Below are 93,728 nucleotides of genomic sequence, written 5' to 3'. Positions count from 1 at the left end.
TAGCCTACAGCATCCATAAGAGGGAATTTATGAAGTATGTTCAGACGACCTGCCCGTACTGCGGAACCGGATGTTCATTTAATCTGGTCGTAGACAAAGGGATTGTGACCGGGGTTGCACCCTATCAGCGTTCTCCGGTGAATGAAGGAAAACTATGCCCGAAAGGGACTTATGCTCACGAGTTTATTAACAACCCGGACCGGTTGAAAAAACCACTCATAAAAAAAGATGGGAAATTCGTGGAAGCTTCCTGGGATGAAGCACTCAAACTTGTTGCTGAAAAGTTCAAGTCTTATAAACCAGATGAGTGTGCCTGTCTTGCCTCAGCCAGAGTCTCAAACGAAGACAACTACGCCATGATGAAGTTTGCCCGGGGGGTGCTCAAGACAAAGCACATTGATCACTGTGCCCGCCTGTGTCATGCTTCCACGGTAGCAGGACTTGCTAATATCTTCGGGTCAGGTGCGATGACAAACTCGATTGGCGACATCGCAGAATCCAAATGTGTGTTCATCATCGGGTCAAACACCTTTGAATGCCACCCGCTTATCGGGCGCCGGGTTATGCAGGCAAAGGCGAAGGGTGCAAAGGTCATCTATGCCGATCCCAGGTACACTCCCACCGGAAAACAGGCTGATCTGTATCTCCAGTTTAGGTCCGGTACCGATGTTGCTCTGCTGAACGGAATGATGCAGGAGATCATACGAAACGGCTGGGAAAACAAGGAGTTTATCCAAAACCGTTGCAATGGATTTGACGAACTCAAGAAAGAGGTCATGAAGGATGACTACAGCCTTGAGAATGTCTCAAAAATTACTGGTGTTCCGGCTGACAAGATAAAAACTGCAGCAGAATGGTTTGCAAAGTCAGGGGCAAGTGCAATTCTGTACTCCATGGGTATCACCCAGCACACCACCGGTGTTGACAATGTCAAGTCCTGTGGCAACCTGCAGATGCTGACCGGAAATCTCGGGCGGCCGGGGACTGGTGTGAATGCCCTTCGTGGACAGAATAATGTGCAGGGTGCCTGTGACATGGGATGTCTTCCGGTGGTTTACACGGCATACCAGAAGGTCATCGATGAGGCAGCCCAGAAGAAGTTTGCAGATGGCTGGAAGTTTCCGGATGGAATAGCAAAGGGTGAGAACGGATACGAAGTCACAACACTTATGAATGTCCTCACTGAAAAACCCGGTGAGATAAAGTGCCTGTATATTATGGGTGAAAATCCGATGATATCAGATCCTGACCTGACCCATGTCGAGCATGCATTAAAAACTCTGGATTTCCTTGTTGTTCAGGATATATTCCTGAACGAGACGGCCGAATTTGCAGATGTAGTTCTTCCGGCTGCCTGTTATGCAGAGAAGGACGGGACACAGACTTCAACCGAACGCAGGGTTCAGATGTGGCGAAAAGCACAGAATCCACCTGGAGAAGCAAAAGGTGACTGGGAGATAATAGCATCCATCGCAGCAAAGATGGGATATGGTGCCCAGTTTCCATGGAAGACTTCAGAAGATGTATTCAATGAAATGGCATCTCTCACCCCGTCATACGCAGGAATGACCTATGAGCGTCTGAACCGGCCTGAAGCACTTCACTGGCCATGTCCAACGACGGATCATCCGGGAACACCGATTCTCCATACTGAGAAGTTTGGCATGCCGGATGGAAAGGGTCTCATGACTGGTATCCCCTTCAAATGGCCCCAGGAAGTTCCGGACAGTGAATACCCGTTTGTGCTGACAACCGGACGTTCCATCTGGCAGTGGCATACCGGTACCATGACCCGGCGGTCTGCAAGCCTTGAGCGTGAAGAACCGACCGGATGGGTTGAGATAAACACAGAGGATGCAAAGAAACTGGGTATCGCAGACAAAGAGAAGGTAAAAGCAAAAACAAGACGGGGAGAGATCACCATCCCTGCACGGGTGACACCGGATATCATGCCTGGTGTCGTCTTCATCCCGTTCCACTATGCTGAATGCGCCGCGAATGTCCTGACCATCAATGCTCTGGACCCGATTGCAAAAATTCCTGAGTCCAAGGCCTGTGCGGTGAAGATAGAGAAGATTGCGGAGGCGAAATAAATGGGACTTTTTGACTCAAAACCTGCCATAAAGGTTGGTGATATGGTTTATGCATGGACACTTGAGGATCAGATCGCACAAAAAGCAGAGTGTGGTGGTGCTGTTACTGGCCTTTTAAAATATGCCCTTACCAACAAGATGGTTGATGCGGTTCTTGCCGTGCAGAAAGGGCAGGATATCTATGATGCAGTCCCAACCGTCGTCACCGATCCAAAGGAGCTGGTCGGTACTGCCGGGTCTTTGCACTGCGGGACACTCCTGATCGCGAAAGTGGTCCAGAAGTTCCAGAAAGGCTCACCTGACAAGAAGCTTGCCGTTACCGTTAAAGGCTGTGACCTTATGGCTCTCCATGAGCTGGCAAAACGCAAAGGAGTCAATCTTTCAAACCTGTTGCTCATCGGGGTGAACTGTGGTGGGACGGTCTCACCGGTCAAGGCCAGGTCTATGATACGGGATGTATACCAGGTTGATCCAAATACAGTTCACAAGGAGGAGATTGACAAGGGCCAGTTTATCATCGAGTATGAAGGTGGGCATAAAGGAATCTCCATTGATGAACTGGAAGAGAGCGGGTATGGACGCCGGTCCAACTGCCGTCGGTGTCTCTATAAAGTACCCCGTGAGGCAGATCTTGCCTGTGGTAACTGGGGTGTCATCGGTGATAAGGCCGGGAAAGCCACCTTTGTTGAGGTCTGCAGTGATAAAGGTGCAGATCTTTTGCAAAAAGCCGTAAAATCCGGTGTAATAGCAACAACTCCTGCTGATCCTAAAGGAATTGAGATCAGAAAGAAGGTTGAGGGTGCCATGATAAAGCTAGGTCAGAAATGGCGGAAAAAGGACTTTACTGCACTCAGGTCTGATCTCTGGAATACAATTGCTGATGAGACCTCCCGGTGTATCAAATGCTACTCCTGTATAGAGAACTGTCCGGTCTGTATGCCAGTCGCAGGGAATGGTACGGAGACGAAATCACTCATGGTCGAGCAGGGTGCATTGCCCCCGTCACCCATGTTCCATATGAGACGGTTTGCCCATATTTCAGACTCATGTGTCAACTGTGGTCAGTGTGAGGAACTCTGTGCCATGGATATCCCACTGGCCTTATTCTCTCATGCCATCAGGAGTGAGGCCGATCTCGCATTTGAGCCAAAACTTGGAAGACCAGATTATTCCAATTAACTTTTTTTCGTGTGTGATGAGGATTATTCTGATTTCCGGTATAAGACTGTACACAGATAATCCTCAGTTGCCTTAAAGACCGGCTCTCTGTTATTATTCATCTTCATCAGCGGAATCACCTTGGTTCTGACACCCATCCCCCTACTCTCAACATACCCATAGTCACGTAATATTTCCACTATCAATGGATTTCGTGGAGACCGCTGCCCTGCAATCATCTTCTCTACGGTCATGGAATTTGGAAGAGCACCAGGGCTGATGATCTCAATCCTGTCACTATATCTGCTTACTTCGACATCAACTGCCCGTGTCCAGTCCCGGTGGCAGAGGGCGTTGATGACCACTTCACGAATTGCTTCAAAGGGGTATTGCCAGTCTTTTGTCAGTCTGAACTCATCATTGACTGTGCTCGCACCGGTTGAGATAAATGGCATAATCATCTCGCTGAACCGTTCAATGAGACCTGGGTCCTGGAGTGTTCTGACTCCGTGTTCATTTGTGATATATCGTCCGGTACATGGCCCGTCAAGTACGGTATCAACGAATGTCTGGTAGGTCTTCTCTTCTGATTCGTATATGATAAGGCGGATTCCTGCCTGCCTCATATATTTCCGTGGGTGTATCCCGAAGAGAACAATGCCGGCAATGGTGCAGACAACTCTGTCTCCAGAGACGGTCGTGAGCATCCCAAGTCCGGTGAGCCTTCGTATCCAGTCTTCATCTTTGTCAGGAATCTCCGGATCATGGATAATATGAGTGAGATATTCCCGGATTCGGGTAAGGTCAAGGGACTGGAATGAGGTTCCCGGAACCGGGAGGAGTTCAGTGTGTAAAATCCCCCCGGCAGCAAACAGTCGTGCCTGCTGTTCACGGGTCGCAAGTCTTGAGGTTGAACCAGCCCTGATATAGATCTCTTCCCGGTCATTATTTCGGAGAACATACGGTTTTGACGTGCCTTCAGGAAACGATATAACTGCAACCTGCTTCCCCGGTTCAATCCGGACCGTTTCATAAAAGGGAAGAATCATAGGGTGGACGTACCGTCCAAAAACGGTGTCAAATATCCAGGTCTCCAGATTATCACGCTGAACTCCACTGATGGTTCCGTCATCCTCTACACCAAGGAGGATCATACCGCCGCGATGATTTGCAAGAGCCACAATCTCTTTCGCAAGTTGCTCAGGTCTCACATCATCTCGCTTGAACTCGACCCCTGAGTTCTCACCATGAGAGATTATCTCCAGCAGATCTTTTGTGAGCATGTGACTTCATTTTACTTTGTTTTTCTTCTTCAAAATATCCCCGTCTAAAAAAACGTACTCTTTTATAGAAGGCATGTTAAAATCCCACTCAGAATGAGTATGGATATTTCAATACAGAGATCAGAAGGTCCGCTCACGCTTATTTTATCCGGAAGAATGGATGGATTTGGTGCCCAGCAGGTAGCGGAGGCGATCCGAAATGATCTCCGCGAGAGTGATCGGGAGATAATTTTTGACCTTGGCGGGGTCGATTATATCAGTTCAGCAGGTCTCCGGGTGTTTCAGGAAGTTTACCGGAAGATCCATGAACGCAAAGGAACGGTTTCTCTCTGTCAGGTTGGTGAATTTACCCAGAAAGTTCTGAAGATGGGTGGTTTTCTTCAGGCATTTCAGATCTACCCCACACTGCATGAAGCACTGACCCATAGTAGTACCAGACCGGCAGGTAATGCAGAGACAAATGGCATTTTTACTGCAACACACCTGACCACAGGTCCGGTTCATCTCAAGGTCAGGGGGAATATTTCACGGGTTGCTGCCGGAGAGGTAATGGTGCAGGATTTCATGAAAATTCCCTATGAAAAGGGTCGGTATAGTGTAGGTATTGGTGCAATAGGTACTGATGGATCGACCATCTCTGACCTTGCCGGTGAGATGATGGAGTTATCCGGTTCTGTCATCTGGGTGCCGGCGGACGGGAACAAGACTCCTGATTTCATTACCAGCGATATCATAGAGGCCGGTGATCTCGTCCAGTCAGGGCTTTTTCAGGTATCCTATGACGGTTCGATGCATGCTGTTCTGACGATTGAAAACCTCATAAAACCGGTCAGCCTGCAGACCCTGTATGAAGAAATATTCCGGTTTGCAGAGAAAACCTGGCCCTCATGGGGGGGTATCTGCTTCGTCACCTTCCAGGCAGGTATTGAAGGAGTGTGCAGCTCTGACATTACTTCCTCACTCGTCAGGGCAGCAGAAAAGAAGCAGTCAGAAGGGACCCGCCCTGAAGAGCACAAGTCACTCTATTATATTCCAAGGAAGGATAATCTCCTGGATACTGTCTCCGTCGATGTGCTTGATCCACAGTACCGTGGCGAAACCCTTCTTGGATGCGGATACATCGTGGATATTCCAAAAGCCAGGGAAAAGTTTCCTGAAGATCTTCTGAAAAGAATTACCCTTCTTCCAACCCCGTCTCATCCCTCACAGCTCTACGCACACCTCTGTGGAGCCGTGATGCATGATATCCCGTGGAATCCTGAATCTGATATGGAGGCCCGGATAACCGATGGACTATTGAAAGGCTCCCTTTTGGCGATGCACCGGCTTTTAGGCGTCACCATGATCAGAAGTGCGACCATTGCGATTGCACCGGTAACTGATATCATCCCGGTTCAGGGTTCCTGAGTCGTTTTTATGATTGTATCCATCCGGCAATACCTCATTTTTTACATCATTCTCATTATTGCCCTCGTTCTTGCCGGAGTATTACCGATCAGTTATATCAGGGCAACTGAGGATGTCATCAGGGAACATGCCATAATAGAGGCATATACTGAGCATACGTTGATCGAATCGGTTCAGCTGGTAAATAAGGGACTGGATCTGATTGACAGTTCTTTAAATCCGGTTATGGAAGAGATGCTCTCTACCTATCTTGAAGAGTATACGAGAAGCGGTCAGGATCCTGGGGCGATGGATCTTTTCTCGCTGAAAGAACGGTTCAGTCAGCAGACAAATGCAACGGTTGATCTCTATGTGTTTAATGAGGACGGGATCATTTTGTATACGACAGAGCCTGCAGTAAAGGGGGTAGACTTCAAAAATTACCCTGAATTTTATAGTGCACTCAAACAGCACATGAAAGGCAGCACCCCGGCCATGGATCGGGTGGTCAGATCTGTTCAGAATCAGAGTGATCTCAAGGTCCTTGGAGATCTCAGGAAGTTTGCATACATCCCGACTCCTGATCACCGGTATGTTCTTGAGATTGGTCTTTTATCTGATGCTTTTGCAGATATCAGGTCTGAATTCTCGTACCAGTATATGGTCGGACGGATATGGGATGAAAACCCGGATATTGATGTTCTTGAGATCTATGATATCTGGGGAAACCGGGTCGCGGTCTGGAGTTCAGATCAGAATATCTCTGAAGAGGTAATCCCCCTCCCCTCCGATGATATCACACAAGCTCTCAGGTCACGATCAGGTACATCATTTGGCTCCCCGGTACAGGGGGATCGCACCACCATTTTATTCATCGATCTGAAAAACCCACAGGCACTGTCTGATGATAGTATCGTCGCGGTGATCAGGTACGGAGACCGGCTGAAAGAACAGCTTGAGATGCTGCTGTTTCAGTATATCCTGTTTGGAATTGTAGGGATCGGTTCAGGTATAATTCTGGCACTTTTGGTATCTAAGCGTATTTCAGCTCCGATTCGGGAGATTGTTACCGACGTGCACCAGATAGCAGACGGGGACCTGGATCATACAATCAGAAGCATGCACACCCTTGAATTTACCGAACTTGAGACCAGCATGAACCTGATGATCCAAAAGATCAAGGAGTACAGTGAGGAGATTGAACGAAAACGTTCAGAGATGCTTGTTGCATCGAAGATCCAGCAATCGATCATCCCTGCATCATTTCCGGTTCCGGAAGGCTTTGATATTGCTGCGATAACCATTCCGGCTCTTGAAGTCGGTGGGGATTTTTATGATATCTTTTCAAGGCATGATACCTCAGTCACCCTTGTGCTTGCTGATGTTGCAGGAAAAGGGGTGCCCGCTGCTCTCTTCATGGCACTCTCCCGGACCATCATCAGGATACTCACCCGCTGGCCCGGCTCCCCGGCAGGTATAATCCGGTCATCAAACTCCATCTTTATCGAGGACTCCGGTTCAGTGAGTTTTGTAACCCTGTTTTTCGGAGTCCTTGATGCTCAATCATGTATACTCCGGTATGTCAATGCAGGACATAACCCTCCTGTCCTGTACAGGGCTGAGAGGAACCTTTCAACTCTGGAACCAACCGGTCCGGTGATCGGTCTTTTGGACGATCCTGATTATTCTGAGGGTTCAGTCACACTCTCACCCGGTGATGTGCTTGTCATCTATTCAGACGGGGTGACTGAAGCGATGGATCCTGATGGGAAGTTATTCACTGAAGAACGGCTGTACGAAGTGATACAGCAGCACCATCTCTCTTCTGCAGAAGGACTGATGCAGGCAATCGTTCTGGCGGTTCGGACATTTGCTGGTACAGCACCCCAGTCTGATGATCTAACGCTCATTGTTGTGAAGAGATGATGGATGACAGGGTGGGAAAATACACGGGACTCCCGTTTCCCGTTTAAGGTGCTTAAATAGGCTCTTTTTTTGAAAGGCACGTTTAACGCACTTAAAATAATCTTCACATAGTGGCTCGCTATTGCCCGATCTCTCTCTGGGCCGAACATTGGTGCCCCCTATTTTTGCATGCGAATAGCGGCCTGCTATATGTCTGTGATTTAGGTCCTTTTTGTAAAATAAAGAATTATTTGAAGGCTTTGTGTCCCCCTGCACTATCCTTTATAAAAATGGGGTGTTCCGGGCTTTATTCAGGGGTATTTTGGATATGATATACCCTTGGACAGAACTGCAGGGATTCGGGTGGCGTGATCCTGATCCACATACCCTCATTTAGCTATTTTCTGATTTAGGGTCTTATTTAGGTCTTATTGGTTGCATTCTCTGCGATATATCCGGCCATAACGCTCATGATAAAGATCATGAGATACCGAAGCCCGATCTCCCTGACATAGGTGGGGATGTCCATGCCGTTTAAAGAGAGGAGGATGCCAAGATCAAGAATCCAGTTGATGATAAGCCATATTGCCCCAATGATTACGCCGGTTCTGACATACTGGTCTGATAACTCAGAAAAGAGCCTGATTAGAAGCATCGCACCAATGGCCCCTCCGGTGACGATCATGATCGTCTTGAAAAAATGCACATCAATCAGGAGTGTTCCATCAGGTGAATAGAAGGGAATTGCGATGATAAAGGGGACCAGCCAGACAAGAATGCCATACAGGATTGTTTTCACTGTGAAATTCATCTTCACACATGTTTAGTCTGATCCAATAAAGGATGAGAGTCTCCGGAGGGGAAGACTTTACAAAAAATCTTATTCTATCTCTCATGGCAGCCATCTGGTTCTCCTATTATAGTATAATGCGAATCTTTCTAAAATAATTTAGAAAAATTCGCTTAAACTATGAAGTGCATTTTGAGTGCACGCCTTGGAATAATCTTCTTTATTTTGATTATTCCAAGACGTTCAGCAACGCACTATAGGTATCAAAACATATGATGTACAGACATGTCACTAGATACACTCCGTTTATCTATCGAAGAAAAAGATCGTGCAATTATCACCCTGATAGCAGAACGAATGAGTATTGTAGAGGAGATTGCCAGGGAAAAAGAAAGACAGGGTCTCCCGGTCCGGATCCCTGATCAGGCCAATGCAGTCCTTGACCGGGCAACAATCGAATCCACCAATCTTGGTCTTGACCCGGCACCCATCCGGGATATATTTCAGATACTGGTGAGGATGAGCGAGGAGTTTCAGGAGCAATGGCGAAAGAAAAAGGAGGAATAATTTAGAATAACTCCATCAGGATGATGGCTGCAAAGAAGAACATGATACATCCGATGATTATCCGGATAACTCTCCTCTGCTCTAACCTGAACTCATTCACCCGCTCCGGAGGCAGGCCCCAGGCAACCAGGGCAATGATGATGAGAAGCGGAAGGATGAATGCAAAGTTGTAGATAAGCAGGTATCCAAGGCCTCCACTCACATCAGTCCGGAGAGATATCATAGACAGAATGGCAAGGTATATCCCTCCGGTGCAGGGAAGTTCAAACATCCCGACCAGAATTCCAAGGACAAATGCTGACGGGACGGTTGACTTTTCAATATACCGGCTTATAACTCCTTTTCTTCCCTCAGGAATTGCAAGTGATGGACCCTTCCCCGGATAAAAGGCATCCTTTATCATCAAAATCCCTGCAATGATGGCAATCATCGCTGCCACGAAGGAAAATCCTTTGACCATCCCGGTTGTTTGAATTGCCGTGAAAATCCCTACTCCGGAGAGGAAGTAGAAGAAGAAGACCGCCGCTGAGTAGACAATTCCTGCCAGGATCATCTTTTGTCTGCTGCCAAGACTCATCAGGTAAATCAGGAGGATGACAAGGACTGCAAAGGCACAGGGATTGATCCCGTCGAGAAGTCCGGCTCCGACAATCAGGGGGATGCTGATACCCGTTCCGTCTGATTTTGATTGTGACGACAGAGTTAATTGCGGGAGTGAGGGGAGAGAAAATCCTTTCGTATTCAGTTCTGCATATCCCTTCACCAGCGGTTCAAAATTTTCCTCGATGGCATAAGTTCCTTCAAGCACGGCATTTCCCATGAAGATGACCGGGACCGCTGCATACTGCCGGTTATACTGTGCTTTATAATTCTCAAACAGTTCCCTGTTTTCGGTACTATTAAACAGGTCATGGTATGCAATTACGATCCCAGGGTTTTCAGACCGGTATTTCTCAAGAAACGCCAGGGCACTGTGGCATGCACCACAATGGGTATTGTAGAAAAACTGGATGGAGAGGTTTTCTGCGGTGGTATTTCCATCCTGCAGAATGGTGAGATAGGCTGTATCCTCGCTTATCTCTGTCCCGTTCCTGAGATATACCGAGCCACAGACCGGGCCGGTCAGAGATCCCAGTAGCATCAGGATCAGAATGCAGGCACGAAAATACGTCTGATGTGTCGTCGTAGCCTTCACACCTCGTCAATTCGGTCGGTGATCATGGTTCCGACCCCTTCAGCGGTGAAGAGTTCCATGATCAGATTGTGAGCCAGGTTACCATTGATGATATGGGCATAGGGAACACCACCATGGAGGGCACGAAGAACCGCAAGCACTTTAGGGATCATTCCTTCGGACACGACGCCAGATGCGATCAGTTCCTCTGCATCCTGCGGTGTCATCCGCCGGTAGACCTCGGTCCGTTCACGGTTCATGATACCGTCCACATCTGTCATGCTGATAAGTTTGTGTGCACCAAGAGCGATGGCAAGCTCTCCGGCTGCGGTATCTGCATTGATGTTCAGATCATTGCCATTCCGGTCGATGGCAAGGGGTGAGATGACCGGGATGAACTGGTTGTCAAGGAGCGTGTGAAGGAGAGCCGGCCGAATCTCTTCTATCTCTCCAACATGTCCAAGGTCAACCTCCTCCTCCCGGTTTTCAACCCTGACCTTTTGCCGGTCCATCTTTCTCGCGATAATAAGGTTGGCGTCATTCCCGGAGATCCCAACCGCCCTTCCCCCGGCACGGGAGACAAGGGAGACGATCTTTGAATTTATCTTGCCGACAAGGACCATCTGGGCAACTTCAAGGGTGTCATCATCGGTGATCCGAAGGCCAGATACAAATCGTGGCTGTTTCCCCATGGCCTTCATCTTCTCGGTGATCTCAGGACCTCCGCCGTGAACGATTACGCATTTAATCCCTACCAGCTGGAGGAGGACAACATCACGGATGACGGTGTCCATAATGCAGGTATCAACCATGGCATGCCCGCCCAGCTTGATGACCATGCTTCTTCCATGGAACTTCTGGATGTAGGGCAGTGCCTCCATCAGGACGTCTTCACGCTTCATGTGGTGTACTTCCCGTTAATCTCAACATATTTTTCAGTCAGGTCGCAACCCCAGGCGGTTGCATGCTCGTTCCCGAGAGCAAGATCCAGTTCAATCCTGACCTCACTCCCGGAGAGGGCTGCTTTCGCCTGGGAGAGATCGGCCGATATGGTCCCCCGGTCACATACCTGCGCCCGGATCTTCCGGTTTGATATCCAGCATGAGACGATCTCGGGATCTATCTCTGCACCAGAACGCCCGGCTGCGGCAACGATACGCCCCCAGTTTGGATCCTCCCCGTATACCGCCGTCTTGACCAGGGGAGATCCGACAATGGTCCGTGCGATGAGATCTGCATCATCCTCTGTTTGGGCATTCCTGACAACCACCTCGATCATCTTGGTCGCTCCCTCTCCGTCTTTTGCGATATGCTTCCCAAGGATGGTGCAGCACTCCTCCAGCGCTTTGGCAAACTCACCCTTTGAGACCTTTCCTGCTGCTCCGGTAGCGGTACAGAATACCACATCATTGGTGCTGGTATCACCGTCGACGACGACCCGGTTAAAACTCCGTCTGACCGCAGATTTCAGGGCGTCCTGCAGATCCTGCTGGTTGATCTCTGCATCGGTGTATACATATCCGAGCATGGTCCCCATATTGGGGGCGATCATACCCGATCCTTTACATATACCTCCGATGACAAATCCGTCGCGTTCCACAAGGGCGTGTTTTTCAATAAGGTCAGTGGTCATGATGGCCCGTGCAGCCGCTATCTCCGCATCAGGCCCGTGAGACATCATCGGAGCAATACGGGAACACTGGTCCCGGATTAGGGGAAGGTTCAGGTACCGGCTGATAACCCCGGTACTCGCAACACCGACGGTCTCTGGTTCAACACCCAGATACTCACCGGCGATTGCTGCCATCTCCATGGCATCTGATATTCCCTGCTTTCCGGTCAGGGCGTTCGCACATCCGCTATTTGTTATGGTGGCGGTCAGGTATCCCTTCTTCATCCGCTCACGCATGAGGATGATGGGGGCTGCGCACGCCTTATTCATGGTAAATGCAGCTGCGGCGGTTCCTTCTGCCTCAATAAGTGCAAGGCCGAACTTGCCTTCCTTGATTCCCGCTGCTTTTACCCCTTCTATTGCACAAATCGACTGCATCTTATGCATCCTTCTCACCAGCCAGGGACCAGACAATATCCTCACGGGTGATTATTCCGATCAGTTTGTTTTGTTCGGTAACACAAAGCCGATCGATCTTCTTCTCAAGCATCCGCTGTGCTGCGGTCTCGATGTCATCATCAGGGGAGATGGTGATCACCGGTTTACTCATGATATCTGTTATCTTCTTCTGCCTGATATCGGTCAGAGCCTTTTTCGTATGTTCCCAGTTGATAAATTCCCTGACCGGCAGTTCGATGATCTCAAGAGGTGACGGGAGCCAGAGATCATCAGAGGGCCCTTTTGTCATGAGGAGTTGTATGATATCTGTCTCGGTGACGATACCGACAAGTACATCTCCCTCCAGGATAGGGATTCCACCAATCTTTCTGCTGCGCATTACTCCGGCAACATCGGCGATTGAGTCGCCTGCGTTACAGGTCACCGGATTTTTGGTCATTGCATCGCGAACAAGCATATTTTCTCCATCAGGGAAGCATTCCCGGGTTCATAAGCCCGAGTGTCTCGTCCCATCCGCACATCAGGTTCATATTCTGTATTGCCTGGCCACTCGCTCCTTTCACCAGGTTATCAATCACCGAAACCGCGACAACCCGGTTCTCTGATGCTTCGACCATCAGATCGCAGAAGTTGGATCCCCGGACAGCATTGAGTGAAGGCCGCTGGTACCTGACAAATGGTTCATTCCGGTAAAAGTCCTGGTATATCTTCTCCACTTCTTTCTGTTCGATCGGTTCATCAAGCAGGATATGGGCGGTGGTCAGGATGCCCCGGTTCACCGGAAGGAGATGAGGGGTGAAGTAGCACCGGGCCGGTGATCCGAGGTATGCCAGCTCCTGTCTCATCTCAGCAAGGTGACGGTGGCTGGTCCATTTATATGCCGTCAGGTTATCCCCGACATTGGGGAAGTGGGTTGTTGCTGACGGACTGTCACCGGCACCGGAAACCCCTGTTTTTGAGTCATAGATGATGGTATGTGCCTTCTTTGCCAGGGGAGCTGATGCCAGGGTTGCCCCGGTCGGGAAGCATCCGGGGTTTGAGACAAAGGGTGCATTTCTGCAGGCATCCCGGTGTAATTCACATAGCCCGTACGGTACTTCCTTCCATGCGGTATGGGGTGTCCCGTACACCTCCTCAAAGACTGCTTGTGGGAGCCGGTAATCTGCAGAGAGGTCAATTATTTTTATTCCCCGCTCCATCAGATCCGGAACATATGCCATGGCAGCGGTATGGGGGACTGCCAGGAATGCGATATCCGTATCAAGGGATGAAATCTCCGGATTTTCAAAGGTAAGGTTACAAAATCCCTTAAGATGGGGATGCTGGCTTGTCACCGGTTTTCCTGCCAGCTGCCGGGATGTTGCGACATCAATGGTCACATGAGGGTGTGATTGCATCAGTCGGATCAGTTCGCCACCGGTGTATCCGGAAGCGCCGATGATTGCAGCTTTCATAGAAGAGTTTCTCATTTTTTAAGGTTTAATACTATCATTATTCCTGCAGAAACGCGTTTGATTCTTAAATCATCCTGAAACGGGCATAGATTCTGATGTGATGAGGTTACCATTTTGGCCTTTCTTTCCTAATGTGTACCAGTCATGAGTGATCCGGCAGCCCCGAAAGAAACCGGGCAAAAGGGAATTGCAGAAAAACCGGGGAAAATAACGCCGGCGATGCAACAATTTTACGATGCGAAACAGCAGTACCCGGACTGTGTCATCTTCTTTCGAATGGGTGATTTTTACGAGACATTCTGTGAGGACGCCCAGATTTGTGCCAGAGAACTTGATATCACCCTGACCTCACGGGGCAGGATGCCGGACGGTCAGGACATTCCGCTTGCAGGAGTACCGTACCATGCAGTGGATACCTACCTGTCCCGCATGATCAGTAAGGGATATAAAGTCGCTATCTGTGAACAGGTCGAGGATCCGAAAAAGGCAAAAGGGATAGTCAAAAGGGCAGTCGTCAGAGTTGTCACACCGGGGACCGTCATCGATGCCGCTCTTCTCTCAACCGAACAGGCACGATACCTGATGGCGGTGTATCCTGATCAGAAAAAGAAGCGGGTCGGTCTCTCTTTTATTGATATCTCAACCGGAGATTTTCAGTTTACCGAGATCCCCTCACAGGATATGCAGGATGGTATCCGTTCTGAAGCAGCACGGTATCATCCGTCGGAATGCATCATCCCTGCAGGGGCCGGTGAGGATCTGGTCAGATTCTTACAGAGTATCGTCCCGCTTGTATCATCCCAGGATTCCTCTTTGTTCGCGAAGGCATCTGCAGAGGAGGTTCTCTGCCGGCAGTTCACCATTTCAAATCCTGAGGATCTGCCCTGTGCCGGTTATGTGGCAGGAACCATCGCGGCAGGAGCTGCCCTGGCCTATGCCCAGAAGACCCAGTTTGATTCATTATCCCATATCAGGTCGGTCCACCGGTCGGATATCGGATCACATCTGGTCCTTGATGCCGTCACCTTACGAAATCTGGAGGTGCTGCAGAATATCCGGGACCGGACCGAAGAAGGAACCCTTGTTGCAACCATCGATCTGACCCTGACCCCGATGGGCCGCCGTCTCCTCCGCAAAAGGATTGCTGCACCCCTCCTGGATCCGAACGTAATAAACCGCCGGCTTGATGCGGTATCATACTTCATTGATCGGTCAGCTGTCAGACATGATGTCCGGACCCGCATCCACCGGTTCCCGGATCTTGAGCGGATTGCCGGGAGGATCAGTTATGGGAATGCAAGCCCCCGGGATCTGGTAACCCTTGCTGCAGCGAATGATGCGGTGAAGCGTCTCAAAACCCTCTTCTCTACAGAGGATGGTATTCCTGACGAACTATCCGGTGCAATCGCCGGTATCAGGGACATCACCCCTCTGGCCGATCTTATCACAAGAGCAATTGTCCAGGATCCACCAGCCCTTATCAGGAAAGGGGGGGTGATACAGGACGGGTATCATGAGGAACTTGATCACCTCCGGACTATCTCACGAAACGGGAAACAATGGATCGCAGACCTTGAGCAGCAGGAGAAGGAACGAACCGGGATAAAATCCCTGAAAATAAAATATAACGCAGTATTCGGGTACTACATCGAGATAACCAAGGCAAATCTTGCCAGTGTTCCGGATGATTATGAACGCCGCCAGACAACTGCAAACGGGGAGCGGTATACCGTCCCGGCACTTCGCGAGATGGAGTCCCAGATAGCAACGGCTGACGAGCGGCTGCAGAGTCTTGAAGAGGAGATTTTCAGGGATATCATCGAAAAGGCAAGTCAGGAGGTACCTGCTCTTCAGGAGATAGCCCAGGCGATCGGGAAGATTGACCTCTATGCAGGACTTGCCGAAGTAGCACTCAAAAACCAGTATGTCAGGCCCGAACTTGTCGATGAACCAACCCTTCTGATCCGTGAATGCCGTCATCCGGTGGTGGAGAGCAGTATTGGCGGGGGTTTTGTTCCGAACGATGCTGAGCTCTCGGCAGGATCGGACCAGATCCTGATCATCACCGGGGCCAATATGGCCGGAAAGTCAACCTATATGCGGAGCGTGGCCCTGATCATCATTCTTGCCCAGATGGGAAGTTTTGTCCCGGCTACGTATGCCAGGATCGGGGTCGTTGATCGGATATTTACCAGGGTCGGGGCATTTGATGATCTTGCCTCCGGACAGAGTACCTTTATGGTTGAGATGATGGAGCTTGCAACCATTCTCAACCATGCTACAGAGAAAAGCCTTGTCATATTGGATGAGATCGGCAGAGGGACCAGCACGCTTGACGGGTACTGTATCGCAAAAGCTGTCCTTGAGCACCTTCATGGAAAGAGGTCCAAGGGGCCGCGATGTCTTTTTGCGACCCATTTCCATGAGATAGTCGGGATAGAAGCCGACCTTAAACGGGTCCGTAACTGTCATTTCGCGGTAAAGGAGACGGACAAGGACGTCATATTCCTCCGGAAACTGGTGCCCGGCGCAACCGACCGGAGTTATGGTATTCATGTGGCCCAGCTTGCCGGTGTTCCGGCTTCGGTGGTGAGCAGGTCTGAAGAGCTGATGAAACGGATTATGAGCGGGGAGGATCCGATGGGCGGTGGTGTCAAGCGGTACACCCAGATGATTCTTCTTGATGCCGGGACAGAGCCGGTCAGGGAGGCCGGGCCGGATCCTCTGCGGGAAGAACTCCGCTCACTTCAGGTCAATGAGATTACACCAATACAGGCACTTAGTATCCTTGCCGATCTGCAGGAGAAGGCACGACATCCATGACCAACCTTGCCCCGGTCATCCAGGTCCTTGATGAATCAACCGTCCATCTGATCGCTGCCGGAGAAGTGGTGGATCGTCCGGTTTCCATCGTCAAAGAGCTGGTCGAGAATGCAATCGATGCAGCTTCATCCAGAATTACGGTGGAACTCTCTACAGCTCATGGCGTGATATCCCGCATCCGGATCACCGATGACGGGGTCGGAATCCCTTCTGATCAGGTCAGGATTGCCTTTCTTGCCCATGCCACGAGCAAGATCAGGACCGGTGAGGATCTGCTTTCCTGCCGGACGCTTGGGTTTCGGGGTGAGGCACTTGCAAGCATAGCGGCAGTCTCCTATGTGACGATGATAACAAAGCCGAAAGAGTCTGATACAGCAATCCTGTTTCGGATCACGGGGGGAGAGGTCGTCGAATGCACCGAGACAGGGGCACCGAACGGGACCTCGATAACCGTTGAAGAGGTGTTTTTCAATACACCGGCCAGGCGCAAGTTCCTGAAAAGCCTGCAGACAGAGGTTGCACACATCACATCCCTTCTTGAGTCATTTGCATGTCTGTATCCGGGTATCACCTTCCGGTACCTCGTAAACGGGATTGAAAAATTCTCAACTCATGGGGGGTCTGACCTTTCTGATATCTTCCGGGCACTCTATCCGTCTGATGCAGGGATGATGATCCCAATCCGCGGTAGGGATGGCAATACTCTCGTGACCGGTCTTATCTCCCTACCGAAACTGGTAAAGCAGAACAGACAACGGTTACTTATTGCCGTGAACGGTCGTCTTGTTCAGTCTCCTGCGATGGTCTCTGCGGTAAAACGGGCGTATGGATCCCTGATACCCGGCAATGTATGGCCGGTTGCGGTCCTGATGCTTGAAATCCCTCCGGCAGAAGTGGATGCAAATATCCATCCGACCAAGCGTGAGGTCAGATTTTCTGCAGAACGAACAATCCTTGATCTGCTTGTCCGGACTGTCAGACTGGCTCTTGATGATGCAAATCTGCTTGATCTCCCTGCCGCAGCGGATGAAGATGCACAGATCTCTCTCAGTGATATTCCTTCTCCGGCACCAGCTCCAATCCGGTATGGAGCTGTCGCAGCGGCTCCGGTTTCGAGGCAGGTGTGTGAAGCAACTCTTTCCGGGTACCGGACCACGTCACGTCAGCTTTTGCAGACACGGTTACAGGAGAGTGCCGATGATGCTACGGTCAGGGATGAACGGTTCCCCGAGCTCTTCTGGATTGGGCAGGTCGGCGGGACATATATTGTTGCAAGCGATAAGACTGGGGCATTATTTCTCATCGATCAGCATGCAGCCCATGAACGGGTCAGATATGATCAGTTAAAGCAGCAGGAGTCTTTGCACCTGAAAACCCAGGAACTGATTGCCCCGGTAGTGCTCACCCTCAGCCCCTCCGAAGCCGGGCTTATCCCGTCTGTTCTTCCGGTTCTCACCGATGAAGGGTTTATTATAGAGCCCTTTGGTCAGGATACCTGGTGTGTACGGGGTGTCCCGGTGGTCCTCGGAAGATATGAAGATCCAGAAACGGTCAGGGAGATAATCGGAACGATCCTCTCAGAAGACGAGGGGCCGGTTCGGTTAAAAGAACAGGTTCTCCGGCTGGTTGCATGCAGAAGTGCGGTCAAAGCAGGAGCGGTGCTCACCCCTGAACAGGGGATGGATATAATAAATCAACTGTCACAGACTGCCGATCCCTGGACCTGTCCACATGGCCGGCCGACGATAATTTCGTTCTCGTGTCAGGAATTAGGAAAAATGTTTAAAAGGATATAGTTCGCAGAATTATTCATGAAATGCAATCTCAATAAATGATAGATAGCAAATATTGATGCAATAATTTATGTCAAATTATTGTTTTTCTCTGCATGCTTTGTCTATGGCGCAAGAACGTGATATTTCTCATGAGTGGATTCGAAAAACAATTGAAAATCCTGATTATACTGAATTGAGAGAAGATGGGACGATGCATTATATTTCCGCAATACCAGAGAGGAAGGGGAAGTTTTTACGGGTAATTATCAACCCATCTGTTCAACCGCAGAGAATTATCACAGTGTTCTTTGATCGGAGGGTACAAAAATGAAAATTACAATAGATTCTGCAAATGAGGCCCTTTATCTGAGATTTCATGAATCAGCGATTATGGATTCTGAAGAGATTCAACCAGGAGTAATCCTCGATTATGATGAAGATAACAGAATTGTTGGTATTGAGCTTCTGAATATGAGTCAGCAAATAATAAGCAATATTATGAAAAATTTCTCAATAGAGACAAAGTGATGTCGCATAACAATAAGCGTTGTGGGAAAATATTATTGCAATATTTTTATTTTTCCCTATTATTCAAATAGATTTTCAATATCATCATCGGTGAATCCCAGTTGCCGGAGAACAATGAGCATATAATGGGAAGATAACTCATCTTTTGCCATAACCACCGGTGCATGATATGTTATCCCCCCGGATATTCTCTCAAATTATTGTGTGAATCGTTCCACGCTGACGAATTAACCGTGCATGCCCTTAGCCAGGAGGGCCACAAATTTCCTGCTTGGCACCGGGGGTATTTTATGCGGCACAGGGACCGGAGATTGTTATTTTTTTAGAAAACAGATGATCATTTGAGGTAGAGGATCCATCGTCTCCAATAAGAAATTCTCTGAGCAGGTCCAACGAGACTGGCTTAATCTCATCTTCGATTCCTTCTTCTTTAACAAAAGAAAGGTACTCCTGGCATGCTTCCTGAAGCATCCTGGTTGCCTCCTCAATATTATCTCCCTGACTTGCAACATTGAGTTCAAGACAAAGACCAATATAAAAATCTCCCGATTTTTTTATAATTCCCGTGTATGCACAAGTCATAAGTCCTCATCTCATGATGAACTTACATATTTGTGATTACTAAGAGCATGTAATATTTCCGGATAAAAAAACTGTGGCCTTCGGTGTTACTTATGATCCAGCCTGAACGCATTACTTCATTCAATAATCAGGAACCGAAGGGTTCGTACATCCTCTACTGGATGCAATCCGCAGTCAGGACCAGGTATAACCATGCCCTTGAATATGCGATCGAAAGATCGAACGAACTGAAAAAACCTCTCATCGTCGTCTTCTGTCTTGACCACTCCTATCCTGAGGCAACACCAGTTCATTACCGGTTTTTATGGGAGGGTCTTCAGGATGTGAATCGTTCTCTTACCGAGCGGGGAATCGGATTTCAAATCCTCTCCGGGAGTCCGGTTGATATCATTCCCCGGATTGCAGACGATGCATGCATGATGGTGACCGATCAGGGCTGGACCCGTCTTCAGCGGGAGTGGAGGCAAAAAGTCATTGATACCGCTCCCTGTAAGGTAGTAATTGTCGAGACCAACCTGATTGTACCGGTTCATGTTGCTTCACCAAAGGAAGAATGGTCGGCAGGAACATTCAGACCAAAGATTACCCGGCAACTTCCTGCCTTTCTGCACCCCCTCATCTGTCGGCATGTGCAGGGAGAATCGACGGACTGTGAACCATTCACAGGGCTCCCAGTCGGAGCAGAGCAGCAGTTTACAGGGAAACCTCTCCCAGAGGATACTTCTACTCAGTTCCTTCCCGGAGGAGAGAATGCTGCAGACCATTATCTCTCTGCATTTCTCTCCGAGACCATCGACCGGTACGAGGCCACTCATAATGATCCGACAGCCCATGCAACATCATATTTGAGCGCATACTTGCATTTCGGTCATATATCGCCGCTTGATATCGCCCTCCGGGTGATGGAACATCCCGGACCGGGAACAAATGCGTTTCTGGAACAACTCATCGTTCGTCGGGAGTTATCACACAATTTTGTCTGGTATAACCCCTTATATGACCACTATGAAGGCCTCCCGGAGTGGACAAGGAAGTCGCTTGAGAAGCATCGAATTGATACACGGGAATATTCATACACGCCGGCAGATTTTGAAGAGTGCAGGACTCACGATAGAGCATGGAATGCAATGCAACTCTCGATGATTCGAACCGGGTACCTGCATGGATACCTGCGGATGTACTGGGGAAAGAAGATCCTTGAATGGACTGAAACACCTGAAGATGCATATGCTATTGCGCTTTATCTCAATAACCGGTATGAACTGGACGGGCGTGACCCGAACGGATACTGCGGGGTTGCCTGGTGTTTTGGCAAACATGACCGACCATGGAAGGAGCGGCCGGTATTTGGAACCATCCGGTATATGAATGAGGCCGGACTCCGGCGGAAGTTCAGGCTGGATGGATGGGTAGATAGGACGCTCGATCTGTACTCATGATCCTGGTGTATAATTCTCTTCCTCAAGGCCCCTGGTAAGGCCACACTCTTGTGCAATCCTGATTGCCCTGGCCACTTCTTCGTCTGATACCCGACGGAGAAGATCAGAATACTCGTTTGAACAGAATCTCCTGATATCTCCTGCCGGCCTGTACTGGTCCATGATATTAAGCCATGTATTCGGGGAGATCTGTTCGGCAATGAACCGGATAATTCTCTCTGATTCTTCACCGCGTCCGGGGAGGAGAAGGTGACGGATAAGAAGCCCGTGTGTTGCAATTCCGTTCTCAAGGGTAAGGTCACCGACCTGACGATGCATCTCACACAGGGCTGCCTTACAAATCTGTGGGTAATCAGGTGTATGTGCCAGTATTCTTCCCGTCTTTACGTCGGCAAATTTGAAATCCGGCATATAGATATCGATGATTCCTTCCAGAAGCCTGAGTGTGTCAATGTCTTCATATCCGCCCGTGTTGTAGACAAGTGGGATCTGAAGCCCGGCATCCATTGCGATCAGAAGTGCTTCAAGGATAGCCGGGAGCTGGTGAGTCGGGGTGACCAGGTTGATATTATGACATCCTAGTGCCTGAAGATGGAGATAGATGTATGCAAGATCCTGCTTTGTGAGTTCTCTCCCCATCCGCTCATGGCTGATCTCATAGTTCTGGCAGAACCTGCATCCCATGGTGCATCCGGTAAAAAAGATGGTCCCTGATCCACAGGTTCCTGATATTGGCTGTTCTTCGCCGAAATGCGGACCGAATGAGGCAACATGGGGATGGATACCGGTCCTGCAAAATCCAAGTTCTCCTGTTTTGCGTTTGGCTCTGCAATGGCGGGGACAAAGGACACATGGTGAAGAACGTTCCTGAATAGCACGTATCCGGGAAATGAGAAGGTCACGGGAGATGGTGAGGTACCCTGGGCTGGTCATCTGTCAGGGGAATAGTCATCTCCAGAGAAGAAAATAATTGATGTCAGATCCCTGCAGGGGCTTAAGATTTGAAGATAATTTATAAATCTTCTATTTTTACCCTAAACACTGAACGAATGAGATTGTGATTATTTATTCTCTTACCGTGTATAATAATTGTGAATTCTTACCGAATCGTCATCAGGAAACCCGCAGAAGATAGATTAAAGGGTTATGATAAAGAAATTCAAACCGATTCGTCCAGAAGATTAGGAAACTATCAAATTATCCTGATATCCACGGAAAACCATTGAGAGGTTCACTCCACGGATTATGGGAGGTCTATTTTGAACGAAAATTTCGGATTCTCTATACCATTGACATTGAAAAGGGTGAGGTAATTATTGAAGCTATCAAACACAAAGATGAGTTTTAAATTCCCAATTCTCTGGCCAGTTCCTCAAAATCCTTCATTGGGGCATTCTTTCTCTTCCCCTCTCCAAGCTGAGTCATTAAGTCGGGGTCCGAAAGAACCTCTATTGTGCGCTGCATGGATTCATACTCATCAGTAGAAATGGTAATCCATTCTGACTTGTGAGGTACATGCACTGCCTGATCGCTCATCCTTGATAGAAGTAGTATTTTGTAAGCAATAAATACTGATGTAGTTCTCACCGATTTCAGCAATTTTTCTATACATTATAATTTCTTCTTTCATGCAACAAATAAGAGATCTCTTCAAAACAAAGATTGTTTAGAGAGTTTCAGAATCTCATCACTAAAAATATCTCAAGCAACATGATTCATTGAAGCGATATGAAAAAAAGAATCAGGTGAAGGCAATCCCCTCCCTGGATAAAAAAAAACTCTGGAGGATCAGAACCAGGTGAGCAGATCGTGCCTTATACTCAGTAATTTCACTGGATACTGGTCAATAGTATCTATATCTTATCTTTTCCGGCAATATAGTTCAGCGGCTTTAGTCTCTTGCCCCTGACAACATCAAAACCCTGAGTTCTTTTCAGACGCTTCACTTCATCCTGCAGTTCTTCGATAATACCGAGTAAACGGTTTACCAAGGTAGGGTCAGAATTCGAACTGATAATATCAGGGGTGATTTCTTTTAGATATTCAGAAATTTCAGATTTCATAAAGAGACTGTTGCATAACTTCAAACAGTTAGTACAATGAGGAAAAAACCAGATTTTTTTTCGACGATTTAAGTTCCAATCGAATGGAAATTGTCCTCTTGCGGAAATGACATTTTGGTTATGCAACAGCCTCTAAAATTATTCGAATATACAAATGGTTTCTGTGAATAAGTAGATTCGTATACCGTGAGATCCAGACTGATTTCCGTATATAATCCATCGTCCTTGCACTTTTATTGTCTGATTGTTCTATGGGTGAGGAGATATAAGTGAATGCTACATCATGAAGACGGGGAGAATATAACCAATATTTGGGATTCTGGTTGACTGATTTTATGGACGAATTTTTTGACTCTGCTGATCCTGCATCAATAGACCGGTTCAATGCAATGCTTTCAGAGTTTTATGTGAAGAACCGGCGCCCCATGCCCTGGAGGGATGAGATCACACCGTACCGGGTCGTTGTATCCGAGATCATGCTGCAGCAGACCCAGGTCCCCCGCGTCCTGAAAAAGTTTGATGAGTTTATCAGGATATTCCCTGATTTTGCGGCTCTTGCACAGGCATCACTTGAGGATGTCCTACGGGCATGGCAGGGTCTTGGTTATAATCGGCGGGCAAAATACCTTCTTCAGATTGCGCAGGTGATAATAAACCGGTGGGACGGAATTGTCCCTGAAGATCCTGCCGTATTACAGACTCTCCCTGGCATAGGCGCAGCAACAGCAGGATCAATCGTTGTGTTCATTTATGACCGCCCGGTAGTATTCATTGAAACAAATGTACGCCGGGTATTTATTCACCATTTTTTTCAGGACCGGGTGGGGGTATCTGATATGGAGATATATCCGGTGCTTACCTGGACCCTTGACCACAATCATCCCCGGGAATGGTATTACAGCATCATGGACTATGGGACATTTCTTGCGGGAGCTATAGAAAATCCGAACCGTCGGAGCAGGCATTATGCGGTGCAATCAAAGTTCTCCGGGAGTGATCGGGAGATCAGGGGCAGGATCCTGAAAGTATTGTTGGCTGAGGGCCCTGTATTGGGTGACCTCATCTCTCAGAAGATTCAGAGTGAGGAGGAGCGGACAACTAGGATCCTCGGGCAGATGGTAGATGAAGGCCTTTTGATGAGGGATGGAGTTCTGATCCGCTTTCCTGACAATGAAAGCCGGACTCCATAATTCGTTTATGCACCTGGAGGGGTGGCCTGCCTAAAAGTTCAATTTGGAATGCACCTGAGAAAAATATTGCCTATTTAGGATGTGACTGTCAGATTATATCTCTGTGTTCCACTTTAATGTATCAAGAATCTCTTTTTGCCGTGAATTTAGCCCTGTTACTAAAACCCGGTCATTACCAAGGCCTATCAGGCGTATCTTCATGAGTTCAAGATAAATTTTTTCAGCAGTGTAAATTGCGAGAAGTCCTGACTTTGCATATTGTTCAAGCACCCACCGGTTCACCACATGAGCCAGGAATGCGACGAGGAATGCACCGCTTCTCATCGTGTCACTATCAACTGAGAGGGGGAAGACCTGGAAATTTCTGATATAAGTTGAAAGGAACCTCTCTGCTTCGGCACGCTCTTCCAGCCACTCAAGGCAGGTGTCCCACTGGTATTCTGGATCTCCGGTAATAATCACAGAAATTCCGCAGTTTTTTAAATATTTTCCCAGAGCCTTTCTCTTGACATCCACCAGAATCCGGTTATTCTGGACACGCCACTGGAGGAAGGGTTCATACATACCGGCAACATCAGCAACTGCCTCGGCGGGATTGACCCATTTGTAAATCGGTTTATCATTCAGATTTTCAAGAATGAGTTCAATATCTTCCCCGAAGCGTTCCCGTATCTCTTCTTCTTTTCGTGGACTGTAGATGATGTACCCCTTTATCTGAACTGTTTCGAGGGAGATATTAAATGGGATAACAAACAGGGTTTCACCCCGGAAGATCTTGAGATTTTTTGGATGCATCAGGTCAGTCCGGTATTTTTTAATCTCTTCTTTAATGAGATCATGGTCAGGATCAAGGGGGAAGATGACCGGGATTTCACTGTATAGTGCTCCATACAGGTTCATTGATGATGCAAAACTCTTTCCTGATATGATGACCCCCTTTTTCCCAGAGAATAGGTGCATTCCTGCATTGATCGCTTTTACCAGGTCTGATGTGATAAGATATTGGGCTGAAGAAAGATATCCTACCGGGATATTGGCGATATTATCATAAAACAGAGCAATCGGTTCCATTCCGTGGTGGGAGATTCCTGTATGCCATGAGGTCTGCTGGACCATGGGGATGTCTATTGTGCTGATTCGCATATTCCCGCTTTCAGGAATCTGAGATAATGAGCGGCAGATACTAAGATGAATGGAGCCTTCACCCAGTTTTTTAAGCAGCCGGGAGATACTCTGAGTGGTAATTTTAAGGCCTGAAAAGATTCGGGGGAGGACCGTCCCGTCATACCATGAGGCGGGTGAGTGGAGGGCATCAGGGTGATGAATGCCGGCATAAAGAAGGGTGAGAAAGAGCCTCACTTCATGGTCAGTCAGATGTGCTCCTAGAATCTCCTGGATATGAAGGCTTTTTACCGCCTGAAGGTAGGGGATAAACTCTCCATATGAGTACACACGTTCAGGATTTTTTGCTTTTTCCCTGACCCTGACAGGTTCCCCATCGACATTTTTTCCCAGGTATCTGCTTTTCTGCCTGGTTCTCCGGGTCTCCTTGTCGTAGTAATAGGTTATTTCATACAGGTATTCATGCCCGTTGATCTTTTTGACACGGGTAGTAGTTTTCACATATGCTTATAGGCATGTGATATATTTTAAAATTTGTTTTTTTATGTTCAATAAAAAGTAATTTAATTCTAAAACCGGTTGCCTAATAAAATAATTCAAAATTAAAACTAAAACTTCAATATCTTTGATCATGAGGGCTAAATTTAATATATCTCAGCGATAATCTATAATTACCTCTCTGCAAGAGAACCTGCATGAGACACCCCCCATCCGAATAACACCTGACGCATACATGTGAAATGCCTCATTTCACACCCCCCATCAAATGTGTGTATCAATTCATGAGGATCTTGTAGGAGGAGAATGTTCGATGAAGACCCCATTGGTCTCTGTGATACCCGATATCACTGGTTGACTGCCCCAAGGGAGCAGAGACCAATCCCCTTTTCCTTATATAATTTATTTACAGCAATTTCATGGTTTTTTCATGATACTGTTATAAACAGAATGAACATTCCTCCCTGAACTGCAGGAGGGTTTTTGGCCGTTCCTTTTGTTATACGCTCATCCGGGTATCCCAGGTTTTCACAGATGATGATCTCTGCTTCCGGGTTAACTTCAGTCAGTTTCTGTCCTAATGCACTGATCGGGAAAGCAGGGTCGGCTATGATACACACTTTTCTTTTCGCGCTTATCATTTCACAACAATCATTCACTGCCTGATCATGATCCCTGCCATGGGCAGTAATGAGAAAGAGATTTGTCAGGGTCACGCCTGTTTTTGCTGCCCCCAGCTGGACGGACGATATTCCGGGGATTACCTCTCCGCCCAGATACCCAAGCCCTGATATCATCGGATCCCCGGTAGAGAGTATGACTGCGTGTTCGGGCAGTGTCCGGAGTATCTTGTAATCGTCAATCTCTCTGATCTCTGCATGAGATGGAAGGACATCCCTGACCAGATCAAGTGCCCGTTCTGATCCAACGATAAGGTGTGCAGATTGTATTGCCTGTATTGCTTTCCTGGTCAGCATCCCAGGTCCGCATCCGACACCAACAATCTTCATTGAGAATCTCCGATGATTGCTCCTTCCCGGTTTACCACGACAATTCGAACATTCGGGTGTGCGCTTTTATAGATCTGAAAAGATGTCTGCATGGCCGGCAAAAAGCGGTCGTTGGTCATGAACTCTTCAACGGTTGAAAAACCGGTTCCCTCGAGAATTACCGGATTTATATATTTTAATACAAGAGCCGGGAGACCACAGATGATCACTTCACCGGTAAGATGGGGGATGATAGTACCAAGCCTGGACCCGGCAAGGATGACTTCATGGTCAGGGAATAACATCCGGGCATATCGCATGCCAATTCTGCCGGTGGTAAGTACGACCCGTTCTGCATGAACCGCCCGATCACAGACGGTCTGTTCCAGATGATCATCCCAGGGCTCAACAAATCCGGTTGTCCCCAGCACGGATATACCACCAACGACTCCGACCATCTGGTTCAGGGTTTTTTCTGCAACTATTCGTCCCTCCCGTGCGAAAATCCTGACTGATACACCCGGAATCCCGGTCTCCTGGACAGCCTCCTCAATTGCGTTTTTGATCTCATCCATGGCCTGGCAGGAGACCGCCGGATCTCCGGTTTTATACCGGGGGGTATCACGACTCCATCTCCCGATTCCCTCACCAAAGACAAGGGTGGTTCCTGAATCTGCGGGAGTTGCTTCTGCTGTAAAGACCAGTCCTGCAGTGACGTCTCCCGGATAGTCCCCGGAATATTTCCTGCACTCTCCAGTTCCCCTGGCAATTGTGACCGGGATCTGAACACGTATCCCGGCTGGAGTGAGGATTGATACCTCATCGAATCCGGTTTTTGTAAGGGAGAGCACCGATGCCTTGGCTGCAGCAGATGCAGAACTACCGGTGGTAAACCCACGCCTTCGTATGGTTCCATCTGAAGTCAGGACAGCAAGCCCCTGACTGACAAGAAGACGCTCTGTCTCGTCTGTACAGAGAGAGATCCACTCCTCCGGGTAGATAAATCCGCTGACCGGATCCTGCATATTACCCGACGGTTCCGGACACTTCGACGAACATGGTGATGATCTCATTCATGGCGGCAACAGCGACCGGAGTGCCCCCGCGTGTCCCTTCGTTTGAGATTGAGGGAATGTCCAGCGTCCGAAGGAGTTCTTTCGACTCAGCGGCGTTTACAAACCCAACCGGCGTTCCGATAACAAGAGCAGGTTTGATCCCTTTTTGAATCAGATCACAGAGAACCAGAAGTGCTGACGGGGCATTTCCAATCACAACGATGGATCCGGACAAATGTTCTCCAAGTGACATCAGTGCTGCGGATGTGCGTGTTTTTCCACCGGTATCTGGTGACGAAAGGGTATCAAGGATACAGGACACCTGACTTTTGTGTCCTTTCTTTTGAATCCCGGTCTGCACCATCCTGATATCTGTATATATCGGCGCTCCCTCTTGCAGAGCGTTCAGGCCGGCACGTACCGGATCACCCTGAAACCTCATCAGGTCTGCCATTGCGAAGTCACCGACTGCGATTGAGCAGCGCTGGCGAATCCGGTCAAGGGGTCCTGCATCTCCGATGGTCTTTCTGGCCAGCTCCCGTGATGTTCGCGAAATGGCATACCCCTCCGGCGTATCTGCCCCGATATCTGTATAATTAGAACTCATATTTCCGGTGGTACCCGCGGGGGGTGAACATTCCTCTGGCATCTGCATATCTCCTGAGCATTCGTGTCTCTTCACCGCCAATAAAAACGACGGTGTGCATGTCTATACTATCAAAAACGTCCATGACATCTGTAAGGGTGGTAACGATGATCGTCTCATCCGGACGGTAGGCATCTTTCACAATCCCGACCGGGGTTTCACCAGCGAGGTGTTCGCGTGCGATGTCTATGACATCTTCAAACAGATTTGTTCGTGTGCGGCTCTTTGGATTATAGAGCACAATGGGGATCCCGACCGTGCATAATGCCCTGATGCGCTTTTCAATGACATCACGTGGTGTCAGAAGATCTGAAAGACTGATGACTGCAAAGTCATTGGTGAGGGGTGCCCCAAGCAGAGCAGCACCGGCACTTGCTGCCGTCACTCCGGGGATGATGTCTATCTTCAGATCCGGCGCAATTCGTTCGGCCATCTCCAGGATAAGTCCGGCCATTCCATAGACGCCCGGGTCGCCGCCGGATACCATGACGACATGGCTCGTGTGTGCCAGGGTAATTGCCTGCTTTGCGCGGTCGATCTCTTTGCCCATCTGACTTTTGATGACCTTCTGTTTCGTAAGAAGATGCGGAATCTGGTTGATGTAAAAGTCATTCCCGATGACGATATCCGCGTTCTTTATTGCTTTTTCAGCTGCGATAGTCAGCATATCCGGACTGCCTGGGCCTATCCCGACGACAGCGAGTGAGCCGGTGGGAGTGTTTGGGTTATTCTGCGATAGCGATGGTGACATTTCCATAGATCTGTTTCTCCAGGATGAGGTGGTGATGGACTGATACAGCAAGTGCTGCGGGCTCTGCAACACCCGGCAATCCGAACCGTGACGCAGCAGACTGTGAAGGGGGGGCCACCTCACTCAGGTCGGAGTGATTAAGAAATATGATATTGCGCCCCAGAGTTCTGACCGCATCAAGAAGGCCTGATTCATGGGTTTTGATACCTCCGGTTGCATAGATGGCAATATCTTCCTGACTGATACCAGCCGTTTCACAAGCGGAATGAATTGCATGAACAATCTCATCTGCAGAAGTCCCCAGTCTGCATCCGATACCAACCGAATATGGCCCGTCAGCAACAAGGAATGAGACGCCGGATCCGGCGATAACCATCCCGGGACCGGGCAACCGGTATACTTTGGCACTCCCGGTCAGGACAGATGCATTTGCCTGCCTGGTAGACCGGGTATTGACAATCCGAAGGTGCTCTCTATTTGCCAGAACCTCGACAGCCTCCCGTCCGGTAGCTTCTGTGGCGGTGGTGATGACCGGTGTAAGACCGCATCTCTCCTGCAGCAGGTAAACGAGATCATTTGCACCATGATGGCCTCCGAGAACCGGTATTGCATACTGCATGTCCGGACTGATGACAACAACAGCTGGATCAGTCCATTTGTCATGGATCAGGGGGGCGATATTGCGGATAACGATGCCGATAGCCATGATCGCAACAATCCGTTGTGTTGTCCTATAGAGTTCGGAGAATAATCCTGAATGGTAGTGGATAAACTCCGCGTTGATTGCCGATGCGACTCTTTCAGCCCGTTCCTGAAAGTAGGGGAGTGCTGTTACAACCGTATTCATGAGTAAAGGAATGACCTGATATGCCCCTTTGGATCCTCGGCAAAGACATCACCGATGAGCAGAAGGGCGGATTTTGTAATCCCTGCATCTGCTGCTTTTTTGGCGATGTCCTGTACCGTTCCCCTGATGATCTTCTGATCCGGCCATGTTGCGTGGTACACTACTACTGCAGTGGTCTCGGGGTGACAGGCAAGGCGGGAGGTTATCTCCTCAAGTTTGTCAGTCCCCAGAAAGATAGCCATGGTCTCACCGGTCTCTGAGAGTTCGAATATCTTATCTTTCTCAAGTGTCTTCCCGGCCGGACGGGTGATGATGACCGATTCAGATACTCCCCGGAGAGTCAGCTGGGCCTGCAATGCCGCTGCAGCACCAAAGAGCGAGGAGACACCGGGGACTACTTCGACTGATATACCCTCCTGTTTCAGTAGATAGATCTGCTCCACGATAGCCCCATAGAGTGCAGGATCTCCAGAATGAAGTCTGACCACGGTCTTTCCCTCACGGATTCCTTTGACCATGATGGGGATCATCTCTTCAAGGCTCATGCCATTGCTATCGTACTTTTCGCTGGCCGGAGAGCTTGCAACAAGTTCAGGGTTGACTAATGATCCGGCATATATCAGTATGTCAGCACAATCAAGGAGTCTTCGTCCCCTTACGGTAATGAGATCAGGATCTCCGGGTCCAGCACCAATAAACCAGATTTTATTCATAGATCACGCTCTGCATATAGGAGTGAGAAGTAACTGCTCTCTTCCGGAAGATCATCCCCGTTAAGCACTTGCATACCGTCCATGTACATCCGCTCTACCAGTACAAATCTCGAGTATCCTTCTTTTCGGAGATTCTCTGCCAACTCACGGGGTTTTCTTACTTTCATCCTAATCTGGGATCGAATCTTACTCCCGTCGGTTACACAAAAGCCCCCGGTAATGGGAAGGCCGGTCTCAGACATGAGTGCTGTTATGGATGATATCCCGGGAACTGTACCGATGATGATATTGGGGTATCGTTCCTTCAAAATCACAGTGAGACGCGAGAAGGTTGAGAAGATATTCGGATCACCGATGATTCCAAAGACAACATTTTTATCCCTCGCATCAGATGCGATTTTTTCAGCATTCTCGATAATCTGCGCCCGAATCATCTCCTCATCATGACTCATGGGGAAGGGAAGTTCAATGGGGGTGCAGTACGGCTCAACCAGCCGCCTGGCCAGACCACCTGGAATATACACGACATCCGCTTCCTGTAGCATGCGAACCGCTTTGATGGTGAGAAGCTCAGGATCTCCTGGACCAAGCCCCACTCCGGAAAGCATTTAAGAACATCCTCCGGTGATGATAAAAACCGGATCAAGGGGTTTTAGCATAAATCCCCCGGCAAGCGGCATGCTTTTCGAAACCTGAACAAGGGTGACTTCATGAAACATATCATATTCCTGTAATGTTGATATTGCAATATTGAGCGTTTCAAGGAGAACCGCAGTTATAACAATGGTCTTCACTGTAAGGTGAGCCAGCTGGGTGATGATATCTGAAAGATTCTTCGATCCACCAACGAAGGCTTTGTCTATGTTATCCAGAGAGGAAAGAATAGAAACGGCATTGCCAAAGTGCGGCGTTACATTGGCAAAACCACTCTTCCGCAGTTCCTCACAGGTCCACCGGTATGCTTCCTCTCTGATATCCATGGCATGGACATGAGAAACCAGAGGTGCAGCGGTCAGGGTGACCTTCCCGGTTCCACACCCGATATCAGCAAAAATATCTGCCGGTTTCAGATCCAGCTTATGCATTGCTATTGCGAGTACTTCATCTTTTGTTGGTCCGCCTGTTGGTGGTTTATCCAGTGGACAATGTATCATATGCTCCGTATACATTAGCGGGTGCCCTTCAAAAGTGATTGGTTTTGAATGTGTCTAAACGATCAGATACCTGACAAATCATCTGGTATCTCGTCCCCTATGAGTGATCGAACGGGAATTGACCGGTTGTTTGTCTGATTAAACATGCTCACCCGTTCAAAGACTCTGGTCACCATCCCTCCGGTTGTCAGAATCAGACTTGTCCGTCCGTTCATTGCCTGAAGGATGCATTTATCAATGACCGCATAGGAGATGTCCGGAATCAGACCCCACTGACGGGCACAAATTTTTGCCCTGCTCCCCATCACGCCGATGGTATCACATGAAGTTCTGGCAAGAATCGCCTGTATGTGTGATCCGGATATCAGATCAACATCCCCGACATGTATTGTCCCATAGCCATTGTCAGAGAGGCGGATGGATCCATGGTGATTATGCTCAATAATCCTGATGATATCAAGGACGGTTCTGGGTAATGTCCCCGGTGTTTTCATTCCCCTGCTCTTCAGTTCCTGCGAGAGCTCAAGAAGTATGGGGGTTTTCAGTCGTGCGCGTCTGACCAGTTCTTTATCTGAGAACGCCTCTTCCGGTGTACCTGATGCAATTATCCTCCCCTTCTCCATCAGGATTATTCGATCCGCCCAGGGGTAGGCAAGTTCAACATCATGGGTGGAGATGATGATGGTTTTTCCCTGGTGATTGAGTTCATCAAGGAGGTCCATGATATCTTCGCTCCCGGCAGGATCAAGCATGCTCGTGGGTTCATCGAGGATGAGGACATCAGGATCCATGGCCAGAATACCGGCGATGGCCACCCTCTTCTTCTCTCCGCCAGAGAGGTGATATGGTGGACGCTTCTCAAATCCTTCCAGTCCGACGCTGTGAAGCGCATTCGAAACCGCCTGCTGTACCTGTTCTTCCGAATAATCAAGGTTCACCGGTCCGAATGCAACATCCTGCCATACGGTAGGTGCTATTATCTGGACATCAGGATCCTGAAAGACAAATCCGATCTTCTGTCGTATCTTCCGAAGTGAATTCCGATCATATGATACTGGTTTCCCATAAATGGTGACCGTTCCCTTGTCCGGCCGTATCATCCCGTTCAGGGTAAGAAGAAGCGTTGATTTTCCTGCTCCATTGGAACCGACCAGAGCAATCTTCTCACCCCTCTGAATGCAGAGGCTGATATTAGAGAGCGCAGGCGAGGCATATGGATAGGCATACTCGAGATCTTTGAGTTCTATGAGGGGTTCCATGTGATTTTTCCTTTACCCTGATGTCCAGAGGATCATGCCGATGATGATGAAGAGGTAGAGAGAAACTGCTGATAGTGATCGCCATTCCACCGGATTATAGGTGATCATTTTTGCGTATTTTCCATTATAACAACGGCAATCCATGGCATGTATGAGATCTTCGCCTGCATCCCATGATGTGATGAAGATGCTTCCAAAGAGCATGCTGTAGGAATGTAACGCTTCCCTGGGTCTGGTATATCCAAGACGCATCTGCTGTGCGAGATATATCTGCCTGGCTTTATCCATAAAAATGAAGATGTACCGGTAGATGATCATTGAAAGGTCGATAAACAGGTCCGGAACTTTGAGTTTTTTCATGATACCGAATAGATCGGTCATCGGCGTTGTCAGGGATATGAAAAACAAGGCGCACATGCCCCCGAAAACCCGTGCGAAAATATGTAGTCCATGATTGAGGCTTTCCTCAGTCACGGTGAGGGTGAATCTGGGGAAAAGCTGGAGTGACCATATTTCCGTCACCCCTTCGGAGAGAAAAATGATAATGAGTGCACTCATGAATGCAAAACTGAGCGGAATTCCGAGCAGTTTCAAATAAAACCTCATGTTTATCTTTGCGAGAAGAATTGTTACACTACTCAGGGTTATGGCAATGTAACAGGGTACAATATAATTTGATGTGAATAAAACAAGGATGATTGATCCAATACCTAGGAGAAGTTTGGTATATGGATGTACCTGGAGAAGGGCGTTATGTTGTGCTGCTTCTTCCAGGAAATCATGCGCAAACATTATTCTTTATTGTTCAATTTTGGTTTATTTTTCTCTGTCCAAGCAGGTATCCAAAGCCAAGTCCGAGAATTATCCCACCAAATGCTGCCTGAAGTGCAAATATTCCTGATTCAACCTCACCGGATGGGGGTGCCCACTGGGGAATCAGGGGGGTTACATCGTCTTCTGCAACACCGGTAAGTTCTGAAACAATCGCTGATCCAACGCCATCTGAACCTCCGAACTCTGCATCCGGGTTGATGGAGGCGGTGTAAAGAAACAATCCGACGAACAGGATTACTATTATTCCAACAATAATCTCAAATTGATATTTCATTTCTTACTCCCCCCGTGCGGCTTTGATCTTCTCTTCAGAAAATATATTCATTCTGACAATAATGTCCGGTTTAATATCCACAATATACTTGAATACTAGTGCGAGCACTGCTCCTTCCAGGATTGCCAGTGGAATCTGTGTTACAGCAAAGACACCAAGGAAAGTTGCAAACAGGCCTCCGAATCCAAGGTCTCCAGCCGGCACGGCCAGCGTGAGTTCAAAGGCGGTGATGACATAGGTGAATAGGTCTGCGAGTGCAACGGCGATAAAGACCGTGATATACATGTTTAATGTGGTATCGCGAAGAGCGCGGTAGACATAGTACCCCAGAAAGGGCCCACAAATTGCCATTGAAAATGTGTTTGCACCCAAAGTTGAGAGTCCACCATGTGCCAGAAAGAGGGACTGGAAGAGGAGGACGATAAAACCGATGATGGTGGTGATGAAGGGCCCGAAGACTATTGCAGAAAGACCTGTTCCGGTGGGATGCGAACAACTCCCGGTTACTGACGGGAGTTTGAGCGCTGAAAGGATGAAGATAAGTGCGCCACAGATCCCAAGAAGTGGGAGTGCATCCTTGTTTTCATTGATGATTTTCTTTAGCTGAACAAACCCGTATATGATGAATGGCAGTGAAATAATCCACCAGATAGCCGCCCAGAGTGGGGGGAGAAATCCTTCCATGACGTGCATAATTTAAACTCCTAAACAAATTTTGTCTTATTGTTAATAAATTTGATCAAAAAAGTTTTGGGGATAATTTTTCGAAACTCATGCAATATATTGGATATTTCAGGCTGAATTATTATTTAATTTGGTAGATTAAGATGATCCGTTATATCCGCGCAAAACCTCATAAATACTCTATTTTTAGAATCTGGATGATTTTATGTGATTAAATGCAATCTTTGATATCGTACCTGATCACCTGGATATCAGAGTGTAATCAGAATTCGAGGATTTCGGATCGCAAATCGATGATTATATATCTGGATCAATACAACTTTGTTATCCCACACGCTTCCTGAAACATCAGGAGTCGGCGGCCGGGGAATGATTGTTCGGGAAGGGCGATACGAAAGTATATAACCTTCAGCGAGCAACGTAAGAGGCCGTTTTAATGGAGACCCGACGAATGCACTGTGGTGCAGTATCGGTTCTGACATAGGAATACTGGTAATGTGGATATCTGTCTGCATCTGCCAATACTTTAAGAGATACAGTGTGCGAGAAAAATAGAAATTCTGGTTGATCCTGCCAGAGGCCACTGCTATCGGGGTTTGACTAAGCCATGCGAGTCGAGAGGTGCAAGACCTCGGCGTACTGCTCAGTAACACGTGGACAATCTGCCCTGAAGAGGAGGATAATCCCGGGAAACTGGGGGTAATACTCCATAGTTCGTGCTGACTGGAATGTTATGCGAACGAAAGATCCGTCGCTTCAGGATGAGTCTGCGGCCGATTAGGTAGTTGTTGGGGTAACGGCCCAACAAGCCTGTCATCGGTACGGGTTGTGGGAGCAAGAGCCCGGAGATGGATTCTGAGACACGAATCCAGGCCCTACGGGGCGCAGCAGGCGCGAAAACTTTACCATGCGGGCAACCGTGATAAGGAAACCCCGAGTGCCAGCACAGGCTGGCTGTCCACCAGTGTAAATAACTGGTGAAGAAAGGGCCGGGCAAGACCGGTGCCAGCCGCCGCGGTAATACCGGCGGCTCGAGTGGTGGCCGCTATTACTGGGCTTAAAGGGTCCGTAGCTGGATATACAAGTCCCTTGAGAAATCCGCCGGCTTAACCGGTGGGCGTTCAGGGGAAACTGTATTTCTAGGGACCGGGAGAGGTGAGAGGTACTGCCGGGGTAGGAGTGAAATCCTGTAATCCCGGTGGGACCACCTATGGCGAAGGCATCTCACCAGAACGGGTCCGACAGTGAGGGACGAAAGCTGGGGGAGCAAACCGGATTAGATACCCGGGTAGTCCCAGCTGTAAACGATGCGCGTTAGGTGTGTCAGTGACCACGTGTCACTGAGGTGCCGAAGGGAAACCGTGAAACGCGCCGCCTGGGGAGTACGGTCGCAAGGCTGAAACTTAAAGGAATTGGCGGGGGAGCACCACAACGGGTGGAGCCTGCGGTTTAATCGGACTCAACGCCGGAAATCTCACCGGATAAGACAGCTGAATGATAGTCGGGATGAAGACTCTACTTGACTAGCTGAGAGGAGGTGCATGGCCGTCGTCAGTTCGTACTGTGAAGCATCCTGTTTAGTCAGGCAACGAGCGAGACCCACGCGAGCAGTTGCCAGCTTGACCTTCGGGTTGATGGGGACACTGCTCGGACCGCCTCTGCTAAAGGGGAGGAAGGAATGGGCAACGGTAGGTCAGCATGCCCCGAATTATCCGGGCTACACGCGGGCTACAATGGACAGGACAATGGGTTTCGACACCGAGAGGTGAGGATAATCTCCTAAACCTGTCCGAAGTTCGGATTGCGGGTTGTAACTCACCCGCATGAAGCTGGAATCCGTAGTAATCGCGTTTCAACATAGCGCGGTGAATATGTCCCTGCTCCTTGCACACACCGCCCGTCAAACCACCCGAGTGAGGTCTTGATGAGGATGTATCATTGATATGTTCGAATCTGGGTTTTGCAAGGGGGGTTAAGTCGTAACAAGGTAGCCGTAGGGGAATCTGCGGCTGGATCACCTCCTAACGAAATGAAAGTTGTGGCAGATGGAGACAGACCATAGAGTTATCAGTGTTCCGGAATGGAATCAGAGGGCTCGTAGCTCAGCTGGAAGAGCGCGGCGTTTGCAACGCCGAGGCCTGGGGTTCAAATCCCCACGGGTCCACTGGTATTTTTCGATGCACCCGGTCTGGCGACAGAACCGGGGAAGGGCTTGAGACCCCGTGAAATCGGGGCGATGATACGCTGTGTAGAGGAGATGCGTAGAGAAAATCACTAGGCGTTTCTGGACGTTACATGGGTTTGAAGAAACTACAAAAAGACGTTCTTACGCCTGTCAGTGGATGGCTCGGTTCGGGTGCCGACGAAGGGCGTGCCAAGCTGCGATAAGCTCCGGGTAGACGCATGGAGTCATTGAACCGGAGATCCCCGAATAGGACATCCAGATGCATAAAGCATCATTCCGCCATCGGAAAGGGAACGCCCCGAATTGAAACATCTTAGTAGGGGCAGGAGAAGAAACCAACCGGGATGTCGTTAGTAGAGGCGATCGAACACGACAGAGTTCAAACCGAATCCTTCGGGAGATGTGGTGTATGGACCGCGGCATAAGATTTGCATTCAGAACTGAAGTTGCCTGGAACGGTATACCAGAGAGGGTGACAGTCCCGTATGTGTATGCATGCAGACTTTAGCGGTATCCTGAGTAGCGTGGGTCGGAATTCCCGCGTGAATGTGGGGGTCATCAACCTCCAAAACTAAATACTCCCCGAAACCGATAGCGTAGTAGTAGCGTGAGCGAAAGCTGAAAAGCAACCCTGGAAAGGTGTTGAAAAGTGCCTGAAACTGACAGGTTATCGCGTGATACGGCACGAAAGGATCTTCAAAGCGAAGGAACGAGTTGCGAGACTCAAGTACGGGTTTTGTTGCCGGTGTCGTATCGTACGTTTTGAAGAACGGGCCAGAGAGTTTATTCTGTTGGCGACGGTTAATTTCTATGAAAGAAGCCAGAGGGAAACCAACAAGTCCGCAGCCGTAAGGTCAGGGACGACGTACTACCAGTGCGTGGAGTCAGCAGGATAAGACCCGAAGCCCGGCGATCTATGCGTGGGCAGGTTGAAGCGTGCCGAAAGGTGCGTGGAGGACCGCAAGCGGTTTTGATATGCAAATCATTCGCGTGACCTGCGTATAGGAGTGAAAGATTAATCGAGCCGGGCATCAGCTGGTTCCTCTCGAAACATGCCGTAGCATGACCTGATCTGAGATCGACAGTGAGGTAGAGCACTGATTGGGGAAGCTGGGGAAGAAATTCCTCACTCTCCTGTCAAACTCCAAATTCCCTGTCATCAGCGACGATCGGAAGTCCGCATTACGGGGTAAGCTTGTAATGCGTAAGGGAGACAACCCAGACCGTGGTTAATGTCCCTCAGTGCAGGCTCAGTGTAAACACTGAAAGTAGTCCTGGGTCAAAGACAACTGGGAGGTGAGCTTAGAAGCAGCTACCCTTTAAAAAGTGCGTAACAGCTTACCAGTCAAGATTCAGGGCGCTGAAAATGGACGGGGCTTAAGCCTGCCACAGATACCACGGACCATACGAATTGTATGATGGCGTAGAGAGGCGTCCTGCATGGGCGGAAGCAGGGTTGCAAGATCCTGTGGACCGTGTAGGAATGAAAATTCTGGCAGTAGTAGAAGCTTAAGATTGGTGAGAATCCAATCCGCCGCAGGGGCTAGGTTTCCTCGACAATGTTCGTCAGTCGAGGGTTAGTCGGTCCTAAGACGTACCGTAATTCGAGTACGCCGAAAGGGAAACAGGTTAATATTCCTGTACCTGTATCAAACAATCCTGACGCTTTCGGATAGGCATTGCGGAGTCATCGCTCCGTCTAAGCCGGATATGAAATTGGAGTACCGTAATGGTGAGAATTTTTCAAAACGGTGATGGGGTAACAATGCTGATTCCAGGAGCCCGTGAAAAGGGTGATACGGTCCGTACCGAGAACTGACACAGGTGCCCCTCGCTGAGAAGGCGAAGGCGTGTCGGGAGTAAATGTGTTAAGGGAACTCGGCAAATTAGCCCTGTAACTTTGGGATAAGGGGTGCCTGCCCAGCGATTGGGCAGGTCGCAGTGACAAGATCGCTCCGACTGTCTAATAACAACATAGCAGACTGCAACTCCGAAAGGACTCGTATAGTCTGTGATTCCTGCCCAGTGCGAGTATCTGAACACCGGGTTCAACCGGACGAAGGACTCGTAAACGGCGGGGGTAACTATGACCCTCTTAAGGTAGCGTAGTACCTTGTCGCTTAATTGGCGACTTGCATGAATGGAATAACGAGAGCGATACTGTCCCTAACACATACCCGTTGAACCTTTTGTACTAGTGCAGAGACTAGTGACTCCTTATGGGAAGTGAAGACCCCGTGGAGCTTTACTGCAGCCTGTCGTTGGGTTACGGTATTACCTGCGCAGGGTAGATGGGAGACGTCGATCCAACCCTTGTGGGGGTTGGTTAGTCACCGATGAGACACCATCCTGGTTTTATTGTAATTCTAACTGATTTATCAGGACATCGATAGGTAGGCAGTTTGGGTGGGGCGCCACACCCTCGAAAAAATATCAAGGGTGCCCTAAGGTCAACTCAAGCGGGTCAGAAACCCGCTGAAGAGTGTCAAGAGCAAAAGTTGGCCTGACGCGATTTCGCATAGCAAGAAATCGCGAGAGGAAACTCGGGTCTAACGAACCAATACGCCCTGTTGATGAGGGCTATTGACTACAGAAAAGCTACCCCGGGGATAACAGAGTCGTCGCCGGCAAGAGCACATATCGACCCGGCGGCTTGCTACCTCGATGTCGGTTCTTTCCATCCTGGCTGTGCAGCAGCAGCCAAGGGTGAGGTTGTTCGCCTATTAAAGGGGATCGTGAGCTGGGTTTAGACCGTCGTGAGACAGGTCGGTTACTATCTATAAGGAGTGTTGGAAGTCTGAAGGCAAGAATGAAATAGTACGAGAGGAACTTTCATTCGGCGCCACTGGTCTACCGGTTGTCTGACAAGGCAACGCCGGGCAGCTACGCGCCAAGAGATAAAAGCTGAAAGCATCTAAGCTTGAAACTCAGCCTGAACAAGAGACTTCATGAAAGACACGGGTAAAAGACCCGGTTGATAGGTTCGGGATGTACGCACGAAGGCAACGACGTGTTCAGTCCGCGAATACTAATCGTCTTAATAACGTCAATTCATGTTTCTCAAACCCAGACGAAATCCTTAAACGCTGGTGAAATTATCTCTCGCATCTTCCACACATCCAAGCCAGGCCAAGTGGCTGAGCAGTCACGCGGTTGACAACAGGTCAACTCCATTCCGGTTCGAACCCGGAATTTGGCTCTCAATAGCGGCCACAGCAGGTGTGTCACACCCGTTCCCATTCCGAACACGGAAGTTAAGACACCTCACGTGGATGACGGTACTGAGGTACGCGAGTCCTCGGGAAATCATCCTCGCTGCTATTGTTCAACGAGAGACTCTTTTGTACGAATCATTCTGAATTACTGTTTCTATTCTGTATCTGATTATAAATATTTATCATCGCGGTTTATGCTTGATCTCCGCCTTTCAGCGAGAACTCTTCTGTATGCCGCAACTCTTCTGCGGATCAAATCCGATTATCTGAAAGATCGCTCCTGGGGATTTGAGGAAGAAGATGACGGGGGGGATATCCCTGAGAGTCCGGACGATGATGTTCTGTCACGGATTCACAATCCAGTCCAGCTGCTTGAACATGAGATCACGCGCCGGCTGGAACGAAAGAGTATGTGCAAACAGCCGATTACCCTTTACGATCTCATCAACCTTCTTCGGAATGCAGAAAAAGAAGAGCGAAGGCGACAACGCGAAGTCTGGAGTTATGATGGGCTCGTGTATACTGAAGAAGTCGTCTCACTCGCCCATGAGGAAGCGTACCAGGAGAATGCCATGGAAGTATTAACCTGCTGTGTGGACTGTGTGTCTCAGGGCAGGAAAGTCACTTTATCGGAGATTGCAAACCGTCTGAAATGGCCGGTCGTTCATGTATTTATCCCGCTGCTCTTCCTTATGCATGAAGGATACCTGGAGATTTCCCAGGATACGTTTTTTGGCGAGGTATATATTGAGCCCAATCCAGCCACGTATGCGGCGATTCAGCATGCGACCGGATCAGGTATGATCTGAATCTGCGCTCTAGAGAGAATAGAGACCTCCGGAGATCCTCCCGGCTCCTGCATCGGAAGTATAATTCCGAAAAAATATCTTCATAAAACCGAGTTGGAAAATATTGACCGATGTAACGCAGATAGAGTGAATGTGATGAAGTGACAGAAATTTTCCTTCAGAACCTCGTTATCTATATATGTGAATTCGATCAACTATTGTATCCCACACGCTTCCTGAAACATCAGGAGCCGGCGGCCGGGGAATGATTGTTCGGGAAGGGCAATACGAAAGTATATAACCTTCAGCGAGCAACGTAAGAGGCCGTTTTAATGGAGACCCGACGAATGCACTGTGGTGCAGTATCGGTTCTGACATAGGAATACTGGTAATGTGGATATCTGTCTGCATCTGCCAATACTTTAAGAGATACAGTGTGCGAGAAATTTAGAAATTCTGGTTGATCCTGCCAGAGGCCACTGCTATCGGGGTTTGACTAAGCCATGCGAGTCGAGAGGTGCAAGACCTCGGCGTACTGCTCAGTAACACGTGGACAATCTGCCCTGAAGAGGAGGATAATCCCGGGAAACTGGGGGTAATACTCCATAGTTCGTGCTGACTGGAATGTTATGCGAACGAAAGATCCGTCGCTTCAGGATGAGTCTGCGGCCGATTAGGTAGTTGTTGGGGTAACGGCCCAACAAGCCTGTCATCGGTACGGGTTGTGGGAGCAAGAGCCCGGAGATGGATTCTGAGACACGAATCCAGGCCCTACGGGGCGCAGCAGGCGCGAAAACTTTACCATGCGGGCAACCGTGATAAGGAAACCCCGAGTGCCAGCACAGGCTGGCTGTCCACCAGTGTAAATAACTGGTGAAGAAAGGGCCGGGCAAGACCGGTGCCAGCCGCCGCGGTAATACCGGCGGCTCGAGTGGTGGCCGCTATTACTGGGCTTAAAGGGTCCGTAGCTGGATATACAAGTCCCTTGAGAAATCCGCCGGCTTAACCGGTGGGCGTTCAGGGGAAACTGTATTTCTAGGGACCGGGAGAGGTGAGAGGTACTGCCGGGGTAGGAGTGAAATCCTGTAATCCCGGTGGGACCACCTATGGCGAAGGCATCTCACCAGAACGGGTCCGACAGTGAGGGACGAAAGCTGGGGGAGCAAACCGGATTAGATACCCGGGTAGTCCCAGCTGTAAACGATGCGCGTTAGGTGTGTCAGTGACCACGTGTCACTGAGGTGCCGAAGGGAAACCGTGAAACGCGCCGCCTGGGGAGTACGGTCGCAAGGCTGAAACTTAAAGGAATTGGCGGGGGAGCACCACAACGGGTGGAGCCTGCGGTTTAATCGGACTCAACGCCGGAAATCTCACCGGATAAGACAGCTGAATGATAGTCGGGATGAAGACTCTACTTGACTAGCTGAGAGGAGGTGCATGGCCGTCGTCAGTTCGTACTGTGAAGCATCCTGTTTAGTCAGGCAACGAGCGAGACCCACGCGAGCAGTTGCCAGCTTGACCTTCGGGTTGATGGGGACACTGCTCGGACCGCCTCTGCTAAAGGGGAGGAAGGAATGGGCAACGGTAGGTCAGCATGCCCCGAATTATCCGGGCTACACGCGGGCTACAATGGACAGGACAATGGGTTTCGACACCGAGAGGTGAGGATAATCTCCTAAACCTGTCCGAAGTTCGGATTGCGGGTTGTAACTCACCCGCATGAAGCTGGAATCCGTAGTAATCGCGTTTCAACATAGCGCGGTGAATATGTCCCTGCTCCTTGCACACACCGCCCGTCAAACCACCCGAGTGAGGTCTTGATGAGGATGTATCATTGATATGTTCGAATCTGGGTTTTGCAAGGGGGGTTAAGTCGTAACAAGGTAGCCGTAGGGGAATCTGCGGCTGGATCACCTCCTAACGAAATGAAAGTTGTGGCAGATGGAGACAGACCATAGAGTTATCAGTGTTCCGGAATGGAATCAGAGGGCTCGTAGCTCAGCTGGAAGAGCGCGGCGTTTGCAACGCCGAGGCCTGGGGTTCAAATCCCCACGGGTCCACTGGTATTTTTCGATGCACCCGGTCTGGCGACAGAACCGGGGAAGGGCTTGAGACCCCGTGAAATCGGGGCGATGATACGCTGTGTAGAGGAGATGCGTAGAGAAAATCACTAGGCGTTTCTGGACGTTACATGGGTTTGAAGAAACTACAAAAAGACGTTCTTACGCCTGTCAGTGGATGGCTCGGTTCGGGTGCCGACGAAGGGCGTGCCAAGCTGCGATAAGCTCCGGGTAGACGCATGGAGTCATTGAACCGGAGATCCCCGAATAGGACATCCAGATGCATAAAGCATCATTCCGCCATCGGAAAGGGAACGCCCCGAATTGAAACATCTTAGTAGGGGCAGGAGAAGAAACCAACCGGGATGTCGTTAGTAGAGGCGATCGAACACGACAGAGTTCAAACCGAATCCTTCGGGAGATGTGGTGTATGGACCGCGGCATAAGATTTGCATTCAGAACTGAAGTTGCCTGGAACGGTATACCAGAGAGGGTGACAGTCCCGTATGTGTATGCATGCAGACTTTAGCGGTATCCTGAGTAGCGTGGGTCGGAATTCCCGCGTGAATGTGGGGGTCATCAACCTCCAAAACTAAATACTCCCCGAAACCGATAGCGTAGTAGTAGCGTGAGCGAAAGCTGAAAAGCAACCCTGGAAAGGTGTTGAAAAGTGCCTGAAACTGACAGGTTATCGCGTGATACGGCACGAAAGGATCTTCAAAGCGAAGGAACGAGTTGCGAGACTCAAGTACGGGTTTTGTTGCCGGTGTCGTATCGTACGTTTTGAAGAACGGGCCAGAGAGTTTATTCTGTTGGCGACGGTTAATTTCTATGAAAGAAGCCAGAGGGAAACCAACAAGTCCGCAGCCGTAAGGTCAGGGACGACGTACTACCAGTGCGTGGAGTCAGCAGGATAAGACCCGAAGCCCGGCGATCTATGCGTGGGCAGGTTGAAGCGTGCCGAAAGGTGCGTGGAGGACCGCAAGCGGTTTTGATATGCAAATCATTCGCGTGACCTGCGTATAGGAGTGAAAGATTAATCGAGCCGGGCATCAGCTGGTTCCTCTCGAAACATGCCGTAGCATGACCTGATCTGAGATCGACAGTGAGGTAGAGCACTGATTGGGGAAGCTGGGGAAGAAATTCCTCACTCTCCTGTCAAACTCCAAATTCCCTGTCATCAGCGACGATCGGAAGTCCGCATTACGGGGTAAGCTTGTAATGCGTAAGGGAGACAACCCAGACCGTGGTTAATGTCCCTCAGTGCAGGCTCAGTGTAAACACTGAAAGTAGTCCTGGGTCAAAGACAACTGGGAGGTGAGCTTAGAAGCAGCTACCCTTTAAAAAGTGCGTAACAGCTTACCAGTCAAGATTCAGGGCGCTGAAAATGGACGGGGCTTAAGCCTGCCACAGATACCACGGACCATACGAATTGTATGATGGCGTAGAGAGGCGTCCTGCATGGGCGGAAGCAGGGTTGCAAGATCCTGTGGACCGTGTAGGAATGAAAATTCTGGCAGTAGTAGAAGCTTAAGATTGGTGAGAATCCAATCCGCCGCAGGGGCTAGGTTTCCTCGACAATGTTCGTCAGTCGAGGGTTAGTCGGTCCTAAGACGTACCGTAATTCGAGTACGCCGAAAGGGAAACAGGTTAATATTCCTGTACCTGTATCAAACAATCCTGACGCTTTCGGATAGGCATTGCGGAGTCATCGCTCCGTCTAAGCCGGATATGAAATTGGAGTACCGTAATGGTGAGAATTTTTCAAAACGGTGATGGGGTAACAATGCTGATTCCAGGAGCCCGTGAAAAGGGTGATACGGTCCGTACCGAGAACTGACACAGGTGCCCCTCGCTGAGAAGGCGAAGGCGTGTCGGGAGTAAATGTGTTAAGGGAACTCGGCAAATTAGCCCTGTAACTTTGGGATAAGGGGTGCCTGCCCAGCGATTGGGCAGGTCGCAGTGACAAGATCGCTCCGACTGTCTAATAACAACATAGCAGACTGCAACTCCGAAAGGACTCGTATAGTCTGTGATTCCTGCCCAGTGCGAGTATCTGAACACCGGGTTCAACCGGACGAAGGACTCGTAAACGGCGGGGGTAACTATGACCCTCTTAAGGTAGCGTAGTACCTTGTCGCTTAATTGGCGACTTGCATGAATGGAATAACGAGAGCGATACTGTCCCTAACACATACCCGTTGAACCTTTTGTACTAGTGCAGAGACTAGTGACTCCTTATGGGAAGTGAAGACCCCGTGGAGCTTTACTGCAGCCTGTCGTTGGGTTACGGTATTACCTGCGCAGGGTAGATGGGAGACGTCGATCCAACCCTTGTGGGGGTTGGTTAGTCACCGATGAGACACCATCCTGGTTTTATTGTAATTCTAACTGATTTATCAGGACATCGATAGGTAGGCAGTTTGGGTGGGGCGCCACACCCTCGAAAAAATATCAAGGGTGCCCTAAGGTCAACTCAAGCGGGTCAGAAACCCGCTGAAGAGTGTCAAGAGCAAAAGTTGGCCTGACGCGATTTCGCATAGCAAGAAATCGCGAGAGGAAACTCGGGTCTAACGAACCAATACGCCCTGTTGATGAGGGCTATTGACTACAGAAAAGCTACCCCGGGGATAACAGAGTCGTCGCCGGCAAGAGCACATATCGACCCGGCGGCTTGCTACCTCGATGTCGGTTCTTTCCATCCTGGCTGTGCAGCAGCAGCCAAGGGTGAGGTTGTTCGCCTATTAAAGGGGATCGTGAGCTGGGTTTAGACCGTCGTGAGACAGGTCGGTTACTATCTATAAGGAGTGTTGGAAGTCTGAAGGCAAGAATGAAATAGTACGAGAGGAACTTTCATTCGGCGCCACTGGTCTACCGGTTGTCTGACAAGGCAACGCCGGGCAGCTACGCGCCAAGAGATAAAAGCTGAAAGCATCTAAGCTTGAAACTCAGCCTGAACAAGAGACTTCATGAAAGACACGGGTAAAAGACCCGGTTGATAGGTTCGGGATGTACGCACGAAGGCAACGACGTGTTCAGTCCGCGAATACTAATCGTCTTAATAACGTCAATTCATGTTTCTCAAACCCAGACGAAATCCTTAAACGCTGGTGTAATTATATCTCGCATCTTCCACACATCCAAGCCAGGCCAAGTGGCTGAGCAGTCACGCGGTTGACAGCAGGTCAACTCAATTCCGGTTCGAACCCGGAGTTTGGCTATCAATAGCGGCCACAGCAGGTGTGTCACACCCGTTCCCATTCCGAACACGGAAGTTAAGACACCTCACGTGGATGACGGTACTGAGGTACGCGAGTCCTCGGGAAATCATCCTCGCTGCTATTGTTCAACGAGAAAATTCTATTGTAACTGATTTAAAAGCACGAGGCTTAACCGGGTCATACCGGTGTTCAGTTTCAATAGCGGCCACAGCAGGTGTGTCACACCCGTTCCCATTCCGAACACGGAAGTTAAGACACCTCACGTGGATGACGGTACTGAGGTACGCGAGTCCTCGGGAAATCACCCTCGCTGCTATTGTACAGCAAGACCGTTTTATAGAATGGTATCCCATACTGGCACTCATTTCTCATCATGATCAGCAGTATGCACTCAGCACCTGATCAGAGGAAAGGTGTCTCTGAAGAATCTTCTGTACCTCTCTGTCATCTTCAATTCGCATTGTGGTATTATTTACAGGATTATTATCATTCGGCCACCCTGCATTCCACCAGACAAATCCGATAACACCTGGCCATCTCTGTTCATTGATTATTGCTGAAAATGCCTCATCAATCCAAATACTGGCAGGTTTATGTGGATTTCGAAGATCAGTTCCCATTTCAGAAATAAGCACTGACTTATTTACTGAAAGATTTTGTGCTGCTGCATATCCTTCATCCATCATCCGTGAAAACGGGAGTATATTGTCTTCATTCGGAGATAAGGCACCATACGCGGAGACACCAATCAAATCAATATACTCATCTCCGGGATAATAGGCCTCCGGGGTATTCCAGTCTTCTTCCGGGTTTGAATGCCAGTTAATATGGTATACCCAGATAAGATTATCTGCCCCCTCTTCACGCATAAGGGTGATGATATGGCGGTACACTGAACGGAATAATTCTGCACCTTTCTCCTTTCCGGTCCAGTATCCGTTCCATGAAAACCACCAGCCATTCACCTCAGTTCCATACTCAATTACTATTGGAAAATTCATTCTCTTTGCTGTACGGGCAAATTCGATAAGGTCTCTGTCATATATCCCGTTGAAAATCCGTTTCAGAGTAAAGAGTGATTCGGGTCGGTATTGATTATTATCAGAGCGAAGCATCAGTCTGATATAAGGGATTGCTCCATTTGCATGAATCATCTGCACCTTTTCAATCGGGAAGCTTCTGTTTATGCTCCACTCATGAGAAAATGCAATAACCCCAAGGTTTTTCCCCGAACTATTTACATATGAACGAATGCTCTCATTTGTTATATCCATCTCATGCAGATGATATTTCACTGGGGAAAATGCACCATTCCAGAGTGTTCCTTCTTTTGGAATGCAAAGATGGATCATATCACCTGAACAACCGGGGATCCAGATAAGAAGAAATAAGAGAATGAATACTCTACCTGAATACAAGTAAGTATGGTTTTTTTCTGCATGAATCGGATGAAATAATTCCTGGAATGCAGAATGTACCATACTCTGAATTATTATCCATGCCCTCCGATAATAATTCTTGTATCACACTAGGAGAAGAACATGGACCCTGAACTTGGTTTTCCGTTACCAATCACCACCGGAGAAAAGTTTCAGGTCCTCTTTGTAATAAGTTCCAAACCTCTGGGTGAGCTCTCCAAAACATATCTTGAACGCCCCGGGCTCCTGAACGTCACCGTGTGTACTTCTGGGGCTATGGCCCAGGATCTTGTGCGCAATACTCCCTATGATGTAATTCTTTCAGATTATGATCTTGATGACATGGATGCCATCACCCTGCATTTGAAATTACAACAGTTTGATCAGAAAAAACCCTTTCTTCTCTTTAACATCACGGACCGTGATCGTGAGATCCTGGAAACGTTTTCGCAAAATCCTGTTCCGAATTCACCTGCAGAACATGATGTCTGTATCATTTTTAATGAGCAGGCGCAGAAGATCGCCCAGTCTGTTGAATTATTCAGAACGCGAAACCGGCTTGAACTCTATACCCGTCATCTCGAAGAACTTGTCGAAGAGCGGACAAGGCAGTTACAGGTCGCCCAGAGGTTTGCGGTAATCGGTGAACTTGCGACGATGATCGGTCATGATATGAGAAACCCTCTCCAGGTTATAACCAATATGCAGTATCTGCTGGAGATGAGAATGCAGAAGATGAGCAAAGAAGAGCTAGAAATACTTCATCGGAATGGAATTCCTGAAATCTTCGATAGGATTGGTACTGAAATTCAATATCTTAATAAAATTATTTCTGATCTTCAGGACTATGCCCGTGAGGTAAACCCGGAAAAATCACGCATTAATCTGAAAACATTCATTGAGGACCTGATCCTGAAGATATCTCCTCCTCCTTCAGTTCTGGTAAAAATCGAGATACAATCCGGTATGATAGTATTGGTAGATCCGGTTCTTCTCTCCAGGGTTATGGAAAATCTGATGATCAATGCCATCCAGGCAATGGATACCGGAGGGACGCTTACCCTTACCTCGCACATTGCCGAAGACGATATCATTATCTCGATTCGTGATACCGGGCCAGGGATCTCCGCAGAAGCGCAGAGCCGGATATTTGATCCCTTATTTACCACAAAACCGAAAGGGACTGGCCTTGGATTATCGGTGACCAAGCGATTGATTGAAGCACATGGAGGAAAAATTACCCTTGTGGAAACATCACCTGCAGGGACTACATTTGAAGTCTCTCTTCCGGCATCATAGGGGTATTATGGGAGGTTCACATGAAGAGAATACTTATTGTAGACGATGATACAGCCATCCTTGACAGTACAAAGCAAATCCTTGAATTTGAAGGGTATGAAGTTGAAATTGCTGCGACGGCAGGGGAAGGTCTTGCAAAGATAGAGAATGAGTTTTTTAACCTGGCACTCTTTGACATAAAACTTCCTGATATGGAAGGGACTGAACTTCTTGAAAAAGCCCATAAACTCCGGCCGGGAATGAAGAAGATCATGGTCACCGGATATGCAAGCCTTGAGAACTCTGTATTCTCACTGAATGCCGGGGCTGATGCATATATTATGAAACCGGTTAACCCGAGAGATCTTCTGGAAAAGATAAAGGAAAAACTGGACGAGCAGGAGAAGGATCAAATTGTCGATGGCGACAAAGTGGCAGAATTCTTAGAAGAACGCCTTCTCTCAATCAGATAAAGTGCCATCATGAGCGACCTTACCAAGGAAGAGTTAATCACTACCTTACAGCAGATGGATGTTCCCAATACAGTCCTGCTTGAAGATCCATCCATCACTCTTGATACTTTCATACTTGCAATAAAAAAATTCAGGATTCAGGCTCCGGATGATTTCTATGCATATCTTGCTGACCGGCTGGGGCTGGCTTTCATGGAGCGCGATACTCTTTTTGCAAATCCACGGATCGGCTCTGTTCTTCCATATGCAGTCGGTGAGGAGACGCTTATAGCTCTTCTTGAATCCAAACCGACCTACCTGAAGGTAGCAACGGCAAATCCCCTGGACACTCCCTTATTCACCCGGCTCGAAGAGATATTCGGAAAAAAAATTGAAAAAGTAGTAACGCCACTCGATGCCATCCTTACAATCACTGATACGAGTTATAAGGGTCCCCACGCATATAGTGCGCTCAGTGAACTGGTGGATCGTCAGCCTGATGAGTCGGCGTTCCGTATCCTTGTACCCTGGCAGAAAGCGGTAATTATCATTGGTACTATCCTTCTTCTCCTTCTCATTGCAATAAATCCCTATTTCTGGCTTTTTGTCCTCTTTACTATCGTTAATATCACGTATTTCGTGATGAACCCGGTGAAATTCTATGTCTCTATGCAGGGGATGATGGGAGAGAAGAATGTCATTCACATCTCTGATGAGGATATTCAAAACCTCAAAGATGAGGATCTCCCCATTTATACCGTCCTTGTTCCACTCTTCCATGAGCAGGAGATGCTCCCCCATATCCTTCAGAATATTGCCAATATCAATTATCCTCGTGATAAGCTCGATGTAAAAATCCTGATGGAAGAGGAAGATACGGAGACGATTGAAAAGGCGCGAAAATTAGGACTCTTTGGAAATGTGGAAGAGATCATCTCCCCGATGTCAGAGCCCGAATATCACGCATTCTTAAGTATCTTTCATCCGGTTGTCATCCCAAAGGCAGATATCACTACCAAACCCCGGGCCTGCAATTATGGGCTGAAACGCTCACGTGGCGAGTTTGTCGTCATTTACGATGCGGAGGATCTCCCTGACCGGGATCAGCTAAAAAAGGTCGTCATAGCATTCCAGCGTCTTGGTCCAAAATACGCCTGTGTCCAGTGCCTTTTGAATTTCTACAACCCACGGAAGAATATGCTGACCCGGTGGTTTTCAATAGAATATTCCTATTACTATGATTTTTACATCCAGGGCCTGGATAAAATTGATGCGCCTATCCCTCTTGGTGGAACAAGCAACCACTTCAGGATGAAGACCCTCCGTGAGCTGGGTGCATGGGATCCCTACAACGTAACTGAAGATGCTGACCTTGGTATGCGGATCGCGCGTAAAAAGTTGCACACAGCAGTGCTGAATTCACATACCTATGAAGAGGCGGTCACAAGGGTCCCCTCATGGATCCGGCAGCGCTCAAGATGGGTGAAAGGGTTTGTGATCACCTGGTTTGTGACGATGCGACACCCGATAAAAGTCCTGAAAGATATCGGAATCAAGAATTTTTTTATCTTTCAGACCGGCTTTGGGGGCAACTTTTACCTCCCCCTGATGAACCTCTTCCTCTGGCTGGTCTTTGCGGCAGGGTTTATCATACCGGAATATTTCTCCAGCTGGTTTGACTTCTGGCCATTTGCGGCGATTGCAGTCTTTAACCTGCTGATTGGTAATCTCTTCTTCCTCACCATGATGGTGGTTGCAACATGGAAGGAGAAACAACGGGATCTTCTTCTGTATGCGTTCTTTTCACCGATATACTGGATACTCATGAGTATCGGCGCATGGAAGGGAACCCTGCAGCTTATCTTTAAGCCCTATAAATGGGAGAAGACCAGCCATGGCACTGAGATTGTTCACGAGCAGTTATTGATAGAACACCCTGAGCGGTTTTCAAAACCGATCAAGTGGATAGAGGTGAAATCTCCGGAGGTTGACCGGGGCGCGCGAAAAGCCACCGGAACGCAGATTGCATTCTCGGTGGGGCTTACCGTTCTCCTCATCCTTTTTGCCTTGGTTCTCTTTGGTGTACTAGAATATAAGCCGGTGACAGACCATTTCACGATTACAAAGATCCCAGGATTAAACCAGGTGATGAAACCGCTGAAAGATTATCAGTCCGGAAGGGATGTGAGGCTTCTCAATTATGAAGCAATACCCGGTCCGTACTCAACCTCACCACCGGTCATACTTCCTAAACCTACTTTAACGCAGGAGATCACCGCTGGTCCTACGTTCCAACCAGACAGGCCTGCAAGCAAGATCTCCGCACCTGGAGAGCCTGGTCTTATCGTCAGATATGATCCCCTGGTAAACCGGATTATCATAACTGCAGAAAAGAGTCTTCCGGAAGGTGACTATTATGTGGTCACTATCGGCTCAGGAGAGAGGGAGTATTCGAAAAATATCGATACTACACCAGGAACACTCTCCCTGAATGGTGGTTCCGGAGTTACCCAGGTGAAGGTATTCAGAGTACTCAGGACCGGCGCACAGATCCCTGTGATAGATTCGTCTCTCTAAAAAAAAGGTTACATGATGCCACAGGCACCGGTTGAGAACGGGAGGGTCTGGTTGTAGTGATAGATTGCCTCATCCGGATACGATGACTCTGCAGCTGCCCGTGCCTTCCACCTTCTGAACTCCTCATTTTCAGGATCAAATGACAGGGCTTTTGTAAAGTAATCATAGGCGATGGAAAATTTTCCGAGTCCGTAATAACTCTGCCCTCCAAAGAACCATGCCCAGCGGTTACAGGGGAACTGGTCAATTGATCTGTCAAATTCATCTGCAGCAAGTTGATATCTGCTCTGGTTCAGGTAACAGTTCCCTTTCACATAATATGTCCAGGGAATAGTAGGATCCAGTTGTATTCCCTTATTCAGATAGGCAATAGCGTATTCACACTGTCCCCCTTTCTGCAGGATATCACCCCGGTAGTAATATGCCCATGCATTTCCGGGATCCAGGAGTATCGTTTTATCAAAGCTGCATAATGCATCCTGATACCTGCCAAGTTCATACTGGGTCACTCCCCGGTAGTACCATGCCTCCGGATTCATCGGATCCAGACTGACCGCAGAGGTGAGGTACGTGAGTGCATCTGCATACCTCCCGTCATGATATGCAATCGCGCCCTGATAGAACCAAACCGATGCATTTTCAGGTGCATCAACAGCTCTTTTTGTTACATTTTGCAGTGACCAGGAGGCGGGATCCTGTGCTGCCCGTATAGAGAGGTACAAAGCCCGGTATTCTTTTGTATATGGGTCAATGGTGAGTGCAGAGTTGATAGCCTCAAGAGCCTGGTCATACTGTCCGGTCTGGTAATATGCATTGGCGAGTTCATACCAGGCTGATGCCTGACATGATGATCCTTTAAGACTTGTTTTCAGCTCCTTTATTGCAGATTCGTAGTCACCAGAGATGGCCAGGTTTTTTCCATAAACAAATCGTGTCCATACATTATCCGGATTTAATTTTATCGCAGTTTCATAATAATTCCTGGCTGCGGTGCGGTTTCCCAGTTTTTCATACGCCCTGCCCATCTCATAATAGGCACCGGCATTTGAGGGATCAAGTGTCAGTGCCGATTGCAAAGCATCGATTGCCTGCGCATAATTTCCCAGTTCGGTATATGTTGTTCCGGTGAAGTACCAGGCAGGTGCGTTCTTCTGATCATAGGTGGTAGCTTTGATGAACCAGGCAAGTGCCTCACGGTGTTTCCCCTCTTCAAAAAGCAGGCGCCCTTTATTAAAGGCTGACCAAGTATTATTTGGTTCGATCAGGAGATCATGTTCGACCAGGATATAGTTCAGGGGAGTTGTTGTGTTCATTCGCAAGGATGATAAAAGGTCTAAAGCGGTTTTGTTCCCGGGAAGGATATCAAGGACTTTCAGGATGGCACGGTTTGCCTGATCTCTCTCTCCTTTCGTTATGTGGAGGTGCGCTTTTGCAAGCAGGATTGTGCTGTTTCCAGGGCTGAATTCAGCGGCTCTGGTGATTGCATGTATTGCCCCTTCGTTATCACCTTGTTCTTTTAGTATCTCAGCCATTGCATACCAGAGATCAGGGTTTTCAGGATCTGATTCCAGTAAACTCTGAAGAGTTGCAAGGGTATCCGGTGTGCCTGATTCTGTATCTGGAGCGGTTACATTTGTATCTGTAATACAACCGCAGAACAGGAGAAGCAGGATAAGAAAGATAAATAGGACATGATGAGCCTGCATATCATCTCATCGATGTATAAGTAAAAAAATAGCACTCAAAGCGACAAAGATCGGGAAAAATTAGATAGAAACCCCTGGTGGAAGGGGGACAGTTGAATTTGGTTTCTGCATTGATGCGATCTCTGAGCTGTTGAACTTTTCAGGTGTGTGCATTGATGCGATCTCTGAGCTGTTGAACTTTTCTGGTGGATGCATTGATGCAATCTCTGAGCTGTTGAACTTTTCAGGTGGATGCATTGATGCGATCTCTGAGCTGTTGAACTTTTCAGGTGGATGCATTGATGCAATCTCTGAGCTGTTGAACTTTTCAGGTGGATGCATTGATGCAATCTCTGAGCTGTTGAACTTTTCAGGTGTGTGCATTGATGCAATCTCTGAGCTGTTGAACTTTTCAGGTGGATGCATTGATCCAATCTCAGAACTGTTAAATTTTGTAATGATCATCCCACCTGGGTAGATCACATCATCTGCGTATGCAAAACTGAGCAAAGAAGCAACTATTGCGCATACTATCAAAGCAAGTATACCTGATCGGAGGGTTGCCATAATATATCCTCAGAAATCGTTTGTGATAGAGATATTTAAGGATAATCTTTCTTTTAAGAAAATGAGAGATGAAATGCGATAATAAATAAAATGATTTAGTTACCCTAAAATGAATAAAAAAAATTGGAATAAATTTAAACTGTCACTCCTGGCGGGAGAGGAATATTTGAGACGGTGTTTTGCATAGTACCGATCATGGAACTGTTAAATTTGGTAGCGTCCTGCATAGTTCCAATTTCAGACGAGTTGAACTTTTGAGAGTTCTGCATGGTTCCAATTTCAGATGAGTTGAACTTTTTTGAGTTCTGCATAGTTCCAATTTCAGATGAGTTGAACTTTTTTGAGTTCTGCATGGTTCCAATTTCAGACGAGTTGAACTTTTGAGAGTTCTGCATGGTTCCAATTTCAGATGAGTTGAACTTTTTTGAGTTCTGCATAGTTCCAATTTCAGATGAGTTGAACTTTTGAGAGTTCTGCATGGTTCCAATTTCAGACGAGTTGAACTTTTGAGAGTTCTGCATGGTTCCAATTTCAGATGAGTTGAACTTTTGAGAGTTCTGCATAGTTCCAATTTCAGATGAGTTGAACTTTTGAGAGTTCTGCATTGTCCCTATTTCAGACGAGTTGAACTTTTGAGAGTTCTGCATAGTTCCAATTTCAGATGAGTTGAACTTTTCAGCAGCCTGCATTGTCCCTATTTCAGAACTGTTAAATTTGGTGATTACCATTCCACCAGGGTAGATCTCATCATCAGCATATGCGAAACAGAACAGTGACCCAATCACTACAACGATACCCATTAAGATTACGCCAGAACCGATGGATGCCATATTAAACCTCAGTTTTCGTTGGATAGGGAGATATTTAAGGCTAGTCTTATCTTCATTATATACTTTCTTAACAATAAAAAAAAGATTTCAAATCGTTCTGTTTCAATCCTGCGAACCCATTAAAAACGAAAAATTGTAAAATTTTCGTAAAGAACAGTCATTTTGCCTTAATATCAAGGATCCACCGATAAACAGATGGCGCAACATTTCCACACTGATGACAGCGCAATACTTGATAACCCCGCTCGGTTAGCCTGTCAATTATCTCTTTCATCTGCATAGAATTTGAAAAAGAAATCCAATGGACGGTTCCCCCCTCGGAAAGCATGGATAAAAATATATCCGGGCCATTCAGGAGTCCATAGGGTGTTGGAATAATTATCCGTGAGAATTTCCGGCGGAGGGTCTGGTTTGCCTGCATGGCATCTCCTCTGATGATGTGAAGACGTGAAGACACTCCATTTTCTAAAGCATTGATTGTCATCCAGGAACACGCACTTTTATTGATCTCGATTGCCAATACCTCAGCACCTCGTGCCGCGACAGGGATGGCATATGGTCCTACTCCTGCAAATGGGATAAATACAGTTTCACCCGATTTGATAAGGTCCGCGATTCGCTTGCGTTCTGATCCCATCTTTGATGAAAAATAGACCTTGCTGACATCAAGGCGGTACCTGAATCCATATTCCCGATGTTCGGTGATGGTGTTTTCACCAAATATGGGTGTGTATTGTGAGGTCCGGAATAGTCCGTTCACATCCCCGGTCTTATTCAATATGGTCTGAATTGAAGGTCTTCTTGCCCGGAGTGCAGTGACAATCTGTTCATTGAATAGCGTTAGTTCTGGAGGAATGCTGATGATAGCGATCGTGCCGATAATTTCATATCCATCCGGAAGGAGGATCAGAAGATCATCAGGGATGATGCCAGTCAGATCTCTGCGAAGACCCATATAATCTGGGTCAGATTTGTAATTCTATTTATAATAATCTTAATTTTTACGATATAAAAAAATTCATTTCAGAATCACTCAGTTATTTTGCTCTTTCTCATTGGATGATACCTGACTTTAACACTAATATCTTCAAGGAGATCCATCAAATCTTCGAAACGATCCGGGGAGTAATGTGCTTGTTGATCTGAGCCCTCTTTACCAGTCGCTGGATAAGTCTGGTGATTGCGGCATGAGAAAGCGGTTTCATCTTGCCAGATACGAAGACAAATCCATCATCAACGATCTCGCCGGGATATTCTGATTTCCATTTATGAGATGTTCCCGTGCCATAACAAGCCGGACATACCGGTGCTTTTCGGTCTTGAAGGTCACACGCACCACAAGACCGGTCCCGTCAATCTTGAGATCCTTCCATCTCATCTCCCCGATCTCACCGGCACGAAATGCCCCTTCATAGAGCATCATGATCATCGCCCGGTTCCGGTTGAAGGTGCAGGCCTTCATCAGAGCTTCGATCTCTGTAACCGAGAGGAGATCAGATGCTTCCTTGGTAGGGGCTATACGGGGGACTTTGATCGCCCGGTTCTTCTTTTCCGGTACATTGGGGAGGTACTTATTAACGATCATCCAGAGGACGAAGGATTTCAGAATCATGATAAGGTCCACCCTGGTGTTCTGGGTGAATTGCCTGCCCTTTACCGGACCACCGTTCACGATCCCATCAATCCCCTGATAGATATCGAAGTATGTGTCCTGGAAATACGGTCCGATGAATCGCCTGGAGGTGATCAGGCTTGAGATGATTTTGAGAACCCGCTTGCATTTGATTCCCTTGGTGTTCTTCCGTTCAGCGATGAATTCGAGAATGAGTTTTTGTCCTACTCAGTGACGGTGCCGCTCTCAATTGCGCGTGAAAGTGAACGGTCCGGATAGTCACTTTTCATGAGGTGAAAGCGATCATTGTCGCTTGCGAAAGGAGTCAGGGGCATAGCTGAAGGTATAAACTGCCTCTTAAAAAAAGGGATGTAAGAGATCCAAACTAGTTGTTCTAATGCTGTTGACGGGATCCGAACCCGCGACCTCCAGATATCTCAGTCTTGAACTTATGAGTCTGGCGCCCTAACCAGCTAGGCCACAACAGCACAAAGTGCATTATAAGAATGCCGTTTGCACTAATAAATATATCGTTATTTTCTCTCCATATTCCTCAAGTCTTTTCAGGAGAAACAGTCAGATCATGCAAGACAATACCGAAAATCAGGTTATGGTTATCCTGTGTACTGCTCCACCCGGTATGGCGCATACCCTGGCAACCCAGGTCCTTGACAAACACCTGGCCGCCTGTGTGAATATCCTTGCAGCACGTTCGGTGTACCGGTGGGAAGGAGCGGTCTGTGATGAACCTGAAGATCTGCTTGTCATCAAGACAACCTGTGCAAAAGTTGACGAACTCAAATCAGCTCTCGTCAGCATGCATCCCTATGATATCCCTGAAGTGCTCTGTCTCCCGGTAAAGGATGGGTATGATCGGTACCTTTCATGGGTTGCAGGTGAGGTATCAGTTCGGCCATAATGCTGCCTCTAATATTACGCTGTGCATAATCACAGTGAATCACGATTTATTTTCCTGATGCACAGCATATAGTACGACTGTGATACATTCTGTCTGATGGATTTGATGCGGTTCATGATCTGATTGCCGATAATCCGGAAGGAATCAGCATTCATGAGGTTGCAGAGCACCTTGGTATTCATCGGAACACTGCTGCGAAGTATCTTGAGATTCTTCATAGCCAGGGCCTTGCTGAGGTCCGGAAGATCGGTGTAACCAAACTCTACTACTCCAGTCGAAGAACTCCTCTCTCCTGTGTTCTGCGCCTTTTCTCTGAACCGGTATTCGGAGTAGACAGAGGGAAGATAATCAGGTCAGCAAATAGTGCAGCGCTTGATCTGCTGGGTCTATCAGAAGAGGATTTAATCGGTCGTCCGGCGGTGATGCTTGATGAGCAGATATGCACGGGAATATCTGATGGCATTGCCCCCTCTCTTCGGGGACAGTCCTGTTCATTCACTGTTATGAAACACATCAGGGGCAGCCGGATTGTATATACCATCAAAGGAATTCCCGTTCAGCTTGATTCAGGAAGATCCGGAGCGGCGGTCATAATTCATGAGACTGCCCCTCAGGAGGGGATCAGTGAGCGCCTTGTATGTTGTGAAAAACTCCTTGACCGGTTCTTTGCATTGACCGATCCGGTAATTGTGAATTTCTCATCTTCGTTTGAGATATCCTTTGCAAATGAAGGTTTTATCAGGACATTTTCAAGAGCCCCGTCTGTTGGAACCGAAGGATTTCTTCCCTTTGATATGATAGTCCATGACCAGGAAAACCTGAATGACGCACTCTGTCAGGCAAGAGATACTGGTGAATACGGAACTGATCTCCGGATCATACATCCATCAGGTGACATCAGGCTCTACCACTGGACCTTTCATGCCTCGTATGAGGATGAGGTATGGCACTATCTGGCAATCGGGAAGGATCATACCGAGCAGTTCTTTCAGAGAGAACAGTTTCATCAGTTCTTTGAATCAGCCGAGATGATCTTTGGGAAAAGGACACAGGACCTTCGTGAGATCAACCGACGATTATACAATGAAATATCTGACCGCAGACAGACAGAAGAGACCCTTCGGATGTATGAACATACCATCCGGAATGTAGGTGATCTGGTCTTCTGGTTCACGGATGATGGTCTGGTCGCGTATTACAATACAGCAGCCAGAAATGCGCTTTCTATCCCGGAGAAGACCGATAAGCTCTGGATCAGTACCTACCTCACCCATCCGCCTTTTGGTGACTGGAACCTCCTGTTCTCTTCTTTACGTGAACAGGGAAGTCTTGTCCTTGAGACATGCATGGTCAGAGCCGATTCAACACCAATGCCTGTTGAGATCAGGTTTACTCTTATCCCATACAAGGGGAGGGAGTACTGTTGTTGTGTGGCCAGAGATGTCCAGGGGCGGATACATGCCCTCGACAATTTGGTTGAGAGTGAGAACCGGTTCAGGGAGCTTGCAGAGACCATATCTGACGTTGTGTATGTGCAAAACTTACGTGATGGATCGATCGAGTATCTGAACCAGGCATATGAGGAGATCTATCAAAAGCCGGTGAAAGAGCTGTATGATGATCCCGAATCCTGGACCTCCTCTATTCATCCGGATGATTATGACCGGGTGGTAGCGCAGGCAGGTGTTCCAGTAGGAGACCGGAAGAGGATGGAATACCGGATTGTACTTCCATCCGGCGAGGTCAGATGGGTTCGGGTAAAGATCCACTATGTCCGTGACAAGAGTCAAACCCCGGTCCGGGAGATAGGGGTTGTTACGGATATCACCCATGAGAAACGGATTCAGGATGAGATAAGGCAGATTAATGAAAAGTTTCAACTGGCAGTCCATGCTGCGCCGGTTACCATTTTCGGCCAGGATCCGGATATGGTGTATCAGTGGGTGGTTAATCCCTCAATTAATCTAAGCACCTCTGATATCATCGGATATACCGATTATGAGATCTTTCCCCCGGATACTGCGCGTGAATTATATGCGATAAAAAAACGGGTTCTTGAATCTGGTGAAGGTTTCGCTGGTGAGTGTTCAATTCAGTTTGGGGGGAAACCCTACCCAACACAATTGTACATACGACCGTTCAGAAATGAACGTGATGAGATAACCGGACTTATCGGGGCAGCTATCGATGTTCATAATTTCATCCATCAAAAGCGCAGGGAGACGCTGAATGAACAACGGTATCGACGGCTTTTTGATGCAATGCACGAAGGGTATGTTGTTTTTTCACCGGTTCATGCATCTGACGGGACAGTTTGTGATTTCTGCATCACGGATCTGAACCAGTTTGCAGTTCATCGGATTAAATGGCAGAAAAAGGATTTGATCGGAAGGAACCTCTCTGATTTCCGTCCTGATATTGATCACCGGTGGCGGGATGCCCTGCTGCAGGTAGCCCGTTCTGGTGATGAAGTCGAGTTTGAGGGGTTTTCTGAATTATTTGAAGGGAATTATTCTTTCAAGGCCTTCCCTGTGGGTGAAGATCTTATCGGGGTGGTGATTCGTGATATTACTGATCAGATACGGCGTTCTGAGCATCTGCAGGCACACCGCGATCTTGCCAGGGAACTTGCGGCAACGACCGATATGCATCATGCTCTGGATCTCATATTGCGCACAGCACTTGAAGTCCCTGGCATAGATTCCGGGGGGCTCTACATCCTCCATAAATACGACGATGTCCCGGTTTTACATCTCCACTGTCATGCCGGGCTTTCAGAGGAGTACATCAGTGCAGTCAGTGAGATGGTTGTAAACGAATATATCCTGACATTGTTTGACAACGGGGCGCCCCGCTATATTTCCGTCTCTGACCCTTCGGCAGAAAAGATTCGCACTCTTCTGGAGAAGGAAGGAATCCTGTCATATGTTCTCATTCCCCTATATGAACACAGCATTCTTATTGGGTGTCTGAATCTGGGATCCCATACCCTTCCGGAGATCCCGGTTCGTGAGCGCCCATTTCTTGAGGCATTGTCCGGGTGGCTTGGGAAAACTCTGGCCCGCCTTATTCATTCCAGGGCTGATAATTCTATAAACGGGTATGCAGTCGTTAAATCCGATGGATCTATCATTGAAGGGTCCCTCTGGGAGAACCAGTCATCAGCTCCACAAGAGGTCATGAGGTGTATCCGGGAGAATCATGCTGCGCTCATAACCGGCAACGAGATCACCTGTTCACGATCAGCGCCGATGCCACCATACCTGATCAGGTTCTGCCCATGGGGTGGTGAGATTGTGTTTCTGGTCAGGTCAGGAGGGAACAGATCCTGATCTTCGGCCGGTGCAGGATGTGATGATAACTTCTATCACGGCGATACCGGAGTTCTGTTCTTTTGTGTACGGCGCGCCAGTTTCATGTGCATACTGCATGGCTATCTGCTCCAGTGCCCGGACTTTCCCGTCGCCTCTGAGAAATGATGCAGTCCCTTCGATCATCACACTCTCATATGCCATACCATACTCGCATGGGCGCTCTCCGGTGATCATTGGATCCCGGTCTCGACTATGATGCACACGTGTGGATTGGTGTGAAGGATATCGATCTTTCTTCCTGCATCTGCTGAGTGAAGCAGGATCTTCCCGTCATGGTATGCAAGACACATTGGAACACAATAAGGCCGGTCATGATCACACAGAGCGACATGACAAAAAAGTGCGCCGGTTAGGATCTCTTCGATCCGTTCCGTATCGGTAAGTTCCTTGTCCTTTCGCCGCATCAGTTCTGCTTGTTCTGTTCGATAACCGCCACAAGTCCGGCAGCAATCGCGGCAACTTTTTTGTCTGCACGAAGGGGCGTTGCCAGCTGGGTCATCCTGGTCTCCTCTTCCTGAATGTACCGCTTAAGGGTCCGGCTGATATGTTCCTCCTGCAGGAAGTGGGTGTGCGTGTTGCCAGCGATGAACTCTGGGTTGTGAATGATGGCATGGTGCAGGGGCAAAGTGGTCTTAACTCCCAGGATGACATACTCGTAAATTGCGCGTCTCATCCGCGCAATGGCATACTCCCTGCTCATTCCCCACGCGCAGAGCTTGGAGATCATTGAGTCATAGAATGGCGGGATGGTATACCCGGCATGAATACCAGAATCCAGCCTGATCCCCGGACCACCTGGTGACCGGTACCTGGTGATCTTGCCGGGATCTGCAGCGAAATTGTTCATGGGATCCTCTGCATTGATTCGGCATTCGATTGCATGACCGCGCAGAGTAATGTCCTCCTGGCCGTATTCGATGGGATCTCCTGACGCGACAATGATCTGTTCCTTCACAATATCGATCCCGGTGACCAGTTCGGTGATGGTATGCTCCACCTGCAGTCGGGTGTTCATCTCCATGAAGTAATACTCGCCATTGTCATAGAGGAACTCAACTGTGCCGGCATTGACGTAATCCACCGCCTCGGCAACCCGGAGCGCAGAATTGGTCATCCTCTCACGCAACTCAGGGGTCATGACCGGACAGGGTGCCTCCTCAATGAGCTTCTGGTGTCGGCGCTGGATGGAGCACTCCCGTTCAAACATATGGATGCGGTTATCATGTTCATCACAGAAGACCTGCACTTCAACATGCCGTGGTTTCTGAAGATACTTCTCGATGAATACTGTCCGGTCACCGAATGCCGACTCTGCGATCCGCATGGCACCTTCGATGGCGGATTCTATTTCAGAGGGATCATGAACGATCTGCATCCCGATACCGCCGCCACCCGCGCTTGCCTTGACGATAACCGGGTATCCGATGGAGTCAGCAACCGTTGCAGCCATATCAAGATCATCAATCCCTCCGTCAGTTCCTGGAAGAACTGGGACACCGGCACCTTTCATGGTCTGCTTTGACCGGATCTTTGATCCCATCGCGGCGATGGTTTTGGATTTCGGACCGATGAAGGTGATGCCCTCTTCGGTACAGAGTTTGGCAAACTCCGCATTCTCTGCAAGAAATCCATAGCCCGGGTGGATCGCTTCGGCGCCTGCCTTCTTTGCAACTGATATGATCCGTTCCTTGTTCAGGTATGATTTTGAAGGAGGTGCCGGCCCGACCGGAAAGGCTTCGTCTGCATAATGGACAAAAAGGGAGTCCTTGTCTGCTTCGGAGTAGATAGCAACCGTATCAATGCCTAACTCACGGCAGGCACGCATGACACGGATGGAGATTTCACCACGGTTTGCGATCAGTATCTTCTCGAAATATTTCATTCAACCACCAGGAGCACATCACCGGCAAGGACGGTGTCTCCGGCATCGACAAAGATCTCTTTTACCACTCCGTCCCGTGGACTTGAGATGGGGTTTTCCATCTTCATGGCTTCAAGAACAACCAGAGTATCACCTGCCTTTACTTTGTCACCCCTGCCGACCATGATCTTCAGAACCATTCCCTGCATATTACTCTTGACCCCGCCTGGAATGTCCGATTTTGGTGGTTCGGCTGCTTTCTGTTTTCCTTCAACCGGCTGATCCCCAATGGCGAGAATCCTGACGGTGAATGTCTCCCCGTCAACTTCGACCTGCATGGATGAAGGCATTGAAAGACTGGTCTCCTTCTTTTGGACAGCGGAGGGAATCGGCTCTGCTTTCCGCTCTCCTTTCAGGAATGAGGGCGCGATGGCAGGATAGAGGATATAGGTGAGGACATCTTCTTCCTTTTTTATCAGACCTGCACCAGTTGCTTCTGCCTTCATCTTCTCGTACATTGGTGCAAGCAGGTCTGCAGGCCGAACGGTGATGACCTCCTCATCCCCGATGATGATCGTTCGGATCTCATCTGATATCGGACCGGGAGATCTTCCATACTGCCCTTTTACATAGTCCTTGACCTCGTTTGAGATCGTCTTGTACCTCCCTCCGGTCAGAACATTGAATACTGCCTGGGTTCCGACAATCTGCGAGGTCGGGGTGACCAGGGGGGGATATCCGAGGTCTTGTCTGACTCTTGGGATCTCGTCAAGCACTGCTTCCATTTTATCGAGCGCATCCTGGTCCTGCAGCTGGGAGACAAGATTTGTGATCATTCCACCAGGCAGCTGGTAGATGAGGACATCGCTGTCCACCCGCTCGGCAATCGGAGTGAAAAGTCCCTCATATTTATTCCGAATCTTCAGGCACTCGTTCCTGATCACTCTGAGATCCATGAGATTGATACCGGTATCCCTGGCTGTTCCCTGAACTGATGCAACAACACTCTCGGTAGGTGGCTGGCTGGTTCCAAGGGCAAAGGGTGACATGGCGGTATCGAGAATATCCACCCCTGCATCGATGGCAGCGCTATATGACATCGGCGCAATACCGCTCGTACAATGGCTGTGGAGGTTAACGAGCACATCCATCTCATCCTTGATGCCCATGATGAGTTCTTTTGCAACAGCCGGCATGATAAGTCCGGCCATATCCTTGATACAGATGGAGTCGCAGTCACGGGCATAGAGTTCACGGGCGAGATCCACAAATCCCCTGACTGAGTGAACCGGACTGGTTGTATATGATATGGTTCCCTGAAGGTGGGCACCAGTCTCCTTTACCCTGGTCATCGGGCGCTCCATGTTCCTGATATCATTCAGGGCATCAAAGACCCGGAAGATATCTACCCCGTTTTTATGGGCGAGGTCAACAAACCGATCCACCACATCATCAGAATAGTGCCGGTATCCGACCAGGTTCTGCCCACGCAGAAGCATCTGTATTGGCGTGTGTTTCAGTTCTGCCTTGAGTTTTTGCAGACGTTCCCAGGGGTCTTCGTTCAAAAACCTGATACAGCTGTCAAACGTGGCCCCTCCCCATGCTTCAACCGAGAAGAAACCGGCCTTATCAATTGAGCGGGTCAGCGGGATCATGTCCTCAGTTCGCATTCTGGTTGCGATGAGTGACTGGTGCGCATCCCGAAGTGTTGTATCTGTTATATAAAGCCGTTTTTGTCGGTCAGAACTCATATGGACACCTATTATACCGCCAGGGTGCGGTTCAAACAATAAAGGTTGATCCGGCTATATTAAAAAAGTCACCTGCAATCAGGGATAAAAGGAAAATGGTGCATGAAAAGGCCCCGTTTATCCGGTCTATACCCGGAGAGGAAAAGGACGGGCAATGCATGCCTCCCCTGGTATATCCCCGGAGTGTCAGAAGAATTGCCCGTTCATGAGCCAGATTCAGCTGCCTGATGAGTATGCCTGAAAAGACAGCCGGGATCATACGCAGAGAAAGGGGTGTTCCTTTCTGCCGAAGGGCGACAGAAATCCGGTCTGTCTCCCGTGCAAGGGTATCAAGGGAAGACATACTCAGCTCCCCGATAAGCCCGAGATCAAATCCGGTTTTTGTTCCGAGAAACCAGACTCCCACATCAAGAAGTTCTCCCGGATACCGCTCGGCATACATCCATGACGCGATGATGAGCACCGCCATGATCCTGACCACATATGAGAGACCGTCTTCACCAGACCATACTGCAGCAAGTCCCATCAATCCCGGCACGATGAGGATGATGAAAAAGGATCGGATAGACCGGATTGAGGTCCGTGCTTTTCCGCATATCAGCCACCAGAGGACGGAGAGGACGGCACCGGGGAGCGAGATCCAGGCTGCAGCAGAGAGCAGGATTGTTGTAACCAGTCTTATCCGGGGATCCTGCATACCGCCTCCTCTAGTTCCTCCCGTGACAGCCCGGATAGATGCACTCCCTTATTCAGGAGATATCTGACAAGGGGAGGCGCCTTTGTCCACTTAGAAAGACATGCAGGTACCTGCCCAAGCCGTTTCAGTCTTCCGCATTCCATCTCCCAGAGCTGGTCTATATGCGGGAGCGAGGTGAGATCATGGCTGATGATCACGATGATCTCATGCGCATGAGAGTCAATGAGCTGCCTGACCCAGCGGCGTGCCTCTTCATCAAGCCCTGCCCATGGTTCATCAAGGACGATGAGATCATACTGCCCGGTGAGAATGGCAGCCAGCTCAAGTCTTCGGACCTCTCCCCGTGAAAGCCTCAGGAGATCGGTATGTTCTTTTCCGGTCAGCCCGGCAGTCCGGATGATTCTTTCAGCATCACCTTGCCAGCTTCCTGCCTCTTCCTGCACGGTCATGGTGCTGATATGATAACTGGTATCCTGCAAAAGCATGACTCTCCTGCCCCCGTTCCATTGGATGGTTCCAAAATCAGGTTCTCCGATTCCAGCCAGGAGTTCTCCCAGTGTGGTTTTCCCTGATCCCACCCGTCCGGTCAGGAGATGGATACCAGCTCCGAACTCTGCATCGGCCTGAAGGGTGAATGCACCTCTCTTTCTGCTCACTCCGGTCAGCCTTATCTGGGGTGTATTCATGTGCCCCCTTTCGACAGTTCGGTCTGAACCTTCCTCCAGAACCAGGGGTTACTCAGGTGATCCGGGAATGCATAGTCTGACTCCTCTGTGAGGGAGAGATGCTCGGCAACCTCTCCCCTGACCAGCCGTATCATCTCGTCTGCAATCGCCATCTGTTCAGGCCGGTGCGTGGAGAAGACGACATACCGTATTCCTGAGCTTCTGATAAATTCCTCAAGATGGTGGCAGAATCGCTCGTCAAGGTGGGAATCAGTCTCGTCAAGGATGAGCAGGTCAGGTGATGCGATGCAGGCGGCGGCGAAGGCGACCAGGATGAGTTCACCGCCAGAAAGGCCATGGATGTCACGATCCAGCAGATGGGTGATACCAAGATCATGAGCACATTTTCTGACCTTCAGATCAGAAGACTCACAGGACTGCCAGGTAAATCTGAGCGAACTTGCCAGTTCATCATAGACTCGTGGAAAGAGGATGTTCCGGTCAGGGTACTCACCAACCCACCCAATCGTACATGCAGACGGCTCTTTTCCGTCAATGCTTACAGAACCACTCTTCGCAGGCAGAATCCCTGAGAGGAGTTTTAAAAAAGTAGTCTTTCCTGCACCGTTGGGGCCGGCTATCGCACAGATACCGGGATGAATCGTACAGGACGGGATTTTAAGTATACCTGCCCTGACCGATCGAATCTCAATCATGGATCTGAAAGCCGCGTTGTGTAAGGCAGGATACGCCTGGTGATGAGAAATGCCGCAGCCGCTTTGATGATGTCACCAGGAAGAAAAGGCAGCATCCCGGCGGTGATGGCAGCAGTCAGATTCATAGGAACTGAAATGACGAGCCATGAGAGGCCACAGAGATAGATTATGAACGTTCCAAGGGCCAGTCCTGCTATCTGAATCTTTTCCGAAACCTGCTCATAGCAGAGACCAACTAGAATTGCAGCCGGAATAAACCCGACCAGGTATCCTCCGGTTGGTCCGAGAAGCACCCCAAGGCCTGCAGTCCCGTTATGAAATACCGGAAGGCCGATCGCACCAAGAAGGAGATAGAGCGCCATCGGGATGCCTGCATACCGTTTCATAATCGTGCCGGTCAGGAGCACTGCCATGGTCTGCAGCGTTATCGGGACCGGAATAAAAGGGATTGAGATCCAGGAGAAGACCGTGGTCATCGCGATAAAGAGGGTGGTATGGGTGATGATGATCGATCGATGATAATTTCCGGCCATTTCAGATATGAATGCAGTCCCCTGCAATAACCCGCTCTATCTTCCCGTTGTCCTTCTTGACGACGAGCGCACCGTTTGGGTCGATGTCTATTGCTTCTCCCTCAAAATGCGTCCTCAACGTGACAATCCTGACTCGCCGACCTATTGTTGAAGAGAAGTTTTTCCATTCCCTGATGACCGCATCAAACTCTCCTTGTGATATCATCTCATACCGGTTCTCAAACTCTTTCAGGATGGCAGCAAGAAGAACGGCACGGTCCACATTCTGGTTCACTTCCTGGCTGATGGAGGTCATGGTGCTCCTGATGGTCTGGTTTAATGACTCAAGGTTCACGTTCGCATCAATGCCGATGCCAACCAGACAATACTCAACCTTCCTCTCCTCTGCGCCGAGTTCAAGGAGGATACCGGCGACCTTCTTGTCACCGATGATGATGTCATTGGGCCATTTGATGAGGGCACCGATGTCATACATCTTGCGAAGCACCCGGGCAACAGAGACTGATGCTGCAAGGGTGAGCATGAAGAGCTGTTCAATCGGGATCTGGGGCTGCAGGATTATTGTCACCCAGATACCACCGGCGGGGGATACCCAGGCCCTCCCCATTCTGCCAATGCCTCCGGTCTGCTCCTCTGCGATGATGACCATCCCGTTCATCTCATCAATACCGCCCTGCTCGGCAAGATCCTTGCCATACCAGATGGTGGACGGGATGCTCTCGAAAAACCGCATTTTCCTGCCGATGAATTTGGTTTTCAGGTGTTTATAGATGATATGCGGACGGTAGTCCTGGTTCTTGTCATGGAGGACGTACCCCTCCTCACCACTCGCGGTAATATCATATCCAAGCTGGCGCAGCTCATTGATATGTTTCCAGACTGCCGATTTTGAAAGGGACAGCGCCTCTGCTATCTCACTGGTCTCAACTGGTTTATCGGATCTCTCAAGAATCTCAAGGACTTTAAATGCCTGCGTATACATGTGAATATCACCGCTTTGCCCTGATCTGCTCTGTCGGAAGGGGGCAGGGGTCTTTGCCACAGACCTGTCTGATGATGGTGGACTGATGCTCCATGAGCGTTGCAAGGTCAAATATTCCTGTTATATCCACCAGACCGATTGCGGCAATGGTCTTTCCGGTATCATCTTTCAGGGGGGCTACAATAACCGGGATCCCTTTATATTGACCTGTTGATGGAGTAACTTTGCGGATCTCTCCGGCTGCCAGCACCTCTTCAAGAATTGGTCCTGAGTAATCATCATCAACAACTACCCCGTCTTCTATCCGGATACCCCGTTTCTCAAGAGATCGGGCTGTCACCGGCAGTTTTCCGACCATCTCATGAATGGCCATACAGACCGGTATCCAGTCGGTTGCCTCGGCCTGATCAGATAAGATATAACGGCTCATCATCTTCCCTCAATAATTCCCTTGTGTCTGATTACAATAATCCTTCGCCTTCACCAGCGCAGAACTCACGGACAAACCGCCGGGACGGGTATTCATGCAGGCTGGCAATCAGAATCCTGCCTTTTCCAAATGGGATATCCAGCATGACCGGACCGTTCGGTGCCTGCAGGATGACCTGCCTGTCCTCTTCACCGGCACAGGGGTCCAGAATGCCATCGATTGAGACTTCCTCTTCCCCATCTTCAATAATGGAAAGAAAGGGATGGCTCTTCTGACTCTCCACTCTTGTCGTGGCAAACCCATACCGGTACAAGACCTGGACCGGCAGCCAGTCATATGCAGTGGGATGATCTGCTCCTGCCCCAAATGAGAGGAGTGTCCCGCCTTCTTCCACATATCTTCTGATTCGAGGACGTATCGCCCGTAATGCTGCAAGAACCGGCGTATGTCCGGGAGATGCAAATCCGGCAGGAATTACAAGCCCGTGCAGTCTGCGTCTGAAAAACGGGGCGGCCAGAAGATGCGGGGTTACCAGTTCACAGGAGTGGCCGCATTCTTCAATGAGGCGGGTAAAGAGTACCGGGCCTTCCCAGATGACCGCGACCTGCAATGTCATTTATCCCTTGATTACGCCGAGTGGTTCAAGCCGCGCCACAAGTCTTGACAGCCCGAGGTTATGGACCACCGATACCACTTCAGATGATGATTTGTATGCATCCGGCGCCTCTTCTGCAATCGCCCCGTCATGGGGTGCCTTAACCATGATTCCCGCTCTTCCGAGAGTTTCCCTGATATTTTTCCCCTGGATCTTCTTCTTGGCCTGGGATCGGGAGAGCACCCGACCTGCGCCATGGCAGGTAGAGCCAAAGGTCCGGTTCATGGCAACATCGGTCCCTTTGAGTAAATACGAGGATGAGCCCATGCTTCCCGGGATTATTACCGGTTGGCCGACATGTGTGTAATCTGCAGGAACATCCGGACATTTTGGACCAAAGGCACGGGTTGCACCTTTCCGGTGGACACAGACCTTCCTTGTCTTTCCATCTATCTCATGCTCTTCAATCTTTGCAACGTTGTGAGCAACATCATAGACAAGCCGGATGTCATCATAGCCGATTCCGGACATTCTGGTGAGGACTGACCGAATCTGATGGGTGATGATCTGCCGGTTGGCCCAGGCATAATTCGCTGCTGCAGCCATCCCGCCAAAGTATGCTTTTCCCTCCGGTGATGTGAGGGGGGCACAGGCAAGCTGCTTGTCAGGGAGCTGGATGTGATATTTTGAGACTGCATGCTCAAGCACCTGAAGATGATCAGTACAGACCTGGTGACCAAGGCCACGGGATCCACAATGTACCATCATGCAGACCTGGCCCTGTTCAACTCCAAAGGTCCGTGCGGCCTCTTCATCATAGATCTCCTCGACGACCTGTATCTCAAGAAAGTGATTCCCCGCGCCCAGTGTCCCGCTCTGGGGAACCCCTCGTGACCTGGCTTTTCGCGAGACATGGGCAGGGTCAGCTTCTTTCATCCGTCCCTGTTCTTCACAGTGGGTGATATCATCAGAATTTCCATACCCCTCTGCAACTGCAAAGCGGGCACCATCAGTCATCATCTTCTCAAGCTGCTTTTCTGAGAGACGAAGGGAAGAGCGTGCACCCACTCCGACGGGGACTGCGTCGAACAGATTGTCCAGGATCTCTTTCTTTTGAGCAAGGTCTGATGGTTTCAGGGGTGTTGTGAGAAGTCTGACCCCGCAGTTGATATCAAACCCCACCCCGCCGGGGGAGATGACGCCGGTCTCATATTCAAATGCAGCCACACCCCCGATGGGAAAGCCGTATCCCCAGTGGATATCCGGCATGGCAAGGGAGTTATGAATTATTCCCGGCATGGTTGCGACATGTGCAAGCTGCTGAAGGGCACCTTCCTCCAGTGTCTTTGTCAGTTCATCAGATAGAAAAAACCGGCCCGGAACATGCATCCCAGGGATAAACCCGACCGGCAACTCCCATTCATATTCTCCCTTTCTTACAACACCTTCAATCATACCAGTCCCTCACACATCAAACAATACGTCGCAGGCATATTCATTCTGTTCCTGCCTGATGGAAAGCCCATACCAGGAGATCCCCTTCACTTCAGTCCCTCCCCCGTGGATCGCAGGATCAAATGGCTCTCCCCGGAGGATTGCTCTGACTTCACCTTCGCGTATCTGAAATTCAAACTCGCAGAAGACGATATTCTGAACCTCTGATTCAAACAGGAGTTCAGAGAGGAATCCATGAAGGAGGTGTTCCAGAGACTGGCCGGTAATGGTGACAGACACTTCTTCAATGGGTCTTGCAGGGCCCCGGTACATCGTCTTCATGAGGGCATGGCCTGCATCGGTAAAAAGCCCGATAGTATCCGCTGCCCTGATATGCATCAGAATATCTGCAGTATGGTCCCTCTCTTCAAAGCTCATCAGAACCCGTTATAATCTTCAGAGAATCCTTCGTCCCTCATCCCGATGTGGTAGGGGATCAGACCCATATGGATATGGTCAATGTATCTAGCCTGGTACATAGAGATATATATAGTGCGCTCACCTGCCCGTAATGCAAGGTCACTTGGTTTTGGTGGTTTGTATGAGATGGGAAGAAGGACCGGCCCGCCACATGAGGTTGAGATTCGAAAATCAGTATTTCGTTCTTTCATATACTCGATCACATCGTCGTCGATATGAATCGAGTGATAACCAGCCTCCTCGTACAGGCCGGCTTTCAGTTCGGACATCCAAAAAAGGTGATACCGGATGGGAAAAAATGGTTGTGCCTTCAGGTTTTAAGCGGTCATGATCTCTCTGACTGAGGCACGATCCTTCTCTCTCAGCCGGTAGGATCTGCATCGCCTCTTATCATCCCTAATCCCTTGCAGAATGCCAATCCTCGATGAAATAAGTCCGATCATCCCCCCAACACCATGGTACGAGACCGGGTATACGGGAGCCAGCCGCTCATATACATCCTCGATGGTGAGATCTCCATACTGGAGAAATAATGAAAGAGCAGCACGCCTGACGCCATTTGGATCCCCTGATAACCAGGCTTTCAGTCTCTGCTCTACTACATGCTGTCTTGAGTGGAATGTCATATCATCCGGTTTCAAATCCGCCGATCATAAGGTTTCTTCTCAAATAACCTGAATCACTCTGATTTGTACATTGTCTGAATCATGTATGGTGCCTCCATAGAATCCGCAAGTAGCATGAGTAAGAATGAGATTGCGTCAGGGTCTGAACGATATCCGCACTTTTCGGAAATGGACTTTTGAAACGGTGTGCCAATTACTATAATGATAGGGCTCTAACCCTTCTGCGCATGAATTTTTTCACCTATGATATCAGCTCCATCTCTCCGATGAAGCTCTGTATCATTCCGATGGTGATCCTGGTATTATCACTAGTGTCAGTCGGGATGATGTGGATGCAGACCGGTCTTCCGGTTAGTCCGGGGATAGAATTTCAGGGCGGTATCAGTGTTACGATTGTAACCGATGAAAGTCCTGAAGTACTAAAGGAATATTTTTCAGGATATCCCCTTATCAGCATAAATGAAGGGATTAACAACGGCAAGTATCTGAAGTTCGGGCCTATGGATGATACGACCGCCAGAGCATTTACCAAAAAGGTTGAAGAGAAATATTCCGGTGCAAAAATAGATCAGATCGGCTCATCATTTGGAAAAACTCTTCAGGAACAGGCGATAATCGCGCTGATCATCTCGTTCATCGGGATGGCCATTGTTGTGTTTGCCGTATTCCGGACCTTTGTCCCGGCAGCTGCAGTGGTTATTTCGGCGTTTGCTGACATGGTCATGACCGGTGCAGCTATGAATATCCTGGGGATTCAGCTCTCCCTTGGAACAACGGCTGCTTTGTTAATGCTTATCGGTTATTCGGTGGATAGTGATATCTTGCTGACATCCCGTGTCCTGAAACGGAAGGGCAAATTTGACGAGAAGATGGAGGGTGCTTTTCGGACCGGTATCATCATGACCACCACAACACTTGGTGCCATCCTTGCCATGTGGGCGGTTTCGGCCATCGGGGGCATTCAGATCATCTTTGAGATTGCGTCAGTTCTGCTGATTGGTCTCTTCTTTGATGTCATGAACACCTGGCTTACCAATGCAGGTATTATCAAGTGGTACATGACCGAGGGCAAAGGCCGATTATCATCCGGTCAGCGGGGTGCATAAATGGATAAAGACACCTTTGTTGACATGATAAAGGATTACCGGGTAGCACTGTACCTGGTTCTGCTGATTGCATCGATAATTGTTATCTTTCCCCACCCGGGCCCGTCCGGACTTGATACTAATCTTCAGTTTGGCCTTGACCTTGATGGTGGCTCCTGGATTCAGCTTGAGTTTCAGTCAGCCATCGTGACGTTCAAGTCAGATCAGACGCTTGATAAACTCATCCCTGAGCTGAAGACCCGTCTTGATGCAGAAGTGAACCTGATTGATCAGAATACGGTTGAAATCAGGAGCGGCATCTCTGAAGAAGATCTTCGTGCGATAATGGCCGAGCTGAACACCGAACTTGTCTCGTTCAATCCCGGAGTGACTAAGGAGACCGCAGATGATGTGAAGCGCATCCTGGAGAACAAGATCAACAGTCTTGGGACCCGTGATGCAAAGGTCTACGTCATCACTGCTCTCAATGGCATCAGCCGGTACATCCGTATTGAGATGGCCGGGGTCTCGATGGGAGAAGCCCAGGAGATTGTCGGAAAACAGGGTAAGTTTGAGATTCGTATCCACACCACCGGCAATGAGACAGAACATGTCCTCTTTGGTGATGCCATCCAGTCTGTTGCAAACCCCTCCCAGACACCGCCGAATAGTAATAACTGGGGAGTGTCCTTTGTCATAACTCATGATGCAGCAGAGGAGCTTCGGCAGGCTGCCATAAGAGTTGGTGCAACCAAGAAACCAGAAGGCCATAATCTGGATATGATCCTTGATGGAAATGTGGTCTATTCCGCTCCGCTTTCACCAGACCTTGCTGCAGAACTGCAGACACGGCCAACCTCAAACCTGCTTGCCTCAACCGGTGTGGGTGAAGAAGGACGGGAGCAGGCCAAGCTTCTTGAGATTCATCTGAGAAATGGTGCGCTGCCGGTTGGTGTGACCATTGCCGGATCCGGGTCTGTTTCACCTGAACTTGGTGATCAGTTCAAATTCTGGAGCGTCCTTGCCGGTGTATTTGCACTTCTCGCTGTTGCTTTCAGTGTGTTTATCAGGTATCGCGAGCCGGGTATCGTCTTCCCTATGGTGCTCATCAATGGTTCTGAAATCATCATCCTACTTGCATTCACGACCTTCTTCATGCAGCTGGACCTTGCGACCATCGCCGGTCTGATTGCGGTTCTGGGTACAGGAATTGACCAGCTGGTGATCATCACTGATGAAATCCTGCATGAAGGAAAGGTGCCGTCGCCGAATCTGTATCTGAAACGGCTGAAACGGGCTCTTGGTATCATTGTAGCATCCGCAGGAACGGTTCTTATCGCCATGCTTCCCCTGGCTGTTATGGATCTTTCAACCCTGCGTGGCTTTGCAATCATTACCATTCTCGGTGTTTTAGTGGGTGTTCTGGTAACTCGTCCGGCATATGGGCGGATTATCATGTCTATCCTCTCCAAATAACCGATACCATACTTTTATCTGTTTTTTTAACGCAATTCAGCTAAGGTGCAGCATGTCAAAACCGATTCTTATGGACTTCTATGCTGAATGGTGCGGACCGTGCAAGCGAATGGGCCCGATTCTTGAAGAGCTCAAAAACCGCATGGGGGATCTTGTGGAGATACGCAAGATCAATGTTGATGAGCATATGGCTGAAGCCCAGAATTACCACATCTCTGTTGTTCCGACAATCATCATTGAGAAAGATGGTATTGTGGTTCAGAAGTTCCAGGGAGTGACAGAGGCAGATACCCTGGAATCGGTTCTCCGACCCCTGGTGGCATAACGTGCGGGTTGGAATCGTCGGAGGGACCGGAGAGATTGGTGAAGGGATGGCGATGCGGCTGTCCTGGATCATGGATGTCTGTGTCGGATCCCGGGATCCGGGAAAAGCACAGGAGACCTGTGATACCTGTCTTATCTCTGCCAAAGAACGGGGTATTGACTGCTCGGTCAGATCCGGAAATAATCAGGACGTTGTAAGGGAGTCTGATGTAATCATACTGGCAATCCCCTTTAAACATCTGAAATCCACCGTCGAAGGCATATCAGGCTGGGAAGGAAAGATAGTTATCAGTCCGGTAAACCCGATGGAGCGGCGTGAGTGCTTTGTATATACTCCCCCGGCGGAGGGTTCGGCAGCACTCTTCCTCCAGAACATTCTTCCGAAAACCACCCGGATATGCACGGCATTTAATAATATTGCAGGAAACCGGTGGAGAGATATCTCAAGCGAACTTGAGTATTCGGTTCCCGTCTGTGGGGATGATGCAGAGGCAAAGCAGATCGTTATGGATCTGGTAAATCAGATATCTTCTTTGAAGGCATATGATGCCGGCCCGCTCTCTTCATCACATATTGTAGAGAGTATCACTCCGCTCCTTCTGAATATTGCACGGTTCAACAAAATGAAGGATGTCGGAATCCGGTTTGTGTAAGATATGACATCTGAAGAATTTACCCGGATAGGAAAACGTCTCTTTTCAGAGCATCTGGTCGGGGGAAACTTTGGAAATATGAGTATCCGTGACGAAGAGGAGAGTTTTCTTATCACGAGATCCGGTTCATACCTGGATGAGCCAGGTGATCTTATCCGTGTCCCCCTCTTTGGGGATGTCCCCTCTGAAGCATCGAGTGAATGGCGGGTTCACCGGTCAGTGTACCAGCAGACACGGCACCGGGCCATCGTGCATGCCCATCCCCCCTATGCCGTCGCTGCATCTTTAGTCCTTGATGAGATAACTCCCCTTGATAGTGAGGGGAAGATGTTCTGTCCTACGATTCCGATTGCCGTTGGTGAGCCGGGGAGCAGGGAACTGGCCGATGACGTGGCTGACTGTCTGGCATTGACCGGTCTGTGCATTGCCAGGGGTCATGGGACCTTTGCAACCGGGAAAACTCTTGAAGAGGCTTATCTGTATACCTCACTGGCAGAACATGCCTGCAGAGTGCTCTCCCTGGTTCCAACATTCCGGTGATTGTATGAGTCTTGAGGAGAAGATTGCAGGTTTAAGTCCCCGGCTCAGAGCCCAGGTTGAAGATTATGTCGACTTCCTGGTGAGCAGAACGGCAGGACAGGACAATTTTTCAGGATTTTCTCTTCCTGATGAGGATGAAGATGAGTCTCTGCAGCCAATTACTCCCTCACCGCCTGAAATCCCGGTTTCGAAAATTCCGATGAATGTCAGGGAGCGGACTGGTTCATCCGGTATTATCCTGGCAGAAGAGAGGCTCCCGGAAACCGATCCTGATTACATAGACTTTGCCGATATTAACAGCCGGTTCGGTCACTCACCAAAGGATGATGAGGAGAAAAAAACGGGCCGTCTGAAAAGATTTCTTGACTGGATGTGATTTATACCACCCGTGATGTGGTTGAGAGCTCGATACCCTTTCCGGTGATGATAAACGGGAGCAGTCTTCCCGGAGGCTGCAGTCCGGTCAGTTTTTTTACATCAAGTGTTCTGATGATCTCGTTCCCATGCATATCTTCATGCAGGTGAATAACAACATCACAGAGTCTGATGAGTAATATCTCATTGTATGGGGCATGGAGGCCTTCGTACAGGGTGAAGAGAGCATTGTCCCGTGATGCCTGAATGGTAGCCCTGCATGAGACCACTCCGGCAAGGACGGGATCTATCCCCTCACGCATGATGAGGGTTGACAGGGAGTCAATAATGAGTCCGCCGTCTCCGGCATGGGCAAAAATTTCTGCTGTAGATAGCCCCCGTGCATGGACCATCCCGTCAAGAAGGTACCCGTCCAGCATGAAAAATCTCCGGTGCTCAGGAAGTATCTCCCAGAACTGGCGGGCAAACTGATCGATCCCTGAAGTAGCTGAACCGATTAGCAGGATTGTGCTCCCTGGGAGAAATCCCCCGTCAAGAGCCAGATCAAATCCGTTAATACCTGTTCTATTTCTTCCGACATAGGTCCGGACCATTGATCCGGCCTTGTCATCAGACTCTTCTGTCATGATGGTCTGTCAATATGGAGAATCCATGCACACTGCCATGGATAGTTACGCCATTATCTATTTATTGCGGCTTATGTAATTATGGTAGTAGAAGAAGAGGGGGTGTCTCTTTTGGTCAGGGTCAGAGCAGAGGTGGGGTCTTATACTGTTGTTTGTCCTGATCAGCCGGGTTCATCATGAAAGTCAGGGTGGGGAGTTTAAAAAAAGAGAAAAATGGTGTCAAGGGGAAGGATACGGGAGCTGGAGATCCAGCTGCGGCAAAACCTGCCCCTCCGACAAAACCCTTGAAATTATCCGCGCTCGGTGGAAAAAAGAAAGAGGCTGCTGAAAAACCGTCCGGGCTTCGTCGTCTTGGGAAAAAGGATGTACAAGTGCCGCAAGTTCCTGAATCCGTTTCCTCTGAACCGAAAAAGAAGTCCCTGTTCAGTTCATTTAGTAAGATAGCTCCACTTGCAAAGAAGCGTGAGCAGTATGATCCCAAGGTTCATGGGATGATGGTCAACCTCACCTTTGAACCGCCGCCGGGGACCGAGGAGATTGAGGTATATCCGGTCAATCCCCCATTTGCATACATCCGTATCACCTACAATTATATCACGCACGAATACCTCTACGAGGTTGTTGAGCCCATCTATACCGATGCAGAAAAAAAACTCCTTGACGAGATTAAAAAAGGGATCTTTGAGCGGGTGAATGTGAACACCCGGCAGATCTCCAGGGAGACTGCGGCAGAGACCCTTGAGTCTATGATGAATGAGGTTCTTGCCGATTATGCCATCTCTCTGGATCCCCTGACCTATGAGAAGATCCACTACCATCTGAAAAAGGATTTTCTTGGTGACGGTCTTGTCGATCCGGTGATGCATGACCGGTATATCGAAGATATCTCCTGTGACGGTGTGGGAAGGCCGCTTTTTGTTTATCACTCCAGATATGAATCTATAGAATCAAACCTTTTTTACACCGATGCTGCTGAACTTGATTCATTTGTAACCAAACTGGCCCAGAGGGCAGGAAAGCACATATCAGTTGCAGATCCCATGCTCGATGCCACTATGCAGGATGGCTCCCGTATCCAGATGACACTCGGCTCTGAGGTGACTGCTCATGGCTCTACCTTTACCATACGTAAGTTCAAGGATGAACCCATCACCCCGACCGACCTGATTGAGTGGGGTACATTCTCACCTCTCTCTATTGCATTTCTCTGGCTTGCGGTCGAGAACGGAAAGTCATGTATCTTTGCCGGGGGGACGGCATCAGGAAAGACCACCTCATTGAACGCAATATCCCTCTTTATCCCGCCGCTTGCAAAGATCGTCACCCTAGAAGATACTCGTGAACTGAAACTGCCTCATTCCAACTGGATCCCGAGTGTCACTCGTGAGTCCTTTGATGTGAGTGGGAAAGGGGAGATTGATATGTATGAGCTCCTGAAGGCTGCGCTTCGTCAGCGTCCGGAGTATCTGATTGTGGGTGAGGTCCGTGGCCGTGAAGCGCTCACCCTCTTTCAGGCGATGTCAACCGGCCACGTCACTTACTCGACCATGCACGCGGATTCGGTATCCTCAGCAGTCCATCGTCTTGAAAACCCGCCCATCTCTGTGCCCAGGAACATGCTTTCAGCGCTGAACCTGGTGTGTGTTCAGATACAGGCACGGGTAGGTGGTCAGCGCATCAGGAGGAACAAACAGATCATCGAGGTTCTTGACATCGATCCCAGGACAAATGAACTGATCACGAATGAGGTGTTCAGGTGGCGGCAGGCAACCGATGAGATCTCCTACTCAGGAAAGTCATTCATTCTTGAAGAGATTATGGAGGCACACGGGTGGGATGAGGAACGGATCAGGCGTGACCTGCTCCAGCGACAGGAGGTCCTTGAATGGATGCGTGAGAAGAAGATCCGTGACTTCCGTGATGTGAGCAAGATTGTCGTCTCGTACTTCAGGGATGCCGAAACCCTGATGGAGCAGATACGGTCTGGTGGCAATGAATTCATATGAGCGGTTCTGCTTCTCCCTTCTCGGGAGCCGGATGTCAGGGAGGCGTGAGAAGTACTATGAGCTTATTGAGAATCTCAAATCTGCACGCATGGGGATCACCTTTGAAGCCTACCTTGCAACCGCTATCTTTACCTCAGTCCTTGTTGGTATCATCGGTTCATTTCTGATTGCGCTCCTGGTCTTTCTCCTTGATGTCCCCGGACTCATCACCTTTCGCGGTAACATCCCGACAGACATTGCAGCAACCATCAATGAGTTCCAGGGGCATTATCTTCTGCTTGGAACCATCATCGCCGGAATCGTCTCGTTCGTAGTCCTGTACGGGATCACGTTTCTCATTTACCTGGTCTACCCCTCCATCGTCGCCGGGGGGAGGCGGCGTGATATTGAGACAACCCTCCCCTATGCGATCAATTATCTTGCAGCCATGTCGACGGCAGGTATCACACCGGCAGAGGTCTTCAGGCAGCTAGGCAACTCTACCATTTATGGCGAGTCCTCGGTTGAGGCCAGATACATCATCCTTGAGGTGGATGTCTTTGGCCGGGATCTGATTGAAGCACTCAAGAACGTCTCGATGAGCACCCCGAGCCCCCGTATGCGCGACTTTTTGCAGGGGTGTATCGGAAGTGTTGCGGCGGGGAGTAATATCTCCGACTATTTCAGGACAAAAGCTGAGCAGTATACCGGTGAGAACAGGCAGACACAAAAGCAGTTCCTTGACACTCTGGCACTGATTGCAGAGAGTTATGTCACGGCGCTTGTGGCAGGAACGCTCTTTATGATCCTTATCCAGTCGATTATGGCGATCCTCTCAGGCGAATCAACTCCCCTGTTTCTGTACATCATCATCTACCTCATCATCCCCTTCGGGAGTGTTATGTTTGTGGTGCTGATCGATTCAATGACTCCGGAGTGGTGAGGATGGGGCTATTTGAGAAGAAGAAAGTAGAACCTTCGACAGATCCGAAGAGTGATGAGATCTATAAAAAGATAGATACCTATCACCACTACTCTGAAGGTGCACTCCGGTTTGTCAAGCACCCCTTCAGGACCCTGTTTGAAAAGCCGATTAATATCCTCTATGTATCTGTCCCGGCAGGGCTTTTGGTCTTTATCATCGGGCTTTCTATGGTCATTCAGCAAGGCGGTCCTGAGGCGATACTTACCAATTCCTTCATTGATGATATTGCAGTCTTTACCACTATCATCATCGTCGGACCGCTCGCGATAACCGACCTTCTGGAGGGACGACGGATATCCAGTATTGAGGTTGCGCTTCCGAACTTCTTCAGGGACCTTGCCGGGATGCATGAGAGCGGGATGACCCTTCCCGGAGCAATTCACCTGGTCTCACAGGCAGAGTACGGTGCTCTGACTCCCCACATCCGTCAGCTTGACCAGCGGATATCCTGGAACTTTGCATTCATCGATGCCATCCGCCAGCTGGGAAAAGAGATCCCCATCCCTCTTGTGGAGCGGAGTGTGGATCTTGTTGCGCGGGCCAGTGATGCCGGTGGTGACATCGTTGAGGTTCTTCGTGCGGCCGGAAAGGACTCGGCAGAGTACGTGGTCATGAAGACTGACCGGAAGAACAACATGTTCATCTATGTTATCATCATCCTTGCCTCTTTTGCCGTGTTCCTCTTCGTCGTTATGATCCTCGTCTCTTCGTTCTTAAAGACCATGGCAGATCTCGGAGCAGAAAGCGGGGTATCCGGTCAGGCCGGGTTTAATCTCGGAGGTTTTGATCTCGCCCTCTATATCCGGGTATTCTCCCATGCCGGCATGTTCCAGGGGTTCTTCTCAGGGCTTGTGGCAGGAGTTATGGGAGAGGGCCGGGTGACTGCCGGTCTGAAATACTCTGTCCTTATGCTTATCATCGCCTGGGCAACCTTCCGGTTCATGGTATAGAGGATCAGATCCCGGCAGGTACAGAGGATCAGTCCTCTTCTACCTGCAGCACCTCCACCGGCCGGTATCCTCCCTCCGGAACTGTTATCAGAAACCGTGCCCCGATCCCGAATGTTCCCTGTTCGGTGATGGTAATCCCGGTCAGCGAAAGGACCTCCCGGACAAAAAAGAGGCCCCATCCAGTACCTGATCCAACTCCCCGTTCAAATACCCGTTCTTTCATATTCTCCGGAATCCCTTCACCATCATCCTCGTAACTGATGATGAGATCCTTATCCTGCAGGCGGGTATGAATCGTGATATAAAAGACATTCTTCCCATGCTTGAGGCTGTTATCGATGAGGTTGTAGAATACTTTCTGCAACAACTGGTCGGCAAATATCTCATAGTCTCCCCCTTCATACGTGAAGGTAAGGCCCTTTTTCTTTGTCATTGCATAGGCAAGACTCCAGCAGGTCCGAAGGTTCTGCCAGATGGGTGCCTGCATCCCGGCCTTCTGGTACTCCTTGGAGAACTCGATATGTTTGTTGACCCGGTCAGCAGCCTCCTCTGCAGCTTCTACCAGGTTTAAGATGACTTCATCGGTTGTCTTCCGATGGACCAGACCCAGCATCCCTCTGATAGTGGTGAGCTGGTTGACGATATCATGCCTGGTCATACTCCCGAGCAGGCTGAGTTTCTTATTAGAAAGGAGGAGTGCCTTTTCATTGTCCTTGAAGGTGGTTATATCGCTGATCACACACAGGTGCCCTTCCTGTCCGGTGTCGAGGGGATAGGGTGCTGAAACCACCCTGACGTAGAGCTCAGAGCCATCCTTCTTTCTGGTGTGCAGTTCGATGTGAACCGATTGATTACTAAGGAGTTCATTCACCGGTATGGGTTCACCTTCGAGAAGATCCGTGATCTCCATCCCGTTCAGTTCACCTGGCGTCCTGCCAAAGATGGATGCAAGTTTTGGATTTGCAAACCAGATCCGGAAATCCGGCCCGACAAGACAGATTCCTTCTTCGGCAAGGGCGATAAGCCGTGAGAGGCGCTGTTCGGTTGCATGTCGCTGCTCTACCGCCTGCTCAATCTGGTCAAGCATCTGATTTATGGATCTGCTCAGGTCACCGATCTCATCGTCCCGTCCGGTTTTAAGACGACCTGACAAGAGTCCGGTTTTTCCGATCTGTGCAAGTTCGGCATTCAGTTCTGAAAGGGGTGCTATTACAATCAGGTTGATGAGGGTGATGGCAACCCCCATGAAACATACCACCAGAAGCAGGAGTGAGAAGAAGAGATAGTCCCGTGTCAACAACCCGCTCTCATACAGGTCACGGACACTCTGTACCTGGAGGAGTAAAAACGGAGAACCATGAACATCTGAAAGAATCCTGTTCGACAGAATCGTGTCACCAGTTATCTGAGATCCGCTCAGGTCCGGGTATCCCTGGCTCCTCTCTTCGGGGGTGAGGATCCTGGCCGTCACATTCTGAAGCAGTTGATCAGATATATCAGAGAGTTTGTCCTGGTCAAGAGGGTTTAATACTGTGATGGTCCCCCTGGATGGCCCTCCCTGATGCGTGGTAAGTATGGGGTTCTGAGCAAATACCCATGCTGAATTATTCCATTCAAGAATACCTGAGTGCTTCTCCTGCGGAGTGCTGCTGATCTGCATAACCGCCTTCACAAGCTCGGTGGGAACACCGGTCAGATGATCCTTCCTTTCTCCTACTCCTCTCCCGACAATAACCGATCCGTTCAGGTCCTGAATAATTAAGGAGGTTATCTGTAATGCCTCAAATGTTGATAAAGCAAGGTTCGATGAGATATATTTCGGATCACGGCTCTGGGCAAAGTCATAGGTGGTATCCCATTCTCCCCAGTCTGTTGCAATCTGCTGCAGCCTTTTTATTTCTTCATCAATGGCATGTTCAGCCCGTATCAGATCCCGTTCCACGTACTTCTCCTCAAGGGAGGAGAATGAGTCCATGATGGTCAACTCAAACGAGAACAGAAGCACGAACATGACTGCAAAGAACGTGCATGCAATGATTAGAATCATCTTTGGGTAGAGCCGCATGATAACCTCCCTGAGAATCCCACGTGACTTCGTAAGGTGCAGATATGGGTGAGTGGAATTGTCCCGGGAACTGACCTGATACCTTGTGATCGTTCAGTTCATATCTCACGATGCCGGTTTTTTAAAACCAGACTATCTCATAGGATAATCCCACCCGGTAAGGGAAAAAAGTTCTGAGCTCAGTATTGGTTCAGGAGAGATCGACTGTGTGGATGAGTTCAGGTTTATCAACCGTAAAAGAGAAGGACCGGAGAATACCAGTTTCGTTGTGGATTACCCCGGTATACTGGCCGTAGAGTAACTGGAATGTAGTCTGGCCCTGCTGAGAGGTGACATCATTGCCGACAATCTTGCCTCCGCTCTTGATTGTAACCCGCAGACCGGCTACAGGCATTCCGCCTCTTACCAGGTTGATGATGATATTTCCAATCCCTTTTCTGACTGAGGAGATCTCGGGGATGGGGTTTGATGCCGGGACCCGGAGATGACTTTTATCATAGATGCGGCAGCCGGTTACAAACCTGTTCGCGATCTCAGGTTCAGTCGGATAGAAGGTGAAGTTCTGGCTGTTTTTCAGGAACAGGACACTCCGGTCACCATACAGAACCCCGGACCGGTCAATATATATGCCCCCTTCCGGTTCCCCCTTCATAAAGATGAGAAATGCCCGAAAACCTTCCGCCCCTGCTGTCGCTGCGATACCATAGGCTTTTTGGGCTTTCATCTCCCTGACCAGTTCTGGAAGCAGCCAGTTACCCAGGGGATGTGTGTTTTCGATGATAAAGTTCAATGGAACATTCTCATCAAAGTCACCGATATGCTGGGGGACATCGGTCATGGTCTGCTGGTATTTCTGTTCAGACTGCTGCAGGACCTCACGTGCCATCTCTGCCTGGCTGGTGTCCCGCCCGGTTGCCTTGGCACTGACGACCATTCCGTCAGAGCTGAATACACCTTCAATATGCCAGAGGATCTCGCTCTTTTTTCCGTCCGGATAGGTGACTACCGTCTCAAGATCGGTTGACGGGTTTTCTGGTGTCAGGGACCGGACCGTTTCAACAAGTCCTGCCCGGTCTTCATCAGATATGTCATGGAAAAACTTTTTTCCGATGAGATCGGTCGCAGGCATGGCATAGAGGGCACCGTAGGAGTCATTTGCTCTGATGATGGTAAGGTCAGGGAGGATGTCAACAAAGAGTTCAGTCTGAACGGTCAGGACGGAGTGATAAAGTTGTTCACGGGCAGCAAGTTCTTCTTTTACATGATGTCCTTCATATGCCTGCAGGATCCGCTGTTCAAGTTCACTGAACTGAACAACCGGATCACTTCCTTTTCTGATGTAGTAATCTGCGCCGCTGTTCAGGGCAGAAATGACGATATCTTCCTTTCCTTTGCCGGTAAAGAGGATAAACGGGGTACTCTCATAGTTAGCCCGTACATACTTGAGGAGTTGTATCCCGTCCATATCCTGCATCAGATAGTCAGATACGATAACATCGAACTTCCCGGTTCGCAACGCATCTATTGCCTCTTTTCCTGAAGAAACGCAGGTTAAGGTGACTTTTCCAGAGGCACCAAGATACTCCTGGGCAAGCATCAGATGCGGAAGTTCATCATCTACATACAGGACTGAAACGGGCATGAATGGGTTAGTGTATGTTTGTTTCCTATTAAATTTATTGTTATAAATCTGGCAAAAGGAAAGGTGAAAGCACTATACATCCTATCCTTATACATACATGGCCAGAACTCTCCTCCCTATCGGTATCCAGTCCTTTGAAAAAATCCGTCGTGAGGGGTATGTATATGTGGATAAAACCCCGTTCATCCTTGATCTGGTTCAGAGGGGGTCATATTACTTTCTTTCAAGGCCACGCCGGTTTGGAAAAAGCCTGTTTGTCGATACGCTTGATTGTGCCTTTTCAGGGAAGGCTTACCTGTTTGAGGGTCTTGCACTGACAAAGCCGGATTCGATATGGGACTTTACAAGGGCCTCACCAGTTCTGCGGATTGATTTCTCCGGGGGCACGATCAGATCTGCAGATGACCTGACCGGCAGATTACACCGGATTATTGATCTGTGGGAAGAAGAGTTCAACGTAAAAAGAACAGAGGGATCGCCTGGAGAACGACTGGTATATCTTGTTCCCCGGATTGCCGAAGTGACTGGAAAACACGTGGTCATCCTTGTTGATGAGTATGACAAGCCGATCCTGGATAATCTGGAAAAACCTGATCTTTCTCTTGAGCTCCGGGACCTGCTCCGGGATTTTTATGGTGCTATAAAACCGCTGGATGTACACCTTCGGTTTGTTTTTCTGACCGGAGTCTCAAAGTTCAGTAAGACAGGTATCTTTTCAGGTCTGAATAATCTGAAAGATATCACCCTTGACCGGCGGTACTCATCCATCTGTGGGTATACTGAGTCTGATGTCCGGGAGATGTTTGGTTCCCTGATGGCAGCGTATGATTCGGATCTTGTTGCCAGCTGGTATAATGGCTATTCATGGGCGGGTGAGTCGGTATACAATCCGTTTGATATTCTTCTCTTCCTGGACGAGGGAACAATTCGTCCATATTGGTTTGAAACGGGAACCCCGGGATTTCTTGTAAAAATACTTGCTGAAACCCCCCGTTCCCTTCCTGATCTTGACACGCTGATTACCGGAGAAGAGCTCCTTGGTTCATTCCAGATAGATGACATAAAACCTGAAACACTGCTTTTTCAGGCAGGGTACCTGACGATAAAAGATGTTACCCATATTGGAGAAAAGGCATTCTATCGCTTAGGATTTCCAAACCTGGAAGTGAAAAGTGCCTTCTCCTCTCTCATGCTGGAGGTGCTTACGAAAAACTCCGGGACCAGTATTATACAGAGAAATCTGGATCGTGTCATGAGCACTGGTGATGCGGATAACCTTCGGGAAGTATTTTACTCATTCTTTGCCTCCATACCTCATGAGTGGTATCGAAAAAACCAGTTATCCGGTTTTGAGGGGTACTATGCAAGTGTTGTATATGCCTACTTTGCAAGTCTCGGGTACCAGGTTATTGCAGAGGACACAACAAACCGTGGCAGAATTGATCTTACCGTCATAACAAAGAATTCCATCTGGGTTTTTGAATTTAAGGTTCAGTCATCTGATGGAAACAAGGGAAAGAGTCCTCTTGCACAGATTCAGGAGAAAAGGTATGCAGAAAAGTACCGGGCTGATGGGCGGCCGGTTGTTGAAGTCGGGGTGGTTTTTGATCCTGAAACGAGAAATATTGTTTCATGGGAGACGGGGCGGTGAGGTTTTTGGGAGATGATTTCTAGAGCTCAATGGATTTTTATTCCGGCGTCATTAAGGGCGTTTTCTATAGAATGAAGCCTTTTGTGGATCTCTGAAAATTCTTTCTCAAGATACGATTTGGAGTCTTTTCGAAGGCCTTTGATCTCATCGACGGTTTCATGCTGGACAGAGATCATGTCATCCTGTTTCCCAATCATTTGGTCTTGTTTTTCAAGCATCTGGTCTTGTTTTTGCAACATCTGGTCCTGTTTTTCAAGCATCCGATCCTGTTTATCCAGAGAGGTATGCATCATCTCTATCAATGTTGTTGAATTATCAGCTGCGGTCTTACTGTATTTACCAATAAGATTAAGGTGTTGGATTGCGGTATCCATCCGTTCAGCCATCTCTTCACCCGTGTCACCCCTGATTATCTTGAACGTTCGAAACTCCCCGGTGTATGGTTCTTCCCGTGTTTCAATCGATTCGACGTTGATTGGAAAATCCTGTATATATATTATATTCGAAAAGTGGGATATTGCTTCTTTTGTTCCTTCTGCAATGATCTGAACGTCAAGATCTTCGAGATTCCTTACTTCTCCTTTAATACCATTTTTTATAGCCAGTTTCTGAACAACATCACGATATCCGACACGCTGGACATCTCCATGAATGATATATCTGGAGCGAATGAGATCCATCTTGCATAATTATAGAGTATCTTTGCATAAATACATGGTAGATGAGAGGTTATTGGATATTCTTGAATCATTTGGTCTTTCTTTCCCGACAAACCGATTATTAAAAAGTGAGATTGCCCAAAAGAAAATAGTCGGAATTATAGTTCAGCATTCCTGACACGAGCGGTGAACCTATACTGTTATATGATCATACCCTCTGTATCCAATGGTGCAAAAAAGGATCCCCTATGGTATCAGTAATTTCAGGACTATCATAGAAGAGGGATATGTATATGTAGATAAAACTCCTTTTATCCGTCTTCTTGAGGAGAATCCTGCTCCATATGTATTTTTCCTTCGCCCCAGACGGTTTGGAAAAAGCCTCTTTGTCTCTTTGTTAGAAAACTACTATGATATCAATCAATGCGATAGTTTTTCTTCGCTCTTCTCAGGGACCGATATCGGAAAAAACCCAACATCGAAACATAACTCCTACTATATCTTAAGTTTTAACTTTTCTGCGTTAACGACCAGCTCTGAGGATTCCCTCTTTGCCAGTATCTCTGCCAGGACAAAGCAGTCTCTGGTTCGATTTATTGAACTGTATCATCTTGATTTCATACCGGACTTCTCCGGTTATCCGGCAGATATGCTTGCCGATTTTTTTTCACGATTACCTTCAGAAATGAGGGGGCGGGTTTTTGTCCTCATTGATGAGTATGATCATTTTGCAAATGAACTTCTCAGTTTTGATCTGGATCTCTTTCAGGATACCTTAAGCAGGCAGGGCTTTATAAGGAAATGGTATGAAGCTCTTAAGATCGGGACACAAGAATTTGTAGGAAGAATTTTTGCAACCGGGGTTTCTCCGGTAACCCTTGATAGTCTTACATCCGGGTTTAATATTGCAGATGACCTTACCAGAAATCCGGTCTTCCATGAGATGATGGGGTTTACTGAACAGGAAATCAGGAGCCTCATCGGACAGATCTTACCTGCTGATATGTATACTCCTGACCTGGTCAGAACGCTGCGTGAGTATTATAATGGGTACCTGTTCTCGGAAGATGCAGATGTCCGGCTTTTTAACAGTGATATGATCCTCTATTATATCAAAAGTTATCTTGCACGGCACAAACCCCCGGAAAAACTACTGGATATGAATATTGCCAGTGATTATGGTAAGATAGACCGGCTTATGAGACTGAAATCCCCTGAACAAAATATTGCTGTATTGCAGGAGATTCTTGATGCCGGGTGTGTTACTGCACGGCTGACCGATCAGTTCTCCATGGAGAGAAGGTTTACTCCGGATGACTTTAAATCCCTCCTTTTCTACCTAGGGTTTCTGACAATCAGGGATAATATGCCGGGGAGGGTAAGTCTTCAGATCCCGAATTTTGTTATCCGGGGGATATATTCAGATTTTTTCCTGGATGTCATCTCACGAAAAGCAGAGTACCACCCGGATACCGGGTCAATATTGCATGCAATCGAAGAGATCGCATGGGAGGGAAGGTGTGACAAACTGGTTGTCCTCGTAGAAGAACTGCTTCATTCATTTTCAAACCGGGATTATATCGGATTTGATGAGAAATATATCAAGATCATTATTTTTACCTTCGCTCAAATGAGTAACCTCTACCTGGTCAAGTCAGAATATGAGGTGCCGGATGGATATATCGACATTGCTCTGTTGGCACGGGAGCCCTGGAATCCTGATTACAATGCCTTTTTCGAGCTCAAGTACCTGAAAATGAAAGATGCATGTGAGGAGAGGGTTCAGGAGGTTTTGAATGATGGAATCATGCAGCTCAAAAAGTATTCAGCACCCCCTGAACTTGCGGGGCTTAAGAACCTGAAGAAATGGGTATTGGTGTTTACCGGGGATCGATGTGTCCGGATACATGAGGTGGAGTGATTATGGAAACTATCAGGAAAGGGATCGTCTCATCCCGTTTTCTAAACATCTGATCCTACTTTTCCTGGTTCATTGATGTATTTTCAAATACTCGGCAGAGGCGTGTTACAGCCACATCTATTAATTCAAATAACTCCTGGTCTTTATCACCACGGATTATTTCGAACTTTTTTAAATCTCCTGTTGGTTCCTGCCAGGTGACGTTCATATCTTGGACATCAATCGGGTATTCACTCACATTGATCTCCTTAATAAAGTTTCTAAGATCACTCTCTTGTCCCTCTGCGATTATTTCAACGTCGTCTGACTCAAGATATTGAACATAACCTGATATGTTCTTCCTGAAGGTAGCATTTCGGACATGCTCCCGATATCCTACACCCTGAACGTAACCTTTGGAGATAATTTTTACCCGTTTCATATTGTTCCTCCCTCTGGGGTATCTGTGTAAAATGTATAGTATATCGTGGTGAATACCTTTCTTAATTTGATAGGTGAAAGGAGCTCATGGGGCTTTTATTCGGCGGTTCCAGTATTTTGACAGATATTTATAATATTAAAGAAGTAAATCTCTTTGGGCGTTCATATTTGTATATACAAATTTTATTCAATCAATACAATCATGGATAATCCATCAAAAATTGATACCTATGAGGTCTGATGTATCGAAATAAAAAAATCGGTGTTGTTATTCCTGCATACAAAGAGGAATTGCTTATTGTGCCTACTCTGGAGTCTGTTCCGGATTTCGTTGACCGGGTGTATGCTGTGAATGATGCATCACCAGATCGGACCGGATCTCTCATCGATTCATATGCGGAGAGGGACAGCCGGGTGGTCCCCATCCATCATCAAAAAAACAAAGGGGTAGGGGGTGCAATCATCTCCGGATATAAAGAAGCCCTTTCTGATGGGATGGATATTGTTGCGGTGATGGCTGGGGACAATCAGATGGATCCAACTTTCCTTCCTGAACTCCTGGATCCAGTGGTTGAGGGTGTTGTGGATTACTCGGTTGGGAACCGGTTAGTAAATGAGAAGTTCAGGCAGGGAATGTCAAAGTGGCGGTTTGTCGGGAACTCTGTTTTGACATTACTGACGAAAATTGCGTCTGGATACTGGCAATTAATGGATCCCCAAAATGGGTACACGGCGATTTCGCGTCGTGCTCTGGAGACAATTTCATTAGATGAAATCTATCCTGGTTACGGATACTGTAATGATCTTCTGGTCTGGCTGAATACGTTTGGATTCAGGGTCCGAAATGTTCCTCATCCTGCAAGGTATGGTTTAGAACGATCAAAAATAAAGTATTCAACGTATATTGTCCGTTTATCCTGGTTATTATTGAATGCGTTTATCTGGCGGATGAAGACGAAATATATTGTATTATCATTTCATCCACTCGTGTTTTTTTATTGTGCAGGTGTATTTTTTACGTTTATTTCGTTTTTGTTTGGTTTGTATGCACTATGGTTTAAGTTTATAATGAATAATTCGATATTTGTTCCGGCGGTTGTTTCGGTGATAGTGTTTGGGATTGGGGTGCAGTTTTTACTTTCCGCAATGATGTTTGATATGCAGGAGGAGAATAAAGGGGTGTGGTATTGAGAAAATAATTCTTCTTCAAGTGGATATGGAACATGCTCAACAATAATTTCAGAATACCAAAATTTTCTATTGGTATTGATATGGAATTGATTGAAAGGTTTGAAAAAATTTCTCTCGAATCACATAGTAACTTATTAAGACGAATTTTCACACAGAATGAACTGGATTATTGTTTTTCTAAAATAGATCCTGCACAGAGTTTATGTGGGCGTTTTTGTGCTAAAGAAGCGATAATCAAAGCTTTTTCATCACTTGATCAAACGGTCATCTCTTTTACAGATATTGAGATATTGCATGTGGATAAAAAAGGTCCGAAGGCGATCATTATAGGTAAACAGTTTTCAACAGATTTTTTAGACCGGGTTGAGATAAAGATAAGTATCTCACATACTGCTCAGGCAGCAGTCAGTAATGCATTGGTTGTGTATTGGTGTGATATGTGATGCATGAAGAAAAAATTAAAAAAATATTTGCTCAAGCATTTGAAATTCCTGAAGAAGAAGTACATGATGACATTGCTTATAATTCCTATCAACCATGGGATTCTCTCAAACACCTTCAATTAGTGTCCATGTTGGAAGAAGAACTGGGTATTGAGTTTGAGATGGATGACATTATTGATATGAGTTCTTATAAGAAAGTCCGTGAAATTGTATTAAAATATCTTACATAAAAAATGAATTTTATCGATTTCTTATTTGAACATACAAAGGATTCAGATAAATCTCTTATTTTATCCGGGGACAAGTCTTGTTCATATCGTGACATCTGGTGTTCTATACTCCGAATATCTGTATGGATACAGAATTCCATTGGAACGAATAGTCGGATTGGAATCCTTGCAGATAACTCTACTTTTTTTATCCAGGCATATGCAGGAATAATTCATTCAGGAAATACTGCTGTCGTAATTGATACAAAGAGTTCTCCAAAAGATATCGAACAGATAATTACCCGATGTTCTATTCAGATTGTTTTCGCGGATCAGAAATATGAATCATTGCTGGCCGGAGTAAAGGTACTCTCTTCTCAACCCGTCGATATCACTCATAGTGATATGTCTTTTCATTCCCATATTCCAAAGGATGAATGTGCAGTAATCATTTTTACCTCAGGAAGTACCGGGGTCAAAAAAGGGGTAATGTTGACTCATAAAAATCTCATTGCAAACACCAATTCAATTCTTCAATACCTGAATCTCTCTTCAGATGACCGGATGATGGTTGTTCTACCTTTCTTTTATTGTTATGGTGCGTCACTTCTTCATACTCACATACGGGTTGGGGGTAGTCTCGTTCTTAATCAGTCTCCATTTCTGGGAGGAGCGTTAAAAGGAATACATGAGTTTCAATGTACCGGATTTGCTGGTGTTCCGAGTACCTTTTTAATCCTGGTTCAAAAAACCCCTTTTCTCACAATGAGGTTTCCAAGCCTTCGATATTTAACCCAGGCCGGAGGACATCTCGCCTGTTCAGTGATTCATGAAATTGCCAGAACCTTTGCTGATAAAAAATTTTTTGTGATGTATGGAGCAACGGAGGCAACGGCCCGATTATCATATCTTCCTCCTGAGTTCCTGTTTAAAAAACCTGATTCTATCGGGAAAGGGATTCCCGGGGTTACTCTTGAGGTCCGTGGTAAGGATGGCAAAAAAGTCAAACCCGGTGAAGTAGGTGAGATTGTCGCAGCCGGGGATAATATCATGGCCGGGTATCTGGAGGATCCGGATGAGACTGCCAAGGTTATCAAAGATGGGTGGTATTATACCGGAGATCTTGCGACTGTTGATGAAGAAGGGTTTATTTATATAATCGGAAGGAAAGGTACTTTTATTAAATCTGCAGGTTTTCGGGTATCACCGCAGGAGATTGAAGACGTAATAATGCAGGTTGAATATGTAGGTGTATGTGTGGTGTTTGGTATTCCTCATCCGATTCTGGGAGAAGCAATAGTTGCCTGTATTCAATCGGATTATGATAGTGAATCCCTAATATCTGAGGTAAAAAAACACTGTGCTGGTCATCTTCCCTCCCATAAACAACCGACAGATATATTAGTCCTTCAAAATCTTCCTTTGAATTCATCTGGAAAGCCTGATAGGGACGCCATTAAAAGACTTTACTCTTCATATGACTGTAAATCCGAATGATCATCTGATCTCCCTGATATGGAAGTATGGGGTGTATGATCTTACTGAAATTGAGCGAGAGAACATACTCCTTCCCATTATCAAAGAGCAGATCAGGAATGCTCTCATCAATCCACATATACGTTCATATTATGAAAAAGTTTCAATGAACCCGGAAGATATCTCTTCTCTTGCCGATGTCCCCTGGGTGCCGGTAACCATGTTCAAGGAGTTCGACCTCGCAACGGTGCCAGCTGATGATATTGTAAAGATTCTTCGTTCATCCGGAACAACCGGTCAGCAGACGAGTAAAATTCCCTTAGATAAAATTACCATTCAGAATCAGAACAGATCTCTCTCGAAAATTCTAGCACACTATCTCGGCCCGAAGCGTCTGATTTTTATCGTGATAGATCATCCGGAGATAAATGATCCTGCACATGAATTTTCAGCCAGGACTGCCGGAGTAAGGGGTTTGTCTCTCTATGCGAGGAAGACAATTTATCTTTTGAAAAAAGAAGGGGATTATCTTACTGTTAACCCCGAGGCTCTTGAAGAAATCAGGCAGCTCGATCGGGGTATACCGGTTTATCTGTTTGGTTTTACCTGGATTATCTGGTCGGTGTGCATACCGTATTTCAAGAAACATGATATCCATCTTCATCTTTCCGGAGGGACCCTGTTTCATGGCGGAGGATGGAAAAACCTTCAGAATATTGCTGTCGGGAAGGATTTTTTTACCATGAATATACGTGATTTTTTTGGAATACCTTCATACCGGGTTTTGGATTTCTATGGGATGGCAGAACAGACCGGGATCATCTTTCCTGATTGTGAGTGCGGATATAAGCACGTCCCAGCCTGTGCGAAGATCATTATCCGGAATATTCAGACATTAAAGCCTTGTGGGGAAGGAGAGCGCGGACTTATAGAAGTAATGAGTATTCTTCCCAATAGTTATTATGGGCAGGCTCTTTTGACTGAAGATACCGGG

83 protein-coding genes, 3 tRNA genes and 7 rRNA genes (1 of these 93 only partly in view) are annotated in these 93,728 nt (G+C 48.3%); 42 read left to right on the top strand and 51 right to left on the bottom strand.

The features are described 5' to 3' along the window. Positions 1-29: 29 nt before the first annotated feature. Together fdhF and MHUN_RS16930 are read left to right on the top strand one after the other, a co-directional pair. The gene (gene fdhF, locus MHUN_RS16935) at positions 30-2,093 is read left to right on the top strand and encodes a formate dehydrogenase subunit alpha (RefSeq protein WP_011450165.1); all 2,064 of its coding nucleotides are present in this window, start codon (positions 30-32) and stop codon (positions 2,091-2,093) included. Continuing rightward, positions 2,094-3,272: a Coenzyme F420 hydrogenase/dehydrogenase, beta subunit C-terminal domain gene (locus MHUN_RS16930; RefSeq protein WP_011450164.1), complete on the top strand. Its 1,179-nt coding sequence runs from the start codon at positions 2,094-2,096 to the stop codon at positions 3,270-3,272. Positions 3,273-3,295: 23 nt separating this feature from the next. Here the strand turns inward: MHUN_RS16930 and MHUN_RS16925 are convergent, their stop codons facing one another. Next, positions 3,296-4,534: an RNA-binding domain-containing protein gene (locus MHUN_RS16925; protein ID WP_011450163.1), complete on the bottom strand. Its 1,239-nt coding sequence runs from the start codon at positions 4,532-4,534 to the stop codon at positions 3,296-3,298. Positions 4,535-4,633: 99 nt separating this feature from the next. Here MHUN_RS16925 and MHUN_RS16920 point away from each other — a divergent pair, with 99 nt between their 5' ends. Beyond that, on the top strand, positions 4,634-5,941 hold the full coding sequence (locus MHUN_RS16920; protein WP_048067650.1) for an STAS domain-containing protein: 1,308 nt from the start codon (positions 4,634-4,636) through the stop codon (positions 5,939-5,941). 9 nt (positions 5,942-5,950) lie between these two features. Next, a complete protein-coding gene (locus tag MHUN_RS17985; protein WP_011450161.1) occupies positions 5,951-7,846 on the top strand; it encodes a SpoIIE family protein phosphatase in 1,896 nt (631 codons plus the stop codon). A gap of 400 nt (positions 7,847-8,246) precedes the next feature. Here MHUN_RS17985 and MHUN_RS16910 read toward each other — a convergent pair whose 3' ends face one another. Beyond that, on the bottom strand, positions 8,247-8,636 hold the full coding sequence (locus MHUN_RS16910; protein ID WP_011450160.1) for a hypothetical protein: 390 nt from the start codon (positions 8,634-8,636) through the stop codon (positions 8,247-8,249). A 264-nt stretch (positions 8,637-8,900) separates the two neighbouring features. Here MHUN_RS16910 and MHUN_RS16905 point away from each other — a divergent pair, with 264 nt between their 5' ends. After that, entirely contained in the window at positions 8,901-9,182 is a 282-nt protein-coding gene (locus MHUN_RS16905) for a chorismate mutase (RefSeq protein WP_011450159.1), read from the top strand. 1 nt (position 9,183) lies between these two features. Here the strand turns inward: MHUN_RS16905 and MHUN_RS16900 are convergent, their stop codons facing one another. Genes MHUN_RS16900 through argC form a run of 5 tightly spaced genes read right to left on the bottom strand, consistent with a single transcriptional unit; the run spans position 9,184 to position 13,881 of the window. After that, positions 9,184-10,323 (bottom strand): cytochrome c biogenesis protein CcdA, encoded by a 1,140-nt coding sequence (locus MHUN_RS16900; RefSeq protein WP_011450158.1) that lies wholly within the window; start codon positions 10,321-10,323, stop codon positions 9,184-9,186. A 50-nt stretch (positions 10,324-10,373) separates the two neighbouring features. Continuing rightward, positions 10,374-11,258, bottom strand: coding sequence for an acetylglutamate kinase (gene argB, locus MHUN_RS16895; RefSeq protein WP_011450157.1), 885 nt, complete (start codon positions 11,256-11,258; stop codon positions 10,374-10,376). Then, positions 11,255-12,406, bottom strand: a complete 1,152-nt coding sequence (argJ, locus tag MHUN_RS16890; RefSeq protein ID WP_048068156.1) for a bifunctional glutamate N-acetyltransferase/amino-acid acetyltransferase ArgJ — start codon at positions 12,404-12,406, stop codon at positions 11,255-11,257. Before argJ ends, argB begins: the two co-directional genes overlap by 4 nt. A gap of 1 nt (position 12,407) precedes the next feature. After that, positions 12,408-12,884: a CBS domain-containing protein gene (locus tag MHUN_RS16885; RefSeq protein ID WP_011450155.1), complete on the bottom strand. Its 477-nt coding sequence runs from the start codon at positions 12,882-12,884 to the stop codon at positions 12,408-12,410. A 10-nt stretch (positions 12,885-12,894) separates the two neighbouring features. Then, the gene (gene argC, locus MHUN_RS16880) at positions 12,895-13,881 is read right to left on the bottom strand and encodes an N-acetyl-gamma-glutamyl-phosphate reductase (protein WP_048068155.1); all 987 of its coding nucleotides are present in this window, start codon (positions 13,879-13,881) and stop codon (positions 12,895-12,897) included. A 144-nt stretch (positions 13,882-14,025) separates the two neighbouring features. On the opposite strand from argC, the gene mutS reads away from it, so the two are divergent. The 4 genes from mutS (at position 14,026) to MHUN_RS16860 (ending at position 19,007) form a co-directional block, all read left to right on the top strand. Continuing rightward, positions 14,026-16,704: a DNA mismatch repair protein MutS gene (gene mutS / locus MHUN_RS16875; RefSeq protein ID WP_011450153.1), complete on the top strand. Its 2,679-nt coding sequence runs from the start codon at positions 14,026-14,028 to the stop codon at positions 16,702-16,704. Further along, a complete protein-coding gene (gene mutL / locus MHUN_RS16870; RefSeq protein ID WP_011450152.1) occupies positions 16,701-18,500 on the top strand; it encodes a DNA mismatch repair endonuclease MutL in 1,800 nt (599 codons plus the stop codon). Before mutS ends, mutL begins: the two co-directional genes overlap by 4 nt. A 67-nt stretch (positions 18,501-18,567) precedes the next feature. Beyond that, entirely contained in the window at positions 18,568-18,810 is a 243-nt protein-coding gene (locus MHUN_RS20135; protein ID WP_011450151.1) for a DUF4258 domain-containing protein, read from the top strand. Next, positions 18,807-19,007 (top strand): DUF2283 domain-containing protein, encoded by a 201-nt coding sequence (locus tag MHUN_RS16860; RefSeq protein ID WP_011450150.1) that lies wholly within the window; start codon positions 18,807-18,809, stop codon positions 19,005-19,007. The genes MHUN_RS20135 and MHUN_RS16860 overlap by 4 nt, the downstream gene beginning before the upstream one ends. 288 nt (positions 19,008-19,295) lie before the next feature. Here MHUN_RS16860 and MHUN_RS16855 read toward each other — a convergent pair whose 3' ends face one another. After that, positions 19,296-19,589 carry a type II toxin-antitoxin system HicB family antitoxin gene (locus tag MHUN_RS16855; protein ID WP_011450149.1) on the bottom strand — a complete coding sequence of 98 codons (294 nt, stop codon included), beginning with the start codon at positions 19,587-19,589 and terminating at the stop codon, positions 19,296-19,298. 92 nt (positions 19,590-19,681) lie between these two features. Between MHUN_RS16855 and MHUN_RS16850 the strand changes: the two genes are divergently transcribed. After that, positions 19,682-21,028 (top strand): deoxyribodipyrimidine photo-lyase, encoded by a 1,347-nt coding sequence (locus MHUN_RS16850; protein ID WP_011450148.1) that lies wholly within the window; start codon positions 19,682-19,684, stop codon positions 21,026-21,028. Here the strand turns inward: MHUN_RS16850 and MHUN_RS16845 are convergent. The 3 genes from MHUN_RS16845 to MHUN_RS16835 all read right to left on the bottom strand — a co-directional run bounded on the left by MHUN_RS16845 (position 21,023) and on the right by MHUN_RS16835 (position 23,091). Next, on the bottom strand, positions 21,023-21,961 hold the full coding sequence (locus tag MHUN_RS16845; protein WP_011450147.1) for a radical SAM protein: 939 nt from the start codon (positions 21,959-21,961) through the stop codon (positions 21,023-21,025). The genes MHUN_RS16850 and MHUN_RS16845 overlap by 6 nt on opposite strands. 411 nt (positions 21,962-22,372) lie before the next feature. Continuing rightward, on the bottom strand, positions 22,373-22,615 hold the full coding sequence (locus MHUN_RS16840) for a hypothetical protein (protein WP_143709562.1): 243 nt from the start codon (positions 22,613-22,615) through the stop codon (positions 22,373-22,375). Between the two features lie 266 nt (positions 22,616-22,881). Beyond that, the gene (locus tag MHUN_RS16835; RefSeq protein WP_048067648.1) at positions 22,882-23,091 is read right to left on the bottom strand and encodes a hypothetical protein; all 210 of its coding nucleotides are present in this window, start codon (positions 23,089-23,091) and stop codon (positions 22,882-22,884) included. A 335-nt stretch (positions 23,092-23,426) separates the two neighbouring features. Between MHUN_RS16835 and MHUN_RS16830 the strand changes: the two genes are divergently transcribed. Next, complete coding sequence (locus MHUN_RS16830) at positions 23,427-24,281, top strand: endonuclease III (protein WP_048068154.1); 855 nt, start codon at positions 23,427-23,429, stop codon at positions 24,279-24,281. Positions 24,282-24,374: 93 nt separating this feature from the next. On the opposite strand, the gene MHUN_RS16825 is transcribed toward MHUN_RS16830, so the two are convergent. The 13 genes from MHUN_RS16825 to MHUN_RS16765 all read right to left on the bottom strand — a co-directional run bounded on the left by MHUN_RS16825 (position 24,375) and on the right by MHUN_RS16765 (position 35,116). Continuing rightward, positions 24,375-25,904, bottom strand: a complete 1,530-nt coding sequence (locus tag MHUN_RS16825) for a hypothetical protein (RefSeq protein WP_011450144.1) — start codon at positions 25,902-25,904, stop codon at positions 24,375-24,377. Between the two features lie 425 nt (positions 25,905-26,329). Then, a complete protein-coding gene (locus MHUN_RS16820; protein ID WP_011450143.1) occupies positions 26,330-26,911 on the bottom strand; it encodes a cobalt-precorrin-7 (C(5))-methyltransferase in 582 nt (193 codons plus the stop codon). Beyond that, positions 26,908-27,915: a cobalt-precorrin-5B (C(1))-methyltransferase gene (locus MHUN_RS16815; protein ID WP_011450142.1), complete on the bottom strand. Its 1,008-nt coding sequence runs from the start codon at positions 27,913-27,915 to the stop codon at positions 26,908-26,910. Before MHUN_RS16815 ends, MHUN_RS16820 begins: the two co-directional genes overlap by 4 nt. A 1-nt stretch (position 27,916) precedes the next feature. Beyond that, complete coding sequence (locus tag MHUN_RS16810; protein ID WP_011450141.1) at positions 27,917-28,552, bottom strand: precorrin-8X methylmutase; 636 nt, start codon at positions 28,550-28,552, stop codon at positions 27,917-27,919. Then, on the bottom strand, positions 28,542-29,348 hold the full coding sequence (gene cobJ, locus MHUN_RS16805; RefSeq protein WP_052288929.1) for a precorrin-3B C(17)-methyltransferase: 807 nt from the start codon (positions 29,346-29,348) through the stop codon (positions 28,542-28,544). Before cobJ ends, MHUN_RS16810 begins: the two co-directional genes overlap by 11 nt. Continuing rightward, complete coding sequence (gene cbiG, locus MHUN_RS16800) at positions 29,317-30,189, bottom strand: cobalt-precorrin 5A hydrolase (RefSeq protein ID WP_011450139.1); 873 nt, start codon at positions 30,187-30,189, stop codon at positions 29,317-29,319. Before cbiG ends, cobJ begins: the two co-directional genes overlap by 32 nt. Then, on the bottom strand, positions 30,186-30,902 hold the full coding sequence (gene cobM / locus MHUN_RS16795; RefSeq protein ID WP_011450138.1) for a precorrin-4 C(11)-methyltransferase: 717 nt from the start codon (positions 30,900-30,902) through the stop codon (positions 30,186-30,188). The genes cbiG and cobM overlap by 4 nt, the downstream gene beginning before the upstream one ends. Next, positions 30,899-31,510, bottom strand: a complete 612-nt coding sequence (locus tag MHUN_RS16790) for a cobalt-factor II C(20)-methyltransferase (RefSeq protein WP_011450137.1) — start codon at positions 31,508-31,510, stop codon at positions 30,899-30,901. The genes cobM and MHUN_RS16790 overlap by 4 nt, the downstream gene beginning before the upstream one ends. Beyond that, complete coding sequence (locus MHUN_RS16785) at positions 31,511-32,056, bottom strand: bifunctional cobalt-precorrin-7 (C(5))-methyltransferase/cobalt-precorrin-6B (C(15))-methyltransferase (RefSeq protein ID WP_048067646.1); 546 nt, start codon at positions 32,054-32,056, stop codon at positions 31,511-31,513. It abuts the gene before it with no gap. A 62-nt stretch (positions 32,057-32,118) separates the two neighbouring features. Then, on the bottom strand, positions 32,119-33,315 hold the full coding sequence (locus MHUN_RS16780) for an energy-coupling factor ABC transporter ATP-binding protein (RefSeq protein WP_011450135.1): 1,197 nt from the start codon (positions 33,313-33,315) through the stop codon (positions 32,119-32,121). 12 nt (positions 33,316-33,327) lie between these two features. Further along, the gene (cbiQ, locus tag MHUN_RS16775) at positions 33,328-34,107 is read right to left on the bottom strand and encodes a cobalt ECF transporter T component CbiQ (protein ID WP_011450134.1); all 780 of its coding nucleotides are present in this window, start codon (positions 34,105-34,107) and stop codon (positions 33,328-33,330) included. A 13-nt stretch (positions 34,108-34,120) separates the two neighbouring features. Beyond that, positions 34,121-34,423 carry an energy-coupling factor ABC transporter substrate-binding protein gene (locus tag MHUN_RS16770; RefSeq protein WP_011450133.1) on the bottom strand — a complete coding sequence of 101 codons (303 nt, stop codon included), beginning with the start codon at positions 34,421-34,423 and terminating at the stop codon, positions 34,121-34,123. Between the two features lie 3 nt (positions 34,424-34,426). Continuing rightward, entirely contained in the window at positions 34,427-35,116 is a 690-nt protein-coding gene (locus MHUN_RS16765; RefSeq protein WP_011450132.1) for an energy-coupling factor ABC transporter permease, read from the bottom strand. A 548-nt stretch (positions 35,117-35,664) separates the two neighbouring features. On the opposite strand from MHUN_RS16765, the gene MHUN_RS16760 reads away from it, so the two are divergent. The 10 genes from MHUN_RS16760 (at position 35,665) to rrf (MHUN_RS16715) (ending at position 46,895) form a co-directional block, all read left to right on the top strand. Beyond that, positions 35,665-37,130, top strand: a 16S ribosomal RNA gene (locus MHUN_RS16760). Positions 37,131-37,198: 68 nt separating this feature from the next. After that, positions 37,199-37,271: transfer RNA gene (locus MHUN_RS16755), tRNA-Ala, on the top strand. Positions 37,272-37,421: 150 nt separating this feature from the next. Continuing rightward, positions 37,422-40,345: ribosomal RNA gene (locus MHUN_RS16750) — 23S ribosomal RNA — on the top strand. Positions 40,346-40,494: 149 nt separating this feature from the next. Beyond that, positions 40,495-40,616, top strand: a 5S ribosomal RNA gene (gene rrf / locus MHUN_RS16745). A gap of 85 nt (positions 40,617-40,701) precedes the next feature. Beyond that, positions 40,702-41,316 (top strand): segregation/condensation protein A, encoded by a 615-nt coding sequence (locus tag MHUN_RS18535; RefSeq protein WP_011450131.1) that lies wholly within the window; start codon positions 40,702-40,704, stop codon positions 41,314-41,316. Between the two features lie 432 nt (positions 41,317-41,748). Further along, positions 41,749-43,214, top strand: a 16S ribosomal RNA gene (locus tag MHUN_RS16735). A gap of 68 nt (positions 43,215-43,282) precedes the next feature. After that, a tRNA-Ala gene (locus MHUN_RS16730) sits at positions 43,283-43,355 on the top strand. Between the two features lie 150 nt (positions 43,356-43,505). Then, positions 43,506-46,429 (top strand): 23S ribosomal RNA (locus MHUN_RS16725). Between the two features lie 149 nt (positions 46,430-46,578). After that, positions 46,579-46,700, top strand: a 5S ribosomal RNA gene (gene rrf / locus MHUN_RS16720). 73 nt (positions 46,701-46,773) lie between these two features. After that, positions 46,774-46,895 (top strand): 5S ribosomal RNA (gene rrf / locus MHUN_RS16715). Together the 16S, 23S and 5S rRNA genes with 2 tRNA genes alongside form the textbook arrangement of a ribosomal RNA operon. A 58-nt stretch (positions 46,896-46,953) precedes the next feature. On the opposite strand, the gene MHUN_RS16710 is transcribed toward rrf (MHUN_RS16715), so the two are convergent. Next, positions 46,954-47,928: a glycoside hydrolase family 26 protein gene (locus MHUN_RS16710; RefSeq protein ID WP_158498252.1), complete on the bottom strand. Its 975-nt coding sequence runs from the start codon at positions 47,926-47,928 to the stop codon at positions 46,954-46,956. Positions 47,929-48,117: 189 nt separating this feature from the next. Here MHUN_RS16710 and MHUN_RS16705 point away from each other — a divergent pair, with 189 nt between their 5' ends. From MHUN_RS16705 to MHUN_RS17980, 3 genes are read left to right on the top strand one after another with little or no spacing between them, the layout of a single operon-like run. Beyond that, positions 48,118-49,293 (top strand): sensor histidine kinase, encoded by a 1,176-nt coding sequence (locus MHUN_RS16705; protein WP_011450129.1) that lies wholly within the window; start codon positions 48,118-48,120, stop codon positions 49,291-49,293. A 20-nt stretch (positions 49,294-49,313) separates the two neighbouring features. Further along, positions 49,314-49,745 carry a response regulator gene (locus MHUN_RS16700; RefSeq protein ID WP_011450128.1) on the top strand — a complete coding sequence of 144 codons (432 nt, stop codon included), beginning with the start codon at positions 49,314-49,316 and terminating at the stop codon, positions 49,743-49,745. 9 nt (positions 49,746-49,754) lie between these two features. Further along, positions 49,755-52,301, top strand: a complete 2,547-nt coding sequence (locus tag MHUN_RS17980) for a glycosyltransferase family 2 protein (RefSeq protein WP_011450127.1) — start codon at positions 49,755-49,757, stop codon at positions 52,299-52,301. A gap of 8 nt (positions 52,302-52,309) precedes the next feature. Here the strand turns inward: MHUN_RS17980 and MHUN_RS16690 are convergent, their stop codons facing one another. The 6 genes from MHUN_RS16690 to MHUN_RS16665 form a co-directional block, all read right to left on the bottom strand. Next, positions 52,310-54,007, bottom strand: a complete 1,698-nt coding sequence (locus MHUN_RS16690; protein WP_011450126.1) for a tetratricopeptide repeat protein — start codon at positions 54,005-54,007, stop codon at positions 52,310-52,312. A gap of 60 nt (positions 54,008-54,067) precedes the next feature. Continuing rightward, a complete protein-coding gene (locus tag MHUN_RS16685; RefSeq protein WP_011450125.1) occupies positions 54,068-54,553 on the bottom strand; it encodes a hypothetical protein in 486 nt (161 codons plus the stop codon). 134 nt (positions 54,554-54,687) lie between these two features. Then, positions 54,688-55,383 (bottom strand): hypothetical protein, encoded by a 696-nt coding sequence (locus tag MHUN_RS16680; protein WP_011450124.1) that lies wholly within the window; start codon positions 55,381-55,383, stop codon positions 54,688-54,690. A gap of 157 nt (positions 55,384-55,540) precedes the next feature. Next, the gene (locus MHUN_RS16675; protein ID WP_011450123.1) at positions 55,541-56,338 is read right to left on the bottom strand and encodes a class I SAM-dependent methyltransferase; all 798 of its coding nucleotides are present in this window, start codon (positions 56,336-56,338) and stop codon (positions 55,541-55,543) included. A 246-nt stretch (positions 56,339-56,584) separates the two neighbouring features. After that, positions 56,585-57,055, bottom strand: coding sequence for a tyrosine-type recombinase/integrase (locus MHUN_RS16670; RefSeq protein ID WP_011450122.1), 471 nt, complete (start codon positions 57,053-57,055; stop codon positions 56,585-56,587). A gap of 338 nt (positions 57,056-57,393) precedes the next feature. After that, positions 57,394-57,483 (bottom strand) — tRNA-Met (locus MHUN_RS16665). Between the two features lie 95 nt (positions 57,484-57,578). On the opposite strand from MHUN_RS16665, the gene cutA reads away from it, so the two are divergent. Then, the gene (gene cutA / locus MHUN_RS16660) at positions 57,579-57,914 is read left to right on the top strand and encodes a divalent-cation tolerance protein CutA (RefSeq protein WP_011450121.1); all 336 of its coding nucleotides are present in this window, start codon (positions 57,579-57,581) and stop codon (positions 57,912-57,914) included. Between the two features lie 86 nt (positions 57,915-58,000). Continuing rightward, a complete protein-coding gene (locus MHUN_RS16650; RefSeq protein WP_338040863.1) occupies positions 58,001-61,246 on the top strand; it encodes a PAS domain-containing protein in 3,246 nt (1,081 codons plus the stop codon). Here MHUN_RS16650 and MHUN_RS17975 read toward each other — a convergent pair. Genes MHUN_RS17975 through MHUN_RS16580 form a run of 15 tightly spaced genes read right to left on the bottom strand, consistent with a single transcriptional unit; the run spans position 61,226 to position 72,058 of the window. Next, complete coding sequence (locus MHUN_RS17975) at positions 61,226-61,489, bottom strand: hypothetical protein (RefSeq protein ID WP_204222992.1); 264 nt, start codon at positions 61,487-61,489, stop codon at positions 61,226-61,228. The genes MHUN_RS16650 and MHUN_RS17975 overlap by 21 nt on opposite strands. Beyond that, on the bottom strand, positions 61,459-61,692 hold the full coding sequence (locus tag MHUN_RS17970) for a pyridoxamine 5'-phosphate oxidase family protein (RefSeq protein ID WP_011450118.1): 234 nt from the start codon (positions 61,690-61,692) through the stop codon (positions 61,459-61,461). Before MHUN_RS17970 ends, MHUN_RS17975 begins: the two co-directional genes overlap by 31 nt. Further along, on the bottom strand, positions 61,692-63,170 hold the full coding sequence (locus MHUN_RS16640; RefSeq protein ID WP_011450117.1) for an acetyl-CoA carboxylase biotin carboxylase subunit: 1,479 nt from the start codon (positions 63,168-63,170) through the stop codon (positions 61,692-61,694). The genes MHUN_RS17970 and MHUN_RS16640 overlap by 1 nt, the downstream gene beginning before the upstream one ends. Then, positions 63,167-64,900, bottom strand: a complete 1,734-nt coding sequence (locus MHUN_RS16635) for a pyruvate/oxaloacetate carboxyltransferase (protein WP_011450116.1) — start codon at positions 64,898-64,900, stop codon at positions 63,167-63,169. The genes MHUN_RS16640 and MHUN_RS16635 overlap by 4 nt, the downstream gene beginning before the upstream one ends. A 31-nt stretch (positions 64,901-64,931) precedes the next feature. Next, a complete protein-coding gene (locus MHUN_RS16630; protein ID WP_011450115.1) occupies positions 64,932-65,597 on the bottom strand; it encodes a hypothetical protein in 666 nt (221 codons plus the stop codon). Further along, complete coding sequence (locus MHUN_RS16625) at positions 65,579-66,283, bottom strand: ATP-binding cassette domain-containing protein (protein ID WP_011450114.1); 705 nt, start codon at positions 66,281-66,283, stop codon at positions 65,579-65,581. The genes MHUN_RS16630 and MHUN_RS16625 overlap by 19 nt, the downstream gene beginning before the upstream one ends. Continuing rightward, entirely contained in the window at positions 66,280-66,978 is a 699-nt protein-coding gene (locus MHUN_RS16620; RefSeq protein ID WP_011450113.1) for an ABC transporter ATP-binding protein, read from the bottom strand. The genes MHUN_RS16625 and MHUN_RS16620 overlap by 4 nt, the downstream gene beginning before the upstream one ends. Next, positions 66,975-67,511, bottom strand: a complete 537-nt coding sequence (locus tag MHUN_RS16615) for a biotin transporter BioY (RefSeq protein WP_011450112.1) — start codon at positions 67,509-67,511, stop codon at positions 66,975-66,977. Before MHUN_RS16615 ends, MHUN_RS16620 begins: the two co-directional genes overlap by 4 nt. Before the next feature lies 1 nt (position 67,512). After that, the gene (locus MHUN_RS16610) at positions 67,513-68,493 is read right to left on the bottom strand and encodes a biotin--[acetyl-CoA-carboxylase] ligase (RefSeq protein ID WP_011450111.1); all 981 of its coding nucleotides are present in this window, start codon (positions 68,491-68,493) and stop codon (positions 67,513-67,515) included. A 7-nt stretch (positions 68,494-68,500) separates the two neighbouring features. Continuing rightward, entirely contained in the window at positions 68,501-68,923 is a 423-nt protein-coding gene (locus MHUN_RS16605) for a DUF2111 domain-containing protein (protein WP_011450110.1), read from the bottom strand. A 31-nt stretch (positions 68,924-68,954) separates the two neighbouring features. Beyond that, a complete protein-coding gene (locus MHUN_RS16600; protein ID WP_011450109.1) occupies positions 68,955-69,539 on the bottom strand; it encodes a hypothetical protein in 585 nt (194 codons plus the stop codon). Then, positions 69,540-70,973, bottom strand: a complete 1,434-nt coding sequence (locus MHUN_RS16595) for an RtcB family protein (protein ID WP_011450108.1) — start codon at positions 70,971-70,973, stop codon at positions 69,540-69,542. Between the two features lie 9 nt (positions 70,974-70,982). Beyond that, complete coding sequence (locus tag MHUN_RS16590) at positions 70,983-71,390, bottom strand: archease (RefSeq protein ID WP_011450107.1); 408 nt, start codon at positions 71,388-71,390, stop codon at positions 70,983-70,985. Next, positions 71,390-71,701, bottom strand: a complete 312-nt coding sequence (locus MHUN_RS16585; RefSeq protein ID WP_011450106.1) for a hypothetical protein — start codon at positions 71,699-71,701, stop codon at positions 71,390-71,392. Before MHUN_RS16585 ends, MHUN_RS16590 begins: the two co-directional genes overlap by 1 nt. A 48-nt stretch (positions 71,702-71,749) precedes the next feature. Continuing rightward, the gene (locus MHUN_RS16580; protein WP_011450105.1) at positions 71,750-72,058 is read right to left on the bottom strand and encodes a DUF2551 domain-containing protein; all 309 of its coding nucleotides are present in this window, start codon (positions 72,056-72,058) and stop codon (positions 71,750-71,752) included. Between the two features lie 227 nt (positions 72,059-72,285). Here MHUN_RS16580 and MHUN_RS16575 point away from each other — a divergent pair, with 227 nt between their 5' ends. From MHUN_RS16575 to MHUN_RS16550, 6 genes are read left to right on the top strand one after another with little or no spacing between them, the layout of a single operon-like run. Continuing rightward, entirely contained in the window at positions 72,286-73,164 is an 879-nt protein-coding gene (locus MHUN_RS16575) for a protein translocase subunit SecF (RefSeq protein ID WP_011450104.1), read from the top strand. Further along, complete coding sequence (locus MHUN_RS16570) at positions 73,165-74,619, top strand: preprotein translocase subunit SecD (protein WP_011450103.1); 1,455 nt, start codon at positions 73,165-73,167, stop codon at positions 74,617-74,619. Between the two features lie 52 nt (positions 74,620-74,671). Beyond that, positions 74,672-74,944 carry a thioredoxin family protein gene (locus MHUN_RS16565; protein ID WP_011450102.1) on the top strand — a complete coding sequence of 91 codons (273 nt, stop codon included), beginning with the start codon at positions 74,672-74,674 and terminating at the stop codon, positions 74,942-74,944. Position 74,945: 1 nt separating this feature from the next. Then, positions 74,946-75,596, top strand: coding sequence for an NADPH-dependent F420 reductase (npdG, locus tag MHUN_RS16560; RefSeq protein WP_011450101.1), 651 nt, complete (start codon positions 74,946-74,948; stop codon positions 75,594-75,596). 3 nt (positions 75,597-75,599) lie between these two features. After that, positions 75,600-76,136 (top strand): aldolase, encoded by a 537-nt coding sequence (locus MHUN_RS16555; RefSeq protein WP_011450100.1) that lies wholly within the window; start codon positions 75,600-75,602, stop codon positions 76,134-76,136. 4 nt (positions 76,137-76,140) lie between these two features. Beyond that, complete coding sequence (locus MHUN_RS16550; protein WP_011450099.1) at positions 76,141-76,512, top strand: hypothetical protein; 372 nt, start codon at positions 76,141-76,143, stop codon at positions 76,510-76,512. Position 76,513: 1 nt separating this feature from the next. On the opposite strand, the gene MHUN_RS16545 is transcribed toward MHUN_RS16550, so the two are convergent. Further along, positions 76,514-77,137: an RAD55 family ATPase gene (locus MHUN_RS16545; protein WP_011450098.1), complete on the bottom strand. Its 624-nt coding sequence runs from the start codon at positions 77,135-77,137 to the stop codon at positions 76,514-76,516. Between the two features lie 176 nt (positions 77,138-77,313). On the opposite strand from MHUN_RS16545, the gene MHUN_RS16540 reads away from it, so the two are divergent. The 3 genes from MHUN_RS16540 to MHUN_RS16530 are packed head-to-tail and all read left to right on the top strand — an operon-like array spanning position 77,314 to position 81,057. After that, the gene (locus tag MHUN_RS16540; RefSeq protein ID WP_011450097.1) at positions 77,314-79,143 is read left to right on the top strand and encodes a type II/IV secretion system ATPase subunit; all 1,830 of its coding nucleotides are present in this window, start codon (positions 77,314-77,316) and stop codon (positions 79,141-79,143) included. Continuing rightward, complete coding sequence (locus MHUN_RS16535; protein ID WP_048067644.1) at positions 79,130-80,065, top strand: type II secretion system F family protein; 936 nt, start codon at positions 79,130-79,132, stop codon at positions 80,063-80,065. Before MHUN_RS16540 ends, MHUN_RS16535 begins: the two co-directional genes overlap by 14 nt. A 2-nt stretch (positions 80,066-80,067) precedes the next feature. Further along, entirely contained in the window at positions 80,068-81,057 is a 990-nt protein-coding gene (locus MHUN_RS16530) for a type II secretion system F family protein (RefSeq protein ID WP_011450095.1), read from the top strand. Between the two features lie 28 nt (positions 81,058-81,085). Here MHUN_RS16530 and MHUN_RS17965 read toward each other — a convergent pair whose 3' ends face one another. Then, positions 81,086-83,122, bottom strand: a complete 2,037-nt coding sequence (locus MHUN_RS17965) for a CHASE4 domain-containing protein (protein ID WP_011450094.1) — start codon at positions 83,120-83,122, stop codon at positions 81,086-81,088. 190 nt (positions 83,123-83,312) lie between these two features. Beyond that, the gene (locus MHUN_RS16520) at positions 83,313-84,764 is read right to left on the bottom strand and encodes a PAS domain-containing response regulator (RefSeq protein WP_011450093.1); all 1,452 of its coding nucleotides are present in this window, start codon (positions 84,762-84,764) and stop codon (positions 83,313-83,315) included. A gap of 97 nt (positions 84,765-84,861) precedes the next feature. Between MHUN_RS16520 and MHUN_RS16515 the strand changes: the two genes are divergently transcribed. Further along, positions 84,862-86,415: an ATP-binding protein gene (locus MHUN_RS16515; protein ID WP_011450092.1), complete on the top strand. Its 1,554-nt coding sequence runs from the start codon at positions 84,862-84,864 to the stop codon at positions 86,413-86,415. A 26-nt stretch (positions 86,416-86,441) separates the two neighbouring features. Here the strand turns inward: MHUN_RS16515 and MHUN_RS16510 are convergent, their stop codons facing one another. Continuing rightward, on the bottom strand, positions 86,442-87,095 hold the full coding sequence (locus tag MHUN_RS16510) for an acylphosphatase (RefSeq protein WP_011450091.1): 654 nt from the start codon (positions 87,093-87,095) through the stop codon (positions 86,442-86,444). A gap of 205 nt (positions 87,096-87,300) precedes the next feature. Between MHUN_RS16510 and MHUN_RS16505 the strand changes: the two genes are divergently transcribed. Further along, positions 87,301-88,995, top strand: a complete 1,695-nt coding sequence (locus tag MHUN_RS16505) for an ATP-binding protein (protein WP_011450090.1) — start codon at positions 87,301-87,303, stop codon at positions 88,993-88,995. Between the two features lie 55 nt (positions 88,996-89,050). On the opposite strand, the gene MHUN_RS16500 is transcribed toward MHUN_RS16505, so the two are convergent. After that, positions 89,051-89,416 (bottom strand): acylphosphatase, encoded by a 366-nt coding sequence (locus MHUN_RS16500; protein ID WP_011450089.1) that lies wholly within the window; start codon positions 89,414-89,416, stop codon positions 89,051-89,053. A 239-nt stretch (positions 89,417-89,655) separates the two neighbouring features. Between MHUN_RS16500 and MHUN_RS16495 the strand changes: the two genes are divergently transcribed. The 5 genes in view from MHUN_RS16495 to MHUN_RS16475 are tightly spaced (at most 32 nt apart) and all read left to right on the top strand, a layout consistent with a single transcriptional unit that may run on beyond the window. Continuing rightward, positions 89,656-90,606 (top strand): glycosyltransferase family 2 protein, encoded by a 951-nt coding sequence (locus tag MHUN_RS16495; RefSeq protein ID WP_011450088.1) that lies wholly within the window; start codon positions 89,656-89,658, stop codon positions 90,604-90,606. A gap of 32 nt (positions 90,607-90,638) precedes the next feature. After that, complete coding sequence (acpS, locus tag MHUN_RS16490) at positions 90,639-91,049, top strand: holo-ACP synthase (protein WP_011450087.1); 411 nt, start codon at positions 90,639-90,641, stop codon at positions 91,047-91,049. After that, complete coding sequence (locus MHUN_RS16485; protein ID WP_011450086.1) at positions 91,049-91,279, top strand: acyl carrier protein; 231 nt, start codon at positions 91,049-91,051, stop codon at positions 91,277-91,279. Before acpS ends, MHUN_RS16485 begins: the two co-directional genes overlap by 1 nt. A 3-nt stretch (positions 91,280-91,282) precedes the next feature. Beyond that, on the top strand, positions 91,283-92,755 hold the full coding sequence (locus MHUN_RS16480) for a class I adenylate-forming enzyme family protein (RefSeq protein ID WP_011450085.1): 1,473 nt from the start codon (positions 91,283-91,285) through the stop codon (positions 92,753-92,755). Then, positions 92,736-93,728: the 5' portion of an acyl-protein synthetase gene (locus tag MHUN_RS16475; RefSeq protein ID WP_011450084.1), read on the top strand. It continues 126 nt past the right edge of the window; 993 of the gene's 1,119 nt are visible here — the first part of the coding sequence; it begins with the start codon at positions 92,736-92,738; the stop codon falls past the right edge of the window. Before MHUN_RS16480 ends, MHUN_RS16475 begins: the two co-directional genes overlap by 20 nt.

Source organism: Methanospirillum hungatei JF-1 (assembly GCF_000013445.1).
Taxonomy (GTDB): Archaea; Halobacteriota; Methanomicrobia; order Methanomicrobiales; family Methanospirillaceae; genus Methanospirillum; species Methanospirillum hungatei.
The sequence above is the reverse complement of the archived record's forward strand: the minus strand, read 5'-3'. Positions and strand labels throughout refer to the sequence as shown.

Excerpts from the sequence above, each read along its gene's own strand:
- cbiG (WP_011450139.1), bottom strand. The coding sequence starts at position 30,189 with ATGAATACGGTTGTAACAGCACTCCCCTACTTTCAGGAACGGGCTGAA.
- MHUN_RS16855 (WP_011450149.1), bottom strand. The coding sequence starts at position 19,589 with ATGACTTGTGCATACACGGGAATTATAAAAAAATCGGGAGATTTTTAT.
- MHUN_RS16885 (WP_011450155.1), bottom strand. The coding sequence starts at position 12,884 with ATGCTTGTTCGCGATGCAATGACCAAAAATCCGGTGACCTGTAACGCA.
- MHUN_RS16575 (WP_011450104.1), top strand. The coding sequence starts at position 72,286 with ATGAATTTTTTCACCTATGATATCAGCTCCATCTCTCCGATGAAGCTC.
- MHUN_RS16605 (WP_011450110.1), bottom strand. The coding sequence starts at position 68,923 with ATGAGCCGTTATATCTTATCTGATCAGGCCGAGGCAACCGACTGGATA.
- MHUN_RS16505 (WP_011450090.1), top strand. The coding sequence starts at position 87,301 with ATGGTGCAAAAAAGGATCCCCTATGGTATCAGTAATTTCAGGACTATC.
- MHUN_RS17970 (WP_011450118.1), bottom strand. The coding sequence starts at position 61,692 with ATGCGGCGAAAGGACAAGGAACTTACCGATACGGAACGGATCGAAGAG.
- MHUN_RS16510 (WP_011450091.1), bottom strand. The coding sequence starts at position 87,095 with ATGGATCTCATTCGCTCCAGATATATCATTCATGGAGATGTCCAGCGT.
- MHUN_RS16585 (WP_011450106.1), bottom strand. The coding sequence starts at position 71,701 with ATGTCCGAACTGAAAGCCGGCCTGTACGAGGAGGCTGGTTATCACTCG.
- MHUN_RS16520 (WP_011450093.1), bottom strand. The coding sequence starts at position 84,764 with ATGCCCGTTTCAGTCCTGTATGTAGATGATGAACTTCCGCATCTGATG.
- MHUN_RS16635 (WP_011450116.1), bottom strand. The coding sequence starts at position 64,900 with ATGAGTTCTGACCGACAAAAACGGCTTTATATAACAGATACAACACTT.
- MHUN_RS16515 (WP_011450092.1), top strand. The coding sequence starts at position 84,862 with ATGGCCAGAACTCTCCTCCCTATCGGTATCCAGTCCTTTGAAAAAATC.
- MHUN_RS16550 (WP_011450099.1), top strand. The coding sequence starts at position 76,141 with ATGAGTCTTGAGGAGAAGATTGCAGGTTTAAGTCCCCGGCTCAGAGCC.
- MHUN_RS16570 (WP_011450103.1), top strand. The coding sequence starts at position 73,165 with ATGGATAAAGACACCTTTGTTGACATGATAAAGGATTACCGGGTAGCA.
- MHUN_RS16835 (WP_048067648.1), bottom strand. The coding sequence starts at position 23,091 with ATGAAATCTGAAATTTCTGAATATCTAAAAGAAATCACCCCTGATATT.
- MHUN_RS16815 (WP_011450142.1), bottom strand. The coding sequence starts at position 27,915 with ATGCAGGATCCGGTCAGCGGATTTATCTACCCGGAGGAGTGGATCTCT.
- MHUN_RS16555 (WP_011450100.1), top strand. The coding sequence starts at position 75,600 with ATGACATCTGAAGAATTTACCCGGATAGGAAAACGTCTCTTTTCAGAG.
- MHUN_RS16765 (WP_011450132.1), bottom strand. The coding sequence starts at position 35,116 with ATGCACGTCATGGAAGGATTTCTCCCCCCACTCTGGGCGGCTATCTGG.
- MHUN_RS16600 (WP_011450109.1), bottom strand. The coding sequence starts at position 69,539 with ATGACATTGCAGGTCGCGGTCATCTGGGAAGGCCCGGTACTCTTTACC.
- MHUN_RS16620 (WP_011450113.1), bottom strand. The coding sequence starts at position 66,978 with ATGATTGAGATTCGATCGGTCAGGGCAGGTATACTTAAAATCCCGTCC.
- MHUN_RS17965 (WP_011450094.1), bottom strand. The coding sequence starts at position 83,122 with ATGCGGCTCTACCCAAAGATGATTCTAATCATTGCATGCACGTTCTTT.
- MHUN_RS16480 (WP_011450085.1), top strand. The coding sequence starts at position 91,283 with ATGAATTTTATCGATTTCTTATTTGAACATACAAAGGATTCAGATAAA.
- MHUN_RS20135 (WP_011450151.1), top strand. The coding sequence starts at position 18,568 with ATGTCAAATTATTGTTTTTCTCTGCATGCTTTGTCTATGGCGCAAGAA.
- acpS (WP_011450087.1), top strand. The coding sequence starts at position 90,639 with ATGCTCAACAATAATTTCAGAATACCAAAATTTTCTATTGGTATTGAT.
- mutL (WP_011450152.1), top strand. The coding sequence starts at position 16,701 with ATGACCAACCTTGCCCCGGTCATCCAGGTCCTTGATGAATCAACCGTC.
- MHUN_RS16675 (WP_011450123.1), bottom strand. The coding sequence starts at position 56,338 with ATGGGTCTTCGCAGAGATCTGACTGGCATCATCCCTGATGATCTTCTG.
- argC (WP_048068155.1), bottom strand. The coding sequence starts at position 13,881 with ATGAAAGCTGCAATCATCGGCGCTTCCGGATACACCGGTGGCGAACTG.
- MHUN_RS16495 (WP_011450088.1), top strand. The coding sequence starts at position 89,656 with ATGTATCGAAATAAAAAAATCGGTGTTGTTATTCCTGCATACAAAGAG.
- MHUN_RS16905 (WP_011450159.1), top strand. The coding sequence starts at position 8,901 with ATGTCACTAGATACACTCCGTTTATCTATCGAAGAAAAAGATCGTGCA.
- cobJ (WP_052288929.1), bottom strand. The coding sequence starts at position 29,348 with ATGGAAATGTCACCATCGCTATCGCAGAATAACCCAAACACTCCCACC.
- MHUN_RS16705 (WP_011450129.1), top strand. The coding sequence starts at position 48,118 with ATGGACCCTGAACTTGGTTTTCCGTTACCAATCACCACCGGAGAAAAG.
- MHUN_RS16770 (WP_011450133.1), bottom strand. The coding sequence starts at position 34,423 with ATGAAATATCAATTTGAGATTATTGTTGGAATAATAGTAATCCTGTTC.
- MHUN_RS16690 (WP_011450126.1), bottom strand. The coding sequence starts at position 54,007 with ATGCAGGCTCATCATGTCCTATTTATCTTTCTTATCCTGCTTCTCCTG.
- MHUN_RS16780 (WP_011450135.1), bottom strand. The coding sequence starts at position 33,315 with ATGGAACCCCTCATAGAACTCAAAGATCTCGAGTATGCCTATCCATAT.
- MHUN_RS16530 (WP_011450095.1), top strand. The coding sequence starts at position 80,068 with ATGGGGCTATTTGAGAAGAAGAAAGTAGAACCTTCGACAGATCCGAAG.
- argB (WP_011450157.1), bottom strand. The coding sequence starts at position 11,258 with ATGAAGCGTGAAGACGTCCTGATGGAGGCACTGCCCTACATCCAGAAG.
- MHUN_RS16700 (WP_011450128.1), top strand. The coding sequence starts at position 49,314 with ATGAAGAGAATACTTATTGTAGACGATGATACAGCCATCCTTGACAGT.
- MHUN_RS16630 (WP_011450115.1), bottom strand. The coding sequence starts at position 65,597 with ATGCAGGATCCCCGGATAAGACTGGTTACAACAATCCTGCTCTCTGCT.
- cbiQ (WP_011450134.1), bottom strand. The coding sequence starts at position 34,107 with ATGTTTGCGCATGATTTCCTGGAAGAAGCAGCACAACATAACGCCCTT.
- MHUN_RS16610 (WP_011450111.1), bottom strand. The coding sequence starts at position 68,493 with ATGTATACGCAGGCATTTAAAGTCCTTGAGATTCTTGAGAGATCCGAT.
- argJ (WP_048068156.1), bottom strand. The coding sequence starts at position 12,406 with ATGCAGTCGATTTGTGCAATAGAAGGGGTAAAAGCAGCGGGAATCAAG.
- MHUN_RS16860 (WP_011450150.1), top strand. The coding sequence starts at position 18,807 with ATGAAAATTACAATAGATTCTGCAAATGAGGCCCTTTATCTGAGATTT.
- MHUN_RS16485 (WP_011450086.1), top strand. The coding sequence starts at position 91,049 with ATGCATGAAGAAAAAATTAAAAAAATATTTGCTCAAGCATTTGAAATT.
- MHUN_RS16640 (WP_011450117.1), bottom strand. The coding sequence starts at position 63,170 with ATGAAATATTTCGAGAAGATACTGATCGCAAACCGTGGTGAAATCTCC.
- MHUN_RS16580 (WP_011450105.1), bottom strand. The coding sequence starts at position 72,058 with ATGACATTCCACTCAAGACAGCATGTAGTAGAGCAGAGACTGAAAGCC.
- MHUN_RS16710 (WP_158498252.1), bottom strand. The coding sequence starts at position 47,928 with ATGATCCATCTTTGCATTCCAAAAGAAGGAACACTCTGGAATGGTGCA.
- MHUN_RS16625 (WP_011450114.1), bottom strand. The coding sequence starts at position 66,283 with ATGAATACACCCCAGATAAGGCTGACCGGAGTGAGCAGAAAGAGAGGT.
- MHUN_RS16845 (WP_011450147.1), bottom strand. The coding sequence starts at position 21,961 with ATGACCAGCCCAGGGTACCTCACCATCTCCCGTGACCTTCTCATTTCC.
- MHUN_RS16535 (WP_048067644.1), top strand. The coding sequence starts at position 79,130 with ATGAATTCATATGAGCGGTTCTGCTTCTCCCTTCTCGGGAGCCGGATG.
- MHUN_RS16565 (WP_011450102.1), top strand. The coding sequence starts at position 74,672 with ATGTCAAAACCGATTCTTATGGACTTCTATGCTGAATGGTGCGGACCG.
- MHUN_RS16595 (WP_011450108.1), bottom strand. The coding sequence starts at position 70,973 with ATGATTGAAGGTGTTGTAAGAAAGGGAGAATATGAATGGGAGTTGCCG.
- mutS (WP_011450153.1), top strand. The coding sequence starts at position 14,026 with ATGAGTGATCCGGCAGCCCCGAAAGAAACCGGGCAAAAGGGAATTGCA.
- MHUN_RS16900 (WP_011450158.1), bottom strand. The coding sequence starts at position 10,323 with ATGCTACTGGGATCTCTGACCGGCCCGGTCTGTGGCTCGGTATATCTC.
- MHUN_RS16680 (WP_011450124.1), bottom strand. The coding sequence starts at position 55,383 with ATGGCATCCATCGGTTCTGGCGTAATCTTAATGGGTATCGTTGTAGTG.
- MHUN_RS16810 (WP_011450141.1), bottom strand. The coding sequence starts at position 28,552 with ATGAGTTCTAATTATACAGATATCGGGGCAGATACGCCGGAGGGGTAT.
- MHUN_RS16925 (WP_011450163.1), bottom strand. The coding sequence starts at position 4,534 with ATGCTCACAAAAGATCTGCTGGAGATAATCTCTCATGGTGAGAACTCA.
- cobM (WP_011450138.1), bottom strand. The coding sequence starts at position 30,902 with ATGAATAAAATCTGGTTTATTGGTGCTGGACCCGGAGATCCTGATCTC.
- MHUN_RS16545 (WP_011450098.1), bottom strand. The coding sequence starts at position 77,137 with ATGACAGAAGAGTCTGATGACAAGGCCGGATCAATGGTCCGGACCTAT.
- MHUN_RS16790 (WP_011450137.1), bottom strand. The coding sequence starts at position 31,510 with ATGCTTTCCGGAGTGGGGCTTGGTCCAGGAGATCCTGAGCTTCTCACC.
- MHUN_RS16540 (WP_011450097.1), top strand. The coding sequence starts at position 77,314 with ATGAAAGTCAGGGTGGGGAGTTTAAAAAAAGAGAAAAATGGTGTCAAG.
- MHUN_RS16615 (WP_011450112.1), bottom strand. The coding sequence starts at position 67,511 with ATGGCCGGAAATTATCATCGATCGATCATCATCACCCATACCACCCTC.
- MHUN_RS17985 (WP_011450161.1), top strand. The coding sequence starts at position 5,951 with ATGATTGTATCCATCCGGCAATACCTCATTTTTTACATCATTCTCATT.
- MHUN_RS16590 (WP_011450107.1), bottom strand. The coding sequence starts at position 71,390 with ATGAGCTTTGAAGAGAGGGACCATACTGCAGATATTCTGATGCATATC.
- MHUN_RS16920 (WP_048067650.1), top strand. The coding sequence starts at position 4,634 with ATGGATATTTCAATACAGAGATCAGAAGGTCCGCTCACGCTTATTTTA.
- MHUN_RS16685 (WP_011450125.1), bottom strand. The coding sequence starts at position 54,553 with ATGGCAACCCTCCGATCAGGTATACTTGCTTTGATAGTATGCGCAATA.
- MHUN_RS16910 (WP_011450160.1), bottom strand. The coding sequence starts at position 8,636 with ATGAATTTCACAGTGAAAACAATCCTGTATGGCATTCTTGTCTGGCTG.
- cutA (WP_011450121.1), top strand. The coding sequence starts at position 57,579 with ATGCAAGACAATACCGAAAATCAGGTTATGGTTATCCTGTGTACTGCT.
- MHUN_RS16930 (WP_011450164.1), top strand. The coding sequence starts at position 2,094 with ATGGGACTTTTTGACTCAAAACCTGCCATAAAGGTTGGTGATATGGTT.
- MHUN_RS16830 (WP_048068154.1), top strand. The coding sequence starts at position 23,427 with ATGGACGAATTTTTTGACTCTGCTGATCCTGCATCAATAGACCGGTTC.
- MHUN_RS16500 (WP_011450089.1), bottom strand. The coding sequence starts at position 89,416 with ATGAAACGGGTAAAAATTATCTCCAAAGGTTACGTTCAGGGTGTAGGA.
- MHUN_RS18535 (WP_011450131.1), top strand. The coding sequence starts at position 40,702 with ATGCTTGATCTCCGCCTTTCAGCGAGAACTCTTCTGTATGCCGCAACT.
- fdhF (WP_011450165.1), top strand. The coding sequence starts at position 30 with ATGAAGTATGTTCAGACGACCTGCCCGTACTGCGGAACCGGATGTTCA.
- MHUN_RS16820 (WP_011450143.1), bottom strand. The coding sequence starts at position 26,911 with ATGAAGATTGTTGGTGTCGGATGCGGACCTGGGATGCTGACCAGGAAA.
- MHUN_RS16850 (WP_011450148.1), top strand. The coding sequence starts at position 19,682 with ATGATCCAGCCTGAACGCATTACTTCATTCAATAATCAGGAACCGAAG.
- MHUN_RS16785 (WP_048067646.1), bottom strand. The coding sequence starts at position 32,056 with ATGATACATTGTCCACTGGATAAACCACCAACAGGCGGACCAACAAAA.
- MHUN_RS17980 (WP_011450127.1), top strand. The coding sequence starts at position 49,755 with ATGAGCGACCTTACCAAGGAAGAGTTAATCACTACCTTACAGCAGATG.